Origin of the sequence: Deinococcus sp. KSM4-11, assembly GCF_004801415.1 — a bacterium.
Taxonomy (GTDB): Bacteria; Deinococcota; Deinococci; order Deinococcales; family Deinococcaceae; genus Deinococcus.
This window is the reverse complement of the sequence record NZ_SSNX01000004.1, coordinates 281,014-369,489: the sequence shown is the minus strand read 5'-3', so window position 1 is coordinate 369,489 and position 88,476 is coordinate 281,014. Positions and strand designations below refer to the sequence as shown.

Sequence of the window (88,476 nt, the reverse complement as noted above, 5' to 3'; positions counted from 1 at the left end):
CGGGGACGGAAGCCGCCACCCTGACCGCCACGGTCGCCACCGCCCTGGTACCCACCACGGTCTTCGCGGGGACGGAAGCCGCCGCCCTGACCGCCACGGTCTTCACGCGGACGGAAGCCGCCGCTCTGACCGCCACGGTCGCCGCTGGGACGGGCGCCGCCCTGGCCCTGCGATTCGCGCAGTTCGCGCATTTCACGGCGCAGGCCGCGGATTTCCTTGCCCTGCGCTTCCAGCATTTCCTTGAGTTCGGCCAGCAGGCCCAGCAGGTCGTCGGCGTCGATGTACTCGTCCTCGCCCTCTTCGTCGTCCGCCCCGGCATCCCCGGCGGCGCTCAGGCCCTCAGTGCCGACCTCGGCCTGGGCTTCCTGTTCATCCAGCACGGCGTCCTCGTCGGGTTCGCCCTGAAGCTGGGGAATGATCTCGCGCAGTTCTTCCGGCGTCTGCTCGGCCTGGCGCGTGTCGTCGTTCTGGGTCATCTGATGTGCTCCTTTGCTCCGCTCGGCCGTCCCCGCAGGGCCACGGCACGCGGGCGTGCCCCGGAGTCTACCACTCCCACCATTTGTGGCCTCTGTTCCGCACGGCGTTGCACCCCCGGTTAAGGAAGCGTCAGGAACCGCCCGTATACTCGCGGTATGAAGCGCGCCGTCCTGGCCACCCTGACCGTGTTCACGCTCGGCACTGCCGGTGCCCAGACGCGCACCGTCACCATCGGGCTCGGGTACTTCCCGAACGTGCAGTTCACGCCGTTCTACGTGGCCGACAAACTCGGGTACTTCGCCGCCGAGGGCCTGAGCGTGCACTATCAGCACGGGTTCATCAACGAACTCATGCCGCTGCTGCTTCAGGGCAAGCTGGACTTCGTGGTCGGCGACCCCGAGGACGCCATCTTCGCGAAGAACCAGGGTGCGGACGTGAAGTACGTGATGACCATGTACCAGAAAAATCCTGTCACGGTGTTCAGCCTCAGTCCCCTGGCCAGCGTCGCCGCCCTGAAAGGCAAGACCATCGGCATTCCCGGCCCCTTCGGCAGTTCGTACAACGCCCTCCAGGCGCTGCTGGACGACGCAAACCTCAAGGACGGCCAGGATCTGAAGCTCGCCACTGTCGGCTTCACGCAGGTGGATGCCGTGCGCGCCGGACGGGTAGACGCTGCCGTCGGATTCATCAACAACGACGTCCTGAATCTCGCCAAGGCCAGCGGGAAGAAGGTGTACACCCTGGACATCAGCGGCGCGTACCCCATGGTCGGCTCCGGCCTGATCGGCAGCGCGAAAAGCCTGACGGGCGACCTCGCCAGCAAGGTCGTGCGCGCCAGCCAGCGCGGGCTGAAATTCACCATCGCCGATCCTGCCCGCGCCTTCAAGCTCGCGCAGCCCGTGTTTGGCACGCAGGGCGGCACCCTGGACGTCCTGAAGGCCAGCACCCCACTCATGACCAGCACCTGGACACAGCAAAACGGCATCGGCTCCAGCAGTCCCGCCGCGTGGACGAAAGCCGTGGCCGCCCTGATCAAGCAGGGCAGCCTCCCGGCCAGCGCCAAAGCCACCGACTACTACACCAACGGCTACGTGAGCAAAACGCTGAAGTAAGCCCACGGGTGAGCGACGGGGCGAACACTTCCTCGTGTTCGCCCCGCGCCCTTCACTTCGTGTGCAGCAGCGTGTTCGTGATTTTCAGTGATTCCCCACTCCGCGCCTGCCCCTGCATCACCTCAATGCCGTAGTACACGGTGCCCTCCTTGACGGCCGCCGTGATCGCCGACCCGCTGAGCGAGAACGGTACCCCTACGTCCGGCCTCAGGGTCATGCTGCCCACCCTCTGCCCGGCTTCGCTTCCCACGTCGCACGTCACCATGCCCGGTTGCTCGCGCATGCAGCTTCCCGGCAGGTTCTCCAGGCTAGTGCGTGCGTACACGTTCACCTTCTCAAGGGTTCCACCGGCCCGGTGGTAGGTCACGTCCCCGGACACACGGTAGCCCACGGGCAATTCCGGCCTACCCGCCGTGTGGGCCGCCACGACATCCTGGTACAACACCTTCCCCGAAGAGCCGGCGCTGTCATGCAGCGGCAGGGTCATGTCGTCCATGGACTGCGGTGGGCTGAGCCGCGCCAGTTGCCCACACGCCCCCAGCGCGACCATGACCGCCACAGCCGCACCCATCCGAATGATCGTTCCCTTCATCTCATTCCTCCTATCTTGAGAAGCATGCGGCGGAACGAAGCTCCCCAAGAGCACCGCCCCACGTGAGGTTCACTGCCCGTTGACCACGTCGTCCGGCGTGTTGCCCGTTACGGTGCCGCCGGTCTGGGCGTAGGTGGCGCCCTTGATGTTGAACACGCCCCCACCCGCACTGGCCGAGTTGCCGGTCACGCTGCCGGTCTGCACCGTCAGGACTCCGCCGTTGAAGAAGCCGCCGCCCACGTTGCCGTCCGCATGGTTGCTGCTGACGGTTCCACCTGACAGGACGAAGGTGGCAGCAGGGGAAGTCTGGAAAGCGCCGCCGGTCTCCACGCCGCCCCCATACCACGCGGTGTTGTTGCTGATCGTGCCGCCACTGGCCGTCAGGCTGCTGCCCGCATACATACGCACGCCGCCGCCACCGCCGCCCAGATCCTGACCGCTGGTGCGGTTGGTCACGGTGTTCCCAGTGATGCTTCCGCCAGTCATGACCATCTGGCCGCCCAGGGTGACGCCCCCGCCGGTCTTCACAGCCGTATTTCCGCTGATCTTTCCGCCGGCCAGCGTAAAGGCCGAACTTCCAGACACCCGGACGCCCCCGCCGCCATCCGTGGTGCCAGTCACTTTATTTCCGTTGATGCTGCCGCCGTCCATGGTCAGGCGGCTCGCGCCGGTGACGTATACGCCGCCCCCGGCATTCGTGGCCGTGTTCCCACTGATCCGCGCCGTGCCGCCAATGTGATTGGCCCCGTCGCTGAGCAGGATCAAGCCCCCCCCATTCACGGTGGCCGTGTTGTCCTCGATGACGCCGCCGGTCAGGTTCAGGTCGTGCCACGTATCGATGCCGCCGCCGTACATGCTGCTGTTGCCGTAGATCGTGCCGCCGCTGATGGTGGACTTGGCGTACAGCCACAGACCACCGCCGCCATTGTCTGCGGTGCCCGTGGTGGTGTTCCCTTCCACGCTGCCGCCGGACAGGATGAATGTCGGAAAATAGACGGTGGCGCACTCGGCATCGGTGCAGGTGCCTGCAATGGCCACACCCCCTCCGTAGTACGAGGCGGTGTTGTTCGACACGCTGCCGCCCGTGATTCCCAGGTCACCCGTGGTGAAGATGCCGCCGCCCCCACAGCCGCTGGCGTCGGCGCTGGTCGTGCCGGTGAACGGGAGGGTGCAGGTGTTACCATCGACTCTGCCGCCACTGATCGTGATGCTGCTGCCCACGCCGCCCCGAATACCGCCGCCGGAGTAGGTGGCGCTGTTGCCGCTGACGTTCCCGCCCGCCATGGTCATCGTGCCCTTGGTGAAGATCCCGCCGCCGAGGCCCTGGCTGATAGTGTCGTCGTTCGGGTCGATCAGGTCGGCCGTGTTTCCCGTGACGTTGGTGGTGCCCTTCAGGGTCAGGGTGGCTCCGGCGTCGTTGTAGATCCCGCCGCCGAGGTTCGCCTTGCCGCCCGTGACGGTCACGCCATCCAGGGTGAGGACACCGTGGTTGATCAGCACGCCGCCGACGGTGGGCGTGGCCGCCTGCGCACTGATGCGAGTGGCGCGGTCGGTGTGGCGGACATGCATCTGGGCTGGCATGAAGCGTTCGCCCACGCTGGCGGCGTTCAGGCTGGCTGGGAGCACCGCGCCCACGCCCCCTTTCAACGTGCCGCCCCTGACGGTCACGGCGGCGTCCTGGGTGACCTCCAGTGCGCGGCCCTTGCCGGCGGCGTCGATGGTGACGCCCGTAGCGATGATGGTCACGTTCTTGTCGGCGACCAGGGGACTGTCCAGGGTCAGGGTGCCGGCTTGCGTGAGGCGCAGGGTGGCGCCGGGAGCAGCCGCAGCAATGGCTTCGCGCAGGCTCCCGGCGCCGCTGTCGGCCAGCGTGGTGACTGGGGTGCCGGGTGGCGTGCTGCCGCCTCCACACGAGGCGAGCACCAGGGTGAGCGTGAGCAGGGCCAGCGGAGTTGTGGTGCGGTCGGGGGCGGTGCGTGCGTTCATGGTGTCCCTCCAGGCCCCCAGAACAGGCGGGCGGAGGGAGTGAGGCCCGCCCGCATCCGGAGGTGAGGGCATGGTCGTCAGGGCACAGTGACCGGTTCGTGACCACTGTGTGACCCGGTCAGGGGGTCAGTGGCGGCGCAGGGTGGCGGCCTGTTCGCGGGCGACGTCGGCCAGGAAGTGGTTGCCGCAGCCGTCCTCGATGAGGGCCAGCTCGTCGAAGGTCACGGCCAGGTGACTGGCCTGATCCGGCAGGTTGGGGTATTGCTGCGCGACCGTCAACCAGTGCCGGGCCTGGTCGTAGTGGCCGAGCAGGCGGAAGGCGCGGAGGACCAGCACGGCCGAGACCGCCTGGGACACGGGCTGGCGGGTGAGGGTGGCGGTGGTGCTGGCGCGCATGGCCCAGTCGAGGGCGCGTTCCAGGTTGGCGCGGCGGGACATGGGGGGGCTGCCGTCGGCAATGTTCAGGTACATCAGCGCGAGGTTGCTGCGGGCGGCGTACACGCCGTACCACCACTGTGCCGTCTGCGCGGCTTCGTGGGCGACGCGCTGGTGGTGGATGGCCTGTTCGAGTTTTCCGGTGCGGCGCAGGAACAGCCCGTAATTGATGTGGTACTGGCAGAATTCCACGCCGTCCTCGGGGACGAGCAGGTTGCGCAGGTCGTCGAAGTGGGGTTTGGCCGCGGCGTAGTCGCTGCTGAGGGTCGAGTGGCGGGCCAGGCGGATGAGGATGCGGGCGCGGTTCAGTCGGTTCAGGCCGGGCTGTTGCAGCAGGCCGTGCAGGGTGGGCACCTGGACGACCGTGCCGTCCCGGCCCTGCTGTTCGTCGAGGCACATTGTGATCAGCGTTTCGGTGTGGGCCCGCTCATTGATGTCGAGCGTGCGGGCGCGCAGTTCCAGCAGGCGGCTCTGGGCCTGGTCGACCAGGCCGGCGTACAGCAGCAGGGTGCATTCGCTGAGTTCCATGCTGATGGCGTTGCGCTGGGCACGCAGGATGCGCAGGTGGTCGGCGATGACCGGCCGGCTGGGGTCGAAGTGCAGTTGCCGGTGCGGGTCGAGGTTGAGGGTGAAGAGTTTGCTGGCCTGTCGGGCGGGGCTGTGGGTGATTCGGCGGCCGAAGAAGCGTTCCTCCTGGGTGTTCGTGAAGCGCCACATGTCGCGCCCGGCGATGTGGGGGCTCAGGCGGCTCCAGGGGTGGTGGTCGCAGATCTCGTCGGTACTGACGTGACGGTCGCTGTGGACGGCGAGGAGGCTGTAGAACACGACCCATTTGTGGGAGAGGGCCACCGGCTGGCCCTGCCAGCGGACGGCACAGACGTCCTTGTGCAGGCCGATGGTGAGGGGGCCAGGGAGAATACCGGAGTTGAGGCTGGTCTGCATGTGGTTCGGCCCCCAGGGCATTGGAAATGACTTTAGATCAAGACGTGACGTGTTCAGGGATGCCCGATAATTTCATATTCCCCACATACACGGAGTAACAGGTGGTAACAAACAGGAACACCCCGGTGAACGCGTGACGATGGCCTCCGGCTTCCCCTCAGGAACGCTGGTAAGCGTGATGGCCTAGGTCGTCAGATCCTTGTCCGCCTGCTACGCTGGCTCCATCACCGAAAAGGAGGTGCCGCCTATGACCAACTTCGAACGCAACCCCCGGACGACCACGACCCGAGGTTCTCTCCCCACACACTGGAGTGATTTTGCCGATTCAAGTTCACAGGCCGCGCCGGCCTTCCGGAACACCACCACGCCCTGAACGACCGGGGCGCCCATGAGTGCGCGCTGGCTCGATGACGAGCTGGGCGAGCAACGTATTCGCCGCAAACGCGACCGCCCCCAGGGCCGCCGCAGGATCGACGACCTCGGCGCGCCGAACGAGGAAGACATCGCCGACGAGATCGTCCGCCGCCTCGTCGGCCGGGGCCTGATCAGCGAGGTCGTCGCGGAACTCAAGAGCGGCAAGGAAGCCACCGCCTACGTCGCCCGGAGTCCGCACGGCACCGCCCTGCTCAAGATCTACCGCGACCTGGACGCCCGCAGTTTCAAGAACGACGCGGTGTACCGCGAAGGAGAGGTCATCCTCGACCAGCGCGCCAAACGCGCCATGCAGGCCCGCAGCCGCACCGGCCTGCAGATGCTCCAGCAGGGCTGGGTCATGGCCGAGTACGCGCACCTGTGGGAGCTGTGGCGCGCGGGCCTGAACGTCCCCGAACCGCTGGCCGGCCCCCGCCCCGACGACTACGCCGAGACCGTTCCCGCCGTCCTGATGCGCCTGATCGGCACCGAGGACGAGGTCGCCCCCCGGCTGAGCGACGCCGCCCTCACCCCGCAGCAGGCCGCCAGCGCCTGGGAGCAGAGCATTACCGGCCTGAGCCAGCTGCTGAAACTCGGGTACGTGCACGGCGACTACAGCACCTACAACCTGCTGTGGTGGGAGAACACAGTGAGCATCATCGACGTCCCACAACTCGTGACCCGGCAGAACCCGAACTTTCGTGACCTGCTCGCCCGTGACGTGCAGAGCCTCGTGACGTCGTTCCGTCGACACGGCATTCACGCCGACCCGGAACAGGTGTTGCGTGACGTGCAGCGCCGCTCCAGCGGGCCGGCCCCGGAACCTCGCCTGGTGCTGCCGTGAACGTCCCCCCACACCAGCCGCATGCAGGGCAACCTTGAAGGCTCAGGATACCTACGACTATTTGCGTCGCGCCCGCCGTGACCTGTGGGCCACGCTGGAAGCGACGCCCGACGAGGTGCTGGCCCGGCCAGTGCTGCCGGGCCAGCGCTTTCACAGCATCAAGGATCTGGTGCTGCACATTCCCATGGTCGAGGATTCCTGGCTGCACGAGGACATCCTCCGGGACACGCCCGTGTGGGAGAACGTGCCCGCCCTGGTGGATGCGAAGGACGGCCCACACTACGCGGCCTTCCCGCTGGCCACCCTGCTGGACTACTGGCGGCAGGTCGAGGCGAGCACCCTGGACTACCTCGTCACCCTGACCCCGGAGGAGGAAGCGCGGCTGGTCACTGTGCCCGGCTCCAGGGGCGAGGAGCGCTTCACGGTGCACGGGCTGCTGTGGCACGTCATGGTGCACGAGATGAGGCATACCGCGCAGATCAGCGTGCTGCTGCGGCAGCAGGGCGTGACTCCACCGTTCCTGGATCTGCTGAACTACCTGCCGACGGTCTGATCCTCGGCGGACTCACCGGCGGCGGAATCATTCCAGTCCGGCATGACAGGCCGCAGCGTCCACACCTCGCCCGTGACAGCACCGTCCAGCGTGAGCCGATGGATGGGGCTGCCCGGCAGGAGCAGATCGGTCACGCTGATCTGCCCGCCGTACGCAAACACCTCGATGGAGCAGGCGTCGAGGATGACGCGCAGATCGAGGTCGCTGGAGTGCGTGGGCAGCGGCACCGTGTGCGTGCCCGCGAACCCGGCCACACCGGCCGGGCCGGGCCGGGTCAGGGTGAGCTGCCCGCCGTCCACGCCCAGACGGGCCTCCATGCCCTGTGCAGAGGTGAAGGTCAGTGTGAGGCTGGAGCCGAAGGGCACGCTCAGGGTCAGGTCGAGGGGCTGGCCGGGCGTGACCTCGACCTCCTGCCCGTGGCCGTGAAGGGCGGTGGACTCGCCACGCAGGGCGTCCAGTTCCTGCACGGGCGTCTGCGTGAGCGCCCAGCCCGACCCGTCCGGCACCAGCCCCAGGTCGCGCGGGAGGGTCATCGCGCCGCGCCACGGGTGGGTGGGCAGCTGGGTGGCGTAGTCCCAGGAGTTCATCCACGCGAGCCACACGCATCGCCCCGACTGCGGCAGGTCGCTGTACGTAACCGCCGCGTAGAAGTCCTTGCCCCAGTCCGCCCAGCGGGCCTGCTGGGTGGGCGTGAACGCCCGGCCGTCGAAGTCGCCCACCCAGTACTGCGCGCCCGTGCCGCCCTGCGGGGCGCCCGCGAACACGTCCACCTTCATCACCCAGCGCTCGCGCCCGGTCTGATCCATGAGTGGAAACAGATCCGGCACCTCCCAGATGCCGTCCACGCCGCCCGCCGGGCCGAAGGTGCTGAGCGTCTGCCACCCGTGCAGGTCTGGCGATCCGTAGACGCCGATCTGCCGCTCGACAGGGTGCACGACCACGCTGATCCACTGCGCGCTCGGCGCATGCCAGAAGGTCTTCGGATCGCGGAAATCCTGCTTGCCCTCGTCCAGCACAGGCTCGGGGGTGGCGAAGGCCCAGGTCGTCCCCCCATCGCGGCTGACCGCGAGGTACTGCGCCTGGTGATGATCCCCGGCCCCCGTGTACATGGCGACCACGGGCGGGTGCGGATCGCCCGGCTGGCCCAGGCCGCTGGTGCCCTGCCAGTCCACGACCGCGCTCCCGGAATACACGTCGTGCCCTTCCCGCCACGGCAGGGCCACGTCGTGCTCCGTCCAGGTCAACAGATCCGGGCTGGTCGCGTGGCCCCAGCTCATATACCCGTGGTCGTTCGCGCGGGGATTGAACTGGTAATACAGGTGATACCGGCCACCCGCGTACACCAGACCGTTCGGGTCGTTGAGCCAGTGCTGACGGGCAGTGAAGTGAATCCGGGGTCGGAGGGCGCTCACGCCTCCATGATGCCCGGTCTCCGACCCGTGCAGCCCAGGTGGGCGCCGAGCCGTGCATGATAACCACATGCTGCGCCCGAGCCTGCTGCTGGGACTGATGGCGATCCTCGCTGTGCCTGCGCCTGCGACCGCTGGCGGCGCAGCCGGAGCGATCATGACGACCCAGACCACCCTGAGCACCCGGTTGCTGGAGGCCGCCCGAACCGGCCGAGCCGCGCAGGTCACGGCGCTGTTACGGGCCGGCGCGGACGTAAACGCAGCCGACGCCACCGGCCGCACGGCGCTGACCTGGGCCGCGCTGGGGGATCACGTGGCGGCCGCCCACGCCCTGATCGCGGCCGGAGCCGATCCGGACCGGCAGGACACGCAGCGCAACAACGCGTTGCTCGTGACCGGCGAGACGGGCAGCGTCGCCATGCTGCGCGAGGTTCTCCGGTCACACCCGGATCTGACGCGCACCAACCGGTTCGGAGGCACCGCCCTGATCCCCGCCGCCGATCGCGGCCACCTTGCGTACGTGCGAGAACTCCTGAACACCACGCAGATCGACGTCAATCACGTGAACAACCTGGGCTGGACGGCGCTGCTGGAAGCCGTAATTCTCGGAGACGGTGGCCACACACACACGGAGATCGTGCGGGAACTCCTCGCACATGGCGCCGACCCGCGCCTGGCTGACCGTGATGGCGTGACCGCCCTGGAACACGCCCGGCAGCGGGGGTACACGGGCATGGTGACCTTACTCCAGCGCACCAACTGAGCGCCCGGTTCGCCGGATACTGCGCCCATGCCGCGTGCCCTGACGTTCCTGCTGGCCCTGCTTCCGTTCCTGCTCGTGTCGAGCGCCGCCAGACCCGCCCGTCCGGCCAACCATGACTGCTGAAGCGGCGCTGGACGTTCTGATCGTCGGGGCCGGACTCGCTGGACTGGCTGCCGCCCGTGACCTGAGGGCCAGCGGGCGGCGTGTGCGCGTGCTGGACAAGTCCAGGGGAGTCTCCGGCCGGGCGGCGACGCGCCGCGTCAGCCTCTCGGATGGCACGGGCGCGCGACTGGATCACGGGGCGCGGTTCTTCACCGCCCGGCACGACCGCACGCAGCAGCTCGTCCAGGCTGGTCTGAATGACCCCTGGCTGCGCGAGTGGGCACGTGGGTTCGCGCTCTGGGAGCACGGCACGGTATCGGAGCCGACGGACGGCCATCCCCGGTACGTCCCCTGGGAGGGCATGAGCGCTCTCGGGAAGGAACTTGCACACGGCCTGGAAATCCAGACGGGGGTGACGATCACGCGCCTGGAACGGCAGGGCAGCCTGTGGGAAGTATCCGACGCCTCGGGTGTGGTCGCCCGCGCGCCTACAGTCATCCTGAACGTCCCTGCCCCGCAACTCGGGCCCCTGCTGACCGGGCTGGACATCCACGTGCCGGACGTGGAGTACGCGCCGGCCTGGGCGGCTGGGATCGTGCTCCGGAACGATATCGAAGCCCGCTGGCCTGCCCTGGAACTGCGCGGTCACCCGGTGCTGGAATGGATCGCCCGCGAGCACACCAAGCGCCCCGCCGGGCACCCGCCCGCGCTGGTGCTGCAGGCCACGCCCGAGTGGTCACGGGCGAACCTAGAACGCACGCCGGACGACGTCCTGCCGGAACTGCTGGAGGCGGCCCGCCGCGTTCTGGGCGACCTCCCGGACAGCCACACCGCCTTCGCGCACCGCTGGCGCTACGCCACGCCCACACACCGCGCCCCCGGCGCCGGCGTGTGGGATGCGACGCTGGCCCTGGGGCTGTGCGGCGACAGCTTCACGCCCGACGCGCACGGCCCGCGCGTCGAGGCCGCCCTGCTGAGCGGCTGGTGGCTCGCGGAGCAGATCACCGCCTAGCATGCGGGAATGACGCCCCGCCCCCTCAGAACCGTGCTGTACGTGCCGGGCGACAAGCCCCGCGCCATCGAGAAGGCCCGCACGCTCAACGCCGACGCCATCATCCTCGACCTGGAGGACGCCGTCGCCCCCGAGCACAAGGCCCACGCACGCGATAATGTCCGGGAGGCCCTGGGCACCCGCTGGCCGATGCCGGTCATGGTGCGTGTGAACGGCATCGGCAGCGCGTGGGAACACGACGACCGCGAACTGGCCCTGACCGCCGGGGCCGCCGGGATCGTCCTGCCGAAGGTCGAGGCTGCCCAGGCCGTTCACGAATTGAGCCTGGGCCTGCCGCTGTGGGCCATGATCGAGACGCCCCTGGGCGTGCTGAACGCCGCTGCCCTTGCCGCCCTGCCGGGCGTGGCGGGCCTGCTGGTCGGCGCGAACGACCTGGCCCGTGCCCTCCGGACGCGGGCGGATCCGGATCGCCTTCCGCTGCTGCACGCCCTGGGCGCCGTGGTGCTCGCCGCCCGCGCCCACGGCAAGATTCCCCTGGACGCCGTATACAACGATGTCCGCGACCCCGAAGGCTTCGGGAACGAATGTCGGCAGGGCCGCACGCTGGGCTTCGCGGGCAAGACGGTCATTCATCCGGATCAGATTGACCCTGCGAATGCCGCCTACGGTGTCACCGACGACGAGGCCCATACCGCCCGTGCGCTGATCGACGCCTGGACTGCGGCCCGCGCCGAAGGCAGGAGCGTCGCCACTTACCAGGGTGCGCTGGTCGAGCAGATGCACGTAGACGAGGCACAGGACGTCCTGGCCCTGTGGGAAGGAACGCGAGGTCGCTAGACGAGGTGGGGACAGTCGACGCAGGTTGCGCAATACCCGGAAGCGTTCACCCTGCCCGCCACCGAATGCCATCGTGCGCGCAGCGCAGGGGCGCTGACGACATAAGTGCAGAGAGCGGGTACGCCGCCCCTCTCCACCGAAACCACCACACGGGCCAGTCGGAGGACAAGAGCGACCACATGCCCAGTGCAACACCTGATCCCCCTGCCCCTCCGGGGCAGGGGGCTGGGGGTGGGGAAGCCCGCTGCAGGCGCACCCCTCCAGTTCAACTGACCGAGTACCCCTACTTGCTTAATCATAGACAATTTGTTTATCATGATTAAGTCATGCCCCTGACCGACACCGAATCTGCGCTCCTGGCCCTGATCCGGGACACTCCGATGGCCACGCCGGAGGAACTGGCCCGTCGCCTGGGCTCGACGCGCGCGGCGGTGAACGTGCATGTCAGCCATCTGGTGAAGAAGGGCGCGCTGCTCGGCCGGGGGTATCTGCTGCCGCTGGACGAGGGTGTCCGGCGGGTCGTGGTGGTGGGCGGCGCGAACATGGACGTGAAGGCGCGGACGCTGGCCAGGGCGGTGCCGGGCACGAGCAATCCGGGCGTGACCGGTCAGGCCCCAGGCGGCGTGGCCCGGAACGTGGCCGAGAACCTCGCGCGGCTGGGCGTGTCCGTGTCGCTGATCTCGGTGGTGGGCCGGGACGCCCTGGGCGACTCGCTGCTGCGGGCCACCGAGGCGGCGGGCGTGGACGTGCGCCCGGTGCTGCGCGCAGCGGGCGTGGGAACCGGCACCTATACGGCCGTGCTGGACGCGGATGGGGAACTGCTGGTGGCCGTGGCGGCGATGGAGGCCATCGAGGCGCTGACTCCGGCGGCGGTGCAGGAACGCCGGGGCACGCTGCGCGGTGCGGCCTGGGTGGTGGCCGACGGCAACCTGCCAGAGCCGACGCTGACGCACCTGCTGACCCTGGCGGCCGAGGCGGACGTGCCTGTGGTGTTTGAGCCGGTGAGCGTGCCCAAGGCCGCGCGGCTGCGCTCCGCGCTGGCCGCAGGACTGGCGCCCTACGCCGTCACGCCGAACGTGCCGGAACTGGCCGTCCTGGTGGATCACGACGTGACCGACGATCCGGCTTCGATCCGTGCGGCCGCCACGGAACTGCATGCCCAGGGCGTGGCGCTGGTGTGGGTGCGCCGGGGTGGGCAAGGCAGCCTGCTGTCCGGCCCGGACGGCGTTCACGAGCTTCCCGCCCTGCCGGCCGCCGTTCGGGACGTGACCGGCGCCGGGGACGCGATGCTCGCGGCCTTCCTGGCGGCCCTTGCAACTGGCCTGCCGCCGGTCGAGGCGGCGCGGCACGGGCACGCGGCGGCGGCCATCACCATCGAGAGCGACCACGCGGTCTCCCCTACCCTGACCCCGGCGGCCATCCGGGCCCGCCTGACCTGAATCAAGGAGCTTGTTATGACTGATCCGTTGAGAATTCGCCCCGAAGTTGCCGCCCACCTGGATCTCCACCCGGAGGTCGCCGCCGCGCTGAACGCCGGACGCGCGGTGGTGGCGCTGGAGAGCACCATCATCAGCCACGGCATGCCGTTTCCGCAGAACGTGGAGATGGCGCGCGGCGTGGAGGACGTGGTGCGCGCGCACGGCGCGGTGCCCGCCACCATCGCCGTGCTGGGCGGTCGCCTGAAGGTGGGCCTGACCGCCGATGAACTGCACCTGCTTGCTACAGACAAAGGCGTGGACAAGATCAGCACCCGCGACCTCCCGGTGACGGTCGCCCTGGGCCGGCACGGGGCGACCACGGTGGCCTCGACCATGCGGATCGCGTCGCTGGCGGGCATCCGCGTGTTCGCCACGGGCGGCACGGGCGGCGTGCACCGGGGCGCGCAGGACACCATGGACGTCAGCGCCGACCTGCTGGAGCTCGCCCGGACGGACGTGTGCGTGGTGAGCGCGGGCGTGAAGAGCATCCTCGACATCGGCCTGACGCTGGAGGTGCTGGAAACGCAGGGCGTGCCCGCCATCACCCTGGGCAGCGAGGAGTTCCCGGCGTTCTATTCGCGCCATAGCGGCTTCAAGTCCCCGCTGAGCGTGCAGACGCCCGAAGAGGCGGCCCGCGTGCTCAGGGCAAAATGGACGCTGGGCCTGTCGGGCGGCGTGCTCCTCGCCAATCCCGTGCCCGCCGAGTCCGAGATTCCCGCCGCCGAGATCACCCCGCATATTGAGCAGGCGCTGCGCGACATGGACGCCCTGGGCCTGACCGGGAAGGACACCACGCCGTACCTGCTGGGCCGCATCGTAGAAATCACGGGCGGGCGCAGCCTGGACACGAACATCGCCCTGGTGCGGCATAACGCGATGGTGGCCGCGCAGGTGGCCGTGGCCTACGCGGCACTGGGCTAAATGCATAAAGAGGAGGGCCGGAAGCGGGTTCCCCCTGCTCCCGGCCCTCCACTCTGTGCGTCCTTACGCCTGCGCTGTGCCCCGCCGGCCGAACATCCGGCGGAAGAGGCCCAGGCCGGCGACGAGCACGATCCAGCCTTTCTTCAACAGCAGAGGCAGCAGGGCGATCAGGCCGATCTTCTTCGCGGCGACCACGCCGACCAGCCCGGCGATGCCGTAGGCGGCGAGCTTGTCGGTGCTGCCGTTGAAGTCCTCGTAGCGGGCGCCGGCGTTGAAGGACACCTGCGACAGCATGGCGGCCATGTCCTTCTTGATCTGCGGAAGCTGGGTCATGCCGGACACGGCGTTGAGTTCCAGCACGTCGTCGCGGCCCAGGATGCGCACGGCGTAGTTCAGGGTATGGGTGTCACTGTCGCTGAAGGCGAGTTCCTTCGCCCAGTACATCTTGTGCGAGCCCGCATCGTAGCTGGGCTGATCGGCCCAGCCGACGAGTTCCAGGGTGCCGTACCCGGCCTTCTCGCGCTCGGCGTTACTGTCCTGGGTCGCGGCCTGCATGTCCTTCATCAGTTTGCTGTAGTCGGTCTTGGCGGCGTCGCTGTCGCTCACATGCCCGTCCTTGCTCTCAGTGACGACCACCGCCCAGCCGTCCCTGGTACCGGGGTCGATGCCGGCGGGAACGATCATCCCCAGGGCGTCGCTGGCCGCTTCGGGCGGATTGCCCCACTCGTCCACGATCACGCGCCGCGCGCCCTCGGCGTTCAGGTAGCGCAGGGTGGTACCGGTGGTCAGGGTGGCCTTGCCGCCCAGGAGCTTGATGGTGCCCGTCTGGTAGTTCAGCGGTTTGGCGGCGGGCGTCGTGGCGAGCGCCGTGCCCAGGACAGCCAGGGCGAGGGCCATGAAGGCGGGTTTCATCATGTCTTTAACTTAGAAGACCGGGGCCGGACGTGGTACCGCACATGCGGACACCCCAGGTGGGGGCACCGGAGAGGGCGGCTGTTCCCCCAACAGGAACGCGGCACCATCCCTTTTGCGGGCGGGTGGTACGCTCGGGAACGGTATGGATTCTTATGACGTTCTGGTGATTGGCGGCGGCCCGGCAGGCTACGTGGCGGCCATTCGTGCGGCGCAGCTGGGCTTCAAGACAGCCTGCGTGGACGCCTTCGAGCGGAACGGCAAGGCGAGCCTGGGCGGCACCTGCCTGAACGTGGGCTGCATTCCCAGCAAGGCGATGCTGGATTCCAGCGAGAAGTTCGAGATGATCACGCACGAGGCCGCCGAGCACGGCATCACGGTGCAGGGCGCGTCGGTGGACGTGGGCAAGATGCTGGCCCGCAAGGTGGGCGTGGTGGACAAGCTGACGGGCGGCGTGGCCTACCTGTTCAAGAAGAACAAGATCACGTCGTTCTTCGGCTACGGGAAACTCGTGCGCCAGGACGGGGACGGCTGGATCGTGGACGCGGCCGGCACCGAGGTGAAGGCCACGCACGTGATCGTCGCGACGGGCAGCAACCCGCGCGGCCTGCCGCTGGCCCCCTTCGGCGGGCATGTGGTCGAGAACAGCGGCGCGCTGGAGTTCACGGCCGTGCCGCAGACGCTCGGCGTGATCGGCGCGGGCGTGATCGGCCTGGAACTCGGCAGCGTGTGGCGCCGCCTGGGCGCACAGGTGACCGTGCTGGAGGCCCTGCCGGGCTTCCTGATGGCTGCCGACGACGCGCTGGCCAAGGAGGCCCTGAAGCAGTTCCAGAAACAGGGCCTGGAGTTCCACTTCGGTGTGAACATCACCAAAGTCGAGCAGGACGACAGCGGCGTGAGCGTGACGTACACCGAGAAGGACGCCGAGACGACCGTCCGCTTCGACAAGCTGATCGTGTCCATTGGCCGGGTGCCGAACACCCAGGGCCTGGGCGCCGATGCCGTGGGCCTCGCGCTGGACGAGCGCGGCTTCGTGAAGGTCGATGCCCACTACCGCACCAACCTGAAGGGCGTGTACGCCATCGGCGACGTGATCGGCGGCGCGATGCTCGCCCACAAGGCCGAGGAGGAGGGCGTGGCGCTGGCCGAGCTGATCGCCGGGCAGGCCGGGCACGTGAACTACGACGTGATTCCCTGGGTGATCTACACCAGTCCCGAGATCGCGTGGGCGGGCCTGACCGAGAAGCAGGCCAAGGACAAGGGATTGACCGTCAAGACCGGGCAGTTCCCCTTCTCCGCCAACGGCCGCGCCCTGGGCCACGGCGATCCGCGCGGCTTCGTGAAGGTCGTCGCGGACGCGCAGACCGACCGGATTCTGGGTGTGCACATGATCGGCAGCGGCGTCTCGGAACTGATCGGCGAGGTGGTCGCCATCATGGAATTCGGCGGCAGCGCCGAGGATCTGGCCCGCACGGTTCACGCCCACCCGACCCTGAGTGAGGTGGTCAAGGAAGCCGCGCTGGCGACCGACAAACGCTCGCTCCACATGTAAGGACACACAGGAGAGCCGGGGGCAAACGATGTCGCCCCCGGCTCTTCTCCCGTGCCCCGCGCTACTCCCTGGCGTCCGCCGCACGGTGTAGCGGCAGGTACTGCGGCAGCCACGCGCGCTCGCGGATGGCGGCTTCCAGGGCGGCGTCGTTCAGGCTGCGGATCGAGCGCTGCGCGCACACACCATCCTGAATGGCCTGACGGGCCACCGCCACGGCGATCCGGATGCTGATCTCGCGCAGCTCGGAAACCGGCGGGTAGACGTGGCCGGGGTGGTGTTCCAGCGTGTAGGTGGCCAGCGTCCGGGCGGCGGCCATGATCATGGCGTCGGTGATCTCGCGGGCGCGGGCGGTGACGGCGCCGAAGCCCAGGCCGGGGAAGATGAAGGCGTTGTTGCCCTGCCCGACCGGGTGCCGCTGTCCGGCGTGCTCCACGTCCGCGAAGGGGCTGCCGGACGCGATGATTGCGCCGCCGTCCGTCCACGCGATCAGGTCGGCGGGCCGGGCCTCGACGTGGCTGCTGGGGTTGCTCAGCGGGAACACGATGGGCCGCGCGGTGGCCTCCAGCATCGCCTGCACGGTCTCCTGCCGGAATAGGCCGGGCACGCCGGTGAAGCCCAGCAGGGCGGTCGCGCGGGCGTTCACGATGACGTCGTGTAGGTCGGGATACTCGCCTGCGTAGGTCCAGCCGTTCAGGTCGGCCCCCGTCCGGGCGAACGGGAGTTGCTGCGCTTCGAGATCCGGCTGGCCGTGCATCAGCAGGCCGTGGCGATCCACGACGAACACCCGCGCTCCTGCCTCGGCGTCGCTCAGGCCGTCGTGAACGAGGCCCTGACGGATCGCCTGGGCCACGCCTATTCCGGCCGCGCCCGCGCCGACGACCACGTACACCTGGTCGGTCAGGCGCTCGCCCTTGATCTGCGCGGCGCAGGTCAGGCCCGCCAGAGCCATGGCCCCGGTGCCCTGGATGTCGTCGTTGAAGCTGGGAATGACCTTGCGGTAGCGCTCCAGCACGCGGAAGGCCGTACCGCGCGCGAAGTCCTCCCACTGGATGATCGCCTTCGGGTACCGGTGTGCGACGCCCTCCACGAAGGCGTCCAGGAACTCGTCGTAGGCCGCGCCGGTCAGGCGGCGGTGGTGGACACCCAGGTACAGCGGGTCGTCGATCAGGTCCTGCCGGTTGGTGCCCACGTCCAGCTCGACTGGGAGGGTCTTGTCCGGTCCCACACCGCCCGCCGCCGTGTACAGCGACAGTTTCCCGATGGAAATCGCCATGCCGCCGAAGCCCTGGTCGCCCAGGCCCAGGATCGCGCTGGAGTCGGTGGCCACGATCATGCGCACATCATTCACCGACACGTTCTCCAGCATGCCGTCGATACGGTCGATGTCCTCGGTGCTGACCGCGAAGCCGCGCGGGTAGCGGTAGTTGCTGGAGTACGTCTTGACCGCCTCGCCCACCGTGGGCGTGTAGATGATCGGGAGCATCTCCTCCAGGTGATCCTCCAGCACACCGTAGTACAGCACCTCGTTGCGGTCTTGCAGGGCGCGCAGGTACTCGTGCTTCTCCAGGTCGCTGCCGCAGCCCAGGTACCGGCGGTAGGTGCGTTCCTTCTGTTCGTCGAAGGTACTCACGTGCGGCGGAATCAGGCCTTCCAGGCCCAGTTCGCGGCGTTCCTCGCGGGTGAAGGCCGTGGTCTTGTTCAGCAGCGGATTCTGCAGCAGCGCCAGTCCGGTGACGTGCACGTCGATGTACCGCTGGCCGTGCTGGTCACGGCTGACGTCGTAGTAGCGGGAGACGGGAGGGGCTTTGGGCATGACACCGCAGCATAGCGAACCGCGCCAGCACGCGGCCTGGGCACGCAATGCACGAAATTCAGCGCCGGGCCTGGGCCCAGCGTGCCCGCAGCTCCTCGAAGTTCGCGTCGATGCGCGCCTGCGGCAGGATCACCTGCGTGGTCGTGCCGTGGCCGATCTCGTCGCCGAGTTCGTTCACGGCGCCCAGACGGCAGGACACGCGGCGGCCCTCCACGCGGTCGAAGACGGCCGTGACGGTCACGCGCATGCCGGGCAGGGCCGACGCCGTGTGTGTGACCTGCACCTCCGACCCGATGCCGCCCTCGCCCGGTTCCAGGAAGGGCAGGATGATCTTGCGCCCGGCCTCCTCGAAGTGCCGGGCCAGCCAGTACGTCGCGTAGACCGGATGCACGTCCCCGAGCTCGACGAACTGCACCGTCATCTCTGCGGTGACGGTGACCTCCAGCGACTGCGTGAACCCGGCCGGAATGGCATGCATGGCCGCAGGCTACCGTCCGGATGATGGGCATTGTCTCAACCGGGCGTCACGGAGTGGACGGACCCACCCCCCTACACTGGGCCAGATGAAGCCCGCTGACGTGCTGACCCTGATCCGCGAGGCGTTCCTGGCCTTCAATCAGGACAAGGCGCCCAGACTGGCCGCCGCCATCGCGTACTACGCGGTGTTCGCCATTGCCCCGCTGCTGCTGCTGGCGGTGCTGGTCGCGGGCCGCTTCCTGTCGGACGGCACGGTGCTCGACCAGCTCTTCGACTCCAACAGCATCATCGCCCAGAACCTGGGCGTGGATACCGCCCAGTTCCTGAGAACCCTGATCAACCCGGATTCGCTGATGAAGGGCAGCGTGGTCGCGTCCGTCGGCGCGTTCGCCACGCTGTTCCTCGGGGCCACCGGACTGTTCGTGCAGATCCAGGACGCCCTGAACTCCATGTGGGGGGCAGACCCGGCCCCGCCGGTCGGCCTGGTCAATGTCGTGTGGACACGCCTGAAGTCCTTCCTGATGATCATCGGCCTGGGCGTCCTGCTGATCGCGTTCCTGGGCCTGAACACGTACCTGTCGGCCATCGCCCAGCGCCTGGGCGACACCATCGGGGCCGGGGCCTTCTTCGTGCGGGCGGGTACGCTGCTGCTGTCCACGACGTTCCTGGCCCCGGTGTTCGCCGCGATCTACAAGGTGCTGCCCGACGTGAAACTGGAGTGGCGCGAGGTGTGGGTCGGTGGGATCTTCACGTCCACGCTGTTCAACCTGGGCCAGCTGCTGATCGGCCTGTACCTGGGCCGCGCCGCGCCGGGCAGCGTGTTCGGGGCGGCCGCCTCATTGGTGATCCTGCTGCTGTGGATCTACTACTCCGCACTGATCTTCTTCTACGGCGCGGAGGTCACGTGGGTGTACTCGCAGAAGTTCGGGAACCACGCGGGCGGCGCGGCGAACGTCGCGAAGAAACAGGCGCTGGTCGCGCAGGGCGCGGCGATCAGCACCGAGCCCAGCGCGCAGGAACTCGAAGCGCTGGGTCACGCCCAGCACCCGGTCCGTGACGCGCGGGGCCGGGTGCTGGGCGTGACCCTGCCGAAGCTGCCGCGCCTGCTCCGGCCGGTCCCCCGGCACGGCGAGGGCCGCCTGCTGCCCAGCGTGCGCGGCACCATCTGGAACGCGGTGCTGGCGATCATGGCCATTCCGGCCGTCATGGTGCTGCGGGTGCTGGGCATTGCCGGGCAGCACCGGAAGGGACGCTGAGGCCCGTGCCGCTCCGGCCGGCTCAGTCCAGCGGCACCGGGTATGGCAACGTGCCCTCGTAGATCGCGCGGCCCACGATGGCCCCCTGGATGCCCTCCTCGTGCAGCAGGCGGACGTCATCCAAGTTGGCCACGCCGCCGCCCACGATCAGGGTGTTCACCCACAGGTGCCGCACCTGCCGCATCAGGTCGCGATCCAGACCTCTGAGGGTGCCGTCACGGGTCACGTCCGTGAAGATCAGCGTCTCCAGGCCCGCGTCGGCCAGCCGGGGCGTGAGTTCCGCGACGTTCACGCCGCTCCCGGCCGCCCAGCCGTGCGTGGCGACCTCCAGGCCGCGCGCGTCGAGGCTGACGACCACGCGCTCCGCACCATGCGCCGCGATGAGTTCCGCGACGAGTTCCGGGTGCGTCACCGCCGCCGTGCCGATCACGACCCGATCCACCCCCTGAAGCAGGAGTTCCTCGGCGGCCCGGCGGCCCCGGATGCCGCCGCCCACCTCCACCGGAACGCCCAGATCCCGCGTGATCTGCTCGATCACCTCGCGGTTCTGCCCCCGGCCCGTCGCGGCGTCCAGATCCACGAGGTGCAGCAGGCCCGCGCCCAGGTTCACCCAGTGGCGGGCGGCGTCCAGCGGCGAGTCGAAGTACACGGTCTCCCGCTCCGGGTCGCCCTCGTACAGTCGGACGGCGCGGCCAGACTGGATGTCCACGCACGGAATGATCAGGGGCTGGCCAGGAGCGCTCATGGGCCACAGGATACGGGGGACGGCCCCCTCCCGGCCCGCTAGACTGCCCGCAGCGTGCGCATCGGAATCGTCACCGCCACCTACTCTCCCTCGCGCAACGGCGTTGCGACGAGCACCGCCCTGTATGCCCGCGGCCTGCGCGAGCGGGGGCACGAGGTGAGGATCTTCGCGCCGCGCCACCCGCTGATGCCGCCCGCCGAGGACGGCGTGTACCGCCTGAACACGTCCTTCGCCGGCGCCAGGGCGCTGGGCGCCCCGCCGGACTACCCCGTGATGCTCGCGCCGGGGCCACTGCTGACCTCGCGGCTGCCGCTGCGCGACCTGGACGTGCTGCACACCATGCACCCCTTCCTGGCGGGGCAACTGGCGTTGCGCTGGGCGCGGATCACAGGCGCGCCCGTGGTGTACACGGCACACACGCAGTACGACGAGTATCTGCATTACACGCCGGTGCCGCCGAGGCTCGGCCGCGCGATCATCCGCCCGCACATCAGCGCCTTCGCGCGGCGCGTGCAGGCGGTGCTCGCGCCCGGTCAGGCGATGGTGGACATGCTGCGCGAGTACGGCTACGCGGGGCGCGTGGACGTCTTCCCGAATCCGGTGGATCTGAGTGCCTTCCAGGGGGTGGACGGCAGCGCGGTGCGCGCCCAGTACCACATTCCGCAGGGTGTGCCCCTGGTCGTGTCGCTGGGCCGCCTGGCGCCGGAGAAGAACCTGGACACGCTGCTGCGCGCGTATGGCGTGGCCCGCGCCAGCCGACCGGAACTGAGACTGCTGGTCATCGGGGACGGCCCCAGCCGCGCCGCGCTCCAGGCGTCCGCCCCCGAGGGCGTGACCTTCACCGGCCCGCTGCCGTACGCACAGATTCCCGCCGCCCTGAGCGCCGCCGACGTGTTCCTGACCGCCAGCACCAGCGAGGTGCTGCCCATGAGCATGATCGAGGCCCTCGCCGCAGGCGTGCCCCTCGTCGCCGCGCGCAGTCCCGCCGCACTGGACCTCATTCAGGAGGACGTGAACGGCACCGTGCGGGACGCCACGCCACAGGCCCTGGCGGACGGGCTGCTGGCCGCGCTGCATCCCGGCACCCTCCCGCTGTGGCAGGCCCAGGCCCGTGCGAGCGCCGCCGCGTACGACCTGGGCACCCGCGCCGCCGCGCTGGAAGCCGTGTACCGGGGCGTCATCGGCACGAAGACGCGTCGCCGCTCGCTGACGTGAAGGAGCTGGGCCGGGGTGGGATTGCGTCACGCCGCCTGCGACCCCTCGCCGTTACCGGGAGGAAGAAACCATGGCTCCCTCTGAGGAAAGCCGGCCACGCAGCAGACTGACATCAGAGTGGGTTGCCCGCGAACTCAGCGCCGCAGCCTTCGCAGAAGCCCACCCATTTCCGGCAACCGCAGGGCCAGTGCGCCCAGCAGGTACACGCCCAGACCCATCCCCCCGGCCACGGCCAGCCCCAGTGCCCCCGGCACGATGAAGCCCGGCGCCGGCAGCACGCGCGACACCAGTGACGCGACCAGCCCCGCTGCCACGGCGAGCGGCACGACGCGGATCAGGTGCGCCGCCACTTCTGCCGCCGGGAAGCCCAGCGCGCGGCGGTACATGACGATCAGCGCGGCCGTCATCAGCGTGCCGCTCAGGGCGGTGCTCACGCCGAAGCCCAGGAAACCCAGCACAGGCACCAGCCGGCCATACAGGAACACCTCCAGTACGAAGCCCACGGCACTGACGACCACGGCCTCGCGCGTGCGTTCCCGCGCGTAGAAAGTTCGGAGCAGCACCGTGACCAGCGCCCACGGCACCAGCGCCAGCGCCCACCCCGTCAGGATGCCGGCCCCCGCCTGGAACTTCTGCGGATCGAAGCCCCGCCCCAGGTTGAACAGACTCACCGCGTAGGGGGCGAGCGCCACCAGCAGCGCGCTCATCGGCGCGGCCAGGAACGTGGTCGTGCGGATTGCCTGCGCGGTCAGGCCCCGGAACGCCGCCCAGTCCTTGTCGGCCGCGTGCTGCGCGAAGCGCGGGAACATCGCCAGCACCGGCGACACCACGAACAAGCCGTTCACGGTCGTGAACAGCGCCTCGGCATTCGCGTACCCCGTCTGGGTGCCCGTAGGGAACTGCGCGCCGTTCGTCAGCAGCCGCGTGACGTACACGTTCAGGATCTGCCGTGCGCCCGCCGTGAGCGTGAACGGTGCCATCTGCACCAGCACGCGCCGCAGCGCCGGGTGCCCCACCAGAGCAGGTGTGGGCAGCAACCCGAAGCGGTTCAGGGACGGAAGCTGCACTGCCAGCTGCGCCACCCCACCGATCAACCATCCGAAGGCCAGCCACGTCGCCGTGTCGGGGAGAAGCAGCAGCGCCACGATGGACGCCAGATTGAAGGCCACCGGCGCGAAACTGCTCTCGCGGAAGTGCTCGTCGGCGTTCAGCAGCCCCATCGCCACGGCCGACAGGCTGATCAGCGTCAGGAACGGCATGACGAGCTGCGTCATGTACACCGCCACCGCCCGGTCGATGTTCGCGTCCGCCGCCGTCAGCAGGTTCACGATCCACGGCGCGGCCAGGATGCCCAGCGCCATCAGGATCAGGTTCACGGCGATCATCACACCGGAGAACGACTGCGCCAACTTGCGCCGCTCGGTGGTGTCCAGAGACTTGTAGATCGGAATGAACGAGTTGACCAGCGCGCCCTCGGCCAGCAATTCACGCAGCAGGTTCGGCACCTTCACCGCCACGTTGAAGGCGTCGGTCAGCGACGTGTCGAACAGGTTGATGATCTGCTGGCGCACGATCCCCGACACGCGCGAGCCCAGCGTGCCCGCCATGACGATCAGCGTGTTCACCCGCAGCGACCGCCGGGGCGCACGCGGATTCACGTCGGCCGGGAACTCCAGGTCGATTTCAGGGGGAACGTCGGGAGAGGAAGACCCCGCAGGCGGCACCGTCACGCAGGGGAGTGTAGCGCGGAGGGCAGAACCGACAGACGTGACTGCCGGACTGCGTATCGTGGCAGGTACGCCCGGAACAGCGCGTCAAAGGCTGTCCGACAATGCCAGCCTCCGGTCGTTAGGGTGCGCCGCCGAGTACTAGGACCACGTCCAGGGCTGTCTGGACGGGACGATGCTCTCAGACGTCCCGTGCCGCGCTGATCGGGTGCCGAAGGGTCAGGAAGACCCGAGGGCCTCCCCCACCACATCCCTCGCCTCATCCATGACCTGCTTCAGGTGCTCGGCCCCTTTGAAGCTCTCGGCATAAATCTTGTAGACGTCCTCGGTGCCGCTGGGCCGGGCGGCGAACCATGCCTGATCCGTGGTGACCTTCAGGCCGCCGATGGGTTCGTTGTTGCCGGGTGCGCGCGTGAGCTTCGCGGTGATCGGGTCGCCGGCCAGGGTGGTGGCGGTGACCTGCTCGGGCGAGAGGTTGCCCAGGATTTTCTTCTGGTCGGGCGTGGCGGGCGCGTCCTGGCGGTCGTAGGCGGTCGCACCGTACTTCGCGGTCAGGTCAGCGAAGCGCTGGCTGGGGGTCTTGCCGGTCTTGGCGGTCATTTCAGCGGCCAGCAGGCCGGGAATCAGGCCGTCCTTGTCGGTGCTCCACGCGCCGCCGTCCATGCGCAGGAAGCTCGCGCCCGCGCTCTCCTCGCCGCCGAAGCCGAAGGAACCGTCGAGTAAGCCCGCCACGAAATACTTGAAGCCGACGGGCACCTCGACCACCTTGCGGCCGATGCCCGCGCCCACACGGTCGATCAGGGCGCTGCTCACCAGGGTCTTGCCGATGGCGGCGTCCGCGCGCCAGCCGGGGCGGTTCTGGAACAGGTACTCGATCATCACGGCGAGGTAGTGGTTGGGGTTCATCAGGCCGTCGGCGGTGACGATGCCGTGCCGGTCGGAGTCCGGGTCGTTGCCGATGGCGACGTCGAAGTCGTCCTTCAGGCGCAGCAGGCCGGCCATGGCGTAGGGGCTGGAGCAGTCCATGCGGATCTTGCCGTCCCGGTCGACGCTCATGAAGGCGAAGCTGGGGTCGATGGTCGTGTTCACGATGTCGAGGTTCAGGCCGTAGCGCGCCTGGATGGCCTGCCACACGGGCAGGCTCGCCCCACCGAGCGGATCGACGCCGATGTGCACGCCACTATGCTTGATCGCGTCGAGGTCGATGACGGTGGGCAACTGCTCGACATAGGGCGTGATGAAGTCGAAGTCCTCCAGCGCAGCCATGGCGTCTTCCAGCGACACGCGTTTCACGTCGCGCATCTCGTCTTCCAGAATCTGGTTCGCGCGGGCCTGCACGACCTTGGTGACGTCCGTGTCGGCGGGGCCGCCGCTGGGGGGGTTGTACTTGAAGCCGCCGTCCTGCGGGGGGTTGTGGCTGGGCGTGATGACGATGCCGTCGGCGGTGCCGTCCGCTCCTGTGCGGTTGTGTTCGAGGATGGCGTGGCTGACCAGCGGCGTGGGCGTGAATGTTCCCGGCTGGACGCGCACCCGCACGCCGTTGGCGACCAGGACTTGCAGGGCGGTCATCCACGCGGGTTCGCTCAGGGCGTGGGTGTCCAGCCCCATGTAGAGAGGCCCGCTGATGCCCTGGGCGGCGCGGTGCTCGGCGACCGCCTGCGACACGGCCAGGATGTGCATCTCGTTGAACGTGCCGGCCAGACTGGTGCCCCGGTGCCCGCTGGTGCCGAAGGCGACGCGCTGGAGGGGATCGCTGACCAGCGGCCGGGTCTCGTAGTAGTGCGCGACCAGCCGGGGGATGTTCGTCAGCAGGCTCTGCGGTGCGGTCTTGCCGGCCAGTTCGCTGAGGGTCATACCGGCAGTGTAATGAACGCACCCGTCCGGGGGGAGGCCGTGGCAAGACAGCGTGAAGCTCCCGGTGTGTCAGCCCTGGCGCGCGAGACTGTCCAGGGTCTTCAGCGCGTGTCGGTGCTGGGTGACCTGCGCGGCCACGGCGTCCAGCTCGGTCTGCACACCCGCCTGTTCCGTGCCCCAGCGTCCGGCCTTGAAGGCGTTCACCGCCCGCCGGTAGGTCTCGAAGTCCTCAGTCCAGCGCGCCTGGTGTTCGCGCCGCACCCTCTGCACCTGCTCAGCGCTGACGAGATCCAAGCTCAGCGGCAGGTACTCCTCCAGACCCTGCCGCCACACCGCCAGGGCGGCCTGCCACGCCTCGGGCGCATCGTTCAGGCGGGTGGCGGTCAGGTCGGCGGCGGTGCGCAGCCCCAGGCCCGCGAGTTGTAGTTCCGTGCGGGTCGTGAAGTGCGGCAGGATCCCCGCGCGGATCGGCTGCCGTTTCAGGAACTCGAGGGTGGCCCGCTCGCGCTTCTGCATCAGCAGCGCCTCGACAGCGTCCCACTGGCGTTCCTCACCCTGGAGCAGCGCACGGCGCAGGCCGTCCAGGGTAGTGAGGTCGCGGTCGTACTCGGCGCGGGCGTTCTCGCGGGCCAGGCGGCCGTCCAGTGCCGTCCACCGCGCCTGGAGGGTCTCCAGTTCCCGGTTCAGCTCCTCCCGGCGGGCCTCCAGGGCGATGTGGTACGCCTGCCACTTTCCACGCGCGGGCAGCAGCCGCTCGGTCAGGCGGCCCTCCGCGTTCTGATAGCCCTCTACCATGGCGTCCCAGTCCACCGACAGGCGGCGGCCCACGGTGAACGCCACGATCAGCAGCGCCGGGATGACCAGTCCCGCGATCACGGAGCGCTGCACGGCGAAGGTCGCGCCGAACAACAGCAGCAGGGCGACCACGCGCAGCGTCCAGCGCAGGGTGCGCTCCAGCTGCGCCTCGGCCACGACCTTCGGCGGGGTGGGCAGGTTCAGGGGCAGATCGGGCAGCGCCGCCGAGGACTCGGGCCGTGCCTGAAGCCGCGCTGGGGCGGGCACGTGAATGACCTCCTGCCACAGCGTCTGAACCTGTGCCGCCTGCGCATTGCCCTCCGGGCCGTGCCGATCCGACGTAAAGGGCGACACGCTCCTGATGGCGTCCAGCTCGCACCACGGGCACGGCTGGCCGATCTCGTGTTGGTGGGCCTCGGTGCGCTCGCAGGAGACCAGCGTATCGGCCAGAAGGCTCAATTCCCGCGCCCACTCCTCGGCCGTGGGGCGATTCGCGTGGTGGGCCGAGAACGCCGCAGCGAACAGCTCCTGCACGCTCTCCGGCAGGGCGCCCATGGGCAGGCCCTCCGGCGGGGGCCGCACGCCGGGGCGCGGGGGAAGCGCGTACGCGTAGGCGTCCTCCGCGATCGCGCGGGAGGGCGTGGGTACCTCGCCGTGATCCGGCAGGCCCGCATAGGGATGCCGACCGTCGAAGACCAGCTGGAACAGCAGCACCGCCAGCCCGAACAGGTCGTGGTTCACGGTGCGGGTCACGGCTACCAGCTCCTGCTCCTGGAGCTCAGGGGGCAGGAACAGCGCCGTGGCCGTGGTGGTGTGGTACACCTGCCCATCTACGCGGAGCTGCCAGGCGTCCACGTTCACGAGCCGCACCCGCCCCTGCGACGACACCAGCACGTGCAGCGGGTTCACGTCGCCCATCATCTGCCCGGCCGCGTGCAGCCCCGCGATGGCCTGCGCCACCGCTGCCGCGACCCGCACGCGGAACGCCCAGCCCGCGTTCGTGAAGGCCCGCAGCCGCAGTGCCGGGGAAGACAGCCAGGTCAGGTCCCGGAAGTCGCCCAGGTTCAGATACGGGCGCACCACGCCCAGCAGCGTGCCCGCGTGGTCGTGCAGGGTGTTCACCGGCCACGTGCTCACTGCCTCCAGTTCCGGCGTGTGCGCGGCCACCAGCGCCCGCAGGTGTGCGGCTTCACCTTCCTTCAGCTCGTCACGCCAGCGTTTGGCCACCTGATCCGGGCGGTTTCGCAGCAGGAGCACGTCCGCGCGCACGCCCTGTCCGACCTCGCGGCCCAGCACGACCTGCTCGCCCTGTGCGTTGTACACGGGCGTGACGGTCAGAGGCATGAACACCTGGCAAGGCGGTCAGGCAGCACACCCGATTCTAGGCCGGTTCGTTCCTACCCCGCTTCCGGAGCACCGAATTGCGAGGGTGCCCCGCGTTCCGGATGTCCCGCTGCGCGCCTGCTAGCCTGAGTCCATGAGGCTGCGGGAATTCCTGAACGACTGGTGGCGACTGATCAAACTGATCGTCGGTTCCCTGGCCATCCCCGTGATCCTGTGGGCGCTGCTGGTGTGGGCCGGCGTGCTGAAGTAACCGTGCGGCGTCCGCACAGGGCGGTCTGGGCGGTTCTGCTGGCGGCGCTGCTGGCGGGCCACGCGGGCGGGCACGGCGAGAACGTCCCGCCGGAACTGGGCGGAGTGACGCTGTGTGTGGCGTCCGGCGTGGCGAGCGTCACGCGGCAAGACCTGAATGGCACCGCGCAGCAGAACGCGCTCGTCGGGCTGGAAGGGGAGCTTCGGCAGGTCATGACGGCCCGCTTGGAGCGCCGGGGCGTCCGCCTGGCCCGGCCGTGGTGGTGCTGGGGGCAGGACGGAGTCGTGACGGTGGCCGTGAATGTCCGTTACCTGGATCCGGCGACGTACCGGGGGTTCGGAGATCCCGCGTACTCGTACGGGGTGGGGCTGGTGGTGCAGCGGCGCTGGCAACGGGGTACGCAGCGGTTCACGGCCGGTTACACGGACATCCACTCCGAGGCGCGCACCGGACGCCCAGTGCGGAGTGTGGTACTCGACCGCATGGCGGAGCTGTCGGATGATCTGGCGCGGGCATGGATCAACGCGAACCCCCGGCGTTAGAACCGGGGGCGGAGTGGGAACCGTGACTCAGTCGGCGGCGGTCGTCTGGTGCTCGACTTCCAGGGCGGCCAGGGCGCGTTCGGCGCTCATGGCGGCGCGCGTGCCCGCGCCCACCGAGGTGCCGAGCTGGCGGTAGATGTAGTCGCTGACGTCGCCGGCGGCGAACAGCATGGGCACGCTGGTATAGATCTCGTCGGTGACGTCCACGTAGCCGTCAGGACGCAGGTTCACGGTGTCCTTGACGAACTCGGTGTTGGGCGTGTGACCGATGAAGATGAACACGCCATCGGTGTCCATGGTGCTTTCCTCGCCAGTCTTGAGGTTCTTCAGGCGCACGCCGGTGACGGAGTGCTCACCCTGGATTTCGAGCGGAGCGGTGTCCCAGATGAATTTCATCTTGGGGTTGGAGAACGCGCGGGCCTGGGCGACCTTGTTGGCGCGCAGGGAGTCGCGGCGGTGAATGACTGTGACCTCGTCGGCGAACTTGGTGAGGAACAGACCTTCCTCGACGGCCGCGTCGCCCCCGCCGATGACGACGACCTTCTTGCCACGGTAGAAGAAGCCGTCGCAGGTGGCGCAGGTGCTGACGCCCTTGCCCCAGAAGTGTTCCTCGCCGGGGATGTTCAGGCGTTTGGGGTTCGCGCCGGTGGCGAGGATGACGGCCTTGGCGCGGTACGTGCCGCTGTAGCCGGTGACGATGAACGGGTAGGGGTGTTCGATGTCGTCGTCGGCACGGTGGATGGACTGCACCTCGTCCATCTCGATCTTGCCGCCGAATTTCTCGGCCTGCTGCTGCATGCGCATGGCGAGTTCCATGCCGGAGATCGGGTCGGGGAAGCCGGGGTAGTTCTCGACTTCCTCGGTCTGGGCGATCTGGCCGCCGGGGAGGCCCTTTTCGAGGATCAGGGTGCTCAAGCTGGCGCGGCCGGTGTAGATGGCGGCGGTCAGGCCGGCGGGGCCGCCGCCGACGATCACGACGTCGAAATTCTGGGTGCCTTCAGGGGCGCTGGTCATGCGAAAAGCGTAGCACCGCGCACCTTTGCGGATGGTCAGCCACGCACACTTTGTTTTTTAAAGCATGGGCCTAAGGGGGTCTTGTCCCGTTATTGAGAACGCATTATCATTTCCAGTCGGTGGGCCGAGATCCGGCCTGCACCCTTCCACCCTGGAGATCACCTCGATGACACGCACTCTGCTTTCCCTTGCTGTGCTGCTCGGCGCCAGCCTTGCCCACGCTGCCCCCCTGCCCGTCACGGCGACCACCTCGATCCTCGCGGACTTCGTGAAGAACGTCGGCGGCCTTCGCGTGACCGTCACCACCATCGTGCCGGCCGGAACCGACGCCCACACCTTCCAGCCGACCACCACCGTCATCCGCCAGCTTGCGGGCAGCCGTCTGCTGTTCCTGAATGGCGCGAACCTCGAACCGTGGCTGCCGCAGGTGCAGGCCGCGAACCCAGGGGCCAAGGCTGTCATCCTCACCACGGGTCTGCCGCTGCGCCCCGCGCCCGGCGAGAGCGGCAGCAACGGCCCGCGCGACCCGCACGCGTGGTGGGACGTGACCCTGACCGCCGGGTACATCCGGACCATCCAGATGGCACTGAGCGCCGCCGATCCCGCCGGAAAGGCCACGTACGCCCAGAACGCCGCCGCGTACCTGAAGCAGCTGGACCGTGTGGACGCCTGGGCGAAAACGCAGTTCGCCACGCTGAAGCCCGCGCAGAAGACGATCGTGACGAACCACGACGCCCTGGCGTACTTCGCCGCGCACTACGGCCTGACCCTCGCGGGAACCGTGCTGCCCGGCCTGAGCACCGAGCGCGAACCGAGCGCCCGCGAGCTGGCCGCGCTGATCACCAGCGTGCGGGGCAGCGGCGCGAAGGTCATCTTCACCGAGAACACGGTGAACGACCGCCTGGCCCGTACGCTGGCCTCCGAGACCGGCGCGAAGATCGCTCCCCCGCTGTACACCGACGCGCTGGGGCCGCAGGGCAGCCGCGGCGACACCTTCCTGAAGGCCCTGCGGGCCAACGTGGACATCATGGTCAGGGCGCTGAAGTGACGGCGCTACCGTCGCCAGAGGTACGGCGTGGTTGTGGTGACCGGGATCATGCCGCTGCGTTCCAGGATCGGGCGGGACATCGCGGTGCAGTCGCTGTGCAGGTAGCGCACGCCACGATCCGCGGCCGAACTGGCGCGGGCCGCCGTGAGCGCGCGGTAGATGCCCTGGCCGCGCCACTCGGGCAGGGTGCCGCCCCCCCACAGGCCCGCGAAGTCACTGTCCGGCACGTACTCCAGGCGGCCCGCGCTGATCACCTCACCGCCCGCCTCCGCCACCCACAGCTCGATCAGATCCGGGCGCTGCTCGATGCGGCGCAGCAGTCCCCCCGCGCCAAAGCCATGCCCGAAGGCCCGTTCCAGCGTGGCGGCCGCCCTCTCCACGTCCGCCCGAGGCTCGGGCTGGTTGTCGATGCGGCGCAGCGTCACGCCCTCTGGCAGTGGCACCGGCTGGGCCAGCAGCTTGGCCTCTCCGACCATGACGGTCTCCAGGTCATCCGGCGTGAGACCGTGCGCGATCAGGCGACCCGGCAGGTCGGCGGGCGCGTCGTGGCCGCGCGTCTTCCATTCGAAGGTCTTGATCTGCGGATTTGCCGCGTAGTGCTCGACGGTCTGCGCGATCAGGTCGTCGAGGGCCGATCCGGTCAGGCCGCCCAGATCGCGGTAGGTCACGAAGCCCCGGTCGCCGAACACCCCCCGGTACAGAGGCCCGGCGCGGTCGAAGGCGTCGGCGGACGCCATCTCGGAGTCCTCTCGCAACTGGGCGTCGTACGCGGCGAGCAGGGCGGCACGGGACGGATCGGACACCATGCCCCCAGCGTACGCCCGTCAGGGAGCACCCGCTGATGCTGGGCGTCTCGCACCTGACGGTCGCGTACGGCCCGCAGATCGCGCTGGAGGACGCCACCGTGCGCTTCGAGGCCGGGCAGTTCAGCGCCATCATCGGCCCGAACGGCGCGGGCAAGAGCACCCTGCTGCGCACCCTGGTGGGCCTGCTGCCGGACCACGCGGGCGCCGTGCAGTTCGATCCCGGCCACACCGCGCGCGAGTGTATTTCCTACGTGCCTCAGCAGCAGACCCTCGACTGGGCGTTCCCCGTCACCGTGTGGGACGTGGCCATGATGGGCCGCACCGGGCGCCTGGGCTGGCTGCGCTGGCCCGGCCGCAAAGACCGGGAGATCGTCGAGGGCGCGCTCAGGGAAACCGGTGTCTTTGACCTGCGTCACCGGCACATCGGCGCCCTGTCCGGCGGGCAACGCCAGCGCGTCCTGCTGGCCCGGATGCTGGCCCGGCGCGGGCACCTGCTGCTGCTCGACGAGCCCCTCACCGGCGTGGACGCGACCACCCAGGAGAGCCTGATGGCCCTGCTGCGCGCCGAGGCCGACCGGGGCCGCGCGGTCGTGATGGTCACCCACGACCTCGAACAGGCGCGGCGCTGGTGCGACCAGCTGGTGCTCGTGAACCGCCGGATCATCGCCAGCGGCACGCCCGCCGAGGTGTACACGCCGCACAACGTCGAACTCACGTTCAGCAGCAGCCACCTCGGGCCCATGCACGCGGAGGCCTGATGCACGTCCTGACCGACCCCCTCCAGTTCGGGTTCTTCGTGCGGGCGCTGCTCGCGGTCGTGCTCGTGAGTGTGCTGTGTGCCCTGATCGGCGCGTGGGTGGTGCTGCGCGGCCTGAGCTACATCGGGGACGCCATGAGCCACGCCGTGTTCCCCGGCATCGTTGCCGCATTCCTCACGAAGGGCAACCTGCTGGTGGGGGCCATGATCGCCGCGATCCTCACGGCCCTGGGCATCGGCGCGATCGGGAACCGGGGCGGCCTGAAGCAGGACAGCGCCATCGGGATCGTGTTCGTGGGCATGTTCTCGCTGGGCGTGGTGCTGCTCTCCCGCGCGCCGACCTTCACCACGGACCTCAGCGCTTTCCTGATCGGGAATCCCCTCGGCGTCAGCGCGGGCGACCTGTGGGGCGCGTTGGCCGTCACGGTGGTCGTGGGCGGGCTGCTCACCGCCATCCAGAAGGAACTGCTGCTGGCCTCCTTCGACCCCACCGAGGCGCGCGCTGTGGGCCTGCCGGTTCGCCGCCTGAACAACCTGCTGCTGGTGCTGATCGGGCTGGTCGTCGTGCTGACCGTGCAACTCGTCGGCACGACCCTCAGCGTCAGTCTGCTGATCACCTCCAGCGCCGCCGCCCGATTGCTGGCCCGCAGCCTGCGCAAGATGATCCTGCTCGCCGCGCTGCTCGGCAGCGTGGGCGGCATCACCGGCCTGTACCTCAGCTACTACCTCGACACCGCGCCCGGCGCGACCATCGTGCTTGTGAACACCGCCGTCTTCCTGCTCGCACTGCTCGTCAGGAGACGGGAGTAACGGAGACAAAGGACGCCAGTTTCCTCTACCAACAGCGGGACTGGGCCCAAAGACGAAACGTCCCACCCGGCACGCCTACCGAATGCCATCGTGCGCGAAGCGCGCGGGCGGTGACGACGAGAAGTGTGAGGGCACACGCCGCCCACGCTATCCAGACAGCCACGAGGGCCAGCCAGTCAACCTGACGACCACATGCCCAGCGCAGCGCCCGCTCCCCCTACCCCAGAGGGGTAGGGGGCTGGGGGGTGGGGAATGCCTTACTGCCCTGCACAAAACTTCACCTGAACGTTCCAATGTGACGTGGTGCCGTTCGTCTCCGATCACCTCTGGACGTTGATCGTTCCCCTTCTTCCGCCACCACCCTGCCGGGCCAGAGGCGGTCGTCCCCGGATCGACGACCGCCTCGCCCTCGAAGGCATTCTCTTCGTCCTCCACACGGGCATCTCCTGGCGCTCCCTTCCACAACAGCTTGGCTACGGCAGTGGGATGACCTGCTGGCGACGTCTTATCGAGTGGCAGCACGCTGGTGTGTGGGCCGCACTTCATCGTGTCCTGCTCGATCAACTCCACGCGTCTGGGGCGATCGACTGGAGCCGCGCTTCGCTCGACTCCGCGACCATCGCTTCACCGTGTGGTGGCGAAGAAACTGGCCCAGATCCGACCAACCGGGGCAAGCTGGGCTGCAAGCGGCACCTGGTGGTTGATCGCAACGGCCTACCGCTCGCCGTGGTCATCTCTGCTGCGAACGTGCACGACAGCCGGATGCTCGAAGCGGCCGTAGACGCCATGCCAGGTGTACGCAGAGGTCGAGTTGGGCGGCCCCGCAAGCGACCGTACAAGCTCCACGCCGACAAAGGGTTTGACTTTCACCGCTGCCGCCACGCGCTGTATGTGCGTGGGATTGTTCCTCGCATTGCGCGGCGGGGTGTCGAATCACGTGAGCGTCTCGGGCACGTGAGATGGGTGGTGGAGCGGACGCTGAGCTGGCTGAATCGGTTCAAGCGCTTGAAGTTGCGGTACGAGCGCCGAGTCGATGCACATCTTGCGTTGCTCGTCCTTGCCTGTGCCTTAGTGTGTTTCCGCACCCATACGGGCGTTCGTTGAGCCTTCCCAAAATTTGGCGCCGCGCGCCTGGATGTACTGGTCGAGAAAGTCCGTAAAGTCATGGCCGACTCGATCCCAGTCAACACGACCATCGAGCGGCAGCGCGACCAGTACTTGACCCTCGTCGTCCGCCTTTGGATCAGCACGGATGATCAACAGGTCACAATCGCCGAGAAACATGCCGATGACGAGGTCCCCTGCACGGGCGTCATCGTGCCGCGCGAGTTGGTAAGCGTCTGTGGCGTGCCGCGCAGCGCAAGGATCGTGGATGACCAAGCCCCACTGACCGTACTGCATGTCTTCAAAGAGTCGAGCACTGGCTGCCTGAAGCCAGAAGTTATGCAGAGCAGCAGGGACGTGGTGTATCACGGCAAGATCGCTCGCGTCGCTTGGTGCAGTCAACGTGTGTCGAAGTGGCAGCGGCGTTTCACCGGCCGACAGTCCAGGAACGGGAGCAAGAGATTGCAGGGCGTTGAGGACTTGTGTGATTGAGCGAGCCACGTCGTGATGGTAGTGCGCACGACGTGCTATGCACGTTTTGTGCCGCGCACTTAGTCAAACCACCCACACCCCGCCGCAATCACCCGCCACGGTGTATAGCTGGCCTCAACGACCGTCTGCCCGCTGAGGCGAAGGTAGTCCTGCACGACCCGGTACCCGAGCGCGTACCCCGCGTACGGCGGGATGCCCAGGTCGGAGGGCCCGCCGTACTCCCGCATGACCGAATCCCCGAAGATGTAGCCTCGCACGATGCCGAAGTCGCGTTCTTCCAGCGCGGCGCCATACCGGGGAGCCAGGGCACGCAGATCGCTCTCCTGAAGGGTGGTCGTCCACGAGCCCAGGCTGCCCTCGCCATACAGGTCCGCGGCGAAGCTCTCGGCCAGTCCTTCCGCGATGAGATACGCGCCGAGGGTCATCGGGAACGTCCAGTCAGGCTGGGCGAAGCGGACGGCATGGTGGTACTCGTGCGCGGTGATGGCGGGGAGCTTCGGGTCGTTCCACGCACCATTCGGCAACAGCTGCGGCCAGATCGACAGCAGCAGCCAGCCGGGAACGTTGGCCGCGCCGGTCAGGCCGTCCTCGCCCAGGCTGCCGGGTTCTGCCACAGTCAGGGCGAGGTGTAGCGGCGGGAGCTGGACGCCGTGGGCATCGGGGTTGAGCGTGGCCGTAGCAAGTTGGAGCGCCGTGAGGTTGGCCTGAACCACGCCCGCTTCCTGCAGGTGCCGGATGGCCTCCAGCCCGCGTTCCGCGCCGTGTTCGGGCCGGTAGAGCTTCATCATGCGGGCGGCCTGCATGGCGGGATCGTCGGTGGGCGGGCCATAGCGGAGCATGCCCTCCCACACGGGCCGCAGCGGATCGAGCACGAGCTGACGGTAGAGGGCGTCCTGGTGCCGCTCTGGAGCCCTCAGGACGGTATGCAGAGCGTCCAGGGTATCGACGGGAATAACGGACATGGGGACCTCCTGCCCGGCATGGTGTGGCCTGACGTCGCGTGAGGCTCAAGTCCGCCGGATGGCCTACTGGCCAGATCCGGCCGTATGCTGGGTGCAGCTCCAGGTTTCCTGGCGTGTTCCTGCCGCCCATTCAAAGGACTTCTGAATCTTGCGTCGTTAATCCCTGCATCCACGGTCTGAAGCTGCCACCCGCTGTGCGCGGGCTGGCCCTTGCCGCAGGGAGTGAACGAGTGCTGATTCAATTGAGAGGGGTCGCCCGAACGTACGGCGACCGGACGGTCTTCGATGGAGTGGAACTGGAGGTCTCGCCCGGCGCGCGGCTCGCGCTGGTGGGAGCGAACGGCAGTGGCAAGAGCACGCTGCTGCGCGTGATGGCGGGGCTGGAGGCGCCGGACGCGGGCTCGGCGCTGATCTCGGGCCGCGTGGCCCTGCTCGCCCAGCAGGAGGAGGCGGGCACCGGAACGCTGCTGGACACGGTGACGCCCCCGGCGCTGCGGGCGGCCCAGACGGCGTTCGACGCCGCCTCGGCGGGACTGGCCGACGGTTCGGACGCGGCACTCACGGCGTTCTCGGAGGCGGAAGAGACCTACCGGCTGGCCGGTGGGTACGACTTCACGGGCCGCGCGGCAGCGGTGCTGGCGGGCCTGGGGCTGGACGCCGGGGCGGACGCGGATCGGCTCTCGGGCGGGCAGTCCCGTCGGGCGCTCCTGGCCCGTCTGCTGCTCTCCCCTGCCGACGTCTACCTGCTGGACGAGCCGACGAACCACCTGGACGTGGATGGCGCACGCTGGCTGGAAACGTGGATCGCTTCCAGCAGTGCGGCCTTCGTGCTCGCCAGCCACGACCGCGCCTTCCTGGACGCCGTGGCGACTGAGACGGCCGAGCTGGAACGGGGCCGACTGATCCGCTATCCCGGCGGGTATTCGGACGCGATGGCCCTGAAGGCCACGCTGCGCGACGCGCAGGAACGTGATTACGAGGCGTACCGGCGCAAGCGGGCGGCGCTGGACGAGGAACGGCGGCGGCAGGCGAGCAAGGGTGGCGTTCAGGAGAACCGCAACCGGGCGCGCGACAACGACAAGTTCCTGTCCACCTTCAAGAGCGAGCGGGGCCAGCAGATCTACTCGGCCCGCGCGAAGGCCATGCAGAAGCAGATCGACCGGCTCGACGCGCACGCCACCGAGAAACCGTACACAGACCGGCGCCTGCTGCGTCTGGAACTTCCTGCCACACCGCCCGGCCCGGCCGAGGTGCTGACCGTACGCGACCTGTGCGTGTGCCGGGACGGACGACGGGTGCTGGACGGCGTGACCCTGCACGTCCGCCGCGGGGAGAAGATCGCACTGACCGGCCCGAACGGCGGCGGCAAGAGCACGCTCCTCGGCGCACTGCTGGGCACCTTTCCCCACACGGGCGAGGTGCGCTGGGGCATGGGCCTCACCCGCTACGTGGCCGGGCAGCACGGCGAGGAACTTGCGGGCCTGGACACGGTGGCGGATGCCCTGCTAGACGCCAATCCCCTCCTCACACCCCACCAGCTTCACGAGGTCGCCGCGCAGCTTCAGCTGCCCGGCCCGGCCTTCCGGCTGGAGGGGCTGTCGGGCGGGCAACGCACCCGCCTGAGCCTCGCGCGCCTGAGCGTCACGCGGGCGCAACTGCTCGTGCTGGACGAACCGACGAACCACCTGGACATCCGCATGATTGAGGCGCTGGAGGGCGTGCTGCTGGCCTTTCCCGGCACGGTGCTGTTCGCCAGCCACGACCGCACGCTGGTGAAGCGCGTGGCGACGCGGGTGTGGCGCGTGGGCGGGAGCGGCGTGGAGGATACTCCGGAATCATGACCGGCCCTGATACCATGCTCGACGGTTCCCAGCCCCACGACGCGCTGATCGCCGAGGCGGCCGGCGTGCTGCGCCCCCACCGGGTCAGCGACCGCCTGTTCGGCGACGTCGCGTGCGTGCTGGTCAGCGGCTCGGGACAGCACCACCACGGCGTGTGCATCGACACGGGCTCCGGCACCGGCTTCTGCGCCGAGCACGCCGCCATCGCGGCGATGGTGACGGCCGGCGAGTACTCCATCGCGTCCATCGTCGCGGTGTGGCGCAAAGTGGAGAGCGGCCAGCTGTTCGTCCTGCCGCCGTGTGGCCGCTGCCGGGAATTCATCCGGCAGATCGACCCCGGCAACCTACGCACGCGGGTGATCCTGGGCCGGGCCGAGGCGCGGCCGCTGGCCGACCTGCTGCCCCGCTGGGAATGGCCCGAACCGCTGACCTGAACCCTCACCCGGGCGTGAGGAGCACCTTGCCATCCACGGTTCCGGATTCCACGAGGCTGTGCGCTCGAGCGGCCTCGGCCAGGGGAACGCGCGCTCCGATGGTCACGGTCACGTCGCCGCGCCGGAGGTACTCCAGCGCCTCCAGCGTGGTCTGGCGGGCCTGTTCGGGGCGGTGCTGGCGCAGGGTGCCGTTGCTGTAGCCCACCACGGCGCGGCACTCGCGGTGCAGGGGCGCGGTGGGAATCCGGCCCGGCGTGCCGCCCGCGTGCCCGTAGGTCACGAGCCGTCCAAAGCGCGCCAGGACGCCTGCGCCCCGCTCGGCCGTGTCGCCGCCGATGGAGTCGAGGATCACGTCCACGCCCCGCCCAGCCGTGAGTTCCTGAACGCACGCGGCAAAATCCTCGTGGTGGCGGTTGATCACGTCGTCCACGCCGAGACCGCGGATGAACGCGGCGCGGGCGTCGCTGCCGACCACGCCGATGATCCGCCCGGCCCCCAGGGCGCGGGCGTACTGCACGGCCAGGTGCCCGACGCCCCCCCCGGCCGCATGGATGAGCACCGTCTCGCCCCGGTGCAGGTCGGCCGCGGTGGTCAGGATGCCGTAGGCGGTGGCGAGCATGGTCAGGGCGGCGGCCGCTTCGTCCGGCACGCTGTCCGGCAGGGGCAGACACAGCGCGGCGCTGGCGAGGACGTGCGTGGCATAGCCGCCACCCACCGGGTAGACCGCGACCCGCTGGCCGACCGTCGGGGTGGTCACCCCCTCGCCCAGTGCGTCCACCACGCCCACCGCGTCCAGGCCGGGTGTGAATGGCGGCTGGCTGGTGCCGTATTTCCCCTGGCGCGCGAGCAGATCGGCGTAGTTCACGCCGGTGACCGTGACGCGCACGCGCACCTGACCGGGGCCCGGCTGGGGCAGGGGCCGCTGCTCCCACTTCAGCACGTCGGGGCCGCCGAAGGCGTGGACGATGATCGCCTGATCCGTCAGTTCAGTGCTCATGGCGTTCAGTGGACACGAAAAAACCGCCCCCGGGGTGGGAGCGGTCTTCAGTGATTCCGGTGTGCCCGCGAGCGCGGGCCCGCCACTCGGAATCCGCGCGAGATCAGTAGAACGTCGTGATGCGGTCGACGTTGTGACGGTGGTGGGGGAAGCCTTCTTCGTCACGCTTGCCGATGGGCAGCAGGCCGGCGAACTGGACGTGCTCGGGCAGGCCCAGGAGTTCCTTGACCTTGTCCGGCTGGAAGCCGAGCATGGGCACGGTGTCGTAGCCCTTACCCCGGGCGGCGAGCATCAGGAAGCCGAAGGCGATGTTCGCCTGGGTCAGGGCCCACTGGCCGCGCTGGGCGACGTCCTGGGCACCGAACTGGGCGCGCAGGCCCTCCGCACGGGTCTTGACCTGCTCCTCGCCCATGCTGGCGGGGAAGTTCTGTTCGGCGTTGGCGAGCACGTCTTCCATGTCGGAGTACACAACGATCACGGCGGGGGCGCTGGTGACCTGGCTCTGGTTGTAGCTGACGTCCTGGAGTTTCTGCTGCAGATCCTTGCTCTGGATCACGGCGAAACGGGTGGGCTGGACGTTGTTGGCGGTGGGGGCCAGGCTGGCGAGGCGCAGGATCTCGCGCAGGTCGTCCTGGTTCATGGGTTCCTGCACGAACTTGCGGATGCTGCGGCGGGTCTGGATGGCCTCAGCAACAGGAAGGGTGGTCGTGGGGCGGACTTCGGTGGAGGTCGTCATGCCCGTCACCCTAACGCCGACGCTTTATAAAGTCAAGCGGTGTGAGATCGACTGCACTTTAGTTCCCGTTTAGGTGTATGCTTTTGTCATGAGCACTGAACACACTGGATTCTGCCCGGTCTACCGGGCAATCGGGGTGTTGCAGGAGAAGTGGGTGCTGCACATCGTCCGCTCCCTGCTGGATGGTGAAAAGGGCTTCAATGAACTGGCCCGCGCGGTCGGCGGCTGCAACAGCGCCACCCTCACCCAACGGCTGGAGCACCTCGAAGGCCTGCAGATCATCTCCAAGCGCACCGAGGACAGCCACGGCAAACTCGCCCGCAGCGTCTACTCCCTGACCCCGGCTGGACGGCAGCTGCAGTCGGTGATCGACGCCATCGACGCCTGGGGCCGCGACCACCTCCTGCCCCCCCTTCCCGAAGCGCAGAGCGCGTGACGCCCTGATCCTCCCCGCCCGGCCACTGTGCCGGGCTTTTCAGTGCCGGGCTTTTTGTCATGCCACACTGGGCGCATGGCCGCCATCCTGATCTTCATCGTCCTGCCGCTGATCCTGATCGTGGTGGCGTGGCGCCTGAAGCCGCTGGTGCCGCGTGACGGACGGCCCGGCGACGCGGTGGGCGGTTCACTGGTCGCCAGCGGGATGTTCGGCGGGCACGGCCTGGAGCCTGACCCGGTCAGCGTGCGCGAGGACACGGACGCCCCGAAGTTCGACCTCTCGGACGTGAAGGCCCGTGAATGAACGCGGAGGCAAAGCCTCCGGTGCCCGGCCTACGCTGAGCGCATGAGCCTGAAAGACGAGTTCAGCACGCAGGAATGGTTCCAGGTCATGACCGGCCCCGGCCGGGCCGGTGCCGCCGTGGTCGCGGCCAGTCCCAGCGGGCTGACCGGCCTGCTCGCCGAGGCGCAGGCGATTGCCGCCTCGATCCGCGAGAGTGTGAGCAAGGCGGGCCGCACGCCGCTGATGGAAGCGATGGCCGCCGACCTGCTGGGCACCGGCCCCAGCCGTGACGAGATCAAGGAGATGCAGGGCGAGCGCCCCCACAACCTGCAGGAAACCGTGGATCAGAACGTGCAGGCGGTGCGGCAGGCCGTGTGGCTGGTGTCGGCCAAGACCAGCCCCGAGGATGCCCGCGCGTACCAGGACATGCTGATGCAGGTGGCCGAACGCACGGCGCAGGCCGCCAAGGAAGGGGGCTTCCTGGGCATCGGCGGCGAGCAGGTCAGCGACAAGGAGCGCGAAGTGCTCGCCGAGTTGCAGGGCGTGATCCGGGGAACGGGTCAGAGTGCCGCCGCGACCCCCACCCCAGCGGGCGACCTGACAGCGCCCTCCCCGGACGGCAGCGGGAACAGCAACTGACCCTCCGGCACCACACTGGCGTATGACCGACACCCCCAGCCTTCGGTTCATCCACGCGCCCTCCATCGGGAGCCCCACCGGCTACTCGCACGCGGCCGAGGTGCGCGGTGGACGCACGGTGTACTTCTCCGGGCAGATTGCGCTCGATGCGGACGGGAACGTGGTCGGCGCCGGGAATTTCGAGGCCCAGGCGCGGCAGGTGTTCCGCAACCTGGGCCTCGTACTGGACGCCGCTGGTCTGGACTTCGGCGCAGTCGTGAAGCTCACCATCTTCCTCACGGAGACCGCGCACCTCCAGACCTTTCGGCCGGATTCGCGACGAGTTCGCGAATCCGGCCGCCCCGCCCGCGAGCACGCTGGTGAAGGTGGCTGGGCTCGTTCTTCCTGAACTGCTGATCGAGGTGGAGGCCGTGGCCGTAGCTCCGTGAGAAGCAGGGCGCTATGCTGGCCCGAGTGCGGGGGCGACTGGCGCTGAACGTGGGGTGACCACGGGGGAGCCTCCGGAATCTTCTTCGTGATCGCGCGCCTGGGTCGGACACTTCCCCGTTGTGGGGAACGCTGTTCGCTTGACCGGAGGACATGAACATGGCGAGACGGGCCCTGATTTCCGTGAGCGACAAGACCGGCGTGATCGAATTCGCGCGGCAGCTCGAGCAGCGCGGCTGGGAGATCCTCAGCACCGGCGGCACCTACGCCTCGATCACGGGCGCGGGCATTCCCGCGCGGCAGGTGAGCGACGTGACCGGCTTCCCGGAGATGCTGGACGGCCGCGTGAAGACGCTGCATCCGGCCATCCACGGCGGCATCCTGGCCCGGCGCGAAGAGGATCACCTGGGGCAGCTTCAGGAGCACGGGATCGGCACCATCGATCTGGTGTGCGTGAACCTGTACCCGTTCCGGGAGACGGTGGCGCGCGGCGCTCCCTTCGACGAGGTCGTGGAGAACATCGACATCGGTGGCCCCGCCATGATCCGCTCGGCGGCGAAGAACCACGCGGGCGTGCTGGTGCTGGTCGATCCGGCGGATTACCCCGTGGCCCTTCAGGACGAGGTCTCGGAGACCGACCGCAAGCGTCTGGCCGCCAAGGCCTACCGGCACACCAGCGAGTACGACGCCGCCATCACCGCGTATCTGGAAGGCACCTCCGACGAGCTGCCGACCAGCCTGCCGCACACGCTGACGCTGAACCTGGAGAAGACCGCCGAGGTGCGCTACGGCGAGAACCCGCACCAGCCCGGCGCGATCTACCGCCTGGGCAGCGCGAGGGGGCCGGTCATCGACGCGCGGGTGGTGGCGGGCAAACCCATGAGCTTCAACAACTTCACGGACGCCGACGCCGCGTGGACGCTGTGCCAGGAACTCTCGGCGCAGGAATCGGCTCTGCCGGAGCACGCGGCCGTGTGCGTGGCCGTCAAGCATGCCAATCCCTGCGGCGTGGCGCTGGCCGCCGACGTGAAGACGGCGTGGGAACGCGCCCGCGACGCGGACACCCTGAGCGTGTTCGGCGGCGTGGTCGCCGTGAACCGCCCGGTGGATCTGGTGGCGGCGCAGAGCATGCGCGGCACCTTCCTGGAAGTGCTGATCGCGCCGGACGTGACGGCCGAGGCCATCGCGTGGTTCACCGAGAAGAAACCCGACCTGCGCGTGCTGATCGCCGGCCCCAGCGAGCACGTGAGTGTGCTGGACGTGCGGCCTCTGACCGGGGGCTTCGCCGTGCAGGAGAAGGACGCCCGCCCGTGGGACGACCTCTGCCCGGAAACAGTGACCACCCGTGAACCGACCAAGCAGGAGTGGCTCGACCTGCGCTTCGCGTGGGCGACCGTGAAGCACGCCCGCAGCAACGCGGTCGTGATCGCCAAAGGCGGCGTGACCGTGGGCCTGGGCGCAGGGGCCGTGAGCCGCATCTGGGCCGCCGAGCGCGCCGTGGCGAACGCGGGCGAGAACGCGCGGGGCGCGGTGCTCGCTTCCGAGGCCTTCTTCCCCTTCGACGATGTGGTGCGCCTCGCCGCCCAGGCGGGCGTGACGGCCATCCTGCAACCCGGCGGCGCCAAGCGTGACCCCGAGGTCATCGCCGCGTGCAACGAGCTGGGCCTGAGCATGGTGTTCACGGGCTCGCGGCACTTCAAGCACTGAATGTCGGACACAGAGAGCACCGGGCCGCAGGCGCCGCCGCTCGCCCTGACGGGCAAGCACCTCGCCGAGGACGTGATGGCGGGCGTCCGGGGAGCGCTAGCGGCGTGGGCGCAGGCCCCGGAGGCGTTCCAGCCGCAGCTGGTGAGCGTGCTGGCGTCGAGCGATCCGGCCTCGGCGGTGTACGTGGACGCCAAGGCGCGGCGGGCACGGAAGCTGGGTGTGGCGTTCCGCGTGGGTGACCTGGGGGCCGGGGCCACGCAGGCGGAGCTGCACGGAGCACTGGACGCCCTCTCGGCCGACCGGCAGGTGCACGGCATCATGCTGGAACTGCCCCTCGCGCCGGGGCTGGACGCCGACGAGGCGCTGCTGCACGTCGCGCACCGCAAGGACGTGGAGGGACTCACGCCCGGCAATCTCGCGCTGATCGCGGCGGGACGCGAGCCCGAGGCGCTGCTGCCGCCCACGCCGCGCTCGGTGCGCTTTCTGCTGCGCAGCGTGCTGGGCGACGACCTGCGCGGCCTGCGGGTGGCGGTGATCGGGCCGGGACGCACGGTGGGCCGTCCGCTGGCCTTCATGCTGAACAACCGGGGCGTGACCGTGACCGTCTGCAACGAGCACACCCGCGACCTGCGCGGCGTGCTGGCCGGAGTGGACGCGCTGGTCGTGGCGGTGGGTCGCGCGGGCCTGCTGCGCCCGGAGCACGTGCAGCCGCATCATGTCGTCATTGATGCCGGCATCAACGTCAAGGCCGGTGGCGGGGTGGAGGGCGACGCGGCGGCGAACCTGCCGGTACGGGCCCAGTCGCCCGTGCCGGGCGGCGTGGGGCCGCTCACCAGCGCATTGACGTACCAGAACCTCGTGCGGGCCGTGCGGCTCCAGCGGGGCGAACCCGTCGAGTAGGGTTCAGTCTCCGCTGCCCACCCGCAGGGCGTCCGGGGCCTCGACATGGCGGACGGTCTTGTCCCACGCGCGGCGGCCCGTGACGTGGTGGCGGTAGGCCAGAAGCAGGCTTGCGCTGAGCACCAGGCCGTACAGCGGCTGGCCGAGCAGCAGAAGCACGAACTGCGCGGCGTTCAGGCGCTGCTCGTGCTGGTAGCGGGCCAGCCAGTGCAGTTGCATTCCGGTGGTCAGCACCGCGAGCCCACCGCCGATCACCGGATTCAGGATCAGACCGTGGGTGTGCAGCGCCCAGCGCAGCGGCTGTGAGAGCAGACACAGGGTCACCACGCCGCTCAACCATGGCCCCAGCAGGTAGTACGACAGATCCAGCCGTGCCCGCAGCGGCATGGGCTCCTGCCACACGCGCGGCAGGTAGGGCCAGCACTGCAGGGTGCCCTGGGCCCAGCGGGCCCGTTGCCGCAGGAAGCGCCGCAGGTCCGGCAGGCCCTGCTGCGTGACGGCCGCCTCCAGCAGCACCATGCGGTGTTCCGGCGAGGCGAGGCGCATCTCCAGACCGCTGGCGAAATCCTCCGAGAGGCAGTCGGGCCACGGGGGCGTGCCCCTGGTGAACTGCGCGTGCAGGTACGACGCCCGCATGAACTGCCCGTTCCCGCACAGGCCCACGGTATGCCAGCGGTGGCGCAGGCGCTGCACAGAGCGGATCACGGTGAATTCCAGATCCTGCTGCTGTTCCAGCATCCGGCCCATGACGCTCTGCACGCTCAGGCCCGTCGCGGAGGGGCGGATGCGTACGCGCGCCTGCGCGCCCACCACGCGCGGATCGGCCATGGCCGCCCTCGCCTCAGGCAGCAGGTCCGGAGTGATGCGGCCGTCAGCGTCCACGACCACGAAGATCTCGCGCTGCAGGTCATCGGTGGGCAGCCGGTCGAGCAGGTGGCGGGTGGCCCAGCCCAGCGCCTCGCCCTTCCCGCGCCGCGCGTAGGGCAGGGAGCGGCGCAGAAGGGCTATGCCGGAATCCTGCCCGGCGAGCGCCTGCACCACCGCGGCGGTGTGGTCGTCGCTGCCGTCGTCGATCACGACCACCCGCGCGTCCGGCGCCAGCGTCCGCAGCGTCGTGACGGTCGCGCCGATCACGCGCCCCTCGTTCAGGGCGGGGATCAGGAACGTGAAGTGCAGGGCGTCTCCCCCACGGGCAGGGCGGTGGCGCACGCGGGGCAGCAGGGCCGCGAGCAGCATCTGCGCGAAGGCCACGGCCAGCAGGATCACTCCGGTCAGATCGAGGGCGGTCAGAAACCAGCGGAGGGCATCAGTCAAGGGAACCCCAGTCGGTGTGGTGAAGTGCTCCTCAAACTATGCGCCGGGCCGGTCACGCGCGAAATGGGATGATCCTTGAGGAACATCCACGGGCTCTCATCTTGGGCGGTGGGTTCAGTCGGTGCTGAACTGCTGAACGGTGGTGGCACTCTCCTGCGGGGAACGGTCCGCGGCCAGATCGGCGACGCTCTCGTCGTGGCGGACGCTCTTGTACCACGTGCGCTTCCCGGTGAAGTAATTCCAGTACGCCAGGGGCATGTTCGCCAGCAGCGCCACCGAGTAGATGGGCAGGCTGACCAGCGTGTACGGGACGGCCGTCCACGGAAGCTGCCGTTCGGCCCGGTACCGCAGGGCCCAGTTCAGTTGCAGGGCCAGGGGCAGCACGGTGAGCAGCACGCCGACCCAGCCGGGCAACAGCAGACCCTGCCAGCCGGTCACCCGGCGCACGCCCTGACTTGTCATGGAGAGGATCAGGAGCAGGTTCAGCCAGGGAGCCAGGATGAAGTAGGTGAAGTCCACCCGCGTGATCCCGCTGACCGGGCGCTGCCACAGTTTCGGCAGGTAGGTCACGCACTGCATGGTGCCCTGCGTCCAGCGGGCGCGCTGCCGGACGAATTCGCCGGGATTGACCATGCCCTGCTGCTGCACGTGCGCGCTCAGGTACGCGATGCGGTGCCGGGGGTCGTGCAGGCGGACTTCCATGGCGCTCGCGAAGTCCTCGAGCAGCACGTCCGGCCAGGGCTCCTGCCCGCGGCCGAGCTGCGCGGCGAGGTAACTGGCCCGCATGCATTGCCCGTTGCCCGTCAGGGACGCGGTGCGGCCCAGCGTCCGGTAGCGCTGGATATGCCCGGTGATGAAGGCTTCCAGATCCTGCTGGAACAGCAGCATGCGGCCGGCCACGCCGGGCCACCCGGCGGGCGCCCCCGTCTGCCGGTACCGCATCCAGCCCTGCGCGGCCATGACGTCCGGATCGGCAAAGGCCCCGCGCACCTGCGGCGCGAAATCCGATCCGATGCGGCCGTCGGCGTCCATCACCACGAAGACCGTGTCCGCCAGGGAGCGGCGGGTGATCTCCGGGTCGACGAGCAGCTGCCGCACGGCCCAGTTCATGGCGCGGCCCTTGTTCTGCCGCGCCTCGGGGAAGGTGCGCCGCAACAGGGTCACTCCAGGGTCTCGCCGGGCAAAGGCCTCCACGAGATCCGGGGTGGCGTCGTCGCTGGCGTCGTCGATCACCACGATCCGCGCGCCGGGCACGGTGGTGCGCAGGTTCTCCAGCGTCGCCCCGATCACCTGCGCCTCGTTCAGCGCGGGAATCAGGAACACCAGTTCCGCACCGCGCTCGGCCACGGGCAGGCGGGGAGCGGGGCGGGTGGCGGCCAGCAGCTGTTGCAGCACGTACGCCGCGAAGAGCAGCAGGCCGAGCACGTCGAGGACAATGAGGGCGTTGGTCAAGGGTCTCCCGGGAGGGCCGCCATGCCGGCAGCTTAACCGTCACATCATGCCGGATGGGCCCCCGTTCTGCCTAGCAGGTTTGATGAGAGCGGCCGGGGTGGCACGCCCCGTATCCTGTTCCTCATGTCTGTCGTGACCCGCATTGCTCCCAGCCCCACCGGTGACCCGCACGTGGGCACCGCCTACATCGGCCTGTTCAACTTCACCCTGGCCCGGCAGGCCGGCGGGACGTTCATCTTGCGGATCGAGGACACGGACCGGGGCCGCTACGTGCCGGGCAGCGAGACCCGGATCTTCCAGATGATGCAGTGGCTGGGCCTGACCCCGGACGAATCCCCCCTCCAGGGCGGCCCGAACGGCCCCTACCGGCAGTCCGAGCGGTTCGAGCTGTACGGCGACTATGCCCGGCAGCTGGTGGCGTCCGGGCACGCGTACCCGGCCTTCGAGACGCCGGAGGAACTGAGTGCGCTGCGCGAGGCGGCGCAGGCGGCGGGCCACGTGATCCACGTTCCGAGCCGTGACCTCGACCCGGCCGAGGCGCTGCGCCGGATGGATGCAGGCGAGGCCGCCGTGATCCGCCTGAAGGTGCCGCGCGACGGGGAAACGGTGGTGAACGACCGGCTGCGCGATCCGATCCACTTCCAGAACATCGAGATCGACGACAAGGTGCTGCTGAAGGCCGACGGATTCCCCACGTACCACCTGGCGAACGTGGTCGACGACCGGCTGATGGGCGTGACGCACGTGATCCGCGCCGAGGAGTGGATCACGAGTACGCCCATCCACATCCTGCTGTACCGCGCCTTCGGCTGGCCCGAACCCGTGTGGGCGCACATGCCCCTGCTGCGCAACGCGGACAAGTCCAAGATCAGCAAGCGCAAGAACCCCACCAGCGTCGAGTGGTACCAGCAGCAGGGCTTCCTGCCCGAGGCGATGCTGAACTTCCTGGCGACCATGGGCTGGACGCACCCGGACGGCCTGGAGATCTTCGACCTGGCCGAGTTCGGGCGGGTGTTCCGCCTGGAGGACGTCACGCTGGGCGGTCCGGTGTTCGATCAGGCCAAGCTGCGCTGGTACAACGGCAAGTACCTGCGCGAGGTGCTGACGGAGGATGACGTGGCCCACCGTCTGCACGCCTTCCTGGCTGCCCAGAAGTCGGAGCTGCCGCTGGACGAGTACTTCCGCGCGGTGACGAGGCTGATGACGCCGCGCCTGGAGGTGTTCAGCGACTTTCTCGACAAGACCGGCTACTTCTGGACCGAGGACTACGCGGTGAACGAGAAGGCGCAGGCTGCCATCGACGGAGCGCGGGAGCTGCTGCCGGAGCTGGCGTCCCGCCTGAAGAATCTGCCCACCTTCGACGCCGGCTCCATCAAGGCCCTGTTCCACACCTACGCCGAGGAGAAGGGCCTGAAGCTCGGGAAGGTGATGCCCCCGGTTCGCGCCGCCGTGGCCGGAACCCTGGAAAGCCCGGATCTGCCGGACCTGCTCGCCACGCTGGGTCGGGAACGGGTCGTGGGCCGCATCACGAAGGCCGTCTCGTGAACGCCGTCGCGGCTGCCCTGGTCGGCCTGATCGCGCTGCTGCACATCTACATCCTGGTGCTGGAGATGTTCCTGTGGGAGACGCCGCGCGCCCTGAAGGCCTTCGGCACCACGCCCGCCCTGGCCGCGCAGACGAAGGCGCTGGCCGCGAACCAGGGCCTCTACAACGGCTTCCTGGCCGCCGGACTGATCTGGGGCCTGATCATCCACTCGCCATCGACGCAGCTGTTCTTCCTGAGTTGCGTGGCGGTGGCGGGCGTGTATGGCGCGGCGACCGCGAACCGCCGGATTCTGTTCGTGCAGACGATACCTGCCGTGCTGGCGATCCTGGCCGTCCTGCTGTCCCGCTGAGGCCCAGGTCAGTGGGAGCGTGGCCAGCAGGGTCTGCATGGCGGCCTTGTCGGTGTCCCGACGGACGAGCGTGTGAACCCCCCTGCGGACGGTAGACTGCGCCAAACGAGCGTTAGATCGGCTCACCCAGGAGGAGCACACGTGACAGGAGACCGCCGCATACGGGTTCTCATTGCCAAGCCCGGCATGGATGGCCACGACCGGGGCGCGAAGGTCGTGGCCCGCGCGCTGCGGGACGCCGGCATGGAAGTCATTTACACCGGACTGCGCCAGACGGCCGAGATGATCGTGAACGCCGCCGTGCAGGAGGACGTGGACGCCATCGGCCTGAGCGTCCTGTCGGGCGCGCACATGCATTACTTCCGCGATGTCATGACGCTGCTGCGCGAGCAGGGCGCCGACGACATCATCGTGTTCGGTGGCGGGATCATCCCGGATCAGGATCTGCCGGAACTGGAGAAACTCGGCGTGGGCCGCATGTTCACGCCCGGCGCGAGCACCCAGGACGCCGCCACGTACCTGAAAGGGGCCGTGCTGGCCCGCTGGCAGGCCCAGGGCGAGGCGTGAGTGACGCGGCGGTCGCGGCCACTCCCCGGCTGGACGTGGGCCGGGTGCTGCCCCTGTACGCCGCGCAGGCCCTGGCCACGGGCGCGACGACCGTCAGCACGGTGCTCGCCAGCCTGATCATCAGCGGCATGGCCAGCGAGACCCTGGCCGGACTGCCCAGCACCCTGATCCAGGCCTCCGGGGCGCTCTCGGCCGGGGCCTTCGGCGCGCTGATGCTGCGCTCAGGCCGGCGCTTCGGGCTGGCGGTGGCCTACACCCTGGGCGCGCTGGGCGCCCTGGTCGGCTTCCTGGGCGCCCGCGCCGGCCTGACGCCGGTGTTCCTGCTGGGCGCAATGATGATGGGCGGCGCGCAGGGCGGGTACCAGCAGGCCCGCTACGCCGCCGCCGAGAGCGTCCCGGACGGACGGCGCGGCACGGCACTGGGCGTGCTGATGCTCATGAGCGTGCTGGGCTCATTCGTCGTGACCGGCTTCTCGCACCCGATCGAGGCGCTGGGCGGCGTGCTGGGCAGCACGGCGGAGGTCGCCGGGTGGCTGGTCGGCGGGGGACTGCTGGCGCTGGGAGCGGTGCTGATGCTGATCTGGAAGCCGCTGCGGCCCGCCGTGGCCGGCACTCCGCAGGCGCAGCTGACGGTCAGACAGGCCTTCGGAATTCCAGGGGTGCGGTCCACGGCGCTGGCCGTCGCGACCGCGCAGGGCGTGATGGTCACCCTGATGAGCCTGACCCCGCTGCGCGCCCACCACATGGGCGTGGATCACGCGGGCGTGGCCGCGCTGGTCTCCGGGCACATCCTGGGCATGTTCGGGTTCGGCTGGCTGACCGGCCCGCTGATCGACCGCGTGGGCCTGCGCTTCGGGTACGTGGGCGGCGCGGCCCTGCTGCTGTCGGCCGCCGTGACCGCCCCTCTGCCGGGCACCGCGTGGCTGGGCGTGTCGATGTTCCTGCTGGGGCTGGGCTGGAACCTCGCGTTCGTGAGCGGCAGCAAGGCCCTGACGCGCTTCCCGGCGGCGCAGGGCGTCACGGACAGCCTCGGCTTCGTCGCGTCCGGCGTGGGCACCCTGGTGGGCGGCGTGGTCATCGCCCGCGTGGGGTTTCCCGTGCTGGCCGCCGGGTGCGCCGTCTGGGCGCTGCTGCCCCTGTTCAGCGCGTGGCGGGTACGGCCAGTGTCCGTCTCCGTCCGGCCCTGAGCGTCAGTACACGCCGGGCACGAAGCGCTTCACGCGCGCCCGGTAGGCGGCGTACTCCGGGAACTTCCGCGTCAGCGCCGCTTCTTCGTGATTCGCCTTGAACTGAAACAGGATCGCCAGGGCAGCCGTCCAGCCCAGCGAAGATCGGCTGCCCCGCAACACACTCCAGCCCAGCGAAGCCAGCAGCAGCGCGGTGTACAGGGGATGGCGGACGGACGCGTAGACGCCGCCCGTCACGAGCTGCCCGCCTTCCAGCGGTTCCGGCAGCGCCGTGAGGTTCCGTCCGAGCGACCTTCCGCCGAGCATCCCCAGCGCCACGCCCGCCAGCATCAAGGGCAGGCCGACCGGGTGCCCATGCCTCCGCCGGACACCGCTGAGCCCGATCAAGCCGAGCAGAACGCCCTGGGCCACCACGAAGGCGCCGCCCCGGTTCAGGAAGGTGGGGGCGGCGGGGGTCATGCCCGGAGTGTAGTCCGGCCCGGTTCAGGTCAGCCGAAGCGGCCCGACACGTAGGCTTCGGTGCGTTCGTCACGGGGACTGGTGAAGATCTGATCCGTCACGCCGTGCTCGACCATGTCGCCCACCAGGAAGAACGAGGTGGTGTCACTCACGCGGGCCGCCTGGTGCATGTTGTGCGTGACGATCACGATGGTCGTGACCTTCTTCAGTTCGGACATCAGGTCCTCGATCTTCGCGGTGCTGGCCGGGTCGAGGGCGCTGGTGGGTTCGTCCATCAGCAGGATCTCGGGATCGACGGCCAGGGCGCGGGCGATGCACAGCCGCTGCTGCTGCCCGCCGGACAGGCCGGTGGCGGGCGTGTTCAGGCGATCCTTGACCTCTTCCCACAGGGCCGCGCCCTTCAGGCTGCGTTCGGCGACCTGCATGAGCTGGGCCTTGTCGCGCACGCCCGTGAGTTTCAGGCCGGCGACCACGTTGTCGAACACGCTCATGGTCGGGAATGGATTGGGCTTCTGGAACACCATGCCCACGCGGCGGCGCATGCTGACCGGGTCGACGCCCGGGTCGTAGATGTCCTGCCCGTCGAGCAGGATCTTGCCCGCGACGCGTGCGCCCGGCGTGAGGTCGTGCATGCGGTTGATGGCGCGCAGGAAGGTGGTCTTGCCACAGCCCGACGGGCCGATCAGGGCGTTCACGCTGCCCCGGCGGAAGTCCAGGCTGACGTTCTTCACGGCGCGGTTCTCACCGTAGAAGATGTCCACGTTCTGGGCACTGAGGATCACGGGCTGGGTCATGGAACGGACTCCTTAACGGCGGCGGCTGAAGCGCCGGGCGAGCAGGCTGGTAACGAAGATCAAGGTGATGAGCAGCAGGGCCCCGGCCTTCGCGAGGCGCTGGTTCTCGTCGTAGGCGCTGGTCGCGCCCCGGTAGATCTCCAGCGGCAGGGCGCTCATGGGCTTGCTCGGGTCGAGGTTCACGTTCGGGTTCCCGAAGGCGGTGAACAGCAGGGGCGCGGCCTCGCCCGCCACGCGCGCCAGGGCCAGCATGATGCCGGTGATGATCCCGCCGGCGGCGGCGGGCAGCACGATCCGCAGCGTGACCAGCCACTTGGGCAGACCCAGCGCCAGTCCGGCCTCGCGGATGCTGATGGGCACGAGTTTCAGGACTTCCTCGCTGGTCCGCACGACGATGGGGATCATCAGGAAGCCCAGCGCGAGGGCGCCTGCGAAACCCGAGAAGCCGAACTTCAGCACGATCAGCCCGTAGGCGACCAGGCCCATGACGATGGCAGGAATGCCGGCCAGCACGTCGCTGAGCATGCGGATGGTGGGCATCAGGCGGTGGCGGGGGTACTCGGAGAGGAAGATGCCGCCGGCCACGCCGACGAGCACCCCGATCACCGAGGCCATCAGCAGCATCTCGACGCTGCCGAGAATGGCGTTCAACAGGCCGCCGCCCGTCTCGCCTTCCGGGGCGGGCACCTTCGTGAAGAACGCGACGTTCATCGCGCCGATCCCCTCGCGCAGCAGGTACAGGAAGATCAGGATCAGGGGCGCGACGACGACCAGCGTGGCCAGCAGGATCAGGCCGCCCATCAGCAGGTTCTTCGCGCGCCGGGCCGGGCTGAGCCCGGTGGGACGCGCGGCGGTCGTGGAGGTGCTCACGCTCATCACTGGATGCCCCGGGGGGTCAGGCGGGCGATGATGAGCCGCGCCACGTAGTTCACGGCCACGCTCAGGAAGAACAGCGTGAGGCCCAGCGTGACCACCGAGGAGCGGTGCAGGGTCTCGCGGGCGTCGCCGAACTGGTTGGCGATCACCGAGGCCATGGTGCTGGCGTTGCCCCAGATGGATCTCAGGACGTCCTGACTGTCGCCGATGACCATGGCCACCGCCAGCGTCTCGCCCAGCGCGCGGCCCAGCGCCAGGATCACACCGCCCAGGATGCCGGCGCGGGCGTAGGGCAGGATGGCGCGCGAGATGACTTCCCACTTGGTGGCGCCCAGCGCGTACATCGCTTCCCGCTGGTCGGCGGGCACCAGCCGGATCACGTCCCGCGCCACCGAGGCCGTGTACGGCAGGATCATGACGGTCAGGATGATGATCGCCAGCGCCAGCCCGCGCCCCGCGCCGCTGCTGGGCACGAAGAAGCATTGCAGGGTGGTCTTGTTCTCGGCCCACAGCCCGGCACACTTGGTGTACAGCGCCAGCCGGTCCGGGAACTCGGGGTTGAAGAAGGTGATCTGCCAGCGCCCCAGGATGGGCGCGATCACGAACAGCGCCCACAAACCGTACACCACGCTGGGCACGGCGGCCAGCAGCTCGATCAGGTAGCCGACCGGGTTGGCCAGCCATTTCGGGGCGTATTCGGCCACGAACAGCGCGCTCGCGACGGCCAGCGGCACGCTGATGACCAGCGCGGCCAGGCTGGTGACGAGCGTACCCGCGATCATGGAGGCCGCGCCGAAGGTGCCCGCCACCGGGTTCCACGTGCGCTGCGTGAAGAAGCTCAGCCCGAAGTGCTGCAGGGCTGGCCAGGAATCCTTGCCCAGCTGGTAGATGCTGGTCAGGAACACCAGCACGATGATCGAGGCGAGCAGCAGGATCAGCACCTCGAACACGCGGTCGCTGCGGCTGGAGAGTCGGGCGGGCGTGGGGGCACTTCGGGTGGGTTCACTCATGTCGTCATGACCTCGGCAGGCATCGTCGTCCCAGTTCACCCTGCGTTCGTCAGGGGCAGGTCAGCCCACGACCATCCGGCGTGGACAGAGAACGGGCGGCTCCCGCGTGGAGAGCCGCCCCGTGGAGGTTCAGGCGTTCAGATCTTCTTGCCGTCGAAGGTCAGGGTGCCGATGATGGTCTTGGCCTTGGCGGCCACGTTGTCGGGCAGCTTGGCGTAATCCAGGGGCTCGTTGTACTGCTGGCCGGTCGTGACCATCCAGGTCAGGAGCTTCTTGAGCTCCTGCGCCTGAGCCAACGTGCGGCTGCCGTACTTCTGATCCTGGTAGAAGATGATGTACGTGAAGCTCGCGATCGGGTAGGCGTCGGCGTTCGCGGAGTTGGTCAGGGACACGCGGGTATCGGCGGGAATGACGACGCCCTTGGCGGCCAGCGCGGCGGGGCCGTTGTCGGCCAGGATGAACTTGCCGGCGTGGTTCTGCACGCTGCCGAAGGGCAGTTTGTTCTGCTTGGCGTACACCAGTTCCACGTAGCCGATCGCGCCGGGGGTGCTCTTGACCACGCCGGCCACGCCGTCGTTGCCCTTGGCGCCGGTGCCGACGGGCCAGCTCAAGGAGTTGCCCACGCCGACCTTGGTCTTCCACTCGCTGCTGACCTTGCTCAGGTAGTCGCTGAACACGAAGGTCGTGCCCGAGCCGTCGCTGCGGCGGGCCACCGTGATCGGCAGCGGAGGAATGGTCACGCCGGGGTTCAGCGCGGCAATGGCCTTGTCGTTCCAGGTCTTGATCTTGCCCAGGTAGATGTCCGCGAGCACCGCGCCGGTGAACTTGAGGGGGGCGGTCACGCCGGGCAGGTTGTACGAGGGCACCACGGCGCCGATGGCGGTGGGGATGTGCAGCAGTTTGGCGGGCGCGGCCTTCATGGAGTCGTCGCTCATGGGGTTGTCGCTGGCGGCGAAGTCCACGGTGCGCTCGGTGATGGCCTTCTGGCCCGCGCCGCTGCCGACGGACTGGTAGTTCACGTCGACGCCGTTCGCCGTCTTGTACTCGGCGAACATCTTCGAGTACAGCGGGAAGGGGAAGGAGGCCCCGGCGCCCGTGAGGCTCTGGGCGGTGGCGGTCGTTGCGACAAGGGCAAGGCCCAGGGTCAGGAGGTTCTTCATACGCGCCCAGCTTGGCGGGCTTGTGTCAGTGCTCCGTCAGGCTCCGTCAGGGCAATGTCAGCCCGTGTGGGCTTCCGAACACGGCGTGCGCTTCCGGCGGGCGTGGCGGGCACCTCCGGGGCCGGTCATGTCAGGGATTGGTGGCGGGCCGCTGCCGGGCCAGCATGACGGCCAGGCCCAGCAGCGCCGCGTTCAGCACGGCGATCACGGCGAACAGCGTGGCCGGATGCGCGTGGTAGATCACGCCCGCCACGCCCGCCGCCGGAATTGAGACGAGCAGCGCCAGGAGCTGCACGCCCGAGTACAGGTCGGCGCTGCCGCGTTCGGGGAGCCGCGCAAACAGCACAGTGCTCTGGTAGATCTGCGTCAGGAAGATGGCGGCGGCCAGCAGCGCCACCACGACCAGCAGGGCAATCACGTTCCCGGCGGGCACCATCAATAGGGCCCCCGCACCCACCAGCCCCAGCACACGCGTGACCACCAGCGTCCGCTCGGCCGGGACGTGCGAGATCCGCCGCAGGATCAGGCCGTACATCAGGACGGTCACGGCGGCCGTCACGACCGGCAGCAGCGACACGGTGCTCACGCTGAAGCCCAGCGTCTCCCGGTAGAACAGGATCTGGAAGAGGTTCATCTGATCGATGAACAGGCTCAGCACGTAGAACGCCACCACGACGGGCAGGCCCGGCGAACGCCGTCCTTCCCAGACGTGCCCCAGCGTCTGCTTCAGGCTGCCCAGCAGGTGTAGGTCCCGGTGCTCGAGCATGGCCGCCTGCCCGGTGCCGGTCTCCTGCGTGATCGCGTTGCGCCACAGGAACATCACGGTCATGCCCACGCCGCCCAGCGCGTAGAACACCCGCATGGTGGGCACCACGCCGTGCGCCTGCATGATCAGCCCCACGACCGGCGCCACCAGCCCGCACAGCGCCACGATCAGGTTCAGGATGCCGAACACCCGCGCCCGCTGCGACTGCGGCACGTCCTCGACGACCAGCAGGCTCCACGACACCATCACGATCCGGCCAGTGGCACTCAGCACCCCGGCCACCATGAAGGCCCACACGCTGCTGGAGACCGCCCACACGAACATCGGCAGAGTCCACGACACCAGATCCCATAGCAGCGTGGTGCGTTTACGTCCCAGCCGGTTGGTGATCGGCGCGGCCATGATCTGGAACAGGAAGGAGAACGCCAGCGTGACCGACCCCACCCAGCCGATCTCACTGCTGCTCAGCCCGACCTCCCGCATGTACAGCGGCGCGTAATACAGCACCACCGTGCCGAACACCGCCCACAGCGGCTCGGTGATGATGGTGCTGCGGGCATTGCGGGGCAGGCCCGCCAGTGACGGCCAGGGACGCCATGACGCGGTAGACACACGTACTCCTTAGGGAGGGAAGGGCCGGGGAACGGGGCGCACGGGGCAGGACAGACGGTGCCGGGCAATAAGTGACGCCCCGGGGCACGGAGGCCGAAGCGGGGCGCAGAGCTGGCGGAACGGGAGAGATTCGAACTCTCGGTACGGTTGCCCGTACACACGCTTTCCAGGCGTGCCCCTTCAACCACTCGGGCACCGTTCCAGCGCACAGCAGAGTAGCCCATGCCCCCCAGGAAATCAAACCGGGGGTGCCGGCGGGCAGGCGGGCATAGAATCCGACCGTGACCCTCGTGACCGTGTTCGCCCTGCTGCTCTCGTACCTGCTGGGTTCCATTCCGGCGGCCGCCTGGGTGGCGCGCGCGCGTGGCGTGGATATCCGCACGGTCGGCAGCGGCAACAGCGGCGCGACGAATGTCCTGCGGTCGGTCGGCAAGGGGCCAGCGCTGGCCGTGGCGCTCTTCGACATCCTCAAAGGAGCGCTGGCCGTCTGGATCGCGCATGCCCTCGGCCTGGACGGGCTGTGGTCGGCGCTGTGCGGGCTGGCGGCCGTCATCGGGCACAACTACAGCCCGTTTCTGGGCTTCCGGGGCGGCAAGGGCGTGGCGACCAGTTTCGGCACGCTGGCCGCCATCGATCCGGTGGTGGGCCTGTGCGCCTTCGCCGTGGGCATCTTCACCATGTGGCTCACGCGGTTCGTGTCGGCCGGGAGCATCGTGGCGGCGGCCCTGGCGGCGCTGCTGGTCATCGTGATGCAGCGGCCCGTGTGGATGATCGTGATCGTGCTGATCCTGTCCGGGCAGCTGATCTGGCTGCACCGGGAGAACATCGCGCGCCTGCACGCCGGCAAGGAGCGGCGTCTAGGTGAAAAAGTAACCTGAGCGGGCACGGGAGCGGCCGGAGCGCTATTCTGGGTGGGTTACACAACCTCACCCCAGGCCGGACGCCCGCCGTCCGCTTCCCATGTATTTCCGGAGTCCTCAGTATGTCCGCCAGAATCCGCATTTATGGCCAGGAGGCCGTGTTCAGTCAGGGGCAGTGGACGTGCGCCGACGAGAGCCTGCAGGCCATGTTGGAGGCCCTCGCCGACCCGCGCGCGATGACCGAGGAACAGGAGCGCGAGCATGCCCTGTATGCCGCCGGTCGCTACGGCGGCCTGATCGCCACGAACCTCGGCTGGGAGGCCGCGCCGCACCCGGAAGCGGAGATCAAGCTGGAGGACTTCCAGCCCCGGCGGGAGCCGAAGAAGGCGGGGGGTGGACTGCTCGGTGGCCTGTTCCGCCGCAAGGGCTGAACCCCAAGGTTGGAGGAGCGGGGCCGTCCAGACGGGCCGCTTGACCCTCTGCGCCGCAGCGTCTACCCTGGCAGGCATGCAGACCCACGCGACCACCATTACTCCCTAAGGGCGGTGTCGTGAAGGCAACCGCCCCGCCAGACGTGCGGGGCGGCATTTTTTTTGGAGGAGCGTATGCGCGTAGCGATCGTCGGTGCGACCGGAGCGGTAGGACACGAACTTCTCAAGGTGCTGGAGAGCAGCAGCCTGCAGTTTGACGAACTGCTGCTGTTTGCCTCGCCGCGCAGCGCGGGAACCAAGTTGACCTTCAAGGGCACTGAACTGACCGTGCAGGCCACGCCCGAGGGTGCCATCGACGCGGACGTGATCCTGGCGTCGGCGGGGGGAAGTATCAGCAAGGCGCTGGCGCCGAAGTGGGTGGCGGGTGGCGCGGTCGTGATCGACAACAGCAGCGCGTTCCGCTACGACCCGCAGGTGCCGCTGGTGGTGCCCGAGGTGAACGGCGACGCCGCCCTGACCCACCAGGGCATCATCGCCAACCCGAACTGCACGACGGCCATCGCCGTGGTCGCCGTGGCGCCCATCCACCGGAAGTACGGCGTGAAACGCATGATCGTCAGCACCTACCAGGCCACCAGCGGCGCGGGCGCCAAGGGCATGGACGAGCTGCTGGAACAGACCCGCGTGGAACTGGACGGCGGGCAGGCGCAGGCCACCGTGTTCGCGCACCCGATCCCCTTCAACGTGATTCCACACATCGACTCCTTCCAGGACAACGGGTACACCAAGGAGGAGATGAAGGTCGTGTGGGAAACCCGCAAGATCATCGGGGACGAGTCGTTGCAGATCAGCTGCACCGCCGTCCGGATACCCACGCTGCGCACGCACAGCGAGGCGATCACGCTGGAACTGGACCGGCCCGCCACGCCGGATGAAGTGCGCGACCTGCTGGCCAGCGCGGCGGGCGTGGAAGTCCGTGACGATCCCGGGGGCAAGCTCTACCCCATGCCACTGACCGCCAGCAGCAAGTACGACGTGGAGGTCGGCCGGATCCGGCAGTCGCTGGTGTTCGGAGGCGGCATCGACCTGTTCGTGTCCGGCGACCAGCTCCTCAAGGGGGCCGCACTGAACGCCGTGCAGATCGCCGAGTACCTTCAGCAGAAGGGCGCCTTGAAGGCCAGACAGCGGGTCTGACGCATCCGGCTTCACGAGGCCTCCCGCGTGGAGGCCTTCTTCATGAGCGCCGGCCCAAGTGCCATGCACAGAACATTGACAAAACCCTGGCATGTTGATCGGTACGACAGCGCCGCCCTTCCCACACGCCCGCGTTATTCCGGGCTGAGCCGGCCCCCATTCCGACTGGCCCCCTGCCACCGCTGTCGCCCGGCCGCCCCCATCCCTGGAGGACTGACCATGACCGAGTACAAGCAGGATCTGTTCCGTTACGTCGCCGAGGAGTTCGCCGAGGACTTCCACGAAGGCGAACTGCAACGCCGCGAGTTCCTGCGCCGCATGACCCTGCTGGGCGGCGGCGTGGTGGGCGCCCGCACCTTGATCGCGTCGCTGGGTATCGCGGGCGTCAGCGCCGCCGAACTCGCCCAGGCGCAGGCCGCGCCCCCACAGCCCGATCAGGCGAGCGGCGCGGGCCTGGTCGACCCGCGCGACCCGGCGATCACCGTGACGCCTATGACGTACCAGGCGCGCGGCTTCACACAGGTCGCGTACCTGGCGCGGCCCGCCGGGAACGCGCCCGCGCCCGGCATTCTGGTCATCCACGAGAACAAGGGCCTGCAACCGCACATTCAGGACATCGCGCGGCGGCTCGCGAAGGCCGGGTACATCGCCCTGGCCCCGGACCTCGTGTCGAAGATCGGCGGCACCGCGCAGTACATCGACACGGCGCAGATCAGCAGCTATCTGGCACAGGTGTCCGGCGACGAGCACGTGGCGAACCTGAAAGAGGCCGTGGCCGTACTGAAACAACAAGCGGGCGTGCAGGGCATCGGCGCGATCGGCTTCTGTTTCGGCGGGGGCCTCGCGTGGCGACTGTCCACGGAAGTGCCGGAACTCAAGGCGGTCGTGCCCTTCTACGGCCCCGCGCCGGATACCGCCAAGGTGCCGGGCATCAAGGCCGCCGTGCTGGGGGTGTACGGCGCGAACGACACGCGCATCAACGCCGGCATTCCCGCCCTGGAGACCGCGCTGAAGGCGGCCGGCACCACCTACGGCCTCAAGCAGTATGCGGGCGCCGGGCACGCCTTCAACAACGACACCGGCCAGAGCTACGTGAAGAGTGCCGCCGACGCCGCGTGGGCCGACGCGCTGGCATGGTTCACGAAGTATCTGAAGAGCTGAGGGGGAGCTGAGGGGCGCGCGTGGCTGCGAGGGGAGCTCCGCGCGCCCCTCGTTTGTCGGCCGCCTCGCTCCGCCATTGCGCTTATGGCGTTCGGGCCCGCCCGCGTTAGCCTGACCCCAGCCCGCACCCGGTTCTGCCGGAGTCGTGGCCCGACCCGGAGGTTTCCCATGACGCAGATCGTTCTGACCCGCCAGCCCTGCACCGCCCTTTCTGGAGGACAGACCGATCCATGCATGGAACCCGACCGGGGCCGACGCCCCATGTAATCCCTGATCCCGAAGCCCCTGCCACCCGTACCCGCCGGTGGCGTCGTACCTTTCTCTCGTACTACCGCCCGTACCGGCGCCTGCTGCTCGCCGATCTCGCGTGCGCCTTCATCGTGGCGGGGATCGCCGTGGTGTTCCCACTGGTGGCGCGGTTCATCACGTCGCACCTGCTGACCGGCCCCGCGCCCATCGAGACCAGCCCGATCTACGTGGCGGGCGCGCTCATGCTGGCGCTGCTGGCCGTACAGGTCGCCTGCGATACCTTCGTGGACGTCCAGGGACACATGATGGGCACCCTGATCGAACGGGACATGCGCCGCGACCTGTTCGACCACTACCAGCGGCTGCCCTACGCCTTCTACGACTCGCAGCGTACCGGTGGGCTGATGTCCCGCCTGACCGGCGACCTGGAGGCCATCAGCGAACTCGCTCACCACGGGCCGGAAGACCTGCTGATCGCCGTGGTGAAGTTCACCGGCACCTTCGCCGTGCTCATCCACGTCAACCCGGGGCTGACCTGGGTGATCTTCGCCCTGTTGCCGGTCATGACGGTGTACGCGCTGCACTTCAACCGCCGCCTGAACGCCGCGTACCTGCACAGCCGCGAGCGGATGGGCGACGTGAACGCGCAGGTCGAGGACTCTCTGTCCGGCATCCGTGTCGTACAGGCCTTCGCGAACGAACGCGCCGAGGCCCGGAAGTTCGCCCACCAGAACGCGCGCTTCGTGGGCACCAGACGGGACGTCTTCCGCAACGAGGCGTGGTTCCACCAGGGCGTGCAGACGTTCACGGGGGTACTGACGGTCATGGTGGTCGTGCTGGGCGGCGTGCTGATCGCCCGGCAGACGCTGGAACTGGCCGATCTGGTCACGTACCTGCTGCTGGTCGGGGTGCTGGTCGACCCGGTGCAGCGCTTCGCGAACTTCGCCCGCGTGTCGCAGGAGGGCATTCCCGGCTTCACGCGCTTCATGCAGATCATGGACATCCAGCCAGAGATTCAGGATGCGCCAGGGGCCGTCGCGCTGCACACAGTGAAGGGCCACATCGAGTTCCGGAACGTGTCCTTCGCGTACCGCGAGGGCGGCGAGCACGTCCTGAACGGCGTGAACCTGAGCGTCCGACCGGGCGAGACGGTGGCGCTGGTCGGGCCGTCCGGCGCGGGCAAATCGACCCTGTTCGCCCTGATCCCCCGCTTCTACGAGGTCACAGCCGGGCAGATCCTGATCGACGGGCAGGACGTCCGGGACGTGACCCTGGCCTCACTCCGACGGCAGATCGGCGTGGTGCCGCAGGACGTGTACCTGTTCGCGGGAACGGTCGCCGACAACATCCGCTACGGCTGCCCGGACGCCACCCGGCCCGAGGTGGAGGCCGCCGCCCGTCGCGCCCACGCGCACGACTTCATCGCAGCGCTGCCGGACGGCTACGACACGGACGTGGGGCAACGCGGCGTGAAGCTCTCCGGCGGGCAGAAACAGCGCCTGAGTCTGGCCCGCGCCTTCCTCAAGGACGCGCCCATCCTGATCCTCGACGAGGCCACCAGTTCTCTGGATGCGGGCAGCGAACGGGCCGTGCAACTGGCCCTGGACGACCTGCGCGGTTCGCGCACCACGCTGGTCATCGCGCACCGCCTCTCGACCATCCGCACGGCCGACCGGATTCTGGTACTCACCGAAGACGGCGTGGCCGAGGAAGGCACCCACGCGCAGCTCCTCGCGCGCGGTGGGGTATATGCCCGGTTGCACGACACTACCCTGACCCTCTGACGGATTGACGCAGCCTTGTTCGTCACTTCAGGAGTGCCAAGCGAAAGGATGGAGTAAAACCCGAATCTTCCTGCAATGAGTCTGACCGAATGCCCTCGTGCGCGGAGCGCAAGGACGATGACAGCGGACATGGAAAGAGCTGAACAACAAACTGGCAACCACGAGCCCAATCACCGACCGGCTCCCCCCCAGAGGGGCTGGGGAGCCGCAACTGAACGCAGCACCCTTCAGCTGGTGATGCGATCCACTTCCGCCAGTTCGTCGGCACTGAGTACCCAGGAGGCCGCCGCCACATTTCCGTCGATCTGCTCTGGCTTGGTGGCTCCGGCGATCACCGAGCTGGTCACGTCGAACGACAGCAGCCAGCTGAAGGCGAGTTCCAGCAGCGTGTGGCCCCGGCCTTCCGCAAACGCGCGGAGGTTCTCGACGACGTCCCAGTTGTGATCGGTGAGGTAGCGGGTCTGCGCGCCCTCGCTGCCCGTGATGCGGGCGCCTTCCGGGAGGGGCTGGTCCTTGCGGTACTTGCCGGTCAGCAGGCCGCTGGCCAGGGGGAAGTAAGGCAGCAGGCCCAGGCCGAGGTCGTTCATGGTGGGGATCAGGTCGCGTTCGATGCCCCGGACGAGGAGGCTGTGTTCATCCTGGCAGGAGGTGAAGCGCGCCAGTCCTTTCTCGCGGGCAATCCGGTCGGCGTCGCGGACGCCGGCGGCGTCCATGTTGGACACGCCGATGAAGCGGACGAGCCCCGCCTGCACGGCCTCTTCGAGCGCCCCGAGGGTTTCTGCGATGGGCGTGCTGGCGTCCGGGGTGTGCAGCTGGTACAGGTCGAGGTGGTCCGTGCCGAGGCGTTTGAGACTGGCTTCGAGGGCCGAGCGGACGTACTCGGGTCTGCCACCCTTGCGGCCGTCGCCCATGTCGTGACCGAACTTGCTGGCCAGGACGATGCGGCTGCGTTCGGCCCCGAGAGCCTTGCCGAGCATGTCCTCGCTGCCGCCCCGGTTGCCGTACACGTCGGCGGTGTCGAACAGGGTGATACCCGCGTCGAGGGCGCGGCGGACGACGGCGTCCGTTGCGGCCTGATCGAGGCGTCCGCCAAAGTTGTTGCAGCCCAGGCCCACGGTGGAAACCTGCAGGCCGGAGTGTCCCAGTGGTCGCGTTTGCATGCGCCCATGCTAGGGCCATGAGCGTGAGGGAAGTCCGGGGCGGGGGCTTCGGGAAGCCTTGGGACTTGCCTCCTCACGGGCGCGGGGCAGACTGGGTGGGTGAGCCGCTCTCCCCTGTCTAACCGATCCGGTTCTCCCCTGGTGCCGGTGCGCCGCACGCCGCAGGTCCGTCCGGCGCTGGCCATCACGGCGGCGCTGATCGCGGGCCTGTGGGGCGAGGAGATCGTGGATCTGAGCGTGTTCGGCGGTCACCTGGACTACTACGGCATCGAGCCCCGGGATACGCAGACATTCTGGCACGTGCTGACCGCGCCCTTTTTGCACGCGGGATTCCCGCACCTGATCGCGAACACCGTGCCGCTGGCGGTTCTCACGTTCATGAGTGCGGTGCGGAACATATGGCGCTTCGTGGCGGCCACGCTGATCATCGCGGTGCTGGGCGGGGCGCTGGTGTGGCTGTTCGGGCGGGGCGGGAGCGTGCACCTGGGCGCAAGCGAGCTGATTTTCGGCCTGCTGGCGTACCTGCTGGGCGTGGGCTGGTGGGAGCGGACGCCCGTGGCGATTGGCGTGGCCGTGATCGCGTTCGTGCTGTACGGCGGCATCCTGTGGGGCGTGCTGCCCGGCAATCCGTACGTGTCGTGGGAGTCGCACCTGTTTGGGTTTCTCGCGGGACTGGTGGCGGCGCTCGTGCTGCACGGGCGGCGACCCGGAAGGAACAGCTTCAGAGGGTAACGATACCGCCGGGTGTCTGAAGCACGGCGCGCAGTTCGGCCTGCGGGGCCTCGTACACCTCGACCTCGCCCTGGAATTGCAGGGCGTCCAGGCGGGCGCGCAGGCGATCCGGGTGCGAGGTGCCGAGTTGTAGCTTCACCAGCCGCACCCCCGCATCCTCCAGCCGGGTGGGGGGCGGCGGGGTCAGCCAGTGGATCAGGGAGGGCGCGACGCCGTACATGGGCAGGCTTCCATCCGCCGCGACGGTCAGCCGCCAGCGGTTCTCGCCCCGCGCCAGTTCCAGCACGTCGTTGCTGGGCGTGAGGCCCTCGACCGACGCCACCCAGTGAATTAACGCCGGGCCGACCTCCAGACGCTCCCGCATTTCCTGGGTATCCAGCGCGAACCAGCGGGGACGCGGCGGGGTGGGCGCGTCGGGATTCACCGCGACGACTTCCAGGTAGGCGTCCGGGCCGAGGGACAGCACGGCATTGTGCGTGCCGAAGGTGTCGTGGGTGCCGCCGGGCTGCATGCTCACGCCCAGGCGACCTTCCAGCCACGCCCGGCCTTCGTCCAGCGTGCGGGCAGCAATGACCAAATGGTCGAGGTGGGCAGTCATGCGCCCAGGATACGGTCAGGGCGCGACACCCACGTCACGCGCCGCGTGGGCGGCTCATGCCGTTCAGGTCGCCGAGGATGATGGCGGCGGCCTTCTCCCCGCTTTCCAGGGCGCCCTGGATGCCGCTCATGGCCGTCACCTCGCCTGCGATGAGCACGCCGGGCAGGCCGGTGGCGTGCCCCGGCAGGCTGGCGGCGTACGCCGGGGGTTGCGGGTACTGCGCGTGCCGGATGCGTTCGATCAGCAGGGGGCGCAGGGAGTCGGCGGATGGGCCGTACCAGCGGCCCAGTTCGCCACGCACATGGGCGTCCAGCGCGGCGTCGTCGAGTTCCGGGAGGCCCAGAACCGTGACGGTCAACTGGTGCTGTCCGGCCGGGGCACGGCCGGGAATGGCAGTGCTGAGCCACTGAGCGTTGTTGATGAAGCCGTCCTCAGCATTCAGGATGAGGCGCACTTCCGGGTCGATCCGCTCAGCGGTGGCGTAGTGCAGGTACGTGCTGCCCACGCTGCCGCGCGAGGTGGGCTCGCCGGTCAGGGCCTGCGTGGTGTCGGGATCGGTGGCGACGATCACCTGCTTTGCGTCGAGTTCTCCAGCGGTGGTGGCGGTCGTGACGTGCTCGCCGTGGGGGGTCAGGTGGGTCACGCGGGTGGAGAGGGTGATGTCCAGCTTCTGGGCGAGCTGCGCCGTGAGCACGCCCATGCCGGCGCGGGGCAGGGCCGCGCCACCGTCCATCAGCATGCGGAAGTAGTAGCGGAACAGCCGGGCAGACGTGCCCAGGCTGCGGTCGAGGAAGATCCCTCCGAAGAACGGGCGGAAGAAGGCGTCCAGGGCCACGTCGCCGAAGCCCTGGCGGCGCAGGTACGCCTCGGTGGTCTCGTCGGGGCCGGTCAGCAGGCGGTGTGGAGGGGACAGCCGCAGTGCTGCGGCCAGTTTGGCGACGAGCAGCTTGTCGGTCAGGGGGAGTACGCGGGTGGTCAGTGTGGAGAACAGCGCGGCCGGATCGCGAATGGGATCGCCGAGCACGTCGGCCCGCTCGCCCCGCCGGATCACGGCGGCGGGCGCGATGGGCACCAGATCGAGCGCGCCCAGGTTCAGCTGCCGTTTTACGGCCGGGTAAGCGGGGAACAGCACCTGATACCCGGCGTCGAGGGTGAAGCCGTCCAGCACGCGTGAACGGACGCGTCCCCCCGCTTCCGCGCCCGCCTCGATGACCTGCACGCGTCTGCCCGCACGTGCCAGGGTGCGCGCCGCCGTGAGGCCCGCGAGCCCCCCTCCAATGACCAGAACGTCCAGCATGGGCACAGCCTAGAGCAGTGGGCGGAGGGCACAGGGCCGACGATTCGTGGCCCTGTACCCTCCGCCGCCGCTCAGTCCGTGGCGGGCGCGGTGTTCAGGCGGGTTTCTTCGATCTTGACGGTGCCGCGGCCCTTCAGAGGGCGTTCCGGCAGGAAGACCGTGACCAGGAAGGCCAGCCCGACCAGGATCGCGGACACCAGGAACACGTGGTCGATGGCACCCATCAGCACGCCGCGCAGGGCGTCCAGGATGGGGGTCAGGAGTTCCGGATGGCCGACCTTGCCCAGGGCTCCGCCAAGGGCCTGCTGCGCCTGGGCGCTGCTCAGGACGTTCGGGTTGGCGATCGCGGCCTGCACGGCGGCGGGCAGGGCCTTCGCGGCAGCGGGAAGCTGCGGGCCGAGGTTCGCCGCGAGTTGCGCGTTCACGAGCGCACCGAACAGGCTGACGGCCAGGGTGCCGCCGATCTGTCGGAAGAACTGGTTGCCGCCGGTGGCGCTGCCGAGCTGTTCGCGGGGCGCGGCGTTCTGCACGGCCAGGGTCAGCTGGCTGTTCACGGGGCCCAGGCCGATCCCGAGCAGGATCATCAGGCCCACGGCGAGGATCAGCGGGGTGCTCAGGGAGAGCTGCGTGGCGAGAACCAGCGAGGCGGTGGCAATGGCCGCCCCGGTCAGCACCATCCACTTGTAGCGGCCGGTGCGGCTCACGATCTGCCCCGACAGGGTGCTGGTGAGGATCATGCCGCCCATCAGGGGGGCGAGGGCCAGACCGCTGCCACTGGCGCTGGAGCCGCGCACGCCCTGCATGTACAGCGGCAGGTACAGGATCGCGGCGTACATGCCCGCGCTGACCAGCAGGCCAGCCATGGAGGCCGTGAAGATCGAGCGTTCGCCCATCAGGCGCAGGTTCAGGATCGGGCGCTCCTGCGTGCGCGAGTGCCACGCGTACCAGCCGCCCAGCAGAACGGTGGCGGCGAGCAGACCCAGGATGGTGCCGCTCCCCCAGGCGTAGGTGCCGCCGCCCCAGCTCATGGCGAGCGTCAGGGTGGTCACGGTACCGGCGAGCAGCGCCGCGCCCAGCGCGTCGAAGTGCCCGCGCGCGCCGGGGGCCGGCAGGCGGAAGAAGCGGAAGATGACGGCGGCGGCCAGCAGCGCGAAAGGGATGTTCACGAAGAACACGCTGCGCCACCCAAAGTGGTCCGTGAGGAAGCCCCCGACCAGCGGCCCAACCACGGAGGACACGCCCCACACGGCGCCGGTGTACCCCTGGTACTTGCCGCGTTCGATGGGCGTGAAGATGTCGGCGATGGCGGTGAAGCTCATGGCCATCAGGGTGCCGCCGCCGATGCCCTGCAAGGCCCGCCAGATGATGAGCTGCTCCATGCTGGTCACGAAGCCCAGCGCGACCGAGCAGACCGCGAACACGGCGATGCCGAACAGCAGCAGCGGGCGCCGCCCGAAGCGGTCGCTGACCGTGCCGACGATGGGAATGGTGATGGTGGTGGCCAGCGAGTAGGCGGTGAAGGCCCAGGCGTACAGGTGGAAGCCGCCCAGGTCGCTGATCACGCGCGGCATGGCGCTGCCGACCACGGTGAGGTTCAGCGAGGCGAGGAACAGGACGGTCAGGATGCCGATGAACGCGAGCAGTTTTTCGCGCGGGGTCAGGCTGGCCCCGGCGTGGGCAGATTGGGTGGGGGTGGGACTGGTCATGCGGTTCTCCCAGTGGTCAGGGGGGCGGCGTTCAGCGCTTCGTGCAGGGCGCTGAGGGCACCCAGGGCGGCCTGCACGGTGGGCGCGGGGACGTTCCCGAAGTGGGTGTGGACGATGTCCTGGCCGCTGGCGCGGACGCGGGTACGGGTGGCCTGTCCCTGCGGCGTGAGGCGCAGGTCGAAGCGGCGCAGGTCGGCGGGATCGGTGACGCGTTCCACCAGGCCGGCCTCGACGAGCTTGGTGATGATCCGGGTGACGGTGGGGGCGGGGAGGTTCTGCGCGGCGGCGACCTTGCCGGGCGTATGGGCACCGTCCATGATGGCGGCCAGCACGACAAGTTCCTTGGTGTTCAGGCCAGTGGCGTGTTCGAGCGGCTCGTCGAGCGCCTGCTTGAAGCGCCGAGAGAGGCGCAGCGTGAGCCGGACGACGTCGTAGAGATCGTCGGCTGGAGTCGGAGAAAGGGGAACACTCATTTCATCTGGAAGTATTCCAGACGGAAGCTCTCTGGGCAAGCCTCAGGTGTTCATCCAGCAGGGACAGCCCCCGGACACGCGTTCATCGCGCCCCATACGCCTTCACTGTGTCTGTCGCGCGAGCCGACCGGCCTACACCAGCACGCGCACCTCCGTCCAGCCGTCCAGCAGTTCGCTCAGGCGTGCTCCTCCCAGCAGGTGCGCCCGCAGCACCCCCGCCACCCACCACAGCGCGTCCGGCGGCAGGACATGTGGGTCGAACCACGCGACCTCCGAGGTCTTGTCGAGGGGCCGGGGCTCTCCCGTCCACGTCCGCGCCCGGAAGAACACATCCGCACCCTGCGCGCCAGCATGGTCGTAGCGGCACAGTCCCAGGGCGTCCAGCCCACCCACCTCGGCCACGATCCCGACCTCCTCGAACGCCTCGCGGACGGCGGCGGCAGCCAGGGCCTCTCCGGCCTCCACGCGCCCGCCGGGCAGGCCCCACTCGCCCTCGCCGTACGAGGTGCCCGAGCGGCGCCCCAGCAGCACCCGCCCACGCCAGTCCTGCACGATCAGCCAGGAGACCAGATGGAAGGTCACGCCTCTCCCTGTACCGGCTGGCCCCCTACCGTCTGCGCCGGTCGGCAGGCCCACCAGCCGCTCAGGAGCACCACCCCCGTCACGCCGATCAGGAACCACAGGGGGACGTGCCATCCGCCCGCGCGGTCATGCAGCGCCCCGAAGGCCACCGGCCCACCCGCCGCCAGCAGGTAGCCCACGCCCTGCGCGAGCCCCGAGAGCTGCGCCACCTGTGCCGGAAACGCGGCGCGCACCGAGATCAGGTACAGCGCCAGCGGGAAGGTGCTGCCGGAGCCCGCACCGAGCAGCAGGATGCCGACCAGGGGAGCTGCGGGCACGTACAGCAGCCACAGGAGTCCCGCCAGTACCAGCGCCACCGCCAGCATGACCAGCACGAACGGCTGCCGGACCCGTCCGGCCAGGATCGGGATGAGCAGCGCGAACGGCAACTGCACGAGGTTCCCCAGCGACAGCAGTCCGCCGCCCACCCCGGCACTGAGTCCCTGGTCGTGCCACACGCGCGGCAGCCACGCCAGCCACGTGAAGAAGACCAGCGCCTGCGTGCCCATGAACAGCGTGACCGGCCACGCGTACGGATTGCGCCACAGCTCGCTCCACACGGGCACCGCGTCCGCCTGGTGGTGAGGCCGGCCAAAGACCGTCGGCAGCCACGCCAGCGCGCCCACCCCGGCCAGTCCCGCCCAGGTGCCCAGCGACGCCCGCCACGACCCGCCCGTCATGGCCTGGAGCGGCACAGCGACCGCCGAGGCGAGCGCCGCTCCCCCCACGACCGCGAGCGTGTAGACGCCCAGCATCAGCCCCACCTGGGCGGGAAACTCACGGCGAACCAGACTGGGCAGCAGCACGTTCACCAGCGCAATGCCCGCGCCGACCAGGACGGTGCCGGTCAGGATCACGCCAAGGGACGGCCCCGCCCGCAACAGCGCCCCCACGCCCAGCACCCCGATCAGGGCCAGGATCAGCGTCTCGCTGCTCCAGTGGCGGGTGAGCAGCGGGGCCAGCGGCGCGAGCAGTCCCCAGCACAGCAGCGGAATGGCGGTCAGCAGACCCGCCGAGGCGGCACTCAGGTGCAGGTCTGCCTGGATCTGAGGCAGCAGCGGCCCGAAGCCCGCGATGGCCGGACGAAGGTTGACCGCCACCAGCACCACACCCAGCACCAGCAACGAGGGCGGGAGGGCGCGGCGGAACCGGGACTCGGCGGGAATCATCTTCCTCACCATGCCGCATCACAGCGCTAGACGGAACCACTGGTCGGCGGCTGCCAGGCGCGAGCCGCCGCTGGCTGCCCTCCAGCCTGACCCTTGGCCCACAAACCCGCTCCGAACCCGTGGACGGTCAGGCCCAGGAGTCAAAGACACGCTCAAGCCGAGCAGGGTCACCGTTTGCTATGCTCCGCTTGCGTCACCGGGGGTGCCCTGAATCTGCAACAGGGCTGAGACATACCCCAGGAACCTGATCCGGGTCATTCCGGCGGAGGGAGCGTGACCGGAGCGGCCCCAGCGTGGCCCTCCCCGCTTCCCCTCGAGACGCGAGGGGACTTTTTTATGCGTAGCACCGCTGTATGCCTGACCCTGCTGCTGTCCGCAGCCGCCCACGCCCAGACCGCCACCCTGACCGTGGCCACCCACGATTCCTTCGAGGTGGACAAGAACCTCATCGCCGCGTTCGAACAGGCCAACGCGGTGAAGGTGCGCTTCGTGAAGGGCGGCGACGCCGGTGATCTGCTCAACCGTCTGATCCTCACGCGCCGCGCTCCCGTTGCCGACGTCGTGTACGGTCTGGACAACAGCCTGCTGGCCCGCGCGAAAGCGGCCGACCTGCTCTCGCCCTACGTCTCTCCCAACCTGAAGAACGTCCCCGCCGCCCGCCGCCTGGACGGGGCCGGGTTCCTGAACACCGTCGATTACGGCTATGTAGCCCTGAACTACGACCGCGCGTACTTCCAGAAGGCGGGCCTGGCCCTCCCGAAAACGCTGGACGACCTGAACACGCCCACCTACGCCAGACTGACGGTCGTGGAAAGCCCCGCCACCAGCTCGACCGGCCTGGCCTTCCTGCTCGCCACCGTGAACCACTACGGTGAACAAAGGGCGTGGACGTGGTGGAAACAGGCCCGCCTGAACGGCATGAAGGTCGCCCGCGGCTGGAGCGACGCGTACTACAAGGACTTCACGCGCGGCGGCGGCAAATATCCGATTGTCCTGTCGTACGCCAGCAGTCCGGCCGCCGAGGTGTTCTACGCCGACGGCTACGATCCCAAGAAGTTGCCCGAGCAGGCTCCCACCGGGAATCTCCTGCTGCCCGGCTCGACGTGGCTGCAACTTGAAGGTGTCGGCATCCTGAAGGGCACGAAACAAGCCGCGCTGGCGCGCAAATTTGTGGACTTCATGCTCAGCGCCCCCGTGCAGTCTGATTTCCCCACCCGCATGTGGGTGTATCCGGCCGTGGGCGGCGTGGCCCTCGATCCGGTGTACCGCTTCGCCCAGGTGCCCGACCTCCAGCCCATGAAGGACGTCATCCCCACCAATCCGCAGCGGCTCGTGGACGCCTGGGTAACGAACGTCCTGCGGGCGAGGTAAGGGCGAGCGGCGGCGTGGGAGCAGGCTCAACCCCCGAGAGGACGTGAGAAGACGCTCAGGTCCGTCTGGCACCTTACCGTGCTGCAGGCGCTCAGGCGGGGCCGACTGATGGTGCGGCCCGGATGACCTCATGCCCAGCGCTGCGCCCCCGAAAGGCCAGAGGGGCTGAGGGGGTGGAGCAGCCGTGACCAGCAAACCGACAGCCTTTCTCCTCACCATCCCTGCCCTGCTGTTCATCGCGGCCTTCCTGGCCGTGCCCCTGATCCGCACCCTGCTCGAAGGCGGCGTGAACCTGAACGTCTGGCGCGATCCGTACTTCCTGGGCCGCCTGGGCTGGACGCTGGCGCAGGCGGCGGGCTCGGCTGTGATCGCGCTGCTGCTGGGGGCACCACTGGCCTACCTGTTGTCGCAGTACGACGTGCCCGGCAAGGCGCTGTTCCTGCGGCTGCTACTGCTGCCGTTCGTGACGCCGGTGCTGGTGGCGGTGCTGGGCCTGTCGGCGCTGCTCGGCCCGCACGGCTGGGTGACGCGCTGGACGGGTGTTGACCTCGGCGACTCGCCAGCGCTGCTGATCCTGGGCAATCTGTTCTTCAACCTCCCGCTGATGATCCGCCTAGCGTATGGCGGCTTCTCGCGCGTGCCGCCGTCCATGATCGGTGCGGCGCGGTCGCTTGGTGCTCCGGCGTGGCGGGCAGCGCTGACCGTGGCGGTGCCGCTGGCCTTGCCGGGGCTGGCAGCCGGAACGGTGTTGGTGTTCCTGTATTCGGCGCTGAGTTTCGGGCTGCCCCTGGCCCTGGGCGGCGAGACGTACGCGACGCTGGAGGTGGAGATCTACCAGTCGGCGTTCGCGCTGCGGCTGTCGGAGGCGAGCGCATTGATCCTGGGGCAGCTGGCGCTGACGCTGGTGGCGACGTGGGCGTACGTGTCGCTTCAGCGGGGCGGAACCGGCGTGCCACCCTCGAACCTGCCGGGAGCGCGGGGCGGGGCGCTGGTAGGAGTGCTGCTGCTCGGCGGGGTGGTGGCGTTGATCTGCTTCGCGCCGCTCGTGGCCGTGCTCCTGCGGGGGCTGCTGGGTACGTCCGGGCCAACACTGACATACTGGCGGGGCGTGCTGACGGATGGGGACTCTGCCCTGCTGGTGTGGAATACCGTGCGCTTCGCCGTTCTGGCCGGGGCCGGGGCGCTCGTGCTGGGATCGCTGTTCGCGCTGGGCGCCTGGCAGGCCCGTTCGCGGGTGCTGGACGTGGTGTCGCTGCTGCCGCTGATGGTGTCGCCGGTCAGTCTGGCCGTGGGCTACCTGCTCGCGTACCCGACGCTGGCGGCCACCCTGCCCATGCTGCTGGCGGCCTACGTGCTGCTGGCCCTGCCCCTGGTCGTACGCTCGCTGCTCCCGGCGCTGCGGGCCCTGCCGCCCCGCGTGCTGGAGGCGGCCCGCACGTTGGGCGCAGATCCCTGGACGGTGCACCGCACGGTCACGTTCCCGCTGACGCTGCCCGCCCTGCGTGGGGGCGCGGCCCTGGCCCTCTCGACGGTGCTGGGCGAATTCGGCGCGACGCTGGTGCTCACCCGTCCGGAGTGGGCGACCCTGAGTACTGGCCTGTACGAGCGCCTGGGCCGTCCCGGCGAGCGGAACCTGGGCGAGGCCTGCGCGCTGGCCACTGGCCTGCTGCTCCTGTCTGCCCTGGTCTTCACGGTGTTGGATGGCGGACGGGGGGAGGTGGCGTGAAGGCGCTGGCCCTGTTCGACCTGAGCAAATCCTTCGGCCCGGTACGCGCCGTGCAGGACGTCTCGCTGGAGATCGCAGCCGGTGAGACCCTGACGCTGCTGGGGCCGTCCGGTTGCGGCAAAAGTACCGTGCTGCGCTGCGTGGCGGGCCTGGAACGTCCGGACACGGGGCGGGTGGTCGTCGCGGGTCGGGAGGTGACGGCCCTGCCGCCGGAGGCCCGGCACGTGGGCCTGGTGTTTCAGGATTACGCGCTGTTCCCGCACCTGAATGTGCTGGGGAACGTGGCCTACGGCCCCCGCATGCGGGGCCAGTCCCGCGCCCAGGCCGAGGCACGGGCCAGGGAAGCACTGGCGCTGGTTGGCCTGGAAACCCTGGAAGCGCGCCGCGTGACGCAGTTGTCGGGCGGACAGCAGCAGCGGGTGGCGCTGGCCCGCGCGCTGGCCACGGACGCGGGCCTGCTGCTGCTGGACGAGCCGCTCTCGAATCTGGACGAGCAGCTCCGGGAGGAGTTGCGGGCCGACCTGCGTGCCCTGTTCGCACGGGTGGGAGCGGGCGTGCTGCTGGTCACGCACGACCAGCGGGAGGCGCTGGCCCTGAGCGACCGGGTAGCGGTCATGCGCGCGGGAAGGGTGGTGCAGCAGGGCGCCGCGCGCCAGGTGTTCGAGCGGCCGAACAGCGCGTGGGTGGCAGCGTTCCTGGGATGGGAGAACATCCTGCCGGGCGGGCCGGGCCGGGCGCGGTTGGTGCCGGAGGACGCCGCCCGGCTGGGCAGTGGCGAGGCGTGGCCGGTGCGTGTCCAGCAGCGCACTGAGGCGGGTCTGACGGTGACGGTGGCGCATCCGCTCGGTTCGCTGACCCTCCACCTGAGCGCGCGTGAGGCGGCCGCGCTGGACGGCGATGTCCTGCGCCTTGAGGTGGATTCCTCCAGAGTGTTGGACGTGCCCGACGACCGGGACACGGCGGGCACGTGGGTGCCTCATCTGAGCGCCGGCGCGTCGTGACGTCCAGTTAAGATCAGACCGTGGGGTCGGTCGGCCGCGCCTGACTTTCCCAGTGGCCGCATGGACGCGCGCCAGTGGCCGCCACGCCGCAGGAGGAGAGCATGCTCAGGAACCGACGTGTGGCGTTCCGTGTGCTGGCGATCTGGCTGTTCGTGGCAGGGGTGGCCCTGCTGTTCCCGACGATTGCCGACCGGGTCTTCGACCTGCACCTCACGAACTGGGGGGTGGCGTCCGAGTACGGGGGCGTGCTGCTCGGCCTGAGCGCGCTGTACTGGCTGTTCTCCACCGATACCGAGCGCTACGCCCCGGTGATGGAACTGGCGGCCGTCGCGCTGCTGCTGAACGTCGTCATCAACGTCTACTGGTGGGCGGTCGGCCACTACTCCTTCCAGAGCGCAGTGTTCAATGTGGTGCTGAACAGCGTGCTGGCCGCGTGGATGTGGAGCCTGCGGCCCCGCCTGGGTGCCGCGTCCTGAGCCCAGGCAGGGCGGCCCCTAGACTGGAAGGATGACCGCGTGGATTCTGGTGGGTGGCCGGCTGGTGCTCACGCCGGCGCTGCTGGCCCTGCCGCGCCCAGAGGTCGTGGTGGCAGCCGACGGCGGAGCGCGGCACGCGAAGCGGCTGGGCGTGCGCGTGGACGCGTGGGTCGGAGATTTCGATTCCTCGGACGGCGTGCAGGTGGACGCGCCGCGCGAGGTGCACCCGACCGCGAAGGACGAGACGGACGCGGGACTGGCCGTGCGGGTGGCGCTGGAACGGGGTGCCCGCGAGCTGGTCTTCATCGGGGCGTTCGGGGGCCGCTTCGACCACACGGCGGCGCTGCTGCTGGGGGGTGTGCGGCTGGCGCGCGACCGGCACGTGAGCGTGATCCTGACGAGCGGGGACGAGTGGGCGTGGCCGCTGCTGCCCGGCGCCGCCCTGAGCCTGAATGTCCCGGTAGGCGTGACCCTCAGCGTGCTCGCGTGCTCGGAGGTGCGGGGCCTGACGCTGACGGGCGTACGCTGGCCGCTGTCGGCGGCGGATATTCCGCTGGGGAGCGGCTGGACGCTCAGCAACGAGGCGCAGGGCGGGCCGGTGGTCGCCTCGCTGCACGGAGGCTACGCGCTGCTGACCGCACTGTACGGCGAGTTTCCCGTTCCCTGAGCCGGAACCTCGCGCCCTGGCAGCGAGGCAGGGTTCCCCTCTCCCCGTGACCGGCTCATGAAGGAGGACATGGTCGGGAACCCGGCGGATGCACTGGGCGTATCTACAGCCAATGAGACAGAGACGTGGTCTGGGATGCGGATGTTTCGGATGCGGGGGCTCGCTGCTGGTGCTGGTGGTGCTGGCGGCCGTGGCGTGGTTCGTGGTGATCCGGCCCGCACAGCAGTTCCTGGCAGGCTGGAAGGCGCCACCGACACAGTCGCAGGGCCAGACGCCCCCGCCGCCCAGCGGGAACGTGCAGGCTCCTCTCACGCAGGCGGACGTGCAGAAGTTCGTGCGGATCCGGCGTGACATCCGGACGGCCTTGGGCGAGAGCTTCACTGGAGCGCAGCAGGTGTACGCGCAGATTCAGGCGGGCCAGACGCCGAACCTGGTGCAGGTGCTGAACGTGGTGCGGCAGGTGGGCAGCAGCGTGGGGGCCGCCCGCACGGCGCAGAGTGCGGCCCTGGCCCGCGAGAAGATGAGCCTGGAACGCTACGCGGCCGTGCGATCCGACGTGAACCGGGGGCTGGGCCTGCCGGACGTGGACTTCGCGAAGGCAGCCGACGCACTCCAGAAGGGACAGACGCCGGATCTGAACACCACCGTGAAGACGGCGACCACCCAGGAGAAGGCGCTGGTCGAGCCCTTCCGGCAGGAGCTGACGGCCACGGCCGCCGTGGGGCTGCTGGGGCTGTAGCACAGGGTTCGCTCATGGGACGGTAAAGGAGCGCGGGCCTCCTTCGGAAGGGAGGGCCCGCGCTAACGTAGGGCCATGACCCGCGACGTCCTGTCTCCTGCTCCGAAGCCGACCACCGCGCAGTCGGAGGCGCTGTTCGCACGGGCGCAGGCCGTCACTCCAGGCGGCGTGAACAGCCCGGTGCGGGCCTTCCGGTCGGTGGGCGGCGTGCCCCGCTTCATCCGGGAGGCGCATGGCGCGTATCTGACGGATGTGGACGGCACGCGGTACATCGATTACATCGGCTCGTGGGGCCCGATGATCCTGGGGCACGACCATCCGGCGGTGCGCGAGGCGATCGGCAAGGCGCTGGCGGGCGGCACCAGTTTCGGCGCCCCGTCCACGCGCGAGGTGGAGCTGGCCGAACTGGTCACCCGCCTGACCGGCGCGGACAAGGTGAGGTTCACCAGCAGCGGCACCGAGGCGACCATGAGCGCCCTGCGGCTCGCGCGGGGCTTCACCGGGCGCAAGTTCATCGTGAAGTTCCGTGGCAATTACCACGGGCATGCGGACGGCCTGCTGGTCGAGGCGGGCAGCGGTCTGATGACGAACGCGGACGGCCCGCTGGGCGCGGCGGCCCCCAGCAGCGCGGGCGTGCCCGAGGAGTACGCGGCCCTGACGCTGGTTACCGAGTACAACGACCCGGCGGCGCTCGATGCCCTGCTGCGGGTTCGCGGGCCGGAGATCGCGGCCGTGATCTTCGAGCCGGTGGTGGGCAACGCCGGGGTGCTGGTGCCCACGCCAGAGTTCCTGGCGGCCCTGCACCGCGTGAAGGCTTCGGGAGCGCTGCTGATTGCCGATGAGGTCATGACCGGCTTCCGCCTGTCGCTGAACGGCGCGACCGGGCTGCTCGGCCTGCGGCCCGACCTGACCTGCTGGGGCAAGATCATCGGCGGGGGGCTGCCCGTGGGCGCGTACGGCGGCCGGGCGGAGATCATGGAATTCGTGTCGCCGCTGGGCCCGGTGTACCAGGCGGGCACCCTGAGCGGCAATCCGCTGGCGATGGCGGCGGGCCTCGCGACCCTCGGCGCCCTGGAGGCCGATCCGGACATCTACGCGCGCCTCGACGGGTACACCGCGCGGCTCGCCGCTGGCCTGAAGGACGCGGCGGTCGCGGCGGGCGTGCCCATCTCGGTGAACCAGATCGGGTCGATGCTCACGGCCTTCCACCTGGAGGCCCCGCACGGTTCCGTGGGCACCTACACGCAGGCGGCGGGCAGCGACACGGGCGGGTTCGCGGCGTGGTTCCAGGCCATACTCGCGCGCGGCATCTACTGGGCGCCGTCGCAGTTCGAGAGTATCTTCGTCAGCAGCGCCCACACGGACGCAGACCTGTCGGCCACGCTGGACGCCGCCCATGCGGCCTACACCACCGCCGCCCGCGCGGCCAAAGGAGCGACTCCTTGACCATCACGACCAGCGCCGATCTGGCCCGCATCCTCAAGGAGTCCAAGGTGGTCGCGGTGCTGGGCTTCCACCCCGATGCCATGAAACCGGCGCATTTCGTGCCGGAGTACCTGCAGCGTCAGGGCTACACCATCCTGCCCGTGAATCCCTCGCTGACCCGGCGCGGTGAGACCTACTTCGGGCACAAGGCAGTGGCGACCCTGTCGGAGATCGCGGTGCCGGTGGACGTCGTGGAGATCTTCCGCCGCAGTGACAAGGTGCGCGGGCACCTGGACGACATTCTGGGCATGCAGCCGCTGCCTAAGGTCGTGTGGATGCAACTGGGCATCCGGGACGACGACGTGGCACGGGAACTGACGGCGCGGGGCATCGAGGTCGTCCAGAACCGCTGCATGCTCACGGATCACCGCGCGCTGATGTGACCGGGCGCGGAGCAGGGGGCGGGTACACTGCGCGCATGCAGATCGCCGACCCGCTGGGCTTACCCGCCGCACCACAGGAAACCCTGAACGCCGTCATGACCCGCTTTGAGGCGTCCGAGCTGACGGGTGGAAAGCTGATCCTGGTGACGGATCGCCAGGGAGAACGCAGCCGCGCGGGCTACGCCGCCCTGATCGTGACTGGCCAGGGTGCGGACGCTTCGGCCGTGGTCACTGCGGCCGCGTTCGGGCCGCGCTTCGGCTTGCCAGGCGCGCAGGCCCTCTCGGATCTGGTGCGCTGGGCGCAGACCCTGGACCTGCCGGTGCGCGAGACGGTGCTGAACGCGTCGGATTTCACGCGAGTTCTGGCCGAGCCCGACGCGGTGGAGGTGGGCCAGCTGGTCGCGTCGAGCAACCCCAGCGATCCGGGCATCTACACCCTGCGGCCCATACCGGTCGAGGACTGACCCTAAACAGAGGAGCGGGCCGCCCCACACGGGGGCGGCCCGCTCTCAGTAATCCGCTTACAGACCAGCTTCGGCCAGGAAGGCGTCGAGTTTCTGGGGCCGGAAGCCGCTCAGACTGTGCGCGACGGTTCCGGCGACGAGCGTGGGCACGCTGCGCCGCCCGCCGTTCACGCTCATGACGTACTCGGCGGCCTGTTCGTCCTGCTCGATGTTGATTTCCTGGTAGGGAATGCCCTTGGTGGTCAGGGCGCGCTTGGCGGCCTGGCAGTCGCCGCACCAGGTGGTGGTGTACATCGTGATCATGCTGTGCCTCCCGGAGTCCAGCTCCATGAAGCGCAGTTTACAAAGTAAAGCGGAATCAACGGGAAGACGGCCCACCATTCACGGTGGGCCGTCCAGCGTTCCGGACTGCGGTCAGACAGTCGCGGTCGGTTCGGGCGCGGCGGCTGCCGGAGCGGCGGGCACGGCCACGGGCGCGTCCAGTTCGGCACCTTCCGACTCCGGGCGATCCTTGCGGGGCGCAGGGGCCGCCTTGGGGGCCATGATCATGTTCATGTCCATGCCCATCATGCTCGGCATGCTCTCGGGCGCGCCGATGTCCGCGAGCGTTTCAGACACGCGGGTCAGGATGCGCTCGCCCAGTTCCGGGTGCGTGCGCTCACGGCCACGGAACATGATGGTGACCTTGACCTTGTGGCCCTCTTCCAGGAAGCGCCGCACGTGGCCGGTCTTGGTCTTGAAGTCGTGGTCATCAATCTTCACGCGGAACTTGATGGCCTTGACTTCCTGCGCGCGCGCCCGCTTGCGGTTTTCCTTCTCGTTCTGCTGCTGCTCGTAGCGGAACCGGCCATAGTCGAGGAGGCGGCACACAGGGGGAACGGCCTGCGGGCTGACCATGACCAGATCCATGCCCGCTTCACGCGCCATCGTCATGGCGTCGCGCGTGTCGATAATGCCCACCTGCTCGCCCTCCGCGCCGATCAGACGGATCTGCCGGACACGGATCTGCTCGTTGACCTTGTGTTCTTTCGCTATGTTCATCACCTCCGCGCGCCCGGTACACGCTGGTACGAGGGCGGCTTCCACGCCCATGCGTAGAGACCGTAGTTTACCACGCGCGCCCCTGGCCGAACTGAAGCCGCGTCCACCGTGACGGCCTGGCCGCCGCTGCCGCCGCCCGGTCAGCGCCTCTTCACCTGCCTGCGCCCGAAACGCCACACGAAACGCGTCCGACAGCACATTCCTCACGACACCGCTAGACACTTATCCTTGACGTACCGGATACACGAACCTACCATCCGGAAATGAACCGGCTGATCCTTCCGCCTCAGGCCACCCAGGTCGGCCTCGCGGTGGACGTCGCCGCCTTCGCCATGCACGCCGGGGAGCTGCGCGTCCTGCTCGTCCAGCGCGGGGCCCTGCCGCACGCGCGCGACTGGGCCCTGCCCGGCGGCTTCGTGCACCCCGGCGAGGAACTGCACGAGGCCGCCCTGCGCGAACTGCGCACCGAGACCACCGTGCAGCTCGAACCCCGCCACCTGGAGCAGTTCTATACCTTCGGCGAGGTGAACCGCGATCCGCGCGGCCGGATCGTGAGCGTCGCGCACCTGGCGGTGCTGCCCCACGGCACGGTGCACGTCACGGCAGGCGGGCACACCCTGGGGGCCGAGTGGCTCAGCGCGCACCAGCCCCCGACCCTGGCCTTCGACCACCACGGCATTCTCGACAAGGCGATCGGGCGGCTGCAGCTGCGGCTCGAATACGGGAACCTGGCCATGGAATTCCTGCCGGACACCTTCACCCTGCCGGAACTCCAGGGCGTATATGAGGCCGTCCTGAACCGCAAGCTGGACAAGCGCAACTTCCGCAAGCGCCTGCTCTCGCAGGGCATCCTGACGCCCAGTGGCGAGCGGCGCACCGGGGTCGGCCGCCCCGCACAGCTGTACCGCCGCGCCAAGCACGCCCGGCTCGCCGCACTGTAACGGGGCCGGGATCCCGCTCCGTTCCCGGCCCCGCTCACGGCGCGGTGCTCAGCGCAGCTTGATCTCCAGGGCGTCGCCCGGTCGGCCGAAGGGGGCCACGCTCAGGGTCGGGTTGGTGTTCAGCGGGTCGTAGCTGGCCGTGATGGCGTAGGTACCGGCCGCGTCTACGCTGCGGACGTCCTTGACGCTCACGCCCTTGCTGCCGGTGAACCGCAGCTGCGACTGCCGATCCGGCCCGAGCGACAGGCCGGAGGCGTCCAGCGGCGTGTACAGCACCGTGGCGACACCCTGCACGCCGGCCGCCTGCGTGACCTGCACCTTGCTGGCCGCCGGATCGGGCTTGGCATCCACGACCACCGTCTGCTGGGCCTCGCGGTCGAAGCACAGGGTTCCCCGGCAGATGGTGAAGTACGCATGGAAGGTGTAGTCGCCGTCGAACTGGGCGATCTTCTCGGGCAGGGCCACTTCCCAGTAGCGGTCGTCGGCGCTGGTGTCGCCGTCCTGGCCGGCGTCGTTCAGCGGGAACGTGAGGGTCTCGGTCTTGATGGCACCGACCGACTGCTTGGGATTGGTGCGCAGGTCGGCCGCCTGGCGGAGGCTCAGCGGATCACCCGACAGTCCGCCCCCCTCGCGCAGATCCGCGCGGGCCAGGATGCGGCTCTGGCTTTCCAGGGGCCGGGTGACCGTGACCGTGGCCGTGACCTTGTCGAAGCCGCCGATGGGAATGTAGATCTCGGGAATATGGAACGCCGGGTGCAGAGATTCGCCGGTGTAGTTGGGGCTGCGGTATGTGAACGGCCGCACGCGCGCCGTACCGCTGGCCAGGGACTCGATGAAATACCGCTGCGCGGTGGCCGGGCTGTTCGCGTTCACGGCCGAACGCGACACGATCACCGCGCCCGGCCGGGCGACGCCGGGCGTGCCCGTACCTGCGGCGCCGGTGGTCTGGAAGGTCGCCGTGCTGGCGGGCATGCCGGGCATGGACATGGCGGCGAAGCCCACGCTGCCGCTGAACACCGAGCCGTCGCCCTTCATCACGTCCACGCCCACGGCTCCGGCCCGCAGCGCCCCCAGGCAGCGCAGGGCCACCTCGCCGCCCTCCTTGCGGACGTCGTTCAGGATGATCTTCGGGCCTTTCTCGGTGCAGGCCCACTTGCCCAGCAGCTCGTCGTAGGCCTGCCGGGGGCTGTCCGGCAGGATACTGGCCACGATCAGGTCGTACCCGCCGCGCTTCAGGGCCGCCGCGAAATCGTCGGGCGTGGCGACCCGGTCGATGACCGGCGTGATGCCCGCCTTCTTCGCATTGATCATCGCCGGGTACAGGGCGCTGTTGTGGCCGCCGTGCACCAGGCTGGGCCTGGCCTCCTCGTAGTACAGCGTGCGCTTGCAGGGGTCGGCGCACAGCTGGGTCAGCTGCTGCCCGTAGATGGCGGTTCCCACCGCCGTATTCCGGAAGGCGTCCGGCATGAAGCCGTTCACGAACGAGCGCATGGGGCGGGTCAGTCGGGCGGTCCAGCGGCCATCGCGCTCCTGCAGGTACGGCGTCCGGATCCGCACGATGTGCCACGTCGGGCCAAAGCGGCTCTCCACGTCCGGCGAATTCAGGTTTACGGCCGTGCCAGAGGGCGAGGTGACGCTCAGACGCAGGCTGCCCGGAGGCACCGGCTTATCCCACGACGACACGAACACGACCTCGCCGTCGCCGCTGGCCACGTGCACGGTGGGCGCGCTGCCCTGCTGCCCGGCCGCCAGGGTTCCGATCGGATCCTTGCCGGTGAAGGTGTCGAAGATATCCGCGAAGCACTCCACGAAGTACTTCTTGAGCGTCAGCGGATCGGCGTCCGAACGGTACGCGCCGCCCTGGCGCTCGGCCAGATCCCGCAGTTTGGGGCCGTCCAGGCTGCCGGGGGTGCCGAAGCCCACCGCACAGACGTGGGTGTCGTTCAGCTGGGTGGGCGCCCGGCCCACCGCGTCACTGATCATGGGCGCGGTGTTCTCGACGCCGTCGGTGAGCAGCAGGATGGCCTTGTGCGGGTTGCTGCTGGCATTCAGGGCCGTGACCGCGCCGAGCAGGCCCCCGCCGATGCTGGTGCTGCCGCCCGCGCTGATGCCCGCCAAGGCCGTGGTCATGGCGGCCGGGGCGCTGCTCGCCAGGGTGAGCGGCATCTCGGGACTGGGGCTGGCGGCGGTCGAGAAGCTCAGCAGGCCCACGCGGTTGTTGCTGGCGTCACGCAACAGGTCGGCGAACAGGCTGGCCGCCGCCTTGGCGGAGTTCAGCCGGGTATCGGTGCCCGTACCGTTGGGCAGGCTCATCGACCCGGACTTGTCGAACACGACCATCACGTCGGTGTCCTGGTAGGTCAGCAGTTCATCTTGCAGGTCGTTCACGAAGTTGTGGAAGCGGAAGAACATCGGGTCTTTCGGCGCGGTGGTTACGCACTCGATGTCGCGCGCCCCGGCGCAGGACGCGCCGTTGGGCGAGCCGGAGTTCGCCATGGCCACGTGCGCGCCGTTGTGCCACGGCACCAGCCCGTTGCCGTAGTCCTCGATGGTCGTCACGGCCGGGTTCAGGGTGCCGCCCGCCGCGGGCAGCCGCTGGCTGTTCGGCAGGCTGGTGCAGCCGATATTCCAGCGCATGGGGACGGTCGTGGCAATCGGCGTGGACGGGCAGGTCGTGTTGTCGGGCCGGCTGCCGTGCCCCAGCGGAATGACCGCGTTCGGGAACGGCATCCAGGTCTGCACGAACGGCAGACCCTGACCCTGCCGGTAGGTGTTGAAGGTGTACAGGAATTGCCGGTGGAAGCCGAAGAAGCGGTTGCCGTCGTTCGGGAAGCGGCCCAGCGCCGGGTTGATGGTGTCGTCGTAGGTGCAGTGCCAGTTCATGTGCATGTCCAGAATCGTCTGGGTACCTGGATCGGGAATCCCGAACAGGGCGCCGCAGCCCCAGGCCATCGGGCTCATCATGCCGCCCAGGCCGGAGACCGGCTGGGTCAGGAAGCTGGCCAGCACGGCGTCCTCGGCCGCATTGGCTCGTGCCGCGCCCGCACCGAACAGGCCGCCGAGCAGCAGGGTCAGGGTCAGGGGCGGGCGGAGACGGGATGGCGTTGCAGGCATGGCGAAGTCCTCCTGTCCGGGCCGCGCTGGGCGCAGCGGGCATGGCCCCGACTGGCGTGAACCGCCAGGCGTGGGAACTGGGCTGAACGGGAACGGGCCGATCTGGGCGGACTGTGCCTTGACCTCCTTCCTCCGGACTGAGCTGGTGGGCCCTGCTGACGCCCCCCGGCGCCACGCTCCACCACAGTGGTCTGAACCACATCATGGCCAGCGCCCATGATCAGCCCATGACCGGCGCTCCATTCCAGCCGAAGCGGCCCCGCTACAATGGATGGACTATGGACATGAAGAAGCTGATGAAGCAGATGCAGCAGGCGCAGGCCGCCGCCGCGAAGATCCAGGACGATCTGGCGGCCAAGAGCGTGGAGGGCACGGCCAGCGGGCTGGTGACCGTGACCATGAACGGGCACGGCAAGCTGACCGCCCTGAAAATCGATCCCAAGGCGGTCGATCCGGACGACGTGGAAGCGCTCGAAGACCTGATCCTGGTGGCCGTGCAGGACGCCAGCGCCAAGGCGGACGCCCTGCAGCAGGACGCCACCCGCGGCCTGGGCATCCCCGGCTTCTGAGGCCCGCTTGAAATACCCCCCTTCCCTGGTCGCCCTGATCCGCGAACTCTCCCGCCTGCCCGGCATCGGCCCGAAGAGCGCGCAGCGGCTGGCCTTCCACTTGTTCGAGCAGCCGCGCGAGGACATCGAACGCCTGGCCAGCTCCCTGCTGGAGGCCAAACGCGACCTGCATTCCTGCCCCATCTGCTTCAACATCACGGACGCCGAGCGCTGTGACGTGTGCAGCGATCCCAGCCGCGATCAGGGCGTGATCTGCGTGGTCGAGGAGCCCGGCGACGTGCTGGCCATCGAGCGCAGCGGCGAGTACCGGGGCCTGTACCACGTCCTGCACGGCGTATTGAGTCCCATGAACGGCGTCGGGCCGGACCGGCTGCATATCAAGCCCCTCCTGCCCCGCGTGCAGGACGGCATGGAGATCATCCTGGCGACCGGCACGACCGTCGAGGGCGACGCGACCGCCCTGTACCTGCAACGCCTGCTGGAACCGCTGGGCGCACTGGTCAGCCGCATCGCGTACGGCCTGCCGGTCGGTGGCGCGCTAGAATACGCGGATGAAGTCACCCTGGGCCGCGCCATGACGGGCCGCCAGCGGGTCAGCAAACCCACGCCGGGCTGAGCCCCCTGCCCCGAACCGGGGTCAGGCCCCGTAACTGCTCGCCAGCCGCCACAGTCCGGCCCAGAACGTGATGCGGCGCGTGGGCAGGTCATTGAGCGTCACCGCCTCCAGGCCACGGTCGCGAAGGCCGGTCAGGAGCGCGTCCAGCAGTGCGGGCGTGACCCCGGGGCCGTCATGGAGGAGGATGACGCTGCCGGGTTCAGTGCGTTCCAACGTCCGGGCCGCGAGCGTGGTGGCCTGCTCGGCCGTCCAGTCGCGGCCCTCGACATCCCACAGCGCAATCTGGCGGCGGTTCAGCCGCGCGAACAGGCGCGTCAGGGGACTGTGTCCCCCGTACGGCGGGCGGTAGAGGTGCGGCCCGGCCCCACCCGCGCGGGGATGCCAGCGCACCTGCGCCCACTCGCGCCACGGGGACAGCAGCAGCGCGTGCCGGTGCCAGCGGCCGTGCGCCTCGACCTGATGCCCGGCGACCCCGAGGGCACGGAGCAGCGCCGGGTACCGTTCGCTGGCGGGGGCGGTCACGAAAAAGGTCGCCTTCACGGCGTGACGGGCCAGCACGGCCAGCAACGCTGGAGTTCGTTCGCTGGGGCCATCGTCGAAGGTCACGGCGACGCGGTGACCCTCGCGTGATCCGGCCCCCAGCGCACCCCAACCAGCAGCGCGGCCCAGCACCTCGGCCCCCAGCACGGCCCCGAGGAGGATTCCGGCCGCCTGCCACCACATCCGGGGCACCGTCGGTCAGGACTCCACGGGCAGGTGGGGCGCGTCGGCCGCCGTCTCCGCCGGGCGGTTGAAGGCCTGCCGGAAGATGATGTAGCCCAGCGCCGTGACGGTCGCCAGCACCGCCCCGACCGCGAAGGGGCCGGGCGTGCCCAGTTGCCGGTATGCGAACGCACCCACCAGCGGGCCCACGGACGTGCCGATGTTCTCGAAGGTCATCAGGGCGCCCCACGCGGCCGGGCGCTCGCGTTCGGGCAGGCGGCTGACGACCAGGGCCGCCCAGCCGGGCGCGATGAAGGCGTACCCCACGCCCACCAGGGCCGCCAGGGGGAACAGCGCCCACAGCGGCGGCGTGGTGGCGATGCCGCCAAGGCCCAGCGCCAGCAGCGTGAAGCCCAGCATGACGGCCAGCCGTGCCCGGCCCCGATCTGCGATCCGGCCGGTGAATGGCATGCTGGCAAAGGCCACGACCGCGCCGGTACCGAGCACCGCCACCATGCTCCAGTAGCTCAGGCCCAGTTCCGGGTACAGCGTGAACAGCAGCGGGCCCAGCAGGGTCATGGTCATGGTCTGCATGAACGCGGCCGGGATCAGCGGGGCCAGGGCGCGGGCGGCGACCTTCAGGCGGGAGCGGGCCGGGGGGCGCTGCGGGCTGGGTTCCCGGCGGCCACGCCGGGCCGGCAGCGCGAACGCGGCGGCCAGCGAGAGCGCCTGCACGGCCACGACCAGCCCCATGACCTGCCCGTAGGGGCGGCCGCCCAGCGCGCCCAGCAGCAGCACGCCCAGGCCGATCATGGGGGTCACGGCCATGGACACGGCCGTCAGGGTGCGGCCCTGGTGCGTCTCGTGCGCGGCCTCGGCCGTCAGGTTCATCAGGGTGGGCCACATGGCGCTGAAGCCCACGCCGTGCAACGCCGCGATCAGCAGCAGCAGCCACACGCTGTGCGTGACGGTCAGCAGCAGCGTCATGGCGATCAGGCTCAGGATCGCGCCGACCAGGGCCACCGGGCGCGCGCCGTGCCGGGCGATCAGAACACCTGCCGGGGAGCGCATCACGGTATCCGAGATGAAGTGCACCGTGAAGGCGGTCGCGGCCACCGCGACCGCCTCCTTCTTGGGCAGGCCCAGCAGGTGAGGCGCGGCCTGCTGCAGGTACGCGCCATACAGGCCGCTGCGCACGAACTCCGAGCCGCCGAGGGCGACGACGGCGGCGATCAGTCCAGGCAGGGTGCCGGGGGCCAGGGGCAGTTTCAGGCGGTCGCGGAGCGTCACAGCGTTCCATTGTGACGCGCGGTGCGCTGGGTGAGAACTGCTAGCCTGAGCGGGTGTCCGACTTTTCCGTCGTCATCCCCGCCCGCAACGAGGCGGCGTACCTGCCCGCGACCCTGCAGGCATTGGGTCGCCAGACCCGCCCGCCAGCGGAGGTGATCGTGGTGGACAACGGCAGCATGGACGACACGGCCGAGGTCGCGCACGCGTGGGGCGCGCGGGTCGTGCCCTGTCCGGAACGCGGCGTGGCCCGCGCACGGCAGGCGGGCCTGCTGGCCGCGTCGTGCGCTTGGATCGCCACGACAGACGCCGACTCGCTGCCCAGTCCGCAGTGGCTGGAACGACTGGACGCGGCCACACCGGGCCGCGTGGCCCTGTACGGCCCGATGCGCTTCTGCGGCGTGGCGCCGGCATGGTCGCAGCTGTCCGGCGCAGCGTACAGCGCGTTTCTGCACGTGTGCCGCGTGATCGGCAAGCCAAACCTGGCAGCGGGGAACATGGCCTTCTCGCGGGAAGCCGCCCTGCTGGCCGGCGGGTATCCCGTGGTGGAAGCCTACGAGGACGTCATCCTGGGTCAGGAACTGGCACGGCTGGGCGCCGTGGTGTACGTGCCGGGCGCCCTGGTCGAGACGAGCGCCCGCCGGCTGGATCGGGGGCTGTTCCCGTTCCTGTGGCAGCACTACCGCAACATCACCGGTCATACACGAGGGTATTTCTCGGATGACCCGTCATTCCCGCCTCGACCGGGAAAGTGATCTCGCGCGGCAGGTTCAGGGCCCCGGCGTACACGCCCAGCACCTGCTGCGCGACACCGGCGGGCGTGGTCGTGTGCCCGTGCTCCCGCGCCGCCTCCGACATCTGGGCCCACAGGACAGGATCCTCCAGCAGCCGCTGCGTGTAGGCGACCATGGCATTCACGTCGCCCGGCAGGGTGAGGTACCCGCTGCGGCCGTGGGCCACGCCGCTCAGGGTGCCACGCGCGCCCACCGCGACGACCGGCACGCCCATCAGCTGCGCTTCCTGCAACACCAGGCCCTGCGTCTCGGTGTCGCTGGCGAACACGAACAGTTCGGCCAGGCGGTAGTACGCGCCGATCTGCGTCCACGGTTTCACGCCCAGGAAGGTCACGCGGTGCGCGATGCCCAGCCGCTGGGCGTGCGCTTCGAGGTGTTCGCGTTCCGGGCCCTCGCCGAGCAGCACCAGATGCGTGTCCGGCAGGGCCGCCACCGTGTCCAGCACGTGGTCGAAGCGTTTCTCCTTGGCGAGCCGCCCGACGCTCAGCAACCGCCGCATGCCGTCCGGCCAGGGGCTCTCCACGGGCGGCGCGGCCTCCAGCACGGCCGGATCGACGGACGTGGGAATCACGACGGGGTTGCGGATCTTCATGTCGCGCAGCACATCCAGCATGCCGGCGGTCGGGGCAATCACGGCGGCCGCCCGGCCATAGAGCAGACCCATGGCCTTCGTGACCACCCCGGTGGCCTGCTGCACCGCCGTGAGGCCCGGTACGTAATGCGTGTACGCCTCGATGTGCGTGTGGTAGGTGGCAACGTGCGGCACATCCCACTTGCGGGCCAGGCGCATGCCGGCCAGACCCAGCGTGAGGGGCGTGTGCGTGTGCACGAGGTCGTACTTCTGTTCGAAATCCTTGCGGGTGGGCCACGCCAGGCGGTAGGTGGGCAGGAACATGTATCGGATGGATTCCACGCGCCGCACGTCCTGGCGGGTATCCACGTGCTCCGGGAAGTCCGGGGCGACTACGTCCACGTGGTGCCCGAGTTTGCGCAGTTCGTCACTGAGCAGGCCGACACTGGTCACGATGCCGTTCTGATCCGGCAGGAACGTGTCCGTGAACAGCCCGATGCGCAGTGGCCTCATTTTTGCCCGCCGGACGGGCCCCGCTTCTGAATGTTCAAGGATTCGTGAAGCATCGCGCTACAGAGCATACGACGCCGGGCATGAGAGTGTCGCCTGACTTTGGGATCAGGGCGTGACCCGGCGTGTGGCGCTGGGAAACCCGCTAGAGTCCGCGCATGGCCGCGCCACTGTTCCCAGCCCGCCGGGTGCACCGCGCCCTGCTGAGGGCCGGCGCGTACGGCGCGTGGCAGGGCGGCACGGGCGGCCCCGAGATCGGCCTCACGCTCCCCGTCGATGATCTCCCCACCTTGGAGCGTGTCCTGGCGACCCTGGGGAGCACGCGGGCCACGCTGATCATTCCCGCCGCACAGGCGGCCGCCTGGACGGACGCGCTACATCGGGCCACCCGAGCGGGGCATGAAGTCGCGGGAGCGGGGCCACCCACCCCTCTGGGAGCCCTGGACATCGCCGTAGGGCAGCCAGTGCAGAGCTGGGATGCCACGACGCTGAACCTCAGCCACCGCGACCTGCGGACGCTGCGTGACCGGGGGGTGAATCCGCTGCCCGTACCCGGCGAGCAAGCGCAGCCTGGCCGCACCCTCCGCATCCAGCCGGAGGATCTGACGACCACGCTGGCCGATCTGAAGGCGCGGGGGTACCGGCCCCTGCCGGTGCGCGACCTGCCCGGCCTGCGCCGCGCGACCCTGCGAGACCTGCTGGTGTACACCTACGGCCAGACGGTCGAGGCGAACTTCACGCAGGC

General features: G+C 69.3%; 86 protein-coding genes, 1 tRNA gene, 1 pseudogene and 2 riboswitches (1 of these 90 only partly in view). Of the genes and pseudogenes, 48 read left to right on the top strand and 40 right to left on the bottom strand.

Going from position 1 to position 88,476, the window contains the following annotated elements; all coding sequences use genetic code 11:
- Positions 1 to 476: pseudogene (locus tag E7T09_RS14025) on the bottom strand (hypothetical protein); the annotation flags it as partial.
- A gap of 156 nt (positions 477 to 632) precedes the next feature.
- On the opposite strand from E7T09_RS14025, the gene E7T09_RS14020 reads away from it, so the two are divergent.
- Positions 633 to 1,589, top strand: coding sequence for an ABC transporter substrate-binding protein (locus E7T09_RS14020; protein WP_136389799.1), 957 nt, complete (start codon positions 633 to 635; stop codon positions 1,587 to 1,589).
- A 52-nt stretch (positions 1,590 to 1,641) separates the two neighbouring features.
- On the opposite strand, the gene E7T09_RS14015 is transcribed toward E7T09_RS14020, so the two are convergent.
- The 3 genes from E7T09_RS14015 to E7T09_RS14005 form a co-directional block, all read right to left on the bottom strand.
- Positions 1,642 to 2,181, bottom strand: a complete 540-nt coding sequence (locus E7T09_RS14015; RefSeq protein WP_136389798.1) for a hypothetical protein — start codon at positions 2,179 to 2,181, stop codon at positions 1,642 to 1,644.
- A 69-nt stretch (positions 2,182 to 2,250) separates the two neighbouring features.
- A complete protein-coding gene (locus E7T09_RS14010) occupies positions 2,251 to 4,167 on the bottom strand; it encodes a hypothetical protein (protein ID WP_136389797.1) in 1,917 nt (638 codons plus the stop codon).
- Positions 4,168 to 4,293: 126 nt separating this feature from the next.
- Positions 4,294 to 5,544, bottom strand: a complete 1,251-nt coding sequence (locus E7T09_RS14005; protein WP_136389796.1) for a hypothetical protein — start codon at positions 5,542 to 5,544, stop codon at positions 4,294 to 4,296.
- Positions 5,545 to 5,932: 388 nt separating this feature from the next.
- Between E7T09_RS14005 and E7T09_RS14000 the strand changes: the two genes are divergently transcribed.
- The gene (locus E7T09_RS14000) at positions 5,933 to 6,799 is read left to right on the top strand and encodes an RIO1 family regulatory kinase/ATPase (protein ID WP_136389795.1); all 867 of its coding nucleotides are present in this window, start codon (positions 5,933 to 5,935) and stop codon (positions 6,797 to 6,799) included.
- 34 nt (positions 6,800 to 6,833) lie between these two features.
- Positions 6,834 to 7,352, top strand: coding sequence for a DinB family protein (locus E7T09_RS13995; protein WP_136389794.1), 519 nt, complete (start codon positions 6,834 to 6,836; stop codon positions 7,350 to 7,352).
- On the opposite strand, the gene E7T09_RS13990 is transcribed toward E7T09_RS13995, so the two are convergent.
- On the bottom strand, positions 7,334 to 8,764 hold the full coding sequence (locus tag E7T09_RS13990; RefSeq protein ID WP_240741793.1) for a glycoside hydrolase family 32 protein: 1,431 nt from the start codon (positions 8,762 to 8,764) through the stop codon (positions 7,334 to 7,336). The two genes, E7T09_RS13995 and E7T09_RS13990, sit on opposite strands and share 19 nt — an antisense overlap.
- 67 nt (positions 8,765 to 8,831) lie before the next feature.
- Here E7T09_RS13990 and E7T09_RS13985 point away from each other — a divergent pair, with 67 nt between their 5' ends.
- From E7T09_RS13985 to E7T09_RS13965, 5 genes are all read left to right on the top strand, one after another.
- Positions 8,832 to 9,524, top strand: coding sequence for an ankyrin repeat domain-containing protein (locus tag E7T09_RS13985; protein WP_136389792.1), 693 nt, complete (start codon positions 8,832 to 8,834; stop codon positions 9,522 to 9,524).
- Between the two features lie 112 nt (positions 9,525 to 9,636).
- Positions 9,637 to 10,638 carry an NAD(P)/FAD-dependent oxidoreductase gene (locus tag E7T09_RS13980; RefSeq protein ID WP_136389791.1) on the top strand — a complete coding sequence of 334 codons (1,002 nt, stop codon included), beginning with the start codon at positions 9,637 to 9,639 and terminating at the stop codon, positions 10,636 to 10,638.
- Positions 10,639 to 10,647: 9 nt separating this feature from the next.
- A complete protein-coding gene (locus E7T09_RS13975) occupies positions 10,648 to 11,475 on the top strand; it encodes a CoA ester lyase (RefSeq protein ID WP_136389790.1) in 828 nt (275 codons plus the stop codon).
- A gap of 326 nt (positions 11,476 to 11,801) precedes the next feature.
- Positions 11,802 to 12,914: a PfkB family carbohydrate kinase gene (locus tag E7T09_RS13970; RefSeq protein WP_136389789.1), complete on the top strand. Its 1,113-nt coding sequence runs from the start codon at positions 11,802 to 11,804 to the stop codon at positions 12,912 to 12,914.
- A 15-nt stretch (positions 12,915 to 12,929) separates the two neighbouring features.
- Positions 12,930 to 13,874 (top strand): pseudouridine-5'-phosphate glycosidase, encoded by a 945-nt coding sequence (locus E7T09_RS13965; protein ID WP_136389788.1) that lies wholly within the window; start codon positions 12,930 to 12,932, stop codon positions 13,872 to 13,874.
- A 63-nt stretch (positions 13,875 to 13,937) separates the two neighbouring features.
- Here the strand turns inward: E7T09_RS13965 and E7T09_RS13960 are convergent, their stop codons facing one another.
- Positions 13,938 to 14,789 carry a DUF2167 domain-containing protein gene (locus tag E7T09_RS13960; RefSeq protein WP_136389787.1) on the bottom strand — a complete coding sequence of 284 codons (852 nt, stop codon included), beginning with the start codon at positions 14,787 to 14,789 and terminating at the stop codon, positions 13,938 to 13,940.
- 142 nt (positions 14,790 to 14,931) lie between these two features.
- Here E7T09_RS13960 and lpdA point away from each other — a divergent pair, with 142 nt between their 5' ends.
- Positions 14,932 to 16,338, top strand: a complete 1,407-nt coding sequence (lpdA, locus tag E7T09_RS13955; RefSeq protein ID WP_136389786.1) for a dihydrolipoyl dehydrogenase — start codon at positions 14,932 to 14,934, stop codon at positions 16,336 to 16,338.
- Positions 16,339 to 16,399: 61 nt separating this feature from the next.
- Here the strand turns inward: lpdA and E7T09_RS13950 are convergent, their stop codons facing one another.
- The gene (locus E7T09_RS13950) at positions 16,400 to 18,151 is read right to left on the bottom strand and encodes an NAD-dependent malic enzyme (RefSeq protein ID WP_136389785.1); all 1,752 of its coding nucleotides are present in this window, start codon (positions 18,149 to 18,151) and stop codon (positions 16,400 to 16,402) included.
- Positions 18,152 to 18,209: 58 nt separating this feature from the next.
- Complete coding sequence (locus tag E7T09_RS13945; RefSeq protein WP_136389784.1) at positions 18,210 to 18,629, bottom strand: thioesterase family protein; 420 nt, start codon at positions 18,627 to 18,629, stop codon at positions 18,210 to 18,212.
- Between the two features lie 85 nt (positions 18,630 to 18,714).
- Here E7T09_RS13945 and E7T09_RS13940 point away from each other — a divergent pair, with 85 nt between their 5' ends.
- Positions 18,715 to 19,884, top strand: coding sequence for a YihY/virulence factor BrkB family protein (locus E7T09_RS13940; protein ID WP_136389783.1), 1,170 nt, complete (start codon positions 18,715 to 18,717; stop codon positions 19,882 to 19,884).
- A 22-nt stretch (positions 19,885 to 19,906) separates the two neighbouring features.
- On the opposite strand, the gene hisA is transcribed toward E7T09_RS13940, so the two are convergent.
- Positions 19,907 to 20,629, bottom strand: coding sequence for a 1-(5-phosphoribosyl)-5-[(5-phosphoribosylamino)methylideneamino]imidazole-4-carboxamide isomerase (gene hisA / locus E7T09_RS13935; RefSeq protein ID WP_136389782.1), 723 nt, complete (start codon positions 20,627 to 20,629; stop codon positions 19,907 to 19,909).
- A 54-nt stretch (positions 20,630 to 20,683) separates the two neighbouring features.
- Between hisA and E7T09_RS13930 the strand changes: the two genes are divergently transcribed.
- Positions 20,684 to 21,844 carry a glycosyltransferase gene (locus E7T09_RS13930; RefSeq protein ID WP_136389781.1) on the top strand — a complete coding sequence of 387 codons (1,161 nt, stop codon included), beginning with the start codon at positions 20,684 to 20,686 and terminating at the stop codon, positions 21,842 to 21,844.
- Positions 21,845 to 21,978: 134 nt separating this feature from the next.
- On the opposite strand, the gene murJ is transcribed toward E7T09_RS13930, so the two are convergent.
- The 3 genes from murJ to E7T09_RS13915 all read right to left on the bottom strand — a co-directional run bounded on the left by murJ (position 21,979) and on the right by E7T09_RS13915 (position 27,564).
- A complete protein-coding gene (gene murJ / locus E7T09_RS13925; RefSeq protein ID WP_370293954.1) occupies positions 21,979 to 23,520 on the bottom strand; it encodes a murein biosynthesis integral membrane protein MurJ in 1,542 nt (513 codons plus the stop codon).
- A 270-nt stretch (positions 23,521 to 23,790) separates the two neighbouring features.
- Positions 23,791 to 25,425, bottom strand: coding sequence for a phosphoglucomutase (alpha-D-glucose-1,6-bisphosphate-dependent) (gene pgm / locus E7T09_RS13920; RefSeq protein ID WP_136389779.1), 1,635 nt, complete (start codon positions 25,423 to 25,425; stop codon positions 23,791 to 23,793).
- A 69-nt stretch (positions 25,426 to 25,494) separates the two neighbouring features.
- Positions 25,495 to 27,564 (bottom strand): hypothetical protein, encoded by a 2,070-nt coding sequence (locus E7T09_RS13915; protein WP_136389778.1) that lies wholly within the window; start codon positions 27,562 to 27,564, stop codon positions 25,495 to 25,497.
- A 252-nt stretch (positions 27,565 to 27,816) separates the two neighbouring features.
- Here E7T09_RS13915 and E7T09_RS13910 point away from each other — a divergent pair, with 252 nt between their 5' ends.
- Entirely contained in the window at positions 27,817 to 28,356 is a 540-nt protein-coding gene (locus E7T09_RS13910) for a hypothetical protein (protein WP_136389777.1), read from the top strand.
- A 27-nt stretch (positions 28,357 to 28,383) separates the two neighbouring features.
- On the opposite strand, the gene trxB is transcribed toward E7T09_RS13910, so the two are convergent.
- Positions 28,384 to 29,370 (bottom strand): thioredoxin-disulfide reductase, encoded by a 987-nt coding sequence (trxB, locus tag E7T09_RS13905; RefSeq protein ID WP_136389776.1) that lies wholly within the window; start codon positions 29,368 to 29,370, stop codon positions 28,384 to 28,386.
- A 166-nt stretch (positions 29,371 to 29,536) separates the two neighbouring features.
- On the opposite strand from trxB, the gene E7T09_RS13900 reads away from it, so the two are divergent.
- Positions 29,537 to 30,418, top strand: coding sequence for a metal ABC transporter solute-binding protein, Zn/Mn family (locus E7T09_RS13900; RefSeq protein WP_136389775.1), 882 nt, complete (start codon positions 29,537 to 29,539; stop codon positions 30,416 to 30,418).
- A 5-nt stretch (positions 30,419 to 30,423) separates the two neighbouring features.
- Here the strand turns inward: E7T09_RS13900 and E7T09_RS13895 are convergent, their stop codons facing one another.
- The gene (locus E7T09_RS13895; RefSeq protein ID WP_136389774.1) at positions 30,424 to 31,224 is read right to left on the bottom strand and encodes a GNAT family N-acetyltransferase; all 801 of its coding nucleotides are present in this window, start codon (positions 31,222 to 31,224) and stop codon (positions 30,424 to 30,426) included.
- A 35-nt stretch (positions 31,225 to 31,259) separates the two neighbouring features.
- On the opposite strand from E7T09_RS13895, the gene E7T09_RS13890 reads away from it, so the two are divergent.
- From E7T09_RS13890 to E7T09_RS13880, 3 genes are all read left to right on the top strand, one after another.
- Positions 31,260 to 31,982, top strand: a complete 723-nt coding sequence (locus E7T09_RS13890; RefSeq protein WP_136389773.1) for a metal ABC transporter ATP-binding protein — start codon at positions 31,260 to 31,262, stop codon at positions 31,980 to 31,982.
- The gene (locus E7T09_RS13885) at positions 31,982 to 32,791 is read left to right on the top strand and encodes a metal ABC transporter permease (protein ID WP_136389772.1); all 810 of its coding nucleotides are present in this window, start codon (positions 31,982 to 31,984) and stop codon (positions 32,789 to 32,791) included. The genes E7T09_RS13890 and E7T09_RS13885 overlap by 1 nt, the downstream gene beginning before the upstream one ends.
- 300 nt (positions 32,792 to 33,091) lie before the next feature.
- Positions 33,092 to 33,895 carry an IS5 family transposase gene (locus E7T09_RS13880; protein WP_136389771.1) on the top strand — a complete coding sequence of 268 codons (804 nt, stop codon included), beginning with the start codon at positions 33,092 to 33,094 and terminating at the stop codon, positions 33,893 to 33,895.
- Here E7T09_RS13880 and E7T09_RS13875 read toward each other — a convergent pair.
- Both E7T09_RS13875 and E7T09_RS13870 read right to left on the bottom strand, forming a co-directional pair.
- On the bottom strand, positions 33,860 to 34,396 hold the full coding sequence (locus E7T09_RS13875; protein WP_136389770.1) for a hypothetical protein: 537 nt from the start codon (positions 34,394 to 34,396) through the stop codon (positions 33,860 to 33,862). The genes E7T09_RS13880 and E7T09_RS13875 overlap by 36 nt on opposite strands.
- Positions 34,397 to 34,446: 50 nt before the next feature.
- Positions 34,447 to 35,349, bottom strand: a complete 903-nt coding sequence (locus E7T09_RS13870; RefSeq protein ID WP_136389769.1) for a DUF2268 domain-containing protein — start codon at positions 35,347 to 35,349, stop codon at positions 34,447 to 34,449.
- 230 nt (positions 35,350 to 35,579) lie between these two features.
- Between E7T09_RS13870 and E7T09_RS13865 the strand changes: the two genes are divergently transcribed.
- Both E7T09_RS13865 and E7T09_RS13860 read left to right on the top strand, forming a co-directional pair.
- Positions 35,580 to 37,190, top strand: coding sequence for an ABC-F family ATP-binding cassette domain-containing protein (locus E7T09_RS13865; protein ID WP_240741792.1), 1,611 nt, complete (start codon positions 35,580 to 35,582; stop codon positions 37,188 to 37,190).
- Entirely contained in the window at positions 37,187 to 37,624 is a 438-nt protein-coding gene (locus E7T09_RS13860) for a cytidine deaminase (protein ID WP_205747017.1), read from the top strand. The genes E7T09_RS13865 and E7T09_RS13860 overlap by 4 nt, the downstream gene beginning before the upstream one ends.
- Positions 37,625 to 37,628: 4 nt before the next feature.
- Here the strand turns inward: E7T09_RS13860 and E7T09_RS13855 are convergent, their stop codons facing one another.
- Both E7T09_RS13855 and E7T09_RS13850 read right to left on the bottom strand, forming a co-directional pair.
- A complete protein-coding gene (locus tag E7T09_RS13855) occupies positions 37,629 to 38,621 on the bottom strand; it encodes a zinc-binding dehydrogenase (RefSeq protein WP_136389768.1) in 993 nt (330 codons plus the stop codon).
- Between the two features lie 103 nt (positions 38,622 to 38,724).
- The gene (locus E7T09_RS13850; protein WP_136389767.1) at positions 38,725 to 39,357 is read right to left on the bottom strand and encodes a nitroreductase family protein; all 633 of its coding nucleotides are present in this window, start codon (positions 39,355 to 39,357) and stop codon (positions 38,725 to 38,727) included.
- An 88-nt stretch (positions 39,358 to 39,445) separates the two neighbouring features.
- Between E7T09_RS13850 and E7T09_RS13845 the strand changes: the two genes are divergently transcribed.
- From E7T09_RS13845 to E7T09_RS13820, 6 genes are all read left to right on the top strand, one after another.
- A complete protein-coding gene (locus E7T09_RS13845) occupies positions 39,446 to 39,793 on the top strand; it encodes a helix-turn-helix domain-containing protein (RefSeq protein ID WP_136389766.1) in 348 nt (115 codons plus the stop codon).
- A 75-nt stretch (positions 39,794 to 39,868) separates the two neighbouring features.
- The gene (locus E7T09_RS13840; RefSeq protein ID WP_136389765.1) at positions 39,869 to 40,096 is read left to right on the top strand and encodes a hypothetical protein; all 228 of its coding nucleotides are present in this window, start codon (positions 39,869 to 39,871) and stop codon (positions 40,094 to 40,096) included.
- Between the two features lie 42 nt (positions 40,097 to 40,138).
- On the top strand, positions 40,139 to 40,714 hold the full coding sequence (locus E7T09_RS13835) for a hypothetical protein (protein ID WP_136389764.1): 576 nt from the start codon (positions 40,139 to 40,141) through the stop codon (positions 40,712 to 40,714).
- A gap of 22 nt (positions 40,715 to 40,736) precedes the next feature.
- Positions 40,737 to 41,102: a RidA family protein gene (locus E7T09_RS13830; protein WP_240741791.1), complete on the top strand. Its 366-nt coding sequence runs from the start codon at positions 40,737 to 40,739 to the stop codon at positions 41,100 to 41,102.
- 63 nt (positions 41,103 to 41,165) lie between these two features.
- Positions 41,166 to 41,253: riboswitch (ZMP/ZTP riboswitch) on the top strand.
- A gap of 46 nt (positions 41,254 to 41,299) precedes the next feature.
- Positions 41,300 to 42,847: a bifunctional phosphoribosylaminoimidazolecarboxamide formyltransferase/IMP cyclohydrolase gene (gene purH / locus E7T09_RS13825; RefSeq protein ID WP_168734849.1), complete on the top strand. Its 1,548-nt coding sequence runs from the start codon at positions 41,300 to 41,302 to the stop codon at positions 42,845 to 42,847.
- Positions 42,848 to 43,747 carry a bifunctional 5,10-methylenetetrahydrofolate dehydrogenase/5,10-methenyltetrahydrofolate cyclohydrolase gene (locus E7T09_RS13820; RefSeq protein ID WP_136389762.1) on the top strand — a complete coding sequence of 300 codons (900 nt, stop codon included), beginning with the start codon at positions 42,848 to 42,850 and terminating at the stop codon, positions 43,745 to 43,747.
- Positions 43,748 to 43,750: 3 nt separating this feature from the next.
- Here E7T09_RS13820 and E7T09_RS13815 read toward each other — a convergent pair whose 3' ends face one another.
- A complete protein-coding gene (locus tag E7T09_RS13815; RefSeq protein ID WP_240741790.1) occupies positions 43,751 to 45,061 on the bottom strand; it encodes a glycosyltransferase in 1,311 nt (436 codons plus the stop codon).
- Between the two features lie 114 nt (positions 45,062 to 45,175).
- On the bottom strand, positions 45,176 to 46,513 hold the full coding sequence (locus E7T09_RS13810; RefSeq protein ID WP_136389761.1) for a glycosyltransferase family 2 protein: 1,338 nt from the start codon (positions 46,511 to 46,513) through the stop codon (positions 45,176 to 45,178).
- A 123-nt stretch (positions 46,514 to 46,636) separates the two neighbouring features.
- Between E7T09_RS13810 and gltX the strand changes: the two genes are divergently transcribed.
- The 4 genes from gltX to E7T09_RS13790 all read left to right on the top strand — a co-directional run bounded on the left by gltX (position 46,637) and on the right by E7T09_RS13790 (position 50,162).
- Positions 46,637 to 48,058 (top strand): glutamate--tRNA ligase, encoded by a 1,422-nt coding sequence (gltX, locus tag E7T09_RS13805; protein WP_136389760.1) that lies wholly within the window; start codon positions 46,637 to 46,639, stop codon positions 48,056 to 48,058.
- Positions 48,055 to 48,408: a DUF1304 domain-containing protein gene (locus E7T09_RS13800; protein ID WP_136389759.1), complete on the top strand. Its 354-nt coding sequence runs from the start codon at positions 48,055 to 48,057 to the stop codon at positions 48,406 to 48,408. Before gltX ends, E7T09_RS13800 begins: the two co-directional genes overlap by 4 nt.
- 141 nt (positions 48,409 to 48,549) lie before the next feature.
- On the top strand, positions 48,550 to 48,975 hold the full coding sequence (locus E7T09_RS13795) for a cobalamin B12-binding domain-containing protein (protein WP_136389758.1): 426 nt from the start codon (positions 48,550 to 48,552) through the stop codon (positions 48,973 to 48,975).
- On the top strand, positions 48,972 to 50,162 hold the full coding sequence (locus E7T09_RS13790; protein ID WP_136389757.1) for an MFS transporter: 1,191 nt from the start codon (positions 48,972 to 48,974) through the stop codon (positions 50,160 to 50,162). The genes E7T09_RS13795 and E7T09_RS13790 overlap by 4 nt, the downstream gene beginning before the upstream one ends.
- Before the next feature lie 3 nt (positions 50,163 to 50,165).
- Here E7T09_RS13790 and E7T09_RS13785 read toward each other — a convergent pair whose 3' ends face one another.
- From E7T09_RS13785 to E7T09_RS13755, 7 genes are all read right to left on the bottom strand, one after another.
- On the bottom strand, positions 50,166 to 50,621 hold the full coding sequence (locus E7T09_RS13785) for an isoprenylcysteine carboxylmethyltransferase family protein (RefSeq protein ID WP_136389756.1): 456 nt from the start codon (positions 50,619 to 50,621) through the stop codon (positions 50,166 to 50,168).
- Between the two features lie 29 nt (positions 50,622 to 50,650).
- On the bottom strand, positions 50,651 to 51,415 hold the full coding sequence (gene pstB / locus E7T09_RS13780; protein ID WP_136389755.1) for a phosphate ABC transporter ATP-binding protein PstB: 765 nt from the start codon (positions 51,413 to 51,415) through the stop codon (positions 50,651 to 50,653).
- 12 nt (positions 51,416 to 51,427) lie between these two features.
- Positions 51,428 to 52,216 (bottom strand): phosphate ABC transporter permease PstA, encoded by a 789-nt coding sequence (pstA, locus tag E7T09_RS13775; RefSeq protein ID WP_240741798.1) that lies wholly within the window; start codon positions 52,214 to 52,216, stop codon positions 51,428 to 51,430.
- Positions 52,217 to 52,290: 74 nt separating this feature from the next.
- Positions 52,291 to 53,301 (bottom strand): phosphate ABC transporter permease subunit PstC, encoded by a 1,011-nt coding sequence (gene pstC / locus E7T09_RS13770; RefSeq protein WP_136389753.1) that lies wholly within the window; start codon positions 53,299 to 53,301, stop codon positions 52,291 to 52,293.
- Positions 53,302 to 53,438: 137 nt separating this feature from the next.
- Positions 53,439 to 54,461, bottom strand: coding sequence for a phosphate ABC transporter substrate-binding protein PstS (gene pstS, locus E7T09_RS13765; protein WP_136389752.1), 1,023 nt, complete (start codon positions 54,459 to 54,461; stop codon positions 53,439 to 53,441).
- A 130-nt stretch (positions 54,462 to 54,591) separates the two neighbouring features.
- Entirely contained in the window at positions 54,592 to 55,839 is a 1,248-nt protein-coding gene (locus tag E7T09_RS13760; RefSeq protein ID WP_240741789.1) for an MFS transporter, read from the bottom strand.
- A gap of 112 nt (positions 55,840 to 55,951) precedes the next feature.
- Positions 55,952 to 56,041: transfer RNA gene (locus tag E7T09_RS13755), tRNA-Ser, on the bottom strand.
- 79 nt (positions 56,042 to 56,120) lie between these two features.
- Between E7T09_RS13755 and plsY the strand changes: the two genes are divergently transcribed.
- The 5 genes from plsY (at position 56,121) to E7T09_RS13730 (ending at position 61,518) form a co-directional block, all read left to right on the top strand.
- Positions 56,121 to 56,717, top strand: coding sequence for a glycerol-3-phosphate 1-O-acyltransferase PlsY (plsY, locus tag E7T09_RS13750; protein ID WP_136389751.1), 597 nt, complete (start codon positions 56,121 to 56,123; stop codon positions 56,715 to 56,717).
- Positions 56,718 to 56,821: 104 nt separating this feature from the next.
- Positions 56,822 to 57,130, top strand: a complete 309-nt coding sequence (locus E7T09_RS13745; RefSeq protein WP_136389750.1) for a hypothetical protein — start codon at positions 56,822 to 56,824, stop codon at positions 57,128 to 57,130.
- Between the two features lie 174 nt (positions 57,131 to 57,304).
- Positions 57,305 to 58,324 carry an aspartate-semialdehyde dehydrogenase gene (locus tag E7T09_RS13740; RefSeq protein WP_136389749.1) on the top strand — a complete coding sequence of 340 codons (1,020 nt, stop codon included), beginning with the start codon at positions 57,305 to 57,307 and terminating at the stop codon, positions 58,322 to 58,324.
- A gap of 219 nt (positions 58,325 to 58,543) precedes the next feature.
- Positions 58,544 to 59,485 (top strand): dienelactone hydrolase family protein, encoded by a 942-nt coding sequence (locus tag E7T09_RS13735; protein WP_136389748.1) that lies wholly within the window; start codon positions 58,544 to 58,546, stop codon positions 59,483 to 59,485.
- Between the two features lie 230 nt (positions 59,486 to 59,715).
- Positions 59,716 to 61,518, top strand: a complete 1,803-nt coding sequence (locus E7T09_RS13730) for an ABC transporter ATP-binding protein (RefSeq protein WP_136389747.1) — start codon at positions 59,716 to 59,718, stop codon at positions 61,516 to 61,518.
- A 227-nt stretch (positions 61,519 to 61,745) separates the two neighbouring features.
- Here E7T09_RS13730 and E7T09_RS13725 read toward each other — a convergent pair whose 3' ends face one another.
- Positions 61,746 to 62,678 carry an aldo/keto reductase gene (locus E7T09_RS13725; RefSeq protein WP_136389746.1) on the bottom strand — a complete coding sequence of 311 codons (933 nt, stop codon included), beginning with the start codon at positions 62,676 to 62,678 and terminating at the stop codon, positions 61,746 to 61,748.
- A 99-nt stretch (positions 62,679 to 62,777) separates the two neighbouring features.
- Between E7T09_RS13725 and E7T09_RS13720 the strand changes: the two genes are divergently transcribed.
- Positions 62,778 to 63,410: a rhomboid family intramembrane serine protease gene (locus tag E7T09_RS13720; RefSeq protein ID WP_240741788.1), complete on the top strand. Its 633-nt coding sequence runs from the start codon at positions 62,778 to 62,780 to the stop codon at positions 63,408 to 63,410.
- Here the strand turns inward: E7T09_RS13720 and E7T09_RS13715 are convergent.
- The 6 genes from E7T09_RS13715 to E7T09_RS13690 form a co-directional block, all read right to left on the bottom strand.
- Positions 63,400 to 64,008, bottom strand: coding sequence for a VOC family protein (locus E7T09_RS13715; protein WP_136389745.1), 609 nt, complete (start codon positions 64,006 to 64,008; stop codon positions 63,400 to 63,402). The two genes, E7T09_RS13720 and E7T09_RS13715, sit on opposite strands and share 11 nt — an antisense overlap.
- 34 nt (positions 64,009 to 64,042) lie before the next feature.
- Positions 64,043 to 65,305: an NAD(P)/FAD-dependent oxidoreductase gene (locus E7T09_RS13710; protein WP_136389744.1), complete on the bottom strand. Its 1,263-nt coding sequence runs from the start codon at positions 65,303 to 65,305 to the stop codon at positions 64,043 to 64,045.
- 71 nt (positions 65,306 to 65,376) lie between these two features.
- Positions 65,377 to 67,011, bottom strand: coding sequence for an MDR family MFS transporter (locus tag E7T09_RS13705; protein WP_136389743.1), 1,635 nt, complete (start codon positions 67,009 to 67,011; stop codon positions 65,377 to 65,379).
- A complete protein-coding gene (locus E7T09_RS13700; protein ID WP_136389742.1) occupies positions 67,008 to 67,484 on the bottom strand; it encodes a MarR family winged helix-turn-helix transcriptional regulator in 477 nt (158 codons plus the stop codon). The genes E7T09_RS13705 and E7T09_RS13700 overlap by 4 nt, the downstream gene beginning before the upstream one ends.
- A gap of 132 nt (positions 67,485 to 67,616) precedes the next feature.
- Complete coding sequence (locus E7T09_RS13695; protein WP_136389741.1) at positions 67,617 to 68,066, bottom strand: NUDIX domain-containing protein; 450 nt, start codon at positions 68,064 to 68,066, stop codon at positions 67,617 to 67,619.
- Positions 68,063 to 69,274 carry an MFS transporter gene (locus tag E7T09_RS13690; RefSeq protein WP_168734848.1) on the bottom strand — a complete coding sequence of 404 codons (1,212 nt, stop codon included), beginning with the start codon at positions 69,272 to 69,274 and terminating at the stop codon, positions 68,063 to 68,065. Before E7T09_RS13690 ends, E7T09_RS13695 begins: the two co-directional genes overlap by 4 nt.
- A 188-nt stretch (positions 69,275 to 69,462) precedes the next feature.
- Positions 69,463 to 69,563: riboswitch (TPP riboswitch) on the top strand.
- A gap of 47 nt (positions 69,564 to 69,610) precedes the next feature.
- Between E7T09_RS13690 and E7T09_RS13685 the strand changes: the two genes are divergently transcribed.
- The 9 genes from E7T09_RS13685 to E7T09_RS13645 all read left to right on the top strand — a co-directional run bounded on the left by E7T09_RS13685 (position 69,611) and on the right by E7T09_RS13645 (position 77,586).
- Positions 69,611 to 70,645 carry a thiamine ABC transporter substrate-binding protein gene (locus E7T09_RS13685; RefSeq protein ID WP_136389739.1) on the top strand — a complete coding sequence of 345 codons (1,035 nt, stop codon included), beginning with the start codon at positions 69,611 to 69,613 and terminating at the stop codon, positions 70,643 to 70,645.
- A gap of 184 nt (positions 70,646 to 70,829) precedes the next feature.
- Positions 70,830 to 72,371 (top strand): iron ABC transporter permease, encoded by a 1,542-nt coding sequence (locus tag E7T09_RS13680; protein ID WP_240741787.1) that lies wholly within the window; start codon positions 70,830 to 70,832, stop codon positions 72,369 to 72,371.
- Positions 72,368 to 73,372 (top strand): ABC transporter ATP-binding protein, encoded by a 1,005-nt coding sequence (locus E7T09_RS13675; RefSeq protein WP_136389738.1) that lies wholly within the window; start codon positions 72,368 to 72,370, stop codon positions 73,370 to 73,372. Before E7T09_RS13680 ends, E7T09_RS13675 begins: the two co-directional genes overlap by 4 nt.
- Before the next feature lie 101 nt (positions 73,373 to 73,473).
- Positions 73,474 to 73,848, top strand: coding sequence for a hypothetical protein (locus E7T09_RS13670; protein ID WP_136389737.1), 375 nt, complete (start codon positions 73,474 to 73,476; stop codon positions 73,846 to 73,848).
- Between the two features lie 31 nt (positions 73,849 to 73,879).
- Complete coding sequence (locus tag E7T09_RS13665; protein WP_136389736.1) at positions 73,880 to 74,515, top strand: thiamine diphosphokinase; 636 nt, start codon at positions 73,880 to 73,882, stop codon at positions 74,513 to 74,515.
- Between the two features lie 169 nt (positions 74,516 to 74,684).
- Positions 74,685 to 75,254, top strand: coding sequence for a hypothetical protein (locus E7T09_RS13660; RefSeq protein ID WP_240741786.1), 570 nt, complete (start codon positions 74,685 to 74,687; stop codon positions 75,252 to 75,254).
- 75 nt (positions 75,255 to 75,329) lie between these two features.
- The gene (gene hemL, locus E7T09_RS13655) at positions 75,330 to 76,700 is read left to right on the top strand and encodes a glutamate-1-semialdehyde 2,1-aminomutase (protein ID WP_136389734.1); all 1,371 of its coding nucleotides are present in this window, start codon (positions 75,330 to 75,332) and stop codon (positions 76,698 to 76,700) included.
- The gene (locus E7T09_RS13650; RefSeq protein WP_136389733.1) at positions 76,697 to 77,122 is read left to right on the top strand and encodes a CoA-binding protein; all 426 of its coding nucleotides are present in this window, start codon (positions 76,697 to 76,699) and stop codon (positions 77,120 to 77,122) included. The genes hemL and E7T09_RS13650 overlap by 4 nt, the downstream gene beginning before the upstream one ends.
- 35 nt (positions 77,123 to 77,157) lie before the next feature.
- Positions 77,158 to 77,586, top strand: a complete 429-nt coding sequence (locus E7T09_RS13645; RefSeq protein WP_136389732.1) for a DUF3197 domain-containing protein — start codon at positions 77,158 to 77,160, stop codon at positions 77,584 to 77,586.
- 57 nt (positions 77,587 to 77,643) lie between these two features.
- Here the strand turns inward: E7T09_RS13645 and E7T09_RS13640 are convergent, their stop codons facing one another.
- Positions 77,644 to 77,889, bottom strand: a complete 246-nt coding sequence (locus tag E7T09_RS13640; protein WP_136389731.1) for a glutaredoxin domain-containing protein — start codon at positions 77,887 to 77,889, stop codon at positions 77,644 to 77,646.
- Between the two features lie 111 nt (positions 77,890 to 78,000).
- Positions 78,001 to 78,630 (bottom strand): translation initiation factor IF-3, encoded by a 630-nt coding sequence (gene infC / locus E7T09_RS13635; RefSeq protein WP_136389835.1) that lies wholly within the window; start codon positions 78,628 to 78,630, stop codon positions 78,001 to 78,003.
- A gap of 260 nt (positions 78,631 to 78,890) precedes the next feature.
- Here infC and E7T09_RS13630 point away from each other — a divergent pair, with 260 nt between their 5' ends.
- Positions 78,891 to 79,568 carry an NUDIX domain-containing protein gene (locus E7T09_RS13630; protein ID WP_136389730.1) on the top strand — a complete coding sequence of 226 codons (678 nt, stop codon included), beginning with the start codon at positions 78,891 to 78,893 and terminating at the stop codon, positions 79,566 to 79,568.
- Positions 79,569 to 79,616: 48 nt separating this feature from the next.
- Here the strand turns inward: E7T09_RS13630 and E7T09_RS13625 are convergent, their stop codons facing one another.
- Entirely contained in the window at positions 79,617 to 82,682 is a 3,066-nt protein-coding gene (locus tag E7T09_RS13625) for a VWA domain-containing protein (RefSeq protein ID WP_136389729.1), read from the bottom strand.
- Between the two features lie 278 nt (positions 82,683 to 82,960).
- Here E7T09_RS13625 and E7T09_RS13620 point away from each other — a divergent pair, with 278 nt between their 5' ends.
- Positions 82,961 to 83,251 (top strand): YbaB/EbfC family nucleoid-associated protein, encoded by a 291-nt coding sequence (locus E7T09_RS13620; RefSeq protein WP_136389728.1) that lies wholly within the window; start codon positions 82,961 to 82,963, stop codon positions 83,249 to 83,251.
- Positions 83,252 to 83,258: 7 nt separating this feature from the next.
- Positions 83,259 to 83,867, top strand: coding sequence for a recombination mediator RecR (recR, locus tag E7T09_RS13615; RefSeq protein ID WP_136389727.1), 609 nt, complete (start codon positions 83,259 to 83,261; stop codon positions 83,865 to 83,867).
- 21 nt (positions 83,868 to 83,888) lie between these two features.
- Here recR and E7T09_RS13610 read toward each other — a convergent pair whose 3' ends face one another.
- Together E7T09_RS13610 and E7T09_RS13605 are read right to left on the bottom strand one after the other, a co-directional pair.
- On the bottom strand, positions 83,889 to 84,590 hold the full coding sequence (locus E7T09_RS13610; protein WP_136389834.1) for a polysaccharide deacetylase family protein: 702 nt from the start codon (positions 84,588 to 84,590) through the stop codon (positions 83,889 to 83,891).
- A gap of 15 nt (positions 84,591 to 84,605) precedes the next feature.
- Positions 84,606 to 85,859 (bottom strand): MFS transporter, encoded by a 1,254-nt coding sequence (locus E7T09_RS13605; protein WP_240741785.1) that lies wholly within the window; start codon positions 85,857 to 85,859, stop codon positions 84,606 to 84,608.
- 53 nt (positions 85,860 to 85,912) lie between these two features.
- Here E7T09_RS13605 and E7T09_RS13600 point away from each other — a divergent pair, with 53 nt between their 5' ends.
- Positions 85,913 to 86,611: a glycosyltransferase family 2 protein gene (locus tag E7T09_RS13600; RefSeq protein WP_136389726.1), complete on the top strand. Its 699-nt coding sequence runs from the start codon at positions 85,913 to 85,915 to the stop codon at positions 86,609 to 86,611.
- On the opposite strand, the gene E7T09_RS13595 is transcribed toward E7T09_RS13600, so the two are convergent.
- Entirely contained in the window at positions 86,547 to 87,734 is a 1,188-nt protein-coding gene (locus E7T09_RS13595; RefSeq protein WP_136389725.1) for a glycosyltransferase family 4 protein, read from the bottom strand. The genes E7T09_RS13600 and E7T09_RS13595 overlap by 65 nt on opposite strands.
- A gap of 155 nt (positions 87,735 to 87,889) precedes the next feature.
- Here E7T09_RS13595 and E7T09_RS13590 point away from each other — a divergent pair, with 155 nt between their 5' ends.
- Positions 87,890 to 88,476, top strand: the 5' portion of a protein-coding gene (locus E7T09_RS13590) for a Sectered polysaccharide deacetylase (protein WP_136389724.1). Its footprint extends 445 nt past the window's final position; the window shows 587 of its 1,032 coding nt (coding positions 1-587); its start codon is at positions 87,890 to 87,892; its stop codon lies beyond the right edge, outside the window.

Bases quoted from the DNA above. Each gene is read 5' to 3' on its own strand.
- E7T09_RS14020 (WP_136389799.1), top strand. From the start codon at position 633: ATGAAGCGCGCCGTCCTGGCCACCCTGACCGTGTTCACGCTCGGCACT.
- E7T09_RS14015 (WP_136389798.1), bottom strand. From the start codon at position 2,181: ATGAAGGGAACGATCATTCGGATGGGTGCGGCTGTGGCGGTCATGGTC.
- E7T09_RS14010 (WP_136389797.1), bottom strand. From the start codon at position 4,167: ATGAACGCACGCACCGCCCCCGACCGCACCACAACTCCGCTGGCCCTG.
- E7T09_RS14005 (WP_136389796.1), bottom strand. From the start codon at position 5,544: ATGCAGACCAGCCTCAACTCCGGTATTCTCCCTGGCCCCCTCACCATC.
- E7T09_RS14000 (WP_136389795.1), top strand. From the start codon at position 5,933: ATGAGTGCGCGCTGGCTCGATGACGAGCTGGGCGAGCAACGTATTCGC.
- E7T09_RS13985 (WP_136389792.1), top strand. From the start codon at position 8,832: ATGCTGCGCCCGAGCCTGCTGCTGGGACTGATGGCGATCCTCGCTGTG.
- E7T09_RS13980 (WP_136389791.1), top strand. From the start codon at position 9,637: ATGACTGCTGAAGCGGCGCTGGACGTTCTGATCGTCGGGGCCGGACTC.
- E7T09_RS13975 (WP_136389790.1), top strand. From the start codon at position 10,648: ATGACGCCCCGCCCCCTCAGAACCGTGCTGTACGTGCCGGGCGACAAG.
- E7T09_RS13970 (WP_136389789.1), top strand. From the start codon at position 11,802: ATGCCCCTGACCGACACCGAATCTGCGCTCCTGGCCCTGATCCGGGAC.
- E7T09_RS13965 (WP_136389788.1), top strand. From the start codon at position 12,930: ATGACTGATCCGTTGAGAATTCGCCCCGAAGTTGCCGCCCACCTGGAT.
- E7T09_RS13960 (WP_136389787.1), bottom strand. From the start codon at position 14,789: ATGATGAAACCCGCCTTCATGGCCCTCGCCCTGGCTGTCCTGGGCACG.
- lpdA (WP_136389786.1), top strand. From the start codon at position 14,932: ATGGATTCTTATGACGTTCTGGTGATTGGCGGCGGCCCGGCAGGCTAC.
- E7T09_RS13950 (WP_136389785.1), bottom strand. From the start codon at position 18,151: ATGCCCAAAGCCCCTCCCGTCTCCCGCTACTACGACGTCAGCCGTGAC.
- E7T09_RS13945 (WP_136389784.1), bottom strand. From the start codon at position 18,629: ATGCATGCCATTCCGGCCGGGTTCACGCAGTCGCTGGAGGTCACCGTC.
- E7T09_RS13940 (WP_136389783.1), top strand. From the start codon at position 18,715: ATGAAGCCCGCTGACGTGCTGACCCTGATCCGCGAGGCGTTCCTGGCC.
- hisA (WP_136389782.1), bottom strand. From the start codon at position 20,629: ATGAGCGCTCCTGGCCAGCCCCTGATCATTCCGTGCGTGGACATCCAG.
- pgm (WP_136389779.1), bottom strand. From the start codon at position 25,425: ATGACCCTCAGCGAACTGGCCGGCAAGACCGCACCGCAGAGCCTGCTG.
- E7T09_RS13915 (WP_136389778.1), bottom strand. From the start codon at position 27,564: ATGCCTCTGACCGTCACGCCCGTGTACAACGCACAGGGCGAGCAGGTC.
- trxB (WP_136389776.1), bottom strand. From the start codon at position 29,370: ATGACCAGCGCCCCTGAAGGCACCCAGAATTTCGACGTCGTGATCGTC.
- E7T09_RS13900 (WP_136389775.1), top strand. From the start codon at position 29,537: ATGACACGCACTCTGCTTTCCCTTGCTGTGCTGCTCGGCGCCAGCCTT.
- E7T09_RS13895 (WP_136389774.1), bottom strand. From the start codon at position 31,224: ATGGTGTCCGATCCGTCCCGTGCCGCCCTGCTCGCCGCGTACGACGCC.
- E7T09_RS13890 (WP_136389773.1), top strand. From the start codon at position 31,260: ATGCTGGGCGTCTCGCACCTGACGGTCGCGTACGGCCCGCAGATCGCG.
- E7T09_RS13885 (WP_136389772.1), top strand. From the start codon at position 31,982: ATGCACGTCCTGACCGACCCCCTCCAGTTCGGGTTCTTCGTGCGGGCG.
- E7T09_RS13870 (WP_136389769.1), bottom strand. From the start codon at position 35,349: ATGTCCGTTATTCCCGTCGATACCCTGGACGCTCTGCATACCGTCCTG.
- E7T09_RS13860 (WP_205747017.1), top strand. From the start codon at position 37,187: ATGACCGGCCCTGATACCATGCTCGACGGTTCCCAGCCCCACGACGCG.
- E7T09_RS13855 (WP_136389768.1), bottom strand. From the start codon at position 38,621: ATGAGCACTGAACTGACGGATCAGGCGATCATCGTCCACGCCTTCGGC.
- E7T09_RS13850 (WP_136389767.1), bottom strand. From the start codon at position 39,357: ATGACGACCTCCACCGAAGTCCGCCCCACGACCACCCTTCCTGTTGCT.
- E7T09_RS13845 (WP_136389766.1), top strand. From the start codon at position 39,446: ATGAGCACTGAACACACTGGATTCTGCCCGGTCTACCGGGCAATCGGG.
- E7T09_RS13840 (WP_136389765.1), top strand. From the start codon at position 39,869: ATGGCCGCCATCCTGATCTTCATCGTCCTGCCGCTGATCCTGATCGTG.
- E7T09_RS13835 (WP_136389764.1), top strand. From the start codon at position 40,139: ATGAGCCTGAAAGACGAGTTCAGCACGCAGGAATGGTTCCAGGTCATG.
- E7T09_RS13830 (WP_240741791.1), top strand. From the start codon at position 40,737: ATGACCGACACCCCCAGCCTTCGGTTCATCCACGCGCCCTCCATCGGG.
- purH (WP_168734849.1), top strand. From the start codon at position 41,300: ATGGCGAGACGGGCCCTGATTTCCGTGAGCGACAAGACCGGCGTGATC.
- E7T09_RS13820 (WP_136389762.1), top strand. From the start codon at position 42,848: ATGTCGGACACAGAGAGCACCGGGCCGCAGGCGCCGCCGCTCGCCCTG.
- gltX (WP_136389760.1), top strand. From the start codon at position 46,637: ATGTCTGTCGTGACCCGCATTGCTCCCAGCCCCACCGGTGACCCGCAC.
- E7T09_RS13785 (WP_136389756.1), bottom strand. From the start codon at position 50,621: ATGACCCCCGCCGCCCCCACCTTCCTGAACCGGGGCGGCGCCTTCGTG.
- pstB (WP_136389755.1), bottom strand. From the start codon at position 51,415: ATGACCCAGCCCGTGATCCTCAGTGCCCAGAACGTGGACATCTTCTAC.
- pstA (WP_240741798.1), bottom strand. From the start codon at position 52,216: ATGGGCGGCCTGATCCTGCTGGCCACGCTGGTCGTCGTCGCGCCCCTG.
- pstC (WP_136389753.1), bottom strand. From the start codon at position 53,301: ATGAGTGAACCCACCCGAAGTGCCCCCACGCCCGCCCGACTCTCCAGC.
- pstS (WP_136389752.1), bottom strand. From the start codon at position 54,461: ATGAAGAACCTCCTGACCCTGGGCCTTGCCCTTGTCGCAACGACCGCC.
- E7T09_RS13745 (WP_136389750.1), top strand. From the start codon at position 56,822: ATGTCCGCCAGAATCCGCATTTATGGCCAGGAGGCCGTGTTCAGTCAG.
- E7T09_RS13740 (WP_136389749.1), top strand. From the start codon at position 57,305: ATGCGCGTAGCGATCGTCGGTGCGACCGGAGCGGTAGGACACGAACTT.
- E7T09_RS13735 (WP_136389748.1), top strand. From the start codon at position 58,544: ATGACCGAGTACAAGCAGGATCTGTTCCGTTACGTCGCCGAGGAGTTC.
- E7T09_RS13730 (WP_136389747.1), top strand. From the start codon at position 59,716: ATGCATGGAACCCGACCGGGGCCGACGCCCCATGTAATCCCTGATCCC.
- E7T09_RS13725 (WP_136389746.1), bottom strand. From the start codon at position 62,678: ATGCAAACGCGACCACTGGGACACTCCGGCCTGCAGGTTTCCACCGTG.
- E7T09_RS13715 (WP_136389745.1), bottom strand. From the start codon at position 64,008: ATGACTGCCCACCTCGACCATTTGGTCATTGCTGCCCGCACGCTGGAC.
- E7T09_RS13710 (WP_136389744.1), bottom strand. From the start codon at position 65,305: ATGCTGGACGTTCTGGTCATTGGAGGGGGGCTCGCGGGCCTCACGGCG.
- E7T09_RS13705 (WP_136389743.1), bottom strand. From the start codon at position 67,011: ATGACCAGTCCCACCCCCACCCAATCTGCCCACGCCGGGGCCAGCCTG.
- E7T09_RS13700 (WP_136389742.1), bottom strand. From the start codon at position 67,484: ATGAGTGTTCCCCTTTCTCCGACTCCAGCCGACGATCTCTACGACGTC.
- E7T09_RS13690 (WP_168734848.1), bottom strand. From the start codon at position 69,274: ATGATTCCCGCCGAGTCCCGGTTCCGCCGCGCCCTCCCGCCCTCGTTG.
- E7T09_RS13685 (WP_136389739.1), top strand. From the start codon at position 69,611: ATGCGTAGCACCGCTGTATGCCTGACCCTGCTGCTGTCCGCAGCCGCC.
- E7T09_RS13670 (WP_136389737.1), top strand. From the start codon at position 73,474: ATGCTCAGGAACCGACGTGTGGCGTTCCGTGTGCTGGCGATCTGGCTG.
- E7T09_RS13665 (WP_136389736.1), top strand. From the start codon at position 73,880: ATGACCGCGTGGATTCTGGTGGGTGGCCGGCTGGTGCTCACGCCGGCG.
- hemL (WP_136389734.1), top strand. From the start codon at position 75,330: ATGACCCGCGACGTCCTGTCTCCTGCTCCGAAGCCGACCACCGCGCAG.
- E7T09_RS13645 (WP_136389732.1), top strand. From the start codon at position 77,158: ATGCAGATCGCCGACCCGCTGGGCTTACCCGCCGCACCACAGGAAACC.
- E7T09_RS13640 (WP_136389731.1), bottom strand. From the start codon at position 77,889: ATGATCACGATGTACACCACCACCTGGTGCGGCGACTGCCAGGCCGCC.
- E7T09_RS13630 (WP_136389730.1), top strand. From the start codon at position 78,891: ATGAACCGGCTGATCCTTCCGCCTCAGGCCACCCAGGTCGGCCTCGCG.
- E7T09_RS13625 (WP_136389729.1), bottom strand. From the start codon at position 82,682: ATGCCTGCAACGCCATCCCGTCTCCGCCCGCCCCTGACCCTGACCCTG.
- E7T09_RS13620 (WP_136389728.1), top strand. From the start codon at position 82,961: ATGGACATGAAGAAGCTGATGAAGCAGATGCAGCAGGCGCAGGCCGCC.
- E7T09_RS13610 (WP_136389834.1), bottom strand. From the start codon at position 84,590: ATGTGGTGGCAGGCGGCCGGAATCCTCCTCGGGGCCGTGCTGGGGGCC.
- E7T09_RS13595 (WP_136389725.1), bottom strand. From the start codon at position 87,734: ATGAGGCCACTGCGCATCGGGCTGTTCACGGACACGTTCCTGCCGGAT.